Genomic DNA, 109,475 nt, shown 5'->3' on the forward strand with positions numbered 1-109,475 from the left:
ATGATTATGTTTATCAAAAAATATGCGTCTTAGAATATTATCCATACTAAAAAAATACCACAGAACAGCGTTCTATGGCACAATTTTTATACTTTCTTATCTTTTAAAAAATGAAGACGAATATTAGGGATTGATCTCTCCTCTAATATTCGTATTCTTCTAGATTAATTAATATTTTGTCCCAGCCTCTTTTGATTCCTTAATCTTCTTGTTTGAGTGTACTAATTTGCCATTCAACCCCATACTTATCTCGAACTTTTCCGTAAGCAGGACTAAAAAAAGTTTCCTGAAGCGCCATGACTTCCTTACCGTCGTTCTCTACTATTTTTCTAAAAATATCACTTGTTTGATCGGCATCATCCGTCACAAGGGCAACTGAAATATGCGTCCCGGCTTGAATTGGATAGCTTGGATGCTCGGGATCAGTGTCTGATAGCATAATCTCATTATCACCAATTCTCAAATTCGCATGAAGAAGTAACTGCTCATCTCCTTCTTTTGCATTAGGAAGCTCAGCATACGTTTTAAAATCCATAACCTCTGCATTAAAAGATTCTTCATAAAAACGTGTAGCTTCGATTCCATCTCCATTAAACATAAAATAAGGATTCATTCCTACGATCATGTTTTAATCACCTCATTTTTATTATTGGTCATGATTGTTTTTTCCAATCATGTTATACAGGTTCTAGCGTATAATATAATAACCTGTCTTGGGGAGTTGATGGCGCTTGGGAATCTTACACCATTTAGTTATTTTCTTCGTAATCGCCGTGATTGCCTTGATTCTAAGATTTGTACAAATTAGATTGATGGTTCGCGTAGATATCTATTTATTCGTATTTGTTCCATTGGCTGCATTTGGTATTCTCTTTTTACTTCTCGGATTGCTTGATGTTAACCGCGAATTGTTTTTAGATGTCGGCAAATTAATGTTCTTATATGGTGCAGTAGGCTTTGGGTGCGGGTTTGGTGCGACCCAAGTATTAGGCGGCCGTTTTTAATAATTGGTTGCCTCCTAGCCGTTGGACAGGCTCTTTTGATAATCTTCAATTATTTCCCTATGACTACCAATCATTTGTTCAGGTAGCTCATGAAGGGAAAAGAACTTTAAAGCTAGTGATTCCTCATCATCATATACTAATGTTCCTTTATAGTCCTTAGTCCAATACGCAGCCGTAACCGAGTAGAATTCATCCCCATTTTGAGCACGAGTAAAATATCTTGAGCCAGAGTTAATATTAATTAAATGAAGTTTACCAACTGTTAGCCCTGTTTCTTCCAAAACTTCACGACGACCAACATCTTCTGTAGATTCACCTAATTCCATCAATCCTCCTGGAAGACCCCAAATGCCTTCTGGAAACGTCCTTTTCTGTAATAAAACACGACTATCTTGATCTATGATGACGATGACCGTTCCTACTAAAATTAATGGCCTATGTCCAACTAGTTTACGTAACTCTTCGACATAACCGATTGTAATCCCCCCTATATAGAAAAAAAGCCAGCTCAATTTAGAATTGAGCTGGTTTATATTAACCTTGATATTTGTAATAATCCTGTTGTTGGTAAGTTTCAAAACCAACTGCTTCATATAAATGTAACCCACGTTCATCTTCGATCCCAACTTCAACGAAGATCACGTGTCCAGATTCTGACTCCTGCTTAACAACTTCTATTAAGGCAGCTTTACCAATGCCTTGACGACGAAAATCAGGATCTACAGTAAAGCCGAATATATACGTTTCAATTCCTTCTGCTTTAAGACGAAGTTTCCCAATCGTTTGACCATCTTTCTCAATCATGTAAGTTCTATGACCTGCATCTCTTTTTAGCACATCAACTAAAAACTCAGCTTCTTCCCTAGTGAGATTAAACCCTTTAACATCTAAATCAACAATTTGATCTAAATCATCTGGAGTAGCGAGCCTTAGTTTAACATCCACTTCAGGCTCTGGAATATCTTTTTTGCTCCAGCGCATTTGGTAATCAGAATAAGCATAAGTTGCTCCAAGTTTTTGAAGCGTCATTTTAGCACATTCAGATTCTGGCGGAGCATTAATATAGAGCTTTTGAGTTTTTCTTGTTTTAAGAGAATCGAGGATTTCGTGGAAAAGCTTAGTGAATATACCTTTACGACGATGGTCAGGATGCACCATCGCACACATTTCATAAGCACCACCAACATAATAGAGTGCTGCATATCCGAGTAGCCGATCACCTTCATAATAGAAAAAGTCGTTATTCTCCGTCATCCGCGATCGAAGGAAATACCAATTTAATTTTAGTTCAATACGATCATGCTGCTCCACAATCATTTGGAGCTTTTCAATATCTTTTAGTTGTCCTTCTCTTAACAAACGCGCTCCCCCTAACTGGAGATAAAATCTTTACCCGTGTAGAATATCTTTTTAAAAAAATGAAGTCAATCATTTTGTATGAAGTGAACTCATATTCAGTATGATTGTTTTATTTTATCAAAATATAATTATTTTTTCCTCCATAATGTATATTCTAAAATTAAAACACAAGATATCAGCCATGCAAGGCCTAATACGTGACCTGCTAAAACGTCCGTTGCAAAGTGTACACCTAAATAAATACGACTGAACCCTATCCCAAATATTAACAAGGCTAACATAATGCCCAGAGCCCATTTCAATGCATCATTCATTCTGCTTCTTATGACTAAATAGATTAAAAATCCATAGAAGACCATCGGACCTGTTGAATGTCCACTTGGAAAGCTGAAACCAGTTCCATCGTACTGTTCAAATATATTCGGACGTTCTCTTTCAAATACATGTTTTAATACACGGGTTAGAAGACCAATTCCAATAATGGCTACAGCAAAATAAAAAATACGCCATTTATATCGATTGTACATAAAATAAATCGCTACCAGTAATACTATAGAACTGATCGTAATGAACGTTACTGAACCTAATTCAGTAATGAAGGAAAACGCTTGATCTAATGTTGGTGATTGTATGGAGCTAACGAACAGTCTGACTTTTTGATCCAAGATGAATTTTTCTTGTTCAGCGACTCCATCGGCAAGTTCAGCAAAGAGCCAACCGCCGCCCAAAATAATACAAAAGTTTATAATTAAAAATAAATACGTCTTTTTAGGTACCTCTCTTATCCCAATATCAATCACCTCTCTCTCTTTATATCATTGCACCAAAAATAATTTCGAAACCTTTATTGAACCATGAAAAAACGCCCGAATTCATTGCGGACGTTTAGAGAAGGTTTTTAAACAATATAGAAAATAAATAACTAAAAACTTCAAAGCTTGCTAATGGCAGGCTCATTAGTAATAGTACAATTGATAAATGTATATTAAAATCCCGATCTTTTTTCCAATAATGGATAAGAAATATGGAGTATGCCAACCCTAAAATGAAAACGATTCCCCAAATTAGTGAATGACCTTTGGAAGCAAACATTAAATAACCCATAAACGTTAATATAAACAAAATAGCAGGAATGTTTTTAAGCCACACATTTCTAGGTACTTCCTTTAGTTGATCTTTTTTTTGAGTCGAATAATCTTTTAACTGTTCTAAATACCCCTTAACTCTAACACTCATATCACTCATGCTGTGAACCTCCTCAATCCTAAATATGTACATATTCTATTAATACCCTATTTTATGTCAAAATAGCCCCAACATGATAGATTTGTTAAACTTTATATAGATGCGAAGGAGGTATTCGGATGAAAATTGTATCGATTGAACCAACACCTAGTCCTTACTCAATGAAAATAAATTTAAATGAAAGTCTTTCAGATGGAGAAACTCAAGAATTCAAACAACATCAAGATTTAAGCGATGCACCTAAATATGTCAAAGAACTATTTGAAATTGATGGTGTGAAGGAACTTTATCGAGTCATAAATTTTATAGCTTTAGAACGTCATCCTAAAGTGCCATGGGAAGATATTTTACCGCGTGTTAAAGAGGTATTAGGCTCTGAGGACGAATCTACTAATGAGGAAAACTCGTCATCTGACGAAGATGATTTTGGTGAGATTAAGGTTTTTGTTCAAAAGTTCCGCCAAATTCCAATGCAAGTTAAAGTTGAGGAAGAGGATCAGGAAAAACGGTTTGGCCTGAACAATCGCTTTATGGAAGCCGCAATGGAAGCATCCAAGGATGCCGATATGTTGGCTGAACGTGAATGGGTTGAACAAAGTCCACGCTACGGTCAAGCTGAGGAAGTCGGTCAAGATGTCGTTGCGGAAATTGAAGCAACTTATGACCAAGAGCGCCTTAAGACATTAGTTGATTTAGCGAGTTCTGGGGGCGTGCAAGATCGAAGCCAGTTTGAAGAACCACTCACAATGGAAAAGTTGGAATCAGAAGACTGGAAAGAGCGTTACGCGGCATTAGACCGCATGCCTGACCCTACAACTGAAGACTTACCTTTGTTAGATAGAGCATTGGACGATTCTAAAATGTCAGTTCGCCGCTTAGCAACAGCGTATTTAGGTGAAATTGATGACAAAGCCGTATTGCCTTATATTTATAAAGCTCTTCAAGACAAAACAGTAACCGTGAGACGAACAGCTGGAGATTGCTTATCCGATTTAGGTTTTACAGAGGCTATTCCGAAAATGATCGAAGCCTTAAAAGACAAAAGCCGGATTGTTCGCTGGAGAGCCGCGATGTTCTTATATGAATATGGCGATGAAACGGCACTTCCAGCGTTAGAAGACGCACTTCAAGACCCAGAATTCGAGGTTCGCATGCAAGCTAAAATGGCTTTATCACGCATTCAGGGCGGCGAAGAAGCAAAAGGTTCCATTTGGAAACAGATGATGGAAATGACTAAAGAGAAGAAGAAATGAAGCAGCCAATGATTGGCTGCTTCGTTTTATGTTAGGCGTTCTAGAAATTCTATAGCCTTTTCAGTTGATTTTAAAAGCCTCTCGTCCTTCTTCCCTTTACGAACCGCATGGGCATTTTGAAAAGCTTCCATGGCCTCTTGGTATAACCCCAATTCCATCAGACATTTCCCTTTATGTTGGTAGGCAAAATCTAAGTATTGCGGTTCATATTCAAATCCTTTTAAGATCGCTAAATCAAACTGCTCTAGCGCTTTTTGGTGTTCGTGTTTATATTTGTAAGCTTCACCTAAGCGAATTAGCATGACAATCTCCCGTGATGAGTCAGCATCCGCTAGTGTTAATGCTTTTTCTAAGCATTTAATCGCTTGTTGCGGTTCATTTTTCAGTCGATATAAATTGCCTAACGTACCATAAAGGAAACAAAGATGATCAGGGTTTTCTGTTTTTAATAATTCACGGCGCACTTGAGCAATCACTTCATCCAATAGTTCCATCTCGTCAATTTTTTCGCGCAAAAAATGGTCTTCATCAAAATAAATATGTTCGTTTAGTTGATCTAACTGCTCGTGAATATGTTGCATTGATGTATCCCCTTTATTATAAGTTCCAATCTCGCTCCCACTGTAATGGTATTTCAAAACCTGCTTTCTTTAAAGCGTTGTGGTATTGACCTTGGTGAATTAATCAAAGGTAAGGCTTTCCTGATAAAACAAATCTAAAGCATGTTCCAGATCGACATCCCGTGTTAAGTGTTCTGGTGTCCACGGTATATATACATCTGGTAAAATACCTATGCCTGTCATGCCTTTACCTTCATCAACCCTTGTTAGTTTGGATGTAGGGTATAATAGCTCAAACTGGTTATCCCATCTCATACGGGCTAAGTTAGAGTAGTCGTTAACTCCCGCTGTACCGCGTCCAATCACGGTTACTTTGTTTGAAAATTTACAGAACTCAACGAAGACGTCTCCTGCACTCCCGCAATATACATCACTAAGAACTGCTACTTTTTTTGGATTAGATTTACCCTCTATTAACTCTGGCTCTGGATTTAAATCTTGGTCAAATACAACAAAACCTTTACCTCGGTACTTTTTCCAAGTATCTATAAATGACTGTGCGTTCTTTTTTACTTGTGGATCTTCAACGTTAGACATAAATTCCTGGACAGATCGAATAGTCAAATCAGAGCTGCGGTCAGTCGCATTGAATATTTGTGTATAGTTTTTCGCTAAATCTAGTTTTGTTTTACCTTCTGGAAATAGAAACGGAATTAGGGCCTGAAAAGCGGAATCTGAACCACCTAAATTTTTTCTAACATCGAGAATTAAATAATCTGATGTGTTTAGTTCATGTTCGTGTTTCTGTATTAATTGATTGATCGAGTCAGGGTTTAAGAAATCCGTCATTTTAATGTAGCTCGTATCTGGTTTTAATTTTTCAAACGAATATTCAGGTTTATAGTCAGATTTAACATATCGTCGAATTCTAATCTGTTTTATATCTCCATTGGATTTTTTTATAGTTGCTTCATTATACTTTTTAAGAACCGGAAGCCAATTCTCACGTTCAGAAGGTTTGTCGTATAAATATTTGCTATAGATTTCAGATATTTCATTTATCCTAAGTTGGTCTAAAGCGACAATTCGATCACCTATCTCCAACCTTGTTTCACCTATTAGCTCAGTAACGTATAAGGCATTTTCATATCGACGCACCTTAAAACCGATGTCCAGCGCTTTTTCCTCTCCTATTAGTCTAAAGAACATATGTGGATCCTTTAAATCAGCTATATATTCTTCAACTAGTTCTACAAACTCATGAGCAGTAAGATTTTGATTGTATATTTTTTCTCTATACTTCTCTGGGTCATCCCACCCTCGTTTATCCTCACATCCTGCATAATCATGGTGTATGATGTTAACAATTTCTTCAAAAATTTGTTCATACATCATAACTCCCCCTCATTTAACCATTATCTTATCATAATTTGTCATATTTTTCTTAAAATTAACTTAAAAATTGAGTTTTCTTAAGGGGAAAGGCGTTTTGACAGATTAAAAGAAATTCAGTTTAATTTTATTAAAAAAGGAGTTAAGAGTAATGATTGTTAAGACAGATGATATTCCAATTCCTTTACTTCAACTAGCTGGTCTAAAAAAGCGCGTCGAATCCGCACATCCTCAGTATCCAGTTATTATTGATGATCACGCTATTAACCAGTCCGGATACCGAGGAGAGTTAGCCTTCAATTACTACTTAAAAGCGGTTGATGACGATAACACCGCGATACTAAATGGCCTTCGGGTTCCTGGTCCTAACCCATTTCAAATGGACAACCTAATTTTGAACCCTTACTTTTTCACGATCGCAGAAGTGAAGAATTTTTCTGGGACCATTGAATTTGATCATGAATTCGGGCAAATGACTCAACATACAAACGGACGCACACGATCCTTTAAAGACCCAATTAATCAAGTCGATACACAAATTTTTCATTTACAAAACTGGCTCATGCAACATGGTTACTCCGCCATCCCCATCGTCGCCCTCGTCATTTTCGTCAGCAACCATGTTCATCTAACGAGAACAGACGCCAATGATGTCGACCCGCGCATCATACGACCAGGGAAATTTATCGAGAAATATCAAGAGTTGAAGCAGAAATATACGACTAAAATCCTAAGTGAACAGCAACTTCTTAACCTCTCCCGATTTTTAAAACAGCATCACCAACCATTGCGACTAGACGTATTAAAGAAGTATCACTTAACAGCAAAGGACATAAAACCCGGCGCACCATGTCCAGAGTGTTATTATTTACCGATTATACGCAACTACGGTAGGTGGTATTGTCCTCGTTGCAAAAAGATAAATAGAGAATCCCATCTATTTGCTTTTAAAGATTTTCAACTCTTGTATAAGAATTGTATCACCAACAAAGAAGCTCGATGGATGTTACAAATAGATGATTCGCATGTCGTAAGTAAAATTTTAAAAAGAGAAGGCTTTAAGTATAGCGGCAAGTTTAAGGACAGAGTATATTCATTAGATTTTGACTATCAAACGGATTACTATTATTTGATGAATTGAGTTTTGTCTAGTATTTCAAAAAATCTTCTAGTTAATTTTAAATTTTGTCTAGTAAATTTGCAGTTTTGTCTAGTAAAATCTTAAATTTGTCTAGTAGAATCGTGATTTTGTCTAGTACAACCCATAAATTGTCTAGTATACAGCAAAATAGTCTAGTAAAAATGCATCTCATCTAACTATAAACAAAAGCTTTTGCGCCTCTGCGCAAAAGCTTCCTGTTAGGAACCCCCCGCGCTTACGCAGGGGATGTCTTATTTTTTAACCGTTTCAAACGGCAGTGGTTTAGATAGGTCTTCTTTTGCTTTCGGGCATGTCTTACAGCATTTACGATCGGAGTTAGCTCCGTAGTAAAAGCAGCAAGTACGGCGGATGCGGGTTCCATCTTCTTTGATTCGGCGTCCCCAGTAAAAGTTCGTGAGCTGGTTACAGTCGTCAGAAAATATATCTGATGACATGCCGAAGATTAAATATTGGTAATCAGAATCGACTCGTTCAGCCACCTCAGCAAAGCGTTCGTCTTTTAATTTCTTCTCGTATAACCAATAAACATAAATGGAGATGTTTTCCCATAAGTTCGGTTTAGGCACTCGTGATACCTTGTTAAACACATTGACTAGCTGATCCATTTTAGCAAAAAGTTCTTCCGTCAACTTGCGACGTTCATCTTCACGTAAAGATGGTTCAATGAGTTCAACTTCAAGGTCGTCCATATATAAGTTCGGAAGCCATTTGTCACCGACCCTATTTGGCACAATTGCAGCTCGGTTAAATGACAGATTAAGCTTCATATCATGAACGGTTAAAAGGTAAAGTGTTGGTAACACGATATTAAAGCCTAATCGCTTCATGAGCTGCGACCCTGCAACAAATATGCTCTCTGTATTAAATTCACTTTTAATATCTTTTAAATACTGAAGTAAAAATTCCTCATCTAATAATTGATCAAGCGTAACCGTTACGTCTTCAGCATAATCAACCATCCTGAAATTGTCTTTGAGATAAATTTTTTCTGACTTCATCAGTTGTGTCACGTTAAACACCTCAGTTATTGGTTATTTGCGAGTTTTAAATAACAAGTAAATGAAATATGGTGCACCAATCAACGATGTGAACACCCCAGCTGGGATTTCAAGTGGTGCGAATGCCGTGCGTGCAATTAAATCTGCTACTAACACAATTAAACCGCCAATTAAGGCTGAGACTGGAATTAATGAACTAAAGACTGACCCCACTAAGCGTCTGGCGATATGTGGTGCCATCAGGCCGACGAATCCAATCCCACCGGCAAATGCTACGGATCCGCCCGCTAAAGCAGTCGCAAGAACTAATAATACTAAGCGATCACGTTGGACTCTCGCACCAGCATTAGTCGCAATGTCATCACCTAAGCCTTGCATGTTTAGCTGGGTTGTATAAAACATCAATATAATTCCTAGGCCAACAACCCATGGCGTGATTGTTCCAACTTGTTCCCAGGTGGCGCCGTTTACACTTCCTGTTAACCAAATATTAGCTCTGGCTGCTGTATAAATCGGTCCAAACGTCATAATCATGGTGGTGACTGCTTCAACCGCAGCAGAAAGTCCTACACCAATTAAAACCAATTTAACAGGCTGGACACCATTGCGGTTTGTTGCCAGCAAGTATACAAAGAATCCCATTAATACAGCACCAATTAAAGATGCTAATGGTAACCACTGAATACTTACAGTTAATGAACTACTACGGTCGCTAAATACCACTAAAAATCCTACAGTTGATAATGCAGCTCCAGCCGTAATACCGATAATGTCTGGTGATGCAAGTGGATTTCGTATAATTCCTTGTAAAATCGCACCCGACATAGCTAGTCCTGCACCAGCTAAGACGGCAAGCAAAATCCTTGGCATACGGAAGTCATTGACAACCAGCTTGTGCATTTCTTCACCATAACCAAAAATGGCTTTCACCACATCTATTGGCCATATAACCATTTGTCCAATACCCAAGCTAACAACGATGGCAGCCATGATAAGAAGTGTTAATGTAAAAATAATCGCAAACGATTTTTTGTTTATTAAAAAGCGTGAGCTTCCTAGCTTTAATTCCCAATACTTACTCATTTATGCCCCTCCTTGCGATGAAAATGAAGAAAGGAGCACCAATAAATGCCGTCATCACACCGATTGGTACTTCTGCTGGCATGATGATATAACGAGCACCAATATCAGCTGCTAGTAATAAGACTGCGCCGAGTAATCCGCTGTACGGAATTAACCAGCGATAGTCATAGCCAACTAACCAGCGCGCCACGTGCGGAATAATTAAACCGACAAAACCAATTGGTCCCGCAATCGCTACGGACCCACCAGCTAAAAGTACAATGACTAATGCACCAATGACTTTAACTAGCCAAGTCTTCTGCCCTAACCCAACGGCTACATCTTCTCCCATGGTTAGCACATTCATCTTTTTACCTATAAAAAGAGACATAATCCATCCGGCTAATAAATAAGGTAAAACCCCAAGTAGTAATTCCAAATCTCGGCCTTGAACGGCTCCAGCAAGCCAAAATAAAACTTGATCTAAGGCTTGTTCATCTAAAGTTAAAATACCTTGAGTCATAGACGAGAATAAAGCGGCAATCGCTGCCCCGGCTAGGGTTAATTTGACAGGTGTTAGTCCGTCGGTCCCAACAGAGCCAAGCATGTAGACAACTACTGCGGCAATCGCTGCTCCGATAAACGCTAACCATGTAAAACCTGTAATAGATGTTACACCGAAAAAGCTAACACCTAATACGACAAAGAAACTAGCACCAGCATTAACCCCAAATATACTTGGAGAAGCTAATGGGTTTTTGGTTAGTCCTTGCATAATCGCACCAGCAATAGCCAAACTAGAGCCAACAGCTGCTGCTATTAATGCCCGTGGTATACGAGCGGATTGTATAATGATATGTTCATTTGATTCATCAAAATTTGTAAATGATTCTATGACCATTTGCGTATTTATTTTCGTCAAACCTAGGATCACACTCGCCCACATAAGGACAAGCACTGAAATGATGCCTATGATGATCCCAAAGGTCCGAGTAGACGTTTTCGTCAGCATAGTTTGTAATACCTTTCATTCCCTATATGTTGCTGCTTTTAGTCTAATCTAATTGATAATCATTGTCAATGAACTTGAGAATCGTTTTCAATTAATTGAGAAAAACCTATTGACTTTATAATTGATAACTATTATCATTTGTAATGTGATTGAAAATCATTCTCAATCAACTCAATTTAAATAAAAATTACATATTAGGAGGAGCGCAACTATGTTTAAATCAAACATTTGGAAGTTATCATTACTTCTTGTTGCCTTAGTGTTTGCATTAGCTGCTTGTGGCGGCGGATCAGATGACTCAGAAGAGACAACTGGTAACGAAAGTGAAGAAAATACAGGTGAAGTACAAGCTGAAACATATACGATTGAACATTCTATGGGAGAGACAACAATTGAAGGTCAGCCTGAACGTGTTGTTGTTTTAACGAACCACGGAACAGAAGCGTTATTATCATTAGAAATTAAACCTGTTGGTGCCGTTCAGTCATGGACTGGTGACCCTTGGTACGATCATATTACGAAAGATATGGAAGGCGTTGAAGTTGTCGGTACAGAAAGTAGCATTAACTTAGAAAAAATTGCCGAATTAAAACCAGATTTAATTATTGGTAACAAAATGCGTCAAGAAGAGCACTACGAAAAATTAAGTGCCATTGCTCCTACTGTCTTTGAAGAGACTCTACGCGGAGATTGGAAAGTAAACTTCGAGTTAATCTCTAAAGCAGTTAATAAAGAAGAAGAAGGTCAGCAAGTTTTAGACGATTATCAGAAACGAGTTGAAGATCTTCGTGCGAAGTTAAAAGAAGCTGGAAAATTAGATACTAAAGTATCTATGGTGCGCTTCATGCCATCAGATGTTCGTATTTATCATAAAGATTCATTCTCAGGAATTATCCTTGAGGAAATTGGTTTAGCACGCCCTGAATCACAAGATGTTAATGACTTTGCAGCAAAAGGTGTAACGAAAGAACGTATTCAAGAAATGGATGGAGACGTCATCTTCTACTTCACGTATCAGCCTGAAGGTGAAGATGGTGAATCTGTTGAAAGTGAATGGGTGAATGACCCATTATGGAATAACTTAAGTGCTGTTCAAGAAGGTAAAGCTTATGAAGTAAGTGATACCATTTGGAATACAGCAGGCGGCGTTCGTGCTGCAAACTTAATGTTAGATGACTTAGAAGAAAAGCTATTATCTGAATAATTGTTATAACACTTTTAACCCCCTCGTTATAAATGAAAGGCTCGCGCATAGGTGCGCGAGCCTTTTTTTATCCCCTTCATGCCCATGCATCCAGTTAAAAATAAAACAAATACTAACATCATTATTCTCATTCAAACCCCTCCCATGATTGTGACGTATCATAAGAAAAAAAGTTACATACCATTTCATCTCACATGTCTTTAACCTATAATGTTCTCAAAGGGGATGTTCACACGCGCGAGATAAAAGATTTTGAAACTCAACATTTTAAAGAACAGAACCACAACTGGTTTTCTAGAATTAGTCTAAAAAGGAGCGTTCATGATTGATAGAAGTATATGTAGATGGAGCCTCGCAAGGTAACCCTGGATTAAGCGGAGCAGGTATTTATATAAAAGCTCATGGTAAGCAGCTCGAATTTGCTGAACCTTTAGGTGTCCATACAAGCCATAAGGCAGAGTTTTTAGCCGCCATCAAGGCATTGGATATATGTATGAATCAATATCCAGATGAGATTTTATCATTTCGGTCAGATTCTCAAATTGTTGTCGATGCTGTTGAAGCAGGATATACGAAAAATCCTTTGTTTCAACCTTTACTAAGCGAAATTATTGAAAAAGGCAATCAATTTCCTTTGTATTTTTTCAAGTGGATTCCTAGTAAACAAAATCACCATGCGGATCGCTTAGCTAAGCAGGCGATTCACAAAAAAAGCTGACTCGCAAGTGAGTCAGCTTTTTTAAATCATTATCCTTCGTAATCTTCAGGCTTTACCTCTTCTCCATTTTTACCGTGGTAACGTAATCCCCATCCAGTAATGGCAGCGATTAGCATCACAATGAGTAAGCCCCAACCTTGGAATACAAATGGGAATACTTCAATTGGGTTCACCCCAGGAATACCATATTCATCCACGATACCATTAACTGTTGTATAGGCTAATAACACACCACCACTCCACGGGAATATGTAACCTAACGCAGAACTCACGGTATCTAAGAAGTTGGCACGACGATAAGGGTGAAGATTTGAGTTCTTACCAATCCTACTTACAAATGGAGCAGCTGCGATTTCTGCTGCTGTATTGATTGTAATAAATGAGTTTAAGAACGCTACAATCGCAAAGATTGATAACTCCGCACGTCTTGTAACACCTTTAATAATTTTGATGAAGAAGTCCATGATCCTATCCATTGTACCAGCTAATTCTAATAAATAAGAGGCCGATAAAATGAATAAAATTAAGATCGCCATGTTAAAGTACCCACTTAGACCGCCCATTAAGGCACCTTCAACAACGGCTCCTCCTTCACCTTCATAAATGTGAATAACTTCTGTAAATGGAATACCTACTACGAAGAATAGTGCAATGGACGCAACGATTCCCCAAGTTAAAGATGTCAGTAGGTGATGTCCAATTAAAGCGAGAACGAGCACAATCACGAATGGTATTAGGAATATGAGGCCGTTTGCCGTTACCTCCTGTTGTAATTCATTCAGCACTTGCTGTTCTCCTGCTGACGTGGAAGCGCCACCAAAAATGACAAACAAAATTAAAGCTGGGATCGCCGCTGCAATAGAATATTTAAAACGCGAACGGACAACTCCTGGCACATCTGCTTCCTGCGTCGTAGCAGAAACGATTGTTGTATCTGATACAGGCGCTAAGTTATCACCAAACACCGCTCCGGATAGAATCGCAGCTAACATCATCGTCGGATCAGCACCTAACACAACACCTGCTGGATACATTAAAATACCAAACGCTGATACTGTTCCATATCCTGTACCAACTGCACTTGAGAATAATGCCGCTAAAACAAAGGTTAAACCTACAAACCAGCCCGCTTCAAATCCCGTTTGGAAACCAAACCAAATCAGACCATCTACTAAGCCGCCAGCCTGCAATAGTGTTGCGAACATCCCTGCCCAGAACCAGGCAATGATGGCCACGACACCAATAGGTTGTGACATTCCATCAAATAACCCTTGGGCGTAATCGCCCCATTTCGATTTTGTTAATAATAAACCTAAAATTAATCCGATGACCATTCCTAAAATTAGAGCTTGTTCTGATACTAAGCCCGTTACACTTAGGACAACTGCCCAAATAATGAAAAAGACTAGTGGAATGGTTGCTACAAATGGACCACCTCTAAATTCAAGCTTTTCGACTTTTTTCGAGGCCGTCGCTTCGTTTAATTCTTCGTTGTTATTCCCCATAACATGTCCTCCTCTCTGAATTACTACATATTATACAAGATGTTCACAGAATATACAAAATTATTTTAAAAAAGCAAAAACTTATGAAAGATCTAATAAATCGACATTTTTCGCGAAGTGGTTATAGAGTAAAATGACAACCAGATCTCTAATATAAGTGTTAATAAAACGACCTTAGCCCATAAAGGAAGCAAGATTAATTGAAAATGAATGAAGTATTCAGGAAAATTATAAACAGAGTTCAAGTTCATCGCTAACGTAAATGCGAAGAACATGCCAAATGTAAAGTTTCTAGACCACTGAGAAATATGATACGTCCATACACCCTTAATAAACCCTAACTTCTTAATACGTTTATAAGCACGTATTATTTCAATTACCTCAACGATTACAAGTAGGACAAATACAGACATCCAAAACCAGATCATAAAGCCGGTTGTCATTAACCCGCCTGTCACCATTGCAAGGCCTGTAATGGACAACGCTCCATGTATAATACAATTCGTATTCTTCCAATCATCAATCAAAGTCCATTTCGTTGTTAAATATCGTCTTGCTAGCAAAAATACACCTACTATATAGAATAAGACCCCTAACAGGACAAGCGATTCAAAAATAATTTCTGGCACCCAGGTAAACAAATTCTCTAACAAAATCACTATTGACTGGGTCCCAACCGTCGATAATAAAATAACTCCATGAATTGAACTGTTCTTCTCTTTTAGTAACGTCTTGAAACTTTTAATCATTGTAACGAGAAAGATTGCCCATAAAGCAATATTAATAATAGACATTACCTGCAAAAAGAGCAGAGTTTCAGGGAAATATTTTAATAAAACATTACATAATACTGAGACCCCCGCTATCCATGTGCCTATCGTAAAAGATTGAATCGGATTATTAAGAAAAGGAAGCAAAAAATCCTTCTGAAAAAATTGCACCGTTAGTCGTAAATAAATTCCAGTCCAGGCTATAAATAATAAAATTGCTAACACTTCACCTAAATATTGATCTATATAAGGAAAGGCTTGTATGCCACCGTACAAAAAGATCCCATTCGCCATAATAATCGCACCTGATGCTGGATCAATTCTTCGCATTAACATGATTCGACACCTCACTAACTAATATATTTTAGCAAGATATCCGCCCATGACACAAATAATGCCCGATTCATTAGCTAGAATCGGGCGATTATTCATTCATTTTTAACCCTAAACTCACTTTCTAATACTGGCCAGTTTTGCATGAATGGTATTCCTAATACCCAATAACTCACACCTCTTAACCCATAATCTTTAACCGTTTCATACTTAGCTTGAACACTTCTCGCATCCTCGAACCAGACTTCATGTCGTTGGCCCGTTTCATCCGTATACTCAAAATAAGGTGACTGATGCTTTGGGTGAAAGTTTATATTCGCTCCGTACTCCGCAGCTAGACCAATGGCTTCATCTAGATTAACCGTGGTCGCGTACGTGCCTTGCACCCACGGAATTTTCCAGTCCCTACCGTACAACGGAACCCCCATCATAATTTTCTCAGGAGGAATAACGGTCACTGCATAATCCAGAACTTCACGAACCTCATCTATTGGTGCAATGGCCCATGGTTCACCACCTGACCAGCCCCATTCATAAGTCATGATGACGACAAAATCTACAATCTCACCGTGAGATTCATAATCATGACCTTCATATAATAAGCCTACTTGATCTCCGGAATCTTTAGGCGCTAAAGCGGATGAGACGATATATCCCTGTGGTCGTAAACGTTCAACCACTCTTCTTAGAAAATTATTATAACCTTCACGATCTTCCGGATAGACATACTCGAAGTCAAAATTAACACCTTGATACCCTTTTTCCTTCATGACATTAAGCATATTATTAATTAAAGTGTCCTGCAGGTTAGGGTTATTAAACAAAATTGAAGCTAGCTCTGAATCAAATGTGTCATTAACATAATTAGTTAACACAAGTAACGGTACGGTATTTGTGTCATAGGCGGCATTAATAACCGCCTGCTCGTTAAAACTAGTCAGACTTCCATCCTCACTAAACCCATAAGTAAATGGCGTTAAATACGTTAAGTGCCTGCCAACCTCTAACACTTCTCGCCTTCCTTCTTCTTCAGTCTGAGTGATATAAGCATTGACCTCCGTTAAAGGCAGAGGCTTTACTGGAATTCTAATTTTTTGATTTGGATAAATCTGCGATGGATTGTCAATATTATTGATTCGAACAATCTCTGAAACAGTTGTTCCATACCTCTGCGCGATCATCCATAATGTTTGGCCGCTTTGAACTGAATGAGTGCGGTAAGGCATTTGTAACATATCACCGACGTGAATGACACTTGGGTTCGCGATATTATTATGTTCAGATAGTTCATTTAAAGGAATGCCGTACTCTTGAGAAATTCGCCATAACGTATCACCTGGCTGAACGACATATTCTACAGCGGGGTCTGGTACAACTAACGCCTGACCAATCACCAACACGTCCAAGTCTTCTAAACCATTTACATAGGAAATTTGATCAATTGTTGTATTATATCTCCTCGCAATGCGCCAAAGAGTATCACCACTCCTTACGACATGAATATTCATCGCGATATAACCTCCTTCTGGTTTACCTATATCTATCCTATTCATGTCGTGTTTGTCCTATGGGCTAAAAATAACCCTAGTACTCTACTTCGGCTTTAACACCTTTAGGCACTTCAACGATAATATGCTGCTGATAAAGATCGTAATCTAAATTATAATCATCGCCCATAATGGATGTACCTTCCATTTGTCTCATCGGAAACTCTTTGTAGGCACCCCGGACAGTAACATATTCACTATTTTCCTCAATAATTAACTCTCCAGTTTCTTCTTGAAAAAAGACTTTTGCAGATGGAATTTGATCCACCACTGGGTGGTCAATATTCATCATCAATTGAGTCACTTTAATTTCTCCAGGTTGACCACTATTTTTAACCACAATTTTAATTGCAGAAAATACATCTTGAACTATTAATTCTTCTAAATCCGTATTAAACGTCCACTCATCGATCACCTTGATAGCTTCATCATTTAGTTGATTTTTCTCATACGCAACTCCAAACTCATTTTTTAGTTCTTCTTCATTTGAGACTTCAAACCCTTGTACGTGCTCTACCGATTGCAACGTAATAAAATAAATAATACTCATAGTCGTTAGTACCCCTAAATAACCGTATAACAGGGCACTATGTCTTCTTGCAAAAAAATTATTAGGGGAATAAGAACGTTTACTCACGATTGAAACCACAGCTGTGACTATTATTAATAATAAAAGTATAAAGATTATTGAAGTCATTTACTGCACCTCCAGTCGGCGCGAGAAAACGACTGCTAATCCAAAGCTGATTAAACTCGTCAGCAGCACTTTTGTAATAAATAATACAAGGTGTGATTCTTGACCGAAGAAAATGAACACTGGTTCAAGCCGGCTTTCTTGTAAGAAGATCATCCCACCAACAATTGCGATAGTTGCTACTTTCATGATCTTACCTTGCCTCATAATGCTACCAATTAAATATCCTGCGCCACTAAACAAAATTAAGTAGAAGAAGGTAGTTAAAAAGAACGTGATTAAGCCAGGTAATGTGTATTCTCCAAAAAACACAAAGGCATCTAAACCAAATATCCAAATGTGAAGTATTTTCACACAGAAGCTTGCCATGATCACTGATATTGCTCCAATCGCATTCGAAACCCCAATGAACATAATATTCGACAAGTGATGACTCATAGCATTACTCACAAATATTTGTTCAGCTAACCTGTTATCCATACGATCAATTGCAAGCGCAATAAAAAAAGCCCAAATACACGTAAAGAAAAAGACGATATCACCCGAAACATACTGAACATTTAGATGAAAAGCACCCGATCCAAAACCACCATTTCCTACTCCTAATAGCGAGAAAACAATCGCAATAATCTGTACGATAATCAAACCTTGAAACACACTTTTGTAACTTATCCATTTATACTTCCATTGTTTATTTACGACGTTCCATAAATTAGGATGATGTAAAGACATCATCAATTCCCCCTTTTGTTTCACTCGTCAAGTACATCGACAAATCTGCGGCGTCTACCTTTGTTATACTAACGCCAGCTTCACTTAATTGTCGCTTTTCTATTTCACTTAATGACTTTCCAACAACGTTGTAGACTTGTTTCTTAATTAAATGTTTCCTATAAATTATGTCTTCCCCATTTACGACTGATTGGATAGACTCTTCATCTCCAGTAAGACCTGTTGCAAATTCTTTAAAGTCTTCTATTGAGTTATGAAGGATACACGAACCGTTTTTAATCAAGACTATTTCTTCTAAAATGGTCTCTAATTCATTTAGTAAATGACTTGAGATAATCATTGTTCTAGGATGAGCCATGTAATCTTTAAGTAGCGCTCGATAGAAATCTTGCCTAACCGAATAGTCCATGCCTGTTGTGGGTTCATCGAACATTGTTAGCGGGCATCTTGAAGCCAACCCGAAAATCGCATTAAATGTTGATGCCTTACCTTTTGATAATTGATCGTGGTACACATCAATAGAAATTCCGAAGTAATCAATTAATCGATCAGCTAACGTTTGATCCCAGTTTGGATAAAACATATTCGCCGCCGTTAGAATTTCTTTAATAGTCATCTCTAAAGAGAAATTCATTTGATCATCCACATAAATTGAATTGACCGATACTTTTAAATTGTTAAAAGGTCGTTCACCAAATACTCTTACCTCTCCACTAGTCGGGACAATTTGGCCAGCTAACATTTTTAATAACGTTGTTTTACCTGCCCCATTACGGCCAATTAACCCGATTAATCTATTCTCCTTAAGCTCAACAGATAATGAATCAAGGGCGAGATGTTTGTTATACTTTTTCAACACATCTTTGCACACAACGACATTCATGAATTTTCCCACCTTTCTTTTTTAACCTTTTCGATTAATTCCATAAGTTCCTGATCTCCAATATTTAAGTAATCTGCTTCTTGTAAAAAGTCATGAATCATTTGTTTTAAGTTTTCATTTTTTCTTCTTAGTAAAATTTGGTCTTTGGCTTGTTCCTGTACAAACATCCCAAGCCCTCTTTTTTTATAAAGCACATCGTGTTGTGCCAAAATATTAATTCCTTTCGCTGCCGTTGCAGGATTTATATTAAATAAATCAGCAAGCTGGTATTGTGAATACATTTTTTCATTTGCATTAATATTGCCATTTATGATTTCTGTTTCTAACCATTCCGCAATTTGGATATAAATAGGCTTAGAACTGTCGTTGTTTAAAACCAATAGAATTTCCACCTCCTATGTGGAATAGTGCATTAGTGATGTAATGTACTAATCTTATTATATGCTAATTTCCATCTTTTGCAATACTAAAATGTTCAAAGTTTTTTCAGATAGTAGTCACATTTGAACGGTTTATAGGTTGTTAGGTTATGTTAGAGTAGGAGATAGAAGAAATTGAATAGGAGAAAATTCAATGAAAAAAATAATGTTTATAACTTTAATCATGTTGGTTTCTTTATTAACTGCTTGCGGAGGACAATCAGAAGCTGAACAAGAAGACAACCATTCTGAACATGGTGAAAACCAAGATAAGAAAGACGATTCATTAATACCGGTTGTGGTTGAAATTTTAGTTCAAGATCAAACAGAATTAGGTGAACAAACGCTTCAAGCGCAGGTCACACATGATGAAGAACCAATCGCTGAAGCAGAAGAAGTCACGTTTGAGGTATGGAAGAAAGGTCATGAAGATGACAGTGAAAAGATTGAGACAACCTATACCGAAGACGGGATTTATGAAGCAACGTACACATTTGAAGAAGATGGTACGTATCAGATGTACGCTCATGTAACAGCTAAGTCACAGCACGTGATGCCAAAACATGAGTTTGAAGTAAAAGCAAAATAAACCGTATTATTGATAGATGAACCTCCCCCTTTATGTAATGAAGAAGGCATTCAAGCTTAAATCGCTTGAATGCCTATTTTATGCCTCAACGGCTTCTTTAACTTCTTCAATTTGGTGTACATTTAATATCTTCTCTAAATTAACTAACACTAAAAGCCGATCATCTTGCTTTGAAACTGCTGATATGTACTCTTGATCAATTCCACCTACCATTTGTGGTGGGTCCTCCACTGTTTCAGTATCTATACCTAGGACTTCTTTGGCCTCATCGACCATAAGACCTAAATGTAACCCATGCAAATTAATTAATAAAATTCGCGATGATGCATCCTTTTTTACTTCTCCAACCTGAAGTAACTCTTTTAAATCAATAACAGTTGTCACTTCATTTCGGATATCAGCGATTCCTTTCACATAATTAGGTGCCTGAGGAACCCTCGTTATATCTGGAACTTTCTCAATAGCCTGTACTTGTTCAATCGGCACACCATAATATTCTTCACGCATACGAAAGACCACAAATTGGTCCATAGTTGCCACCGCCTTTAGCTTAAATGGATATTTTTACTTATTAAAAAGCCTAACCCAACCATATAGTTAAGTCAATGTTATGAAGACATGCTACAATTATTAAGGGTGATAAAAAATGAAAATTTATGTAGATGCAGACGCTTGTCCTGTCAAAGACATTATTATAGAGGAAACTAAAAAAGAAAGGCTTGAGGTAATTCTAATTAGAAGCTATTCTCATTTCTCTAACAAGGTTGAAGACCCACATGTAAAAACGATTTACGTTGATTCTGAAAACGAAGCAGCTGATTATAAAATTATGCAACTCGTAAGTCAGGGAGATGTCGTTATCACCCAAGACTACGGACTGGCTTCTCTTTTACTCGCTAAAAATTGCACAATCCTCCACCATAAAGGGTTTATTTACACAGCTGAAAAAATGGACACTCTTTTGAATGCGCGATATGCAAGTGCTATGGAACGTAAAAGCGGCCAAAAAACTAAAGGTCCAAAAGCAATGACAGATCAAGATCGCGACAAGTTCAAACGAATGTTTAAAAAAGTCATCTCTTCTTAGTACAATCTAATTGCCGTATACACATACCATCCAGATAGGCAAACAATCACTGTTGTCATTAGGATGGTATAAGTTCTTGTCTTAAAGTGCTGAATATATTTTTGGCCGAACTGCCAAGCGATTAAATATACTGGTACTGTCATGATAACTGCTAACAACGTCAATCCTACTGTGAATAATGGTACCTGTAACCAACCATCTACATTATGCCCACTACGGTTCACAAAACCAACCACCGCAATCGATATATAGATTGGATAAAGGTTCAAAAGGCTTACAACTATAAAGTAAAAAATCGTAAGTAAGTTCTTTTTCATCCTATTTTCCCACCTTTTAAGTGAAAATCACCCATTCCCCTACCCTTAATTTACACTAAACACCCAATTAAATCTAGAATTTTCCAAATAAATGGTAGAAAAATTATGCCTCTTCGTGCTTTTTCGATTTAATTCGATAAAAAGTTACCCCTTAAGCACTATTTACTATAAATTTTAAATAATGATAATATTTTATCAATTCAGACACTATCAAGAATAATCAAACGTTCAAGGCAGTATATTTGTGATTGTCGTGTGAAAAATTCAATTTTTTGAAAGGGGAAATGTTGTGAAAAAGTTAATCGTCTTGATCGGTGTGTTAGCATTCTTGCTCATACCACTTCAAACCGTATTTGCAGATGATGCAAGTGCATCTGCAAAACAAGAGTATTTAGTTGAATTTGACGGCCCTGCCAAAAAAGGTGTCTTAAATGCCTTTGGTGTTGAGGAGTCAGATATCTTACATGAATTTCAGGTATTACCTGTATACCACGTAAAACTTACGGATAAACAGGCAAAAGGGTTATCTAATAACCCGCACATTAAATTTGTTGAGGAGAATGCAGAAGCTAAAGCCACTGCACAAACTGTTCCATGGGGCGTTCCACATGTCCAAGGAACAACTTCTCAAAGTTATGGTTACACTGGTAACGGTGTAAACGTTGCGATTCTTGATACTGGAATCGCTGCTTCACACGGCGACTTAAATGTTTCAGGTGGTTATTCTGTATTTGGTGATTCACCTTATAACGATGGAAATGGGCATGGTACACACGTTGCTGGTACCGTTGCAGCCTTGAACAATAATTCTGGTGTCTTAGGCGTAGCTCCTTCAGCTAACCTATATGCTGTAAAAGTGTTAGATGGTAATGGAAGCGGGTCATATGCTGGAATTGCTGAAGGAATTGAATGGGCAATTCAAAATAACATGGATATTATTAACATGAGCTTAGGAGGATCCCAAAGCTCTTCTATTCTAAAGGATTATGCAGATTATGCTTACTATAATGCAGGTATTTTAGTTGTTGCAGCTGCAGGTAATAGTGGTAACTCTTGGGGCTGGAGTGACACAGTTGGCTACCCAGCTAAGTATGACTCTGTCATCGCAGTTGCAGCTGTAGACCAAAACAACAACCGTGCTTCATTCTCAAGCCACGGTCCTGCTGTTGAGCTGGCAGCACCAGGAGTTAATATTTATAGCACGATGCCTGGAAACAGCTATGATTCCTTAAATGGAACATCAATGGCATCACCTCATGTAGCTGGGGTTGCAGCACAGGTATGGCAAGCTAAACCACATCTATCAAACTCTCAATTACGTTCACTGTTAAACAACACAGCACAATATCTAGGAAACTCAAATTATTATGGTAACGGCTTAGTTCAATCATTTGATGCTATTGCAAATTAATTAATTCAGTAGGGATGAGGCTACTCCTCTTCCCTACTGATCAAAATTTTAGGAGGCTAATTTTGAAAAAGTTTCTAGTTCTAATAACAACATTATTTTTATTAATGGTTCCATTACAAACAAGTTTCGCTGATGAAGCGAAAACTCAAGAAAAAGATGAATATTTAGTACAATTTGATGGTCCTGCCAAAAAAGGGTTGTTAAAAGCATTTGGCGTACAGAGTCAGGATATCGTTCATGAATTTAACCAATTGCCAGTCTATAACGTTACACTTACTGAAAAGCAGGCAAAAGGACTTAAAAATAATCCTCAAATTAAGCACGTAGAAGAAAATGCTGAGGCGCAATCTTTTGCCCAAGAAGCACCGTGGGGAATTCCTCATGTTCAAGGAACAGAAGCCCAAAACAACGGTCATACTGGAGAGGGCGTTAAAGTTGCGATATTAGATTCTGGTGTAGATGCATCCCATGAGGATTTAAATGTCGCTGGTGGATACTCTGTTTTTGGTGATTCACCTTATAACGATGGTAATGGCCACGGGACGCATGTTGCTGGTACAGTCGCTGCCCTCGATAATAATCTAGGTGTTGTTGGCGTAGCACCTGATGCTGAAGTGTATGCCGTTAAAGTTCTTGATTCTAGCGGTAGTGGCTCTTATGCCGGCATTGCTGAAGGTATTGAATGGGCGATTAATAATGATATGAATGTTATTAATATGAGCCTTGGTGGGTCTGTAAGTTCAGATGTTTTAAAGGAGTTTGTCGACCTTGCATATCAAGAAGGAATTTTAGTAGTTGCGGCTGCTGGTAATAGTGGTACTTGGTTAGGATGGTTCGATACGGTTGGCTATCCAGCTAAATATGAATCCGCCATGGCAGTAGCAGCAATTGATCAAAGCAATAACCGCGCTTCATTCTCAAGTGCAGGTAACGCAGTTGAAATTTCTGCCCCAGGCGTAGGAGTGTTAAGTACTGTTCCAGGTAATAGTTATGATTCTTACGATGGAACCTCTATGGCATCGCCTCACGTGGCAGGTGTCGCAGCTCAAGTTTGGGCAGCTAAGCCTAATTTAACGAACGTTGAATTACGTGAACTACTTAATAATACAGCAGAAAACCTTGGTAGTTCATTCCATTATGGAAATGGTCTTGTACAATCTTTTGAAGCCATTTCCTATTAATCTAGCGTTTAATATAAAAACCCTTTAGGAGGTCTATAATGAAAAAGATACTGTTCATTTTAAGTGCATTGGTTTTACTACTAATGCCGCTTCAAACAGGCTTCGCACAAGAAGTCGAGCCACAATCTAAATCAGACTACTTAGTAAAATTTGACGGTCCAGCTGAAAAAGGTTTACTAAAAGCCTTCGGTGTTGAAGACCAAGACATCAAACATACTTTTACTAAGCTTCCAGTAGTGGCACTAAGTCTTTCCGATAATCAGGCTAAAAGTTTACTCAACCATCCTCAAATTGAGGCAGTTGAAAAAGATGCTAAAGTTAAGGCTTTTGCGCAAACAACTCCATGGGGCATCCCACATGTTCAAGGCACTGATGCTCAAAATGACGGACACACAGGTAACGGCGTTAAAGTTGCTGTACTAGATACGGGTATTGATTGTTCCCATGAAGATTTAAATGTATCTGGTGGTCACTCAGTATTTGATGATGCTGAAAATAGTGACCCTTGTAATGATGGGAATGGTCACGGTACTCACGTAGCTGGTACAGTGGCAGGACTAGATAATGGATTAGGTGTGCTAGGCGTTGCACCACAAGCTTCTTTATATGCGGTAAAAGTATTAAACAATGATGGTAGCGGATCTTATTCTGGTATCGCTGAAGGAATTGAATGGGCTATTAATAATGACATGGATATTATTAATATGAGCCTAGGTGGATCACAAAGCTCTTCTATCTTAGAAGATTTTGCAAATCTAGCATATGATGAGGGTGTGTTAGTGGTTGCAGCAGCAGGTAATAGCGGTAACAAAGGCGGTAAAAATGATAGCGTTGGTTACCCTGCAAAATACCAATCTGTTATTGCGGTAGCTGCGGTTGATCAAAATAATCAACGCGCAAGCTTCTCGAGCACAGGGCCTGCTGTTGAATTATCAGCACCTGGTGTTAATATCCTAAGCTCTGTTCCTGGTAACAGTTATGATTCTTATAACGGTACATCAATGGCGTCACCACACGTAGCAGGTGTAGCAGCTCAAGTTTGGGCAGCTAAGCCAGGTTTATCTAATGTTGAACTTCGTCAGTTATTAAATGATACCGCACAACCTTTAGGTGATTCTGGCCAATATGGCTTAGGTTTAGTTCAATCATTAGATGCCATTAATCAATAATTAACTATAAGAGCTGTCCTAAAAGTCATAATTAATGACTGATGGGCAGCTTTTTTTAGTTCTTTCTGCAAGCACAACGCGGGTTTCACAAAGCGCACTTCGTTTGTGATCTTAACTCCCCCTCTTCTATATTCCTACTATTTTTTATTAAATAGCACAAAAATCGATCTGATTTTTGATGTAAAAACAATATCTGACTTCATTTATCTCCTTCGACAAATTTCCGCAAAAAACAGTCAGTCGTTCGTACCACTAGCCTATCAACCTTATTTACCATTCCTACCCAACTAAAGACTTATTTATTTCATTTCACAGAGGTATTCATTAAACTTTGCTGAAATAAGATGCAATAAATTAATTGGGAGGGTGTGTATGAGAAAGTATTTAAAATTAAATAGGAAATTATTACCTATTACGATGATTCTACTAATGCTTTTTTCGACATGGGTTAACACAGGACTTATAACTTCGATTCATGCTGACAGTGATGTTGAAAAAAGCGAATTAGAAATTGAGAAGGAACGCGAGAAAGCCTTTGAAGAGCAAGACAACGAGCCAAATGAATCAGAGGAACTTAAAAACATCCTGTCAGGCCTCGGATTTACACCTAAGCTTGCCGAACAAACGCCACGAGAACCAAATGCCCCACCTAAAATTGATAAACAAATTTCAAAACAACTCCAAGAAAAAGAACAAGTGAATGTTATTATTCACTTAAAAGACCAAACGAATTTCCAGTCCATATACCAAAATATTAAAGGTAAAACGAAAGCTGAGCGTGCTGAACACGTTAGAGAAACCTTAAAGACAAAAGCTCAAGCATCGCAAAAAGGGTTAAAGCAAGCTCTATCTGCACTAGAATCAAAAGGGCAAGCTGCTGTTAAAAATGAACTTTGGATTAATAATAGTATTGTCGCAAGTATCAATAAAAAAGCGTTAAAGTCTCTTAAAGAACGTGAAGATGTCGAACGTATTCAGTTAGATGAAACATTAAAGGTCCCTAAAGTAACTGTTGAAAGTACCCCTAATCTACCAGAGTGGGGACTTGAAAAAATTAATGCTCCTCAAGTATGGGGAGATTATGGAATTACTGGTGAAAACATAGTCGTTGGAATTATGGATACAGGCGTAGATGGTAATCATGAAGCTCTTAGACATAATTACCGCGGTAGAAACGGTGATCACGAATCATCATGGATTGATCTCTCTGGTGACGGTTACGAGACTCCAGGTGATGGACATGGTCATGGTACTCATGTTGCCGGGACAGCAGTCGGCGGGGGTGAGGGTGAACCAATCGGTGTTGCTCCTGGTGCTGAATGGATTGCCGCAAAGATATTTAAAGATAGTGGTTCTACTACTCTATCAGCGATTCACGAAGCGTTTCAGTGGTTTATGGCTCCTGGAGGTGACCCAAGTAAAGCACCTCATGTCGTTAACAATTCTTGGGGTAACTCAAATACTTATACTTTAGAATTCTACGACGATGTACAGGCTTGGATTTCAGCAGGTATTTTCCCATTATTTGCAGCCGGAAACGATGGGCCAGGTGCTCAAACGATTGGATCTCCTGCTAGTTTTGTAGATTCATTTGCGGTCGGTGCTACCGATCGTTACGACCAGATTGCATCTTTCTCTAGTCGTGGTCCAGTATATTGGGAAAACGAAGATGGTGAAATGGTCAGTTATATAAAACCAGACCTTGCGGCACCTGGTCATGAAATTTATTCAGCTTGGCCAGGTGAAGGTAAGTATAACACAATTAGCGGTACCTCAATGGCTACACCACACGTAGCTGGGTCCATTGCGCTACTTTTAAGCGCAAAGCCTAATCTTAGTGTTCAGGAAATTGCTGATCTATTAAAAAATACAACCCGAAAAGAAGCACATATGGGTGAATTGCCTAACACTCAGTACGGCACTGGTATTTTAAACATTTATCAAGCTGTAACAGAAGCTGCTTTTGCCGGAACATTCACAGGAGAAATTACAAATGGAGACGGCGAAAAGATCTCTGGTGAAATTCTATTACCAGATTTAAACCAAACGATTGAGGTTGAAGATGGAAGCTTCACTCATAAGATCCGTGAAGGGGAACATGAGGTCATCGTTCAATCATTTGGTTATGTGGACTTTGAAACAACCATCACAATTGAAAAAAATGATACAACTGAAGTGAACTGGACATTAGATCAAGCCGAATCGTATACCGTAACCGGGCACGTATTAAACAGCGAATCAGGTGAACCGGTACCTTATGCATTCATTCGAGTTAAAGATACACCGTTAAATACGATTCGCACGGATGAAAATGGAGAATTTACCATCGATCACTTACCTGTTGGCTCTTACGAATTACAATTAACAGGTTCAGACATATTAGGCACAACTAAAACGATTGAGCTAACTCAAGATACAAATATTGATATTAACGTTGAACCAAACCCTAATCCTGGTGAACCAAATTGGAAAACAGCAAACCAGAACTTTGCTCGTAATGCCGTATCAACTAATAGTATTGATATCGAGCAATTAGAAAATAATTGGTCTTATAACACCGATACAAAAGGGCAGATTATATTCTCTTCCCCTTCAGCAGCTGAGAATACAATGGTTTTTACAACTGATCGCGGCTGGGTGACAGCTCTTAATATTAATACACAGGAAGAGTTATGGAGTATACGTTTAGGTGATACGTTACGCTCTACTCCAACTATTCACAATGGCGTTGTTTATGTATCAGGTGGTTCAGATCAATCCATTTATGCATTAGATCTTGAAACAGGACGCACACTCTGGAGTCAAGACATCGGACAACCAGCAGTATACGAAGCTCCAATTGTTAAAGATGAAACCGTGTACGTAGGGTCTAGTATGGATACTGAAACAACAGTTTATGCTCTAAGTGCCCATACGGGTCAAGTAGAATGGTCGGTTGATATCAATGCCTCGTCATTCTTTAACCCTACTCTTGGAGACGAATATTTATACGTCGGAACGTTTGAAGATAAAACATTAAGAGCATTAAACCTAGACGACGGTTCCACTAGTTGGAGCTATACTCTAGAAGAAAATGAAGGGTTTTTATCCCATCCCGTATATAAGGACGGTAACGTTTATGCATTGTCTTCAAACATGGGTAGTAATGGAACTTTACACGCCCTAAATGCGAACGATGGCTCGCTTATATGGAAAACAAACCAAGTTGGCGATTCGCAAGCTAACTCCCCTATTGTTTATGGTGATATGGTCATTGTTAGCTCAGCGAGTCAGCCAATCGTCCGCGCCTTTAACGTTCAAAATGGCGAAGAAATATGGTCTAACGATCAGACAGGGACGATTTTAAACAATGGTGCTATTACTAGTAACGGTATTCTAGTCATTTCAAACACAAATGGCACCCTTATGTGGATGGATGCTTTCACAGGGGAAATCCTAAAGAAAGGGTCACTTCCAAATTACAGTACGTCAACTCCTGTTATTATGCCAGGATCAGTCTTCATTCCTCATTTATCTGGAATTGAACAATTTATTGCTCCCGGAATATTAACTGGTGTGATTCAAGATGATGCTGGTCAAGGAATAGAGGCTAACGTTTCCATAGAAGAAACAGGGCAAGCTACAACAGCGAGTGGGCAAGGTGAGTATACATTCAAACATGCCCCAGGGGAATTTGAGGTCAAAGTCAGTGAGTATGGTTATGAACAAATCACTGAAACGATCACATTCGTCTCTGGTTATGAAATCAATCAAGACTTTACACTACAAGAAGCAGAAGCTGGCTCACTAAAGCTAACCGTTACAAACGAAAGAACAGGCGAAGCGATTGAGAATGTTGAAGTCGAATTAAAAGATACTCCAGTAAATGGAACAACAGATTCAAATGGTTTATTTGAACAATCTGAAGTTTATGCTGGAACTTATGATGTCACACTTAATTTAAATGGGTTTGAAACTAAAACGGAAACAATTGATATTACAGCTAATACCCTTAATGATTTCGAATTTACATTAAAGCCAATTGGCATCGCTGTTTTGAATGACTATGAATCAGAAATCACTGAACTCCTCAATTTAAATGGATTCCTAGCTGAGGAACGTGATTGGGATATTATTGAGGACATCAATCGTTACGATATCGTTTACTTAAATGGTGCTTATACCACAGACGGACAACCACCTGATGAAGAAACCTTTAATGAATTAGTTCAAAAAGCAAAAGAGTTCGATGTGAATCTAGTATTCGCTGATACTTGGGGCCAGAGTTATGGAAGTATACACCATTTAACTGATTATTATGAGGACCCACAAGAGCTTCTTCATAATTATGGGTCGGGAACAGTATCTTTAAAGGTAAATGAAGAACATCCTATTTTTGAAGGTTATGAAGTTGGAGATTATTTAGAGTTAAGCAGCCGAAGCGGCGACTTCGCATGGTTCAATCAATATTCAGGCAGGGACCTTGCAGAAATTGGATCATCCGAACTTGGATTAGTCGGTACAGGTGTTGCTTATAAGCCTGTTAGTGAGAATAGTGCGCACTTGTTACTATCGACACATTCGGCGTCACCATGGTCTTCTCCTTTCCAAAGCTGGCAACAAGATATGCAAAACGTTTTCTTAAACAGTATGAATTACTTGTTATCAGCTGAATTCGGTCAGGTCACCGGAACGGTTAAGAATGAGGAAGGCGATCCGCTTAACGCTACAGTTGAAGTTGTCGAAACAGGTTATCAATACAATGATCAAAGCGACCTTAATTTCTATCATGATGTAGGGACGTATACCCTGAAAATCAGAGCATCTGGTTACGAGACAAAGACGCAAGAAGTTGAGGTTAAAAATGGAGAACCTGTTAACTTAGATATTGTATTAGTCTCAACGCAAGGTGGTTCGGTCACTGGCGAAATCATAGATTCGCTGACAGGTGCACCTTTAGCAGGTGTTGATATTACACTCCATCAGGAAGGAGAAGTCGTTTCAGAAACAACTTCTGGCGAACAAGGATACTATGAATTTTTAGATTTAGATGAAGGCCACTACACGCTCAAGCTTAATAAAGAAAATTATATACAGGAATCCACCAGACTTGAAGTCGGTTCTGTACCTATTGAACAAAATGTGGAACTTACACAAGTTCCATCTGTAGCAGTACTAGATGATTACTATTCAAGTGAACGTAGTTTCGAATCGGTGTTAGAAGAAGTCGGTATTCCAGTAGAAGAAGTTTCTGATGATGAGATTATAGATCGTTTAGATGAATTTGATGTCGTGTTTGTGAATGGTCTAGGTCTTGACCTTAGAGATCAGATAGATCAATTACTTCATAAAGCCGATCAATCGAAGACAAGTGTCGTATTTGGAGAAACGTATTATACATCATCTCCTTTAAATCAATTAGTCGAAAGACGCGGTGATCCATCTAGTCGAAACAGAGCTGACCATTCATCTAGCACAGAATATGTCGTCACTGAACCACATGAGATATTTGGTGATTTAGAAGCCGGGGACACCATTGAAATTCTACCACCTGGAAGTGGACGCATTGCTGCTTATGGTGGATATAGTGGTTATAATATCGCCGACATTAAAAACCGAGATTTAAACCAACCTTATGGACCTGGAATGGGTTATAAACCTAGGACAGAAAGCAGCGTTGAACTATTACTTGGAGGGTACGGTTTTACTTTTAGTCATGATGCGGATGACTACACAGCAGAAGGTAAAGAACTACTTATTGATAGCATCGTTTGGGCAGCTCATGCTGAATTCCCGACCATTAATGGAACAGTGGCAGACCAAGAAGGGAATCCTCTTGATGCAACTGTTAAAGTCGTTGGCGAAAGCTTTGAAACTACCACAAATGATAATGGCGAATACTCCATTGCATTACTAGAAGGTGATTATGAAATAGAAGTGGAATCATTTGGATATGAATCTCAAACCATTTCAGCATCTGCTAGTCATGGCAATGAACCTGTTAACGTTAAATTAGAGGTACACCAAGAAGCAGGATCTATAAGTGGTGTAATTGAGAATGAACAGGATGGCCAAGCCATTCAAGATGTTAACATCAATGTTGATGGAATTCCGCGAGAAACGACAAGCAATACTCAAGGAGCATTTAACATCGATCGAATGGAGCCTGGAGAATACACATTAACCTTAACAGCAGATGGTTATGTTACGAAAGAACTTAACATTTCTATAAATCCAGGTGAAAATTTAGATCTGACAATTAGAATGAAGCCTTCTCCTCTTGTGGGGATCATTGTAGATAACCAATCAAATGATGAAACTCTAGCTAACTATTTAGAAGGTCGAGGCTTTAATACAAAAGAGCTATTCTATACTGATTTGGATCAACTTAGTGATTTAGATTTAGTCATTGCTAACTCAGACTATAATCGTGACCTCGAACCGACAGAGGAAGAATTTGATCGTTTCCTTAAAGCAATTGATCAAGAAAAATTATCTGTTATTTGGACAGGACATGTAAATGGTCGAGGCGGCATACGCTTTTTACATCAGTATGAGAATAATCCGCAAGTTGAAATAAGAGAACGAGACGCTGATAAGACAATTAAACCTATTGCTGAACACCCAATTACAGCTGGATTAGAGGTTAATGACACTTACTCTTTCGAAAGTCGTTCAGATTACTATTATGCATTTGATGAGTACGATGGTCATACCGTAGCTACAGTCAACCATCCAACTGAAGGTGACCTAGGTGATTTAGCCGCGTATAAAGGAAGAACGACAGATTCCGTTGAAGTGCTACTTGCTAATACAACATTCGGGTATCAGTTTAGCCCTGATGAGCCACGTTACTTCAATGAAACGCTTGTCAAGCTCATTAATAACTCCATTCTTTGGACATTAGACAATGAAGAATCTTTAGCAGCCGACGTTAATGGTGTTATTAATAACGATTTAGGTACGCAAATTGCAGGTACGGTGACGGTTAAAGAAACAGGGAAAATCATTGAATCAAATGCTGATGGTGAGTTTTTCTTAGGGTTACAAGAAGGCACTTACACATTAGAAATTGAAGCATTTGGTCATCAAACTGGTGAATTTTCTATAACGGTTGAAAATGGCGAAGTTTATAATGAAACTTTCACTATACAATCTAACGACATCGGAACATTAAGTGGTCAAATTTTAGATGGTGAAACTGAAGAGCCTATTTCCGGAGCAACCGTTAACATTTTAGGGACACCAGCTTCTGTTGAAACAGATGAAAATGGAGAATTTGAATTAACCCTCCCTATTGGTAGTTATGACTTGCAGGTCATGGCTGAAGGGTATATGACCACAACAGAAACAAACATTGACATCAAGCATAATGAAACTACGGACGTTTCAGTCTTCATGCCTTACTCCGAAAAAGTTGCTGTCATTACGATGTCATCTCGGTTTGATGAATTTGAATCAGTCATGACAAATGCTGGGTACGATGCCGATTACATTAACTATACAGATTTAGATGAGTTTATTTCAGAAATTCCAAATTACGCTTTAATTATCTATAACAATCACTCTTATTATACGAGTGATGAACTGTTTACCGATTTCATTGAAAAAACAGACGAGCATGAAGTTAGTGTTATCTTCGCATCGCAATATGGTGGTGGCACGATTGGTGATTTAAGTGATTTACTCGGCGACCCTGCTGATGTTGAGCATGGTTTTGTGCCAGGTCACATCAATATTAAAACGATGCAAGATCACCCACTATTTGCTGGTATTCAGGATGAAGAGTTCCGCATATTAGATGATGGCGACAATAATCAGCAGTATGCGATTTACGAAGATTATAGCGGTACAACTATTGGCTCCATTTCTCATGATCAAGAGGGTGTTATTGGGGATGGTATCGGCTATGATTTCCGAACTGCGAATAGTGTGCACCTACTACTGTCTGGGTTTCAAATTGGCAGCTACTCAGATCCAACATCGAACTGGACAGATGAGGCTCACATCTTCTACCAGAATGCTATGAACTGGGCGCTAAATGCTAGCATTGGTGAGATTCGTGGTACAGTAACTGATGTTAATGATGAACCAATTGCAAATGCCACTGTTAGTATTCCGGGTCTCGACATTGAGACGACAACCAATGCTAACGGCGAGTACCAAATCGGTATTGGTACTGGAACTTATGACGTGAGCGTATCAGCTCGTGGTTATCATGAAGACACCAAATCAGTCACAGTAGAATCTCAAGGACATTCTGCTGAACTAAACTTTACGCTTGAGGCCATTGAAGGTCAACCAATTACTGGTCAAGTTATGGATGCTGAGAATGAAGGAACATTATCTGGTGCGACTGTTGAGCTATATATTGGTGATGAAACAGAACCAATTGAGACAGTTGAAACAAGTGAAGATGGCCAGTTTAATTTCGATCAACTTTTACCAGATGATTATGTACTGAAAATTAAACGGGATGGTTATTTAAATAAAACGATTGAAACAGTCCTTGGAGATAAACCAATTACTGTTGATGTTCTTCTAAATGACATAAAAGTTGCTGTCGTAGGAGATTTTAAAAACAAACTTCAGACTCTATTAAATGACCATGACTTGTACGCTGAAGGACGAGATTGGGATGTTGCTCAAGATGTCACTGAATACGATTTGATTATTCTTAACTCAAGTGAAGGAAATCCGGAGCAGCTTCAAGAATTAATCGATGCCACCGATGAACATGATGTTAGCTTAGCCTTCCTTGGTACATGGGGGGCGAATCGTGGCTCAATTCCTACTCTTAAAGATACAGTAGGTTACCCAGAACGTGGAGATGATGGATACGACGAAGGAGAAGTCATTCTTAACGTCAGCGATTCAGAACATCCAATTTTTGAAGGATTGCCAGATGAGATGACAATTCATAGTGAGAAGAGTCCATACTCTGCTTTTGTTAACTATCCAGGACATCAATTAGGAGATCTTCAAGTGGATGGTGAAACTAAAGGGACTGCAGTCGCTTATAGTTATCGAAGTCAGCAGTCAGTTCATTTATTACTATCTTCATTTGCAGTCAACAATATGATCGGACCTGGTTACGGATGGACAGAAGATGGACAAGCACTATTTGTTCAAGCTATGGACTATGCTCTAAATGCGGAGCAAGAACCTCCAAGTACTCCTGCTTGGGATCAGAAACGGTTAAAAACTGATGAATCACTTGTGACATTAACTGGACAAGCAGAGCCATTTACTACTGTTAATATATATGAAACTAAAGGAAATAAAACAAATCTAGTTGGCTCAGGTAAAGCTAATTCAGATGGGGAGTTCGCTATTGAAATTGAATTCTCGAATGGAAACCACTTCTTAAAAACAGAAGCCGAAAACTTCGCAGGAACATCTGACTTAAGCGAACAGATGCAGCTGATTGTAACAAGTGAATAAATTAATAAAGGGTGGCTCATAACTGAGTCACCCTTTTTATAACTTGACGATAATTTAAAAAAAGTTATCGTAACATCCATAATACTTAACGTAACAATCACTAAACTTGCCGTTAAGTCATCGGTAAAAAGTCCCTCAATGAGTAAATCTTCTTCCCGCCTCTCCCTACTGTGGTTTTAGCAGTGACCATTGAATTTAATATAGCCTCCTCTGTCGCTTCACTTACAGCTTGAAACGCTTGATTGATGTCATCCTCATGTATCGCTTTAAAACTTTGAAGACCATTACTAGAGTTATGCGGAACTTTATTGTCAGTTGAAAACCCAATGACAATATCCCCGCTTCCATTACCGTAAAAAGATCCCGTACGTGAAATGCCTGCAGCTGATCGTTTAATCACTCTTCTCAGTTGTCTGTGGCTAACCGGTAAGTCTGTTGCGACCACCACCATAATAGAACCCTTATCTGGTTCTGACGTAACATCAAGTTGCTGCTTTAAACTTTTACCGATATCTCGGCCATCTATGCGAAACTGATCGAGTTGTCCAAAATTTGATAAGACAAGAACTCCTAGTGTGTATGTACCATGCTCATACTGAATGATTCTTGAGGATGAGCCTATTCCTCCTTTTAAACCAAAGCATGACATGCCAGTTCCGGCCCCAGTGGCTCCTTCCTCAAAATCTACACGTGCTTTGTTAAGAGCATGATGGGCATCTTCTTTAGTCAAAGCCATGGCACGTATATCATTTAAGATCATATCATTACATTCACCAACAAAAGGATTAACCGTTCCAGTAGTGCGCCCAATTTCAGGGTTCTGTTTTAACGTATACTCAATTAAAGCCTCCGAACAAACTCCAACATTAAAGGTATTAGTGAGTAAAATCGGGGTTTCAATTGTGCCTAATTCATTAATCTGAATAGAACCAACTGTCTTTCCAAAACCATTTATGACATGTGTTGCCCCAACGACTTTTTCTTTAAAAACATTTCCATTATGGGGAAAAACAGATGTAACGCCTGTATGAAGATCACCTTTAGCGAACGTTTGATGACCGACTTTCACACCATGTACATCTGTTATTTTATTAAGTTTACCAGTGTTCATTGTTCCTATTTTATAACCATAGTCTCGAATCCGTTTCACCAATGCCTCCACTCCTTTTCTTTTTAGTTTAACTTAATTAAAAAACCGTTTCACTCATCTCTGAGTAAAACGGTTGATTATTTATTGATAATTTTGTGGGCCTTGGTTCTGTTGGTTTTGTTGCTGTTGCTGCTGAGCCTGCTGTCCCATTTGAGCTTGTTGCTGGTTCATTTGCGACTGCTGTTGCTGACCCATTTGGGCTTGGCCTTGTTGAGCTTGATTAGCCTGTTGACCTTGCTGAGCCATCTTGTTATGGGCTGGGAACGATATGTTTGATAAAGCTTGACTCGCTTCATTTTGGAATATGTTTTGAGTGGCTAGGTCACCAAGTGATAACATCCCAGCTAATTGACCATTTTCTGTGACCGGTAAACGACGGATTTGTTTCTCTGCCATTAATTGTGCTGCTTGATGAATATCCATGCTCGCATCTGCTGTAGTGAGCTGATCACTCATGCACTCACCTACTGTACAGTTTCCGTCCTTATCCATTGCCGTTGCACGCGTTGTAATATCACGGTCTGTAATAATTCCTCTTAACGCACCATTCTCAACAACCGGAATAGCGCCGATATCGTTTTGCACCATTAATTCAGCCGCTTCTTTTAAAGATTGCTGAGGGGTAACAGATACAACATTTGTACTCATTAAGTTTTTGATTGAATTTTGCATAATAAAAAATCACTCCTTTTACCATTTATATTTAGCAAAAGAAGTGATATTATGCACAGAAGATATAATAGACAAAAAGGCTACTGAGGTGAACTTAATGGAAGTTTTCGGTTCCGTAATCGACAAGCAAACACGTTGTAAGCACTATCATAGTAAATATGATGTGATTGCTATTAAATTCAAATGTTGTAACGCTTACTATCCATGTTATAAATGCCATGAAGAATCGGTCAGTCACTCTATTGAACGCTGGGAACCAGAAGAGTTTAATCAAAAAGCGGTTCTATGCGGCATCTGCAGGCATGAATTAACGGTGAATGAATATTTGAATTCTGCTAACCAATGCCCAAATTGCCAAGCAAAGTTTAATCCTGGTTGTCAGCTTCATCACGATTTATATTTTAAGGTTTAGTATATCTTGTCGCCTAATTTGGCGACAAGTCATCATCTAACCCTCCACATCTCTTCTTCTATATAACCATAAACCAAACACCATAAAGACCGCAGCAATCACACTGAGAATCAATGAACTCATAAACTCAAAACTTTCTATGGGATAGTCCACAACATGTTCAAAAGCGGAAATGTTTCGCACAGCATCCGAAAATTGAAGTAGATCTCCCATATAAATGACTATAAATATAAATCCTAAATAGATCCACCCTAAACTATTCAATCTACCTAAACCTATAAAAATACTTGCTACACCAATCATGATCCATGAAGCAGGCAAAAATACCATAATTGAATTAAACAATTCCATAAACGTTAAGTCTTCCTCAATTACCCAAGCCCCAGCGCTACTAAGACCTAACGCACCTGCTCCTAACGTTATAATACTTGTAAAGATCGCAACTAAAATATAGTTACCAAATAGTTTGACCCTTGGTAAAGCTGTTGCTAGTAATTGTTCTGTTCGATTACGTTTTTCCTCTTTCCTCAATTTATTAACAGCCATAACAGCTGGAATGGTTGAAAGTACAGCCATAATGGATGCGATCATCGTAATAAACTGTAGCGTCATGGATACGCCCTCTTGAGTCGCCATAACTTCCTTCATCATTTCAATCTCAGCAAAATACGTGTCTGTATCACCTAGGACAGATCCATAGGTAGCACCAAATACATAAGCCACAACTGCCCAAGAAATAATCGATGTTTTCTGTAATCGTATTGTTAAGCCTAAATGTGATTTCGTCAAAGCCCCTGCGTCACGCTTTCCTCTCTTTGAAGGTAAAAAGCCTGCTCCTAGATCTCTAATTGAATTTAAATACATAGCAATAATCACAATGACTATTGACAGCAAGAATGTCATCATAACGGGCCACCAATAGTTATTGACATATACTTCTGATCTCAATACCCAACCAAAGGGTGAAAACCAGGAAATAGTATCATTGACCACATCACCAATCGCTCGAATGAGGTAACTTAATCCAACTAGTAAAAATGATAATCCAACAGCCCCTTTAGAGGTCTGGGTTAACTGAGCGAAGAAAGCCGTTGTTGCTGAAAAAAATAACCCGGTAACACCTAATGCTGCTCCGTATAACATGGAACCATTAAAACTCATGCTTTCAATACCAAGAGCATAAAGACCAAAACCTGTTGCTAAGCTTAATATGATATAAATCATCGACATGACTAAAAGAGTTGATGTTAAATTTGACAATCTTCCGCTTGGTAAGGCACGTATGAGTTCTATTTTCCCTTCCTCTTCTTCTGCACGAGTGTGGCGTACAACTAATAAGACACTCATAACAGCAATAATGAGTAGCGTGATTGCCAACATCTGATGGGCCATCATGGCTCCAACCGTATAATTATCTAACCCAAACCCCGGTCCTAATAGAGCAGTAATAGCTGGATTCTCCATCGTCGATGCCACTTGTTGCCGTTCTGCTTGTGAGGCATATAAATCTTTATATGCCCAGGCCGTAAGTATCGTCATCGTCAAAAAGCCAAATAGCCAAATAATGAAACGTAAACGATCACGTCTAATAATCAGCTTCATTAACATTCCAGTTTTTAAAAATTGGCCACTCCCCATTATTTCACACCTCCAGCTTCTCCTTCATAATGTCTCATAAATAAATCTTCTAAAGTTGGTGGTGCACTCTCTAACTTAATCACTCCCGCTTCGCTTACTTGTTTCATAACACCGTCTAATTGATCCGCATCCACTTGAAAACGGTACTTATTACCGTCACTTTCTAAATCATGTATTCCATCTAGGTGGTCAAACGATAGTGGATTCTTGGTTTCAAGTAGAATTGTTGTACGAGTTAAATGTCGCATTTCGTCTAATGAGCCTGATTCAATCATCTCACCATTACGAATAATCCCAACTTGATCACATAATTTTTCAACCTCAGATAAGATGTGACTTGATAATAAAACGCTTTTCCCTTCTTCTTTCGCTTCTAAAACGCATTCTTGAAATACACGCTCCATTAATGGATCAAGCCCTGATGTCGGTTCATCTAAAATATATAAATCAGCATCTGCTGCAAATGCAGATACAAGTGCAACCTTCTGACGATTTCCCTTAGAGTATGTTCCGCATTTTTTAGTAGGATCTAGCTGAAATCGTTCAATTAACTGCTCTTTTCTGTTAGTATCGATTTTTGCACCTCGCATTTTAGTGAAAAAATCAATGACTTCCCCGCCTGTTAAATTAGACCATAAATTAACATCGCCAGGTACATAAGCTATTCGCTTATGAATCTCAACAGCATCATCCCAAACATCTTTACCAAAAATCGTCGCTTTACCTGATGAAGCTTTTAATATGCCTAACAATATTCGAATTGCTGTTGATTTACCTGCACCGTTTGGTCCAATAAAACCGTAAACCTCCCCTTCACTTAATTCGAGATCCACTCCTCTTAACGCTTGAACTTTTCCGAAATGTTTCTTAAGCCCCTCTGCCTTTAGCATAACCATCTTTCAATCCCCCTTTTATTTGTAATAAGCCTTCTTCAAAACTTCAAGATATTCCAAAAACTCTTCGTGATAATGTTTATAATCAAACTTAGAAAAATCAATTCCTTTTAGTCTATCAATCAGAGTATTCGCATAACCATCCATGGACCATTGAATTAACTGAATCGATTTCTCTACATCTAAATCCTGCCGAAATCTAGAATAATCTATATTCTGATACAATTTAGCGAAACCTTCTATACGCAAAGTATTAATTCGTTCCTTTTGATCATTTGGCAAATGTGCATCTTCCATTACAAACACTTCACTCATAAAATTAAACAAATATTCATTTTGGAAATGAACTTTCATCTTAAGCTCTACAATTTGACTAAAACGTTTAAAAAAATCAGTCTCATTAAGGTCAAATTGTTCAATATAATCATGTTCGATTGCATCTAAGCTGTTTCTAATTAAAAATTCAAAGAGCTCCTGTTTATTCTTAAAATAATAATATAGCATTCCTTTCCCTACTCCAGCTCGTTTTACAATTTGGTTAGTGGAAGCTAATTTATAACCCTTTTCAGCGAACTCTTTAAGTGCTGCATTTATAATTTTCATTTGTGTATCTTCCTTAATGTGATCAAATGCCATTTATTAGACAACCTCCTTGACCGCATTGGTCAATATCATTATAAATGTATTAGACCACTATGGTCAATATGCATAATTTCAAAATTTTACTATTAATCTTATATAAGATGTGATATTATATTTTTTGAAAACAAAAGGGAGGAATTTACAGCATGCTAAAAAAAGTCGCCTTAAGTAGTTTGTTGTTGGCGCTATTGCTTGGAGCTTGTTCTTCAGGGGAATCTAAAAGTGATAAAGAAGTTGTGATTGATACATATCAATCAATGATGGAAATGGAAAAAGTAGATTCAACAGGTACTCTAGACGTTAATGTAGAAGCTGATGTTCAAGACCCCATGATTAAACCTTATATTCAAATGGTTAATGATATGGAATTCAGTGTTGATCAGCGTATGGATATGACTCAAAATCTTCAAGAGATGGTTGTTCACTTGTCAGCTACCATGAGTCCTATGACGTTTAACATTGATTTACCAGTATTACAAGACTTAGAAAATCAAACGCTTTACGTTGAGACTGATAGTTTAGTTGATAATTTAGGCATGTTCTTAGGGAATACTGAACAATTGAAAGGTAAACTATTAAAATTAGATATGAATGAGTTAGAAGGTACGGAAGCCCCGCAAGTTGACTATCAAGAAATGCAAGAAAAGACAACTACAATATTAACTGACTTTTTAAATGAAAAAAGTGATGAGGACTTTACAAAAGAAGAAAATACGTATATCACAACTTTTTCTAAAGATGAATTAATTGAAATGTTCTCTAAATTAGTGACTGAATTTGACGACAGCATTCCTGAAGATGAACTTCAGCAAGGTGTTGAAGAAATGAAGACAGCACTTAAAGATGTTGACTTAAATACATTTGAGACACATGTCACTTTAGAAGATGACCAACTTAAAAGTCAGAAGTTCATTTTAGACTTAGCTTTTGATTATGAAGGCACTCCTGTCAAAATTAACTTACAGTCAGACACTGTCTATAACAGCATTGGTGAAGATGTAGAATTCACCATTGATCCAGAGAACAGTGAGTTAATTGAAATGCAAGAATTAAACCAAATGATGAATTCAATGGGATATTAATATATTAGACATTCAAGCAAACGCTTGGATGTCTTTTTTGATTTAAAAACACCCTTTAATTCGGGTGTTTTCAATCAAGATATTCTCGATCAGGCTTTTGATCGCAGTCACATATATCTTTATCTTTGTCACAATCGCAATGGGATGGTTCATCATGCTTAAAACAATCACATGGTTCATGCCAACCGCAACCACACTTCTTCTTCCTTGGTTCAATACAGTGACACTTACGTCCTTTGAGTTCTGCAATTTGGCATTCTGAACAACTACATTTACAAACAGGACGATGTCTCTTAGGTTTATGTTCATGATGTTCATAGTGATCATGGTGATCACAATCGTCATGTTTATGATGACAATGATTACTGCTGTCATGAAACAATGTCGTGACATTTTGAAGTTTCCTTAGCAATAACCATTCTTTCATCACCAAAGTTTCAAGAAACTGATTGACATTACGATTGAATTTTATAATTTCCTCATTTGTTGGATCTGATGGAAAATCACAACAATCACCTACGAATGCCTTCATCTTCTCTGCTTCAGCTTTCATTAAATTAGCTAAAGCAATTTCCTCCAAGGCAATTGATTCTAACAGATCAATTACCACATCGTTTTTGTCTGGCCTGTGAGGCTCCGGTGGTATTGTGGGCATACTCATAAGTTACTTCCCTCCTCTTCAAGCAACATCTCTAGACAGGTGTTCTTTCTCATGTTTATGTTTTCTAAAGCAATTCTGTGTGGATGTAAGTATGATTTAGGTATATGTAAAAAGCCGGCTTTTTGCCGACTTCTTATTCATTCAGTAAACATTCTTCGACTACAGCTAATAACTCAGTATCAGTTAGCTGTGCTGAAAGCGATAGAAAATCAGCATCTGGATTATCAGTAATTGCGATGAAGTTTAATTGATCTCCTCCATTAACGACTTGAAGCGTAAAGTTATAAACAATATTTGCTCTTCTAATCGTACCAACCAATATTGCTTCATTTGCTGCTTCGTCACAGTTAACGACTTGTGTCACGCGCCCTTGAGTTAGATTAATTTGTCCACCCAATTGTGCAATGTCAAAATTAAAGTTTAAATTGTTAGATGTTGGATCACAATTTTCACAGAAACGAATTGTGTACTCAGTATTGATATCTTCAAAAGTTGTTCCGTCAATGGTTGTAGTTGAAGTAATTGGTTGGTTAGATACACCATTCACCGAACACTCACACTGAGTAACTGGTCCATTGCCATTGCCATTTTCACCTTCTTCAAAATCAAGTAAATCCTCTAGTTTCATTAAGAGTAGAAACTCTTTAAAAGCTGCTATTTTTAATATTTTACTAGCATTTCGATTTAACTGAAAAAGTTCATCAATAGATTCGCCTACTAATGGTGGAAAGTAGTGAGTTGGCAGATCACCAGTTGTCCCTGGTATCTGCAATGTTCCTAAGGCTCTTTGAATTTTTTCCGCTTCTGCATTTACTAAGTGGGCCAAGCTTAACTCTTCTAGCCCAATAGAAGCTAACATAAGATTGATTGAATCCTGGTTATTCAAATCAAAATCAGGTATTTCAGGCATTCCCATCTATTACACCTCACCTTCTTATTTCTATTCTATTTATATAGATTTAATTGGTAAGAGCAAATGTCATTATAATTAATTTGTCTTTTTACTCTAATTAGATTATAATCTAATTAGATGATAATCTAATGGAGGGTGTTTCATGCAATTAGATCGGTTGGTTAATTTTCATAAAACGGTTGGTGACAAAACAAGACTAAGGATCATTGGCTTACTTAAAGAGGGGCCGCTTCACGGTCAAGCGATTGCTGGAAAGTTAGGACTGACTCCACCAACGATTTCTCACCACATTCAAAAACTAAAGGAAATTGATATCCTTTATCAGCGTCGTGATAAAAATACAATCTACTATCATTTAAATGAACCTAAACTAGCTCGTTTAGCTAATGCTATTACAACGTTAGGGGATGAGGAAATGAACGAAGAATTCACGGTTACAGACGAAGAGAAACACAAAATTTTATCAAACTTCATCGGTTCGGATGGCCGACTAAAATCAATACCAGCACAGCTCAAAAAACGCCTGATCATACTAGAACATATGGTTAGCGGTTTAGAGCCAGGTGTGACATATCCTGAACCTAAAATTAATGAACATATAAAGAAATACCACGATGACTTTGCAACCATTAGAAGAGAGTTTATTATGCACCACTTCATGACTCGCGATAAAGGTTTTTATGAACTGAACCCACGAGAGTTATGGCTTATTTAAGAACAACTCTTAACAAGCTGTACTCAGTACAGCTTTCTTTTTTAGACACCTAATTAGATAATCATCTAATTAATTGAAATGAGTGTTAATCATGGATAACTGGAAAGTTTGGAAAAAAGAATCAGAATATCATAAACTATTTTTCTCTGGTGTTATAAATGGGATTGGCAACCGCTTTACACAAGTTGCTATTCTTGCGCTCATTTATGACATAACAAACTCAGCATTTGCCATAGGTCTATTATTTTTAATCAGGTTACTTCCTTTTTTAATGATGGCGCCACTAGCTGGAGCTTTAGCTGATCGACTTTCAAAGAAAACAATCTTATTGACCACCGAGCTCATTAGAGTCCCAATAGTTTTATGGTTGATTTTAGGGAATAACTTAGAACAACTTTGGATCATCTATGTCAGTTCCTTTTTACTAGCTCTAGGTGAAGCAGTGTATGCGCCAACCAGAAAAGCATTAATCCCAAATTTAGTACGCCGGGATCACTTACTAAGCGTAAATGCAATCGAACAAATCATTATGGGGCTTGTCTTAATAATCGGTTCAACCACAGGAGGCTTTATTTCATACTTATTAGGTAATAATATAGCGTTTAGTTTAAATGCGCTAACCTTTTTAATGTCAGCAATATTTTTAAAGTACTTAAAGATGCCTAACCGACAATTAGATCATTCAGTCAAACCGCCCTCACCTGCGATATCTTATAAGAAATTTCTAAAATCACCAGCGTTATTCGTGTTTTTATTCATATGCCTTACCATGCCAATCGCAAACGGAATTGATAACGTCTTAATTAGTGTTTACGCACTAGAAGTATTTAACATGGGAGACCTAGGTGTCGGTTTAATTTACGGTGGTTTAGGAATAGGTATTGTCTTAAGTTCTTTTTCTTCTCATTGGATCAAAGGCAATCTAGTCGGTGTGACTGTCCTATTCATTATCTTTGAAGGGATTGGTCATTTCCTGTTAAGCGTATCACCTACCTTTCCAATCGCCCTAGGTGCGGTTCTTGTTATGACCTTCTCTGGAGGGGTCAGTAACATTAGTTTTGATACGTTAGTTATGAAAACCGTTCCCTCACATAGGCAAGGAACCTTCTTCGGCTTAACTGAGATGATTTCAAACGTGACATTAGGTGCTTTTATTGCGATTGGAGGTTTAATTTTAGAATTTATTGAACCTAGAATTTTAGGTAGTTTAGTTGGTCTGTTATACTTTTGTTTAGCAATCATTTATTTGTTTTTATTCAAACGAATTAATTTGTTAAAAGAAAAGCGAAAACTCCGCGACATTTAAATCAAATTAAAGCCATATACTACCTCTAACGACTGTGTAGTAACGATCTGCATGCCACAGTTTTAAAGGTGGAATGAGCATTGATGAAAAACAGCTAGTATAAATTAATTACGATACAGGATTGGATGAGATGTCATGTTTAATAAAACAAAATATTTACTCATCATATTAACCGTGACGCTACAAATCAGCGCCATTGTCGCGATTTTTTATAACACAACACTTGCTGTTACCTTAGCAGTCCTATATTTGGTGGCGCTTATATTACTTATTTTACTATTTGTTTATGAACGACGAATCGAGAAAAAGGGGGAACTCAATTATGATGATCTCGACTACTGAAACGGCACCCGGATATGAGATTGAAGAGTTAATAGGATATGTGAAAGGTAGTACGATCCAGTCAAAACATGTTGGACGCGATATTACGGCAGCGTTAAAAGGGCTTGTCGGCGGTGAAATTGGTAGTTACAACGAGATGATGACAGAAGCTAGAAAGCTTGCCGTTCATCGGATGGTAGAAGATGCAGAATCTAAAGGGGCTAATGCTATTTTAGCCATGAGAATGCACACATCCTCTGTCATGGGCGGCGCAGCTGAAATCATAGCATATGGCACAGCCGTTAAGGTGACTAAAACAGTCTAAAATATAGGCTGTTTTTTCTTTTGTTTTACATAATGTTCCTAAACCATGCAATACTAAACGAATATAGGATGCATGTGAAGGAAGTGGTGTTCTTGGGAAAAGACGGAAACCAAATACCAGTCAGTAAATACTTTGAACGAAATATTGAATACTTGAATAAAGAATTAAGAGTCGAAAAAACATTCGATTTAATTCATCATAAGATCGAGCATGGTGGCATTAAAATCGGCATGTTTTTTGTTGATGGGTTCGCTGGCGGAAACGCGATGATTGAGATGCTGAAGCGACTTCACGAAATTGAAGATCGTGATATGCGCCGTGACCCAATTAATGCATTAACAAAATCAATTATCCCCCATCAAGAAGTTGGTACATCAAAGGATCTAGAAGAAGTCATTGTTCAAGTGTTAGCTGGTCAAGCAGCTTTAATCATAGAAGGATGCGAACAGGCTGTATTAGTTGATACGCGTGAGTATCCAATTCGTTCCCCTAAAGAACCCGATTTAGAACGAGTGGTTCGAGGACCACGTGATGGATTTGTTGAGACGATTGTTTTCAATACAGCATTAATTAGACGACATGTTCGCGACCGTTCTCTCATTTTCGAATACTTACAGGTTGGTCAGCGGTCAAAAACTGATATTTGTTTATCCTATATAGATAGCGTAGTTGACCCTAGGTTAGTCAAACGAATTAAAGACAAAATTGAACAGATTAATATTGATAACTTATCCATGGGTGAGAAAACGCTAGAGGAATTTATTTTTGGTAAAACGATGAATCCTTTTCCTCAAGTTCGATATACTGAGCGTGGTGATACTGCTAGTGTTCATTTAATGGAGGGACACGTTCTAGTTATAGTAGATGGCTCTCCAAGTGTGATGATCTGTCCTGCAACATTCTGGCATCACCTGCAACACGCAGAAGAGTATAGACAAAAACCAATTGTTGGAGCTTTCCTACGTTGGGTACGATTCGTCGCTGTTTTTTCAGGTTTGTTCTTACTTCCGTTATGGTACTTATTTGCCACACACCCTGAACTGTTGCCACCCAATTTCAGTTTTATTGGTGTAAATGAAGAAGGTTCGATTCCTCTCTACATACAGTTTTTAGTAGCAGAGATTGGTGTAGAGATTTTAAGAATGGCTGCGATTCATACACCTAGCGCCTTAGCTACCGCACTAGGTTTAATAGCGGCCTTAATGATCGGTGATATCGCCATTAAAGTCGGGCTTTTTACATCTGAAGTTATCTTATATTTATCCATAGCTGTTTTAGGGAACTATGCGATGCCGAGTTATGAGTTATCACTTGCTAATCGAGTGATTAGATTAGTCTTTTTGAGCGCAACTGCCCTTTTCGGGGTTAAAGGCTTCGTACTTTCAATATTTGGCTGGATCATTCTTTTACTGACCACTAAAACACTTAACACACCATACCTCTGGCCTTTTATCCCATTTAATGCTAAAGCATTTTTACAAACCATAATCAGATCGCCTATGCCACTCATTAAAAGTCGGCCAAGTGTTCTAAATACCACAGACAATTCAAGTCAATCTAAAGACTCCTAACCAGCTGATTAGGAGTCTTTACCTTCTAGACGCGTAAAAACTGTATTATGAGGCAAAAACTGCACTTCATCTCATTCACAAAAAAGACCCCCATCATGGTGGTGACCCCAAAAAGTTAGAGTTTTAATTATGCAGCTGATTGGCTGGTTTGAATTCGGTATTTAACTGGACTTAAACCAGCCAATTTTAATTTAATTCGATCGTTATTATAGTAATAAATGAATTCCTCGATTTTTTGTTTTAGTTCATCATAAGATTTTAATGCCTCACCATAATACATTTCTTGTTTCAAAATTCCAAAGAAATTCTCCATTGTGGCATTATCTGCACATGTCGCTTTCCTAGACATACTTTGAAAAATCTTGTTTGTCTTTAATGTGTTAACCCATCTTCTATATTGGTAATGCCACCCTTGATCTGAATGGATGGTCGTTCGATACTCGGCTTTATTAGTGATCATCTCTACTGCTTGATTAAGTGGTTGAAGCACAAAATCTAATGTTGGTTTCTTAGACATACCGTAAGAGATGATTTCGCCATTATATAAATCTAATATTGGACTTAAATAAAGTTTCTCATTTCCAGTACACTTAAACTCCGTAACGTCAGTAACTAGCTTTTGAAGAGGTATAGATGTGTTAAATCTACGATTTAAACGATTTTTCGCTACCTTACCGACGGTTCCTTTATAAGACTTGTAACGAGATTTTCGTGTGAATTTTTCACACTTTAAGCCGAGCTCTCTCATGATTCGTTGGACTTTCTTATGATTTATTTGGTAGCCTTTCGCTTTTAATTCTAAATGAATACGACGATAACCATATCTCTCTCCATGTTTTTGAAACAATTCACTTATGATTTCTTTCAGTTCTTTATCAGGATCTTCTCTCTTCAATTGATGAATGTGATAATGATAAGTTGCTTCTGGTATGCCTATTACTGCTAACACATCTTTTAATTTGAATCCTTCTTCTTTGAGTTCGAATGCCAAGACTGTTTGTGCTTTTCGAGGTAGGCATTCGGGTTCTCCTGAAAAGCTTTTAACTTTTTTAAGTATGCATTTTCTAAACGAAGAAGTTCATTTTCATGTTCTAATTGTTCCTCGCGAGACATTGCCTTTTCTTGTTTTGACTGTTTCGATTTTCTTTTCGACATAGGAGCCCGTCCTTTCGGTTTTTCTTTGAGCCCTTCTATCCCTTGGTTAAGAAACAATCTCTTCCAGTTCGCAATTAGAGAAGGATTATTCAGCTTAAATTTTATTGCAGTATCTATATAAGAAGCGCCCGTTTGTCTCTTAAAGTTTAATACATCCAGCTTGAATTGAACAGAATAAACAGTATTAGAACGCTTACTACGTAAACCATCTTCACCAAATGACTTATATGAATTTACCCACATTCTTATTTGTTTCTTATCCGAAACTCCGTATTTTTGAGCTAACAAACCGTAGCCTAACGGACCTTCAAGATATTCTTTAACAACTTTTAATTTGAAATCGAAATTATATTTTGCCATACAAAAACACCCCAAAAGTTAGATTTTTTACTCTAACTTTTGGGGTGCAGTACCCATGTGGAGGTCAAATTGCTTACATTAATAAATAGTAAACCATGCTACCTAGATAGTTTCCTATGACATACCCAAGCGTTCCGACAAGCATGATTGGCGCGATCAGTTTCGTCCAACCTTTCGCAATCGCAAAGGCCGCAGCTGTTGTTGGACCGCCAATATTTGCATTACTTGCTACAATCATCTCTTCTAAACTAAACTTAAATACTCTACCTACTGTAAATGTAATTAGCATATTAAATAATACAATGATCGCCATAAAGACAAGTAGTAACGGAGCATTTTCAATTAATAATGGTAGAGATGCCGGAACACCAATGACGACAAAGAATATATAGATTAAGTACGTTCCTATTTCCTGTGCACCATGTATGTTTTCGAAATACTTACCAAATACCGTAACAGCAATGACGGTTATGGTTGTTAGCATTAAGTATCCATCACCAAACAAACCATTTAATAAGTTTAAGAAAAAGCCAACATCTTCACCTGACGGAATGACATTGCCTATAATTTCTGCTAATTTAAATGATACGGCTACGCTGTTCCGATCGCAAAGGCAATGTCCTTTAACGAAATGCCTTTTCTCTTCCAATAATCTGCAACTGTATTTTCATTAGAATCTCCGGCACTCTTTTCTAACTCATCTACATATGGCGTACGATATTTCCTTCTAAAGAAAGCAACTGTTGGCATGATAATTAAAACAAAGAAATATAAAGCCATTAAAATATTATCCGCAACAATAGCAGATGACGCTAGTTCACCCGGGACTTCTAGCTTAGCCGATAGAGCAGCAAAGTTGACGCCACCACCGGTATACGAACCCGTTTCGAGGCCCGCTAACTTTTCAGGCTCTGGAACTACTTTCTGCAGAGCAAAAAATGCTATAAATGCACCTACGACAGTTCCAATTGCACTTATTAAAAAGAGCACTAACATTTTACCGCTCTCGTTCCAAATCTTACGAAGGTTCGCTTGGAACAATAATAGTGGAATAGCTAACGGAATGACATAGGTCCAAACTGCATCATAAGCAGGAGCCTGTACAGGTATGACGTTAATGTTAACTAAGATCATCGCCCCTACAAGTGCAATGATGGCGCCTGTCACTTTGGAAGCCCATTCATATTTTTGCTCCAAATAAATACTAAACGCTGCCCACCCGGCTAAAAACCCCCACAAAAGCCAAGTATCTTCCGGCTTAATTAAGCTATTCATTTTTCCACTCCCTTTTTTAATTCTATATTATAAAATATTTTGATTCTTTTTAAAAATGAATCTTAATTAAATAAACCGCTTCATTTAAGTGCTCTAAATGTGGTTCGTAACCTTGCCTTTTTAAAAAGTCCCCCAGATCTGAAGATGCAATACGCTCATGAACTGGAGGGCCTGATTCTGATTCAACTGCTTCCCAGTCAATGATGATTAAACTTCCGCCCTTTTTAATGATTCGTTTAAATTCATTAAGTGCTACTTCCATATTCGGAATCTCATGCATAACAAATGCAATAATTCCTTTATCGGCAAGTTCGTGATCAAGAGCAATGTCTTGCAAATCACTTTCAACATAATCAATATTGGTAAGATTTTTAGCTTCTGCATGTTCTTTGAGTAACTCCAACATTTTAGGCTCTATATCGATGGCTAAAACTTTATCCACTTGTTCCGCAAACGGAACTGAAAAGAAACCATTTCCTGCTCCAAAGTCCGCAATGACATCACTTGATTTTAGTGACATCAAATCCATAACACGTTCAATATCAATACTTTTTCGTCTTTCATCACTTAATAGCTTGTCTGCCTTTTCTGGGTTAAAACGATGCCCATGTCCATGCATAAGATTCACTCCTTAATAATTGTTTCTTTAGCAGTATTCCCATTAACGAAAAGAGGATAACCTATAATTATCCTCTTAACGCATTGCTCCTCTTCGGAATGCCTCCAAATGATTTAACGAAGCATTACGTAACTGAGTAAACACCCGTCTAACATCATTAGGTAAATCTAAATTTAAGAAGCGATTATACATTGATATATTATCAATCTCACCTTCTACACCTTCATTGAATGCCTCTTCTAAAGATATAGGAACAGTAATATACTGTAATGAATCATCTTCCGGGATAGGTATTTGATAACGGTTAAACAAAGGTAGTAAAGCATTAATATGTCTAACTTCTGCTTGCTGGATTTGGGTAAAAGGTCGAACTGCACCGAATTCCTGAAGCACAACTTGATATCTTGATTGGGCTAAATACTCATCTTCTAATGCATAGGTCAGCATTTTATTTAAATCTAGTGCTGAATCAGTTAGAGCGCCTTTTGCTCCATAATTACTAGCGTCTTGACGTTCCATTCTACATCCTCCTAACTACATAAACCTACTTTAAATTATGTAGTTGCTAGGAAAACGTGTAATAAGAAAAGCGCGGGGCGCCCGTTTAACCACGCAGTGACTGGACCGACTAAACTGAGATAAAGGAAACACGATGAGCATCGCGAATCGATGTTGACTTATCGTAGGTTTAGACGGGAAGTCACCCAGTGGTTGGGCGTCTCGCGCTAGACAGTGAAATCAAACATAATTAATTGGTGCGTATAAATTTTAATGCTTTATTATTTTTCAGAAAAGCGCCCCTCTATGGAGCGCTAACAATTAATCTAACGTTTCAACTTCCCAGTTTTCATTGACATATAGCCCTAAGACTTCCATATCAAATCCCCAAGTATTAATCTTTTTAATAGCTTGTTTGATTTGGGCTGCTTTCTCTTCTTTATTAACAGGATTACCTGCACAATCGTGATGACCCACCATTGCGAGTACTTTTGAACCATGCTTGCTATAGGAAATATCAACTTTTGATTTTAATGAATTGACTTGATCCTCATTACCATCTAGTAAATACTTATTCGGACCAGCTTCCGTAATCATATCGACATAATCGACTTCATATTTTGATTTCATCCACTTAATTACTGGTTCTTGGACTCGTCCATCCATACAATTAATCGCTGTTACAAATGTTCCTTCTGCCATGTTCAAAATCTCCCTTCAAGTCTTTTTATCTATTTTAACATATCACAAAACTAGTTATGTTGGATAATTTATAGTCTTGCTTAAAACCAGTCTTAACTAATCGCATCCATCCTAGATTCTGTAACTGCCCACTCTTCCCCATTATTCTTAACTTCAATAGTTAACCAAATAGCACCAAGTCCTGACTTGAATTTATGTCCTTTAAAAACGTATTTATTACTAAATTTCTGATCTATCTCTTCAAATCGTAGTAACACACCATCTAAAGACATCGTTTCCTCATCGAAATGGCCTTGTTCTTTCAATTCTTCAAGGGTAGCAATTTTCACTTTCGTATTATATTGATTAGAAAAATAATTAACGATTTTTTGCTGTTTTTCCTCATTCAGCTTGAAATTCTCCATATTAATTGCAATGAATTTTTGACCGTGATTAAGGGCTTCATCTGTTTTCATTAGTTCATCTAATGCAACAATATATGCTTCCTCAACTGAAGAGCTATTCTCCCCTTGTACCAACGTTCCGCAACCACTTAATACCAAAAGTGAAGTAGCTAATAATACTTTTATAATTTTCAATAATAACACCGCCTTTTAAATTAATTAGACGGTCTTGTTATTCAAAGGTTACAAGGCTGATTTAGTCATTTCGTCTTCAACAATTTTAGCTGCAATTTCCCCTGATTCAACTGCACTTTCCATCGTGGCAAAGTTCGAGGTTTTAGTATAATCACCAGCTAACGTCAAACCTTTTATAGGAGTGTCTTGATCAGGTCGCATCCAATCATGTCCTGGTTCAAGACTATAAAACTCTTTTGGGTGTTTGACGACTCTGTAGTCTACAACATGACCTTCAATTTCAAGACCTAGTTTTTTTGCATCTTTTATGGCGATTTGATAAATATCTTCCGACTCCATATTTATAAACCTTTCAGCAGGAGCTAATATACAAGACATGCGACCAGGGACATGTTTAAAAGTGGTCCTTGATTGTTCTGTAAAAGAAGCAAGCGAGGTACCAGCTCCAAAAGTCGTTCGGTCATATGGGGTTGCAGGTCTATCTAGTTCGAATTGGATCGTGACGGCAGGGACATCTGGTAATTGAAGTAAGTTATTAAAACAAGCATGCTCCACAGACGAATCTGTAATTAACTTTTTTGCTGCTCCTATTTCGGTCGCAAGAACCGTCTCGTCAGCATAAAATTCTTGACCTTCTGCTACCACGCCCTTTACCCTACCATTTTCATAGATCATTCTAGTGACTTTATGATCCCTCAATATAGTTCCGCCTTGTTTTTCAATTACACGCGCTATAGGATCTGAAAACAATTCAGACATGCCTCCTAAGAATCCTCCCATTCTCATCTTATAAAAACGCGGGAGTGACGGTGCAAGTAACCCGAAGAACACATAAGCAGAAAACCTCTCAGGTGGTAAAAAGAAAATACCAGCCGTTAATGGAACTAACACTAGGTGAAATGCATTATTAGTGACATGATGTCGTTCAGCGTATTCCTTAACACTCACTTGATCAAGTTGGTCAGGCTTTTTCAAGTAATCCTTCATACCATTTATAAAAAACGGAAATAAGGACATTCGGTCTTTATATGAGATGGTATCTGTATTTCCAAACATCCCTTTTAAAAGTTTAAGTGGTCCGTGTACTGGAGCCATTCCAAATGTCGTCACGTCTCCTTTTCTAGCAGAACGGAAATCCATTACTTCTTCCCACATAACTATCTTATTCATATTAATACCAGCTTTTTTAAGAACTCTGGGGAAGTGTTTATAATAACCAATGACTCGGTGAAAACCGGATTCCACCTTCATCCCATCTTCATCCCACGAAGCTGTCCGCCCTCCTACAAAGGGTTTCTTCTCTAGAATTAACACACGGTAACCTTTTTTTGTTAATAAAAGTCCTGCTGTTAATCCTGCTAAACCTGACCCAATAATAATGACATCATATTTCACTCACATTCCCTCCGCACGCATACATTTAATTTTAGATTACCCGAAATTAACTTAATCATGACATAAGCCCAAATCTAAAATAATTTGGGACATTCAACTAGTCCTAAACATATTGTATGTGCAGATACCTATAGACACTAAGGAGTGACAATATGTTTTATCATGTAAAAGAGCTACAGTACGATGCCAAGCCAGAACGTCCAGATCCCCTTTTTGCTAAACAATTGCAAGAAATATTAGGTGGACAATACGGGGAAATTTCAGTTGCGATGCAATACTTATTCCAAGGGTTTAACGTACGTATGGAAGGAAAATATAAAGACTTACTCATGGATGTTGGTACGGAAGAGTTAGCGCACGTCGAAATGTTAGCTACCATGATTGCAAGATTACTTGAAGATGCCCCAATTGGAGACTTAGAAGATGCTGTTGAAGATCCAGTATTAGGTGCTATCATTGGTGGAATGAATCCTCAGCATGCAATTGTATCAGGCTTTGGAGCTATGCCAGCTGACAGTGTTGGAAACAGATGGACAGCGGAATACATTGGTGCAAGCGGAAATTTACTAGCAGACTTCCGCGCTAATGTCACAGCTGAATCACAAGGCCGTCTTCAAGCAAGTCGATTATACGCAGCTACATCTGACCCTGGTGTTAAAGATATGTTAGCCTTCTTAATCGCACGCGATCGTTATCACCAGAACATGTGGCTTGCAGCGATTCAAGAGCTTGAGGAAAAAGAAGGCGTCATCGTACCGTCCACTTTCCCACCAGAGCTAGAAATTCAAGACGTTTCATATGAGTTTTATAATTTATCAAAAGGTGATGAGAGCAGTAAAGGACGCTGGGCAAGTGGACCTAGCATCGATGGTTGCAGCACGTTTGAATATGTAGCAAACCCTAAACCAATGGGCGGTTTACCTACGCTCGAACCTGCTCCTGCGTATTCATTTAATACCAACTTTAGTATCCCTCCTCAAAAATGTTAAACATACAGCCCCTCAGGTAAGTAGGGGCTTTTTGATGTTTTAATACTTGTTTATGAGGATATGGTAATAATGTAAGGACATTCTATCACTTTAGTACAAGCAGATTTTTTGCGACATAAAATTTACAGGTGATATAAATAATAATGCAGAAGGAGGAATGTCATCATGAGTAAAAAAATATTAATGGTTGTAACAAACCACACAAAAATTACCGATGATCATACAACTGGACTTTGGTTAGAAGAATTCGCCGTTCCTTATAACGTATTTAAAGACAAAGGATACGAGATCAAAGTCACGAGTATCGAAGGTGGTCAGGTGCCACTAGATCCAAACAGCATTGAAGAACGAGCTGAGTGGAAAGAAGCAGAAGCTGAGTTAGAAAAAACGCATAAACTAACAAAAAAGGATGCTACTGGATTTGACGCTATCTTTCTACCAGGAGGACACGGAACTATGTTTGATTTTCCTGATAGTAAGACATTACAGTACGTATTACAACAATTTGCTGAAGAAGGCAAAGTCATCGGCTCTGTCTGTCACGGCCCATCAGGTCTAGTCAATGTAACTTATCTTGATGGAACACCGCTTGTAAAAGATAAAAAGGTATCTGCTTTTACTGACTCCGAGGAAAAAGAAATGCAATTGGACGAGCATATGCCATTTATGCTTGAATCCAAACTTCGTGAAAAAGGTGCCAACTTTGAGCATGGTGATAACTGGGAAGATTACTCAGTCAGAGATGGTAACCTTGTAACTGGTCAAAACCCACAATCCAGCCGTTCAGCTGCAGATCAAGTAGTTGACGCATTAGAAAGCTAATCAATATGACACTACCCCACATACGGATGATTACGTATGTGGGGTTTTTAATTTTACACAAACAAAGCACCCCTTCACGCAAACTGCGAAAAGGGGTACTTGTGTAGGGGTCATTATTTAATAATTAATTAGTCTAAAATTTTTACTTCTACTGTTCTTACGCCCCAGTCATAAGCTTTTTGTTTTGTAGGGACGTGAACATCAATACGGTTACCATTAATAGCACCGCCAGTATCTCCAGCGATTGCTTCGCCGTAACCTTCAACCCATACTTTTGTTCCTAATGGAATCACGTCTGGGTCAACTGCGATTACTTTCTTGTTAGGGTTCTCGTTTAAGTTGATGCCTGTTGCTGTAATTCCTGAGCAACCTTCACAATCAGCTGTATAAGCTGTTGCTTTTACAGTTAATGTTTCAGCTGCTTCTTCTGTTTTGTTTGCTTGTTGAACTGGTTGTTCTTCTTTAGATTGATTAGCTGTTTGTTTCTCGTCTTTTTCAGCTGATTCATTAGATGTTTGTTTAACATTTTTCTCTTTATTTGATTCTTGTTTTTGAACAGGAGCTTGTCCATTACGTTCAGCTACAAATTCATCAAAGTTTTTAAGAGAATCTATTGAAAGATCTAACTTTAAATCTTGTCCAATGACAATTGTGTCTGAATCTAGTTTGTTCCAATCTTTGATGTCATTTACGTCTACATCTAGATCTCTAGCTAGTTCGCTTAGTGTATCTCCTTTTTGAACTTCTAATACTCTTCTGTTATCTATTTTTAGTTTGTCTCCTGTTACGATAATGCTAGATGATAGGTTGTTTAATTCTTTGATGTCCTCTGTCGTTGTGCCGTACGTTTCGGCTATTTCACTTACTGTATCACCCTTTTGAATTTTGTAGTCTGCTTCAGCTGATACAGATGATGTTACAGCGAATCCTGATAATAGAATTCCGCCTGCAAGCGATATGACTAATTTCTTCATGTGTCATTCCCTCCTTATTTACTTGCAAGAGCTATCTTAACACGGAAGTACTAGATTTGTGGTTACACAGAGGTTAAGAGTCTATAACGAAAGTAATAGTTTTAAGGACATTTGTAATAGATTATGAGTATTTTGTAATATTTTTTGATAATTTGTAAAAAAACTTGGGTATATATACAGTAAAAGCTTACAAAGGAGTGTCATCATGTTAATTAGAGAAGCTATTTTATCGGACTATAGTGGTATTGCCAAGGTGCATGTTGATTGCTGGTTAAACAGTTATCAAGGTGTTCTACCAAAAAACTTACTTCAAGATTTGAGCTACAGAGAGCGAGAAGACCTCTGGAAAAAGATTCTCTTGAATGATAAAGTATGGATAGTAGAAAATGATGATAGTGATATTGTTGGATTCGTTCACGGAGGCATTAAGCGTACGAGTCAATATGAACAATTTCAAGGAGAAATCTATGCCTTGCATATTTTAAAAGACTATCAAAACCTCGGTTTGGGAAGAATGCTAATAAGAACCTTATTAGATGACTTAAAAGAACACAATATCTCCTCCCTCATGATTTCGGTCTTTGAAGAAGATACTCACTGCACGTTTTATGAAAACTTAGGTGCTGAACGAGTAGATTGTATTGATGTAGAATTCGACGGACAAATCATAAAAGAGGCCGTATATGGTTGGGAGGCTCTCACTCAAATCTAGCTTAGGAGTTAAAGATCATGGAGTTTAACTGGAAATTTTGGCAATACATTAGTGAAGAACAATGGATAGATATTGGCTTTGCAATTGGAATATTACTGTTATTTCATTTATTAAGAAAAATCTTTACCAAGTATGTTTTTTACTTTATTAGAAGGTTTTTTAATCGTGATAAAACAGAATTAATTAAGCAAATTCTAGATGCTTATGAAAAACCAATCCGATGGTTATTTGTTATCATCGGATTGTACATAGCAGTTGACTTTTTCCCCTATTTAAGCAATGAAAATGGAATCTTTTTAAACATAATTCAAGCTTCTCTAATTGTGTTAATTGCATGGGGACTTTATAACTTATGCTCAACGTCGTCACTCCTTTTTATGAAACTCAATGATGGTGTTGGACTTGAAGTCGACCAAATACTTATTCCTTTCTTATCTAAGGCTCTAAGAATCATCATCATAACTATTACCATCAGTCTGGTTTTATCGAAATTTGGATTTGATGTAAATGGATTTGTTGCAGGTCTAGGTATAGGTGGTCTTGCATTCGCCTTAGCAGCTCAAGAAGTGATTAAAAACTTCTTCGGCGGGGTAGTGATCATCACCGAAAAACCTTTTACATTAGGTGACTGGATCAGAACACCAACTGTTGAGGGAATCGTTGAAGATATTAATTTTAGAAGCACCATTATTCGCACATTTGCTGAGGCACTTGTCACAGTTCCTAACTCTACACTTTCTAACGAAGCGATTACGAATTGGAGTAAGATGGGCAAGCGTCAGATAACTTTCAACCTCGGGGTTGAATACAGTACTCCGAAAGAGAAACTTGAAATTGTGGTCGAACGAATCAATGATATGCTAAACAATCATGATGAAATTCATAAAGAAACGATCTTTGTAAAATTTGATAAATATAACGACAGCAGCCTAGATATATTCTTATACTTCTTCACGATTTCAACTCAATGGGAAAAATTCTTAAATGTGAAGCAGGATATTAACTTCAGAATCATGGAGATCCTTGAAGAAGAAGGCGTTTCTGTTGCTTTCCCATCTCGTACGATTTATATGGATAACGGCAATGTGGCCGTTACAAATGAAAAAGAAGAGTAAAAACTCGCGGGTAAGTCCCGCGAGTTTTTTATATCGGTAATTTTATTTCCTCATAAATCTGAAAAATTCCTCATAAATTTTATTTTTTTCTTATAAAATTAAAATTTTCCTCATAAGTCATTCACTTTTATGAACATAATCTACGATGGTGACATTACCGTTTCTTACATCGATAGAAATCTGATCTGTTACGTACGGTGGCTCCAAACTTTGAATTTGCGTACGCACTTCAATTGTTGCTAAGAAGCAGCCTTGACAATCATCCAATTTTTCCAGTTCCACGATATTTTCTTGATCATAATCTCTCGTTTGCCCATAAAATTCCTCAATTGCGTCTTCAACATATGGCGTTAATAGTTCTAAAATTAAGCTTTCCTCCAAATTCGATTCAGCTGATACATTGCCGTAAGCTGGGAAAAGAAGAATCCCAACTAGTAATAAGACCTTTCTCATTCAAATCACCTCTTTACTTACTAAACTGAACTAATTTTCATTAATTATGAATGCTGTATGATTTTTCTCCTGTTGGCAAAAATAACATCTGAATGTGAAAGGAGGAATTTACAATGAGAGAACACCCAAAAGACAAAGAAAACAGGCAAGAGATGACGAACCAGCAGGGCCATCCTGTTACGGATAACCAAAATACAAGATCTGTTGGTAATCGTGGTCCATTAGTCCTTGAAAACTATGATTTTCTAGAAAAAATCAGTCACTTTGACCGAGAGAAAATTCCAGAGAGAATTGTGCATGCGCGTGGGGCTGGAGCGCATGGGTACTTTGAATCTTACGGGGAAATTAATGGTGAGCCAATCTCAAAGTACACCCGCGCTAAGGTTTTTGAGAAAGGTAAACGCACTCCTGTATTTACTCGTTTTTCAACGGTAAACCACGGAAAGCATTCACCTGAAACATTGCGTGATCCGCGCGGTTTTGCGGTGAAGTTTTATACAGAAGACGGGAACTGGGATTTAGTCGGGAATAACTTGAAGATATTTTTCATACGAGACCCACTAAAGTTCCCAGACTTTGTACACTCGTTCTTCCCTGACCCAGTGACAAACATACAAGATCCAGAGCGTCAGTTCGACTTTATTAGTGCATCTCCAGAAGCGACACATATGATTACATTCTTATTTTCACCGTGGGGAATTCCTGCAAACTATCGTCAAATGCAAGGTTCTGGGGTACACGCTTACCGATGGGTGAATAAAGAAGGAAAAACCGTGTTAGTCAAATATCACTGGGAGCCTGTTCAAGGTATTAAAAACTTAACTCAAGCAGAGGCTAACAAAATTCAAGGTATGAACTTCAACCATGCAACGCAGGATTTATATGATGCGATTGAAGAAGGCAACTATCCAGAATGGGAGCTATATGTTCAAATTATGGAAGACCACGAGCACCCAGAGCTTGATTTTGATCCGTTAGATCCTACCAAACTTTGGTATAAAGACCAGTTCCCTTGGCATAAGGTCGGTAAAATGGTCTTAAATAAAAATCCTGAAAACTACCACGCAGAAGTAGAACAAGTGGCCTTTGGTACAGGGGTTTTAGTAGACGGACTAGACTTTTCAGATGATAAGCTGCTTCAAGGCCGCACGTACTCTTATTCTGACACTCAGCGTTACCGTGTTGGTCCAAACTATTTGCAGTTACCAATTAATAGTCCGATCAAGCGTGTTGTCACAAACCAAAATGGTGGTCAAATGGATTATCGAATGGATTATGCTGAAGAGAAGAATCCTCATATTAACTATGAACCTTCAACCCTTAACGGTTTAAAAGAAGCTAAAAACCCAGGTGTTGAAAACACACCTCATGTAGAAGGAAATATTGTTAGAGAGCCCATCGAGCGTCAAAATAACTTCGGTCAGGCTGGGGAAACCTATCGTCGTTTAAATGATTGGGAACGTGAGGATCTAATCAATAACTTAGTTGGAGCATTATCTCAATGTCGTAAGCCAATTCAAGATAAAATGATTGAAAACTTGACACAAGCCGATGAGGAATACGGAAGACGTGTTAAGGAAGGCTTAGAGAAAATGAATACGAATAATGAAAAAGAAGAAGCTGTTCACGATGCGCAAGAATTAGGTCACGTTTCAGATCCATATTAATCATAAGGCAACTGTCCGTATCCACGGATGAATTGTCCGCATCCAGGGGAAAGCTGTTCGTATTTTCAAGTGGTTTGTTCGCATCTAAAGCCGGATTGTCCGCATCCTAAAGAAAACTGTCCGTATTTTTGGGTGGACTGTTCACATCAGAAAAATACTCTGAGGCATAGTTAAACAAAATTTTTCTTTTCTGAGCGCTAACTGGCTATAATCCAGTTGGTGCTTTTCCTTAGGTAAAAGTTGGAATAGAAGGACTGCTTAAACTATTATAGAATGTAGTAAGTAGAGACAATTTTTCAGGAGGAGAAATAATGGGTTCGAGAATCATGCACGCGATCATTGCACATCAAGTGGGGAAATACTTTGAAGTTAATGATTTAGACTCCTTTATTATTGGCGGTATAGCAGCAGATGCAGCTCTTACAAATAAAGATGCTTCTCATTTTTATAAAGGTAGTATGGAGGACTTTTCCAAAGAAATTGAGGTTGAACGCTTCGTTTCAAAATATAAAAATCAATTACATAAGCCGTTTATGTTAGGTTATTATACGCACTTAATTGCCGATGATAATTGGCTACATGGGTTTGCATTATCTTGGTTAAAAAACCGCTTAGACCATGATGATGAAATCTTCTACAGATATCATAATGATTTTCGCTTGTTAAATGCTAAATTAATTAAGCACTATAATTTGAAGACGACTTTAAAACAGATTTTCTTAAATGCTAGAATTAATCAGGAAACGGATGAAGTATCATCGGATGATATTAGGACATTTATTTCATACATACTAAAGGACATCGATTATCCAGAACCTGACTTATATGAAGATTTACAAGTTTTTACCTTTGACCAACTATTAGGATACGTTGAGACCTCTATTCAGAAAAGTATTTATCACATTCAAAACAACTTTTTAATGTCATCTAAATCTTGAAGAATGAGCTGAACTTCTACTTCATTTAACTTAACAAGTATTTGATCATTTAAAGATAGGATCTGTCCACCTTCATCTAAGTGAGCTGACAGATAATCATGGAGAAGTCCTAACTCCTGTTCTGTAATAGTTGATTCAGTCGATAAATGCTTAATACTTTTAATTGAAAATTCATGATTCTGGCGATCATAGTCTCCAGAGATAATTTGACCATCCATGTGCATAACCCTTCACCTCTTAAGGTTAGTTTGCACTAAACTGTGTGAATCATGAAATAAAAATGCACACCCTTCTTACAGGGTGTGCACATTTTTTATTTAAAAAATGGAACGTCCTTAACTCCAACCATTCTAGCATAGATGAACAGCTGACCTTTATGATGAATCTCATGTTCGTACATGCCTTGAAGGTAATTAAATTTAGTCCCCTTCATTTGCGGCAGCTCAGCCTCGTTTTGTTGATCGAGTTCTTCATCTGTCATTTCTTGAATCTTTTTCTTTGTACTCTCAGTTAACTCTTTAACTTTCTCTCGCACCTCATCCATCGTATCGAACTTAGGCATATCAGGCGCTTCCATCTTTTCCGTTTTTACCATATTGGCAAACATATCACCTGCTAAAGCGACATGAAGTGCTAATGTCCCAAGAGACATCCCTCCATCCCACGGTTTATAGTGAACATGCTCATCATCAATTTTCTCAAGAAGTGCCTCAAGTTTTTCCCGATGATTTAACCAATCGTTTAAAAAACTCTCTACTTTAGACATAATTAAACCTCCCGATTACAGTGTACTTAATGCTTTTTCAACAGAGTATTCCCCTGAAAGTAAATCAAACCCACGATTGAACGTTTTTTCTTCATTTAGAGAAGCTACTAGTACACGAGCAACATCTTCACGTGGGATCGTAGCACGTTCAGGTAGATTTTCAGCAACGCGTACCTTACCTGTCCCCTCTTCGTTAAGCAATCCACCTGGACGAACAATAGTATGATTAAGTGAACTTTCAACTAAAGCTTTGTCAGCATAGTGTTTTGCGACATAGTAGTGGCGAATTTTCTCATTCCAATTTTCACGATTGTGAGCTTGAAGCGCACTGACCATTAAGAAGCGTTCAACACCTGCTTTTTCAGCAGCTTCAACCATTTTAATAGCGCCATCTAAATCAATGAGTAATGTTTTATCGGCACCTGTTTTGCCACCTGAACCTGCTGCAAATATGACAGCGTCACAGCCATCAGCAGCTTGCGCTAACTGATCAACAGGTCCTTCTAAGTCAGCCAGTACTGCTTCGATACCTTTATCTTTAAATTCGTTAAGCTGATCTTCCTTACGTACCATCGCTCTAACATGATGGTCGTTATGTTCTTGTAGCATCTCTGTTGTTTGTTTTCCAATTTGCCCATTTGCTCCGACAACTAATACTTTCATTTAATCAGCTCCTTTTATTAAATTAGAACCTACTTAAAAGTATTTCATAAAACTATTTTCTTATCAAAAGAGATGATTAGCGGCGTTTATTGATTATATATCCAATTATTGCAAATCCTACACCAATTATGATTTTTATATAAGCTGGCACTTGGTAGGTATAGCCAAAATCAGGCATAAAATAATATATTACGAAAAAGACCCCGAAGGTCATAACCCCGATCATCCACGTTACTAAAAATTCAACTACTGAATTAAGATTCTTTATGGAGGACCACTTTAGATATTGCAAAATCAACACTAAAAATAATAGAGAAAAAATAATCGATAAAACAAGGTTGACGCTTTCAGTACCTAAGTAATAGGTCTTATACAAAGAGCCAAAGTTAAATAAATGATAAGCAATCGTATCAAATAACCCTGATGCTCCTAAAGCCGTTGCAAGAAAGAAAAATATTCCCATGAACATAAGTGAGAGTTGATTTTTAGTTAACATCTTGGGTAATTCACAAATTATTTCATCAGCAAAGGCTTTTTTATCATGCCCGAAGATATCCTCAGCCGTTTTTCCTTCTTCTTGTGCAATTAATAAATGGTCTAACATTTCCGATAGTACCTCTTCTGTTTCCTCCTCAGATTTATCGTAAGCAAGTCTTATATAAACCAGCATATCCTCATAATAATCTTTATTCTCTTTTGTTAAGTGTTTTCTTTTTTGATTATTTTCTTCGATTAATTGTTTTGTGTTCATTTCCTCTCCCCTTTCTTAAAATGTGATCAACCGGCTTTTTAATCCACTCCCAATTATGTCTAAACTCTTCAAGTGACTTTTGACCATCTTCTGTTAAATAATAATACTTTCTATTCGGACCACTTGGCGATTTCTCCATTTGACCTCTAATTAATTTTTCCTTTTGAAGCCTTAATAAAATTGGGTATATGGAGCCTTCACTCACCTCTAGGTCAAAGTCCTGTAGTTTAACTGATAACTCATATCCATAAACAGGCTGTTTTTCTATAATCGCCAGAATACACCCCTCTAAAATCCCTTTTAATAATTGACTTCTTATCGCCATCTTTTCACCTACCTTGCATAACCATATAGTTTACCAAGCTAAGTACCTTGTAAAACCAAATAGTAAATCTAAAAAAATAACTATCTTGTTATACAAAGTAGTTGAGTTTATTTTAAATAAAAATTTTTTATTTGGCAAGTTTTTTCGAAATAAATGACTTTTTTTGAAATCATCTTTACAATAGTATTGGATTGTTTAAAAGGAGTTGCACTATGAGTCAAACACACATTGGAATTAAACAGAATATCATTCAATTTACATTATTAGTTTTTATTAATTTATTTGTTGGTTTTATGGTGGGGCTTGAACGAACGGTCCTTCCGATTATTGGTGAAGAGCATTTCGGATTAGCCTCAGCTAGTGCAGCGTTATCATTTATCGTGAGCTTCGGTTTTTCCAAAGCAGCGATGAACTTTTTCGCTGGTGGCCTCGCTGATCGTTTTGGTCGCCGTGAGGTTTTACTAGTTGGGTGGGGAATTGGCCTTTTGGTTCCGATTTTAGTGATCGTTGCTCACGCCTGGTGGGTAATCGTCGTTGCGAATATTTTACTTGGTATTAACCAAGGCCTTACATGGTCTATGACGCTAAATATGAAAATTGACTTAGCACGAGGAAATCAACGGGGAATCGCTGTTGGATTCAACGAGTTTGCAGGCTATATTGGTGTCGGGTTAATGGCCGGAATTTCGGGTTATGTAGCATCACAGACTTCAATTCGCCCAGAACCGTTTTATCTTGGTATTGGAATTGTCGTGATTGGTTTTATCTTATCTTTATTTGCAAAAGATACTGAAAGACATATTGAGGCGCAGTCCGACAGCCATGATGGTGAAGAAAAAGAAGATTTCGATGCCAAAGAAGTTTTTAAGAAAACAACTTGGAAGGATCGCGAACTTTCAACATTAAGCTTTGCTGGGTTATCGACTAACTTAAAGGACGGAATGGCATGGGGACTGTTCCCTGTCTTCTTAACTGCTGGTGGCCTTACAGTTGGGCAAGTTGGAACCGTCGTTGCTGTTTACCCTGCTGCATGGGGTTTCTTTCAGCTGTTCACGGGAATTTGGAGCGACAAAATTGGTCGTAAGGGGTTAATAGTAAGCGGGATGATCAATCAAGCCTTAGCATTATGGATGTTTTTATTAGTGGATACGTACGCTCTTTGGCTTACAGCAGCTGTGATTTTAGGAATCGGAACCGCGATGGTTTACCCAACAATTATTGCAGCCGTTGGTGACGCTTCTCACCCTAAATGGCGAGCGACCTCACTTGGGTATTATCGCTTCTGGCGAGATAGTGGGTATGCGTTTGGCGCCCTGTTTGCTGGTTTATTTACGGATTTACTAGATGTTGATTGGGCGATTGGGTTAGTTGCCCTCCTCCCACTTTTAGCTGGCCTTAGGGCTATCCGCATGAAAGAAACGATGAAATAGGCGTTAGCACTTGGAGATTTTCCAAGTGCTTTTTTAATTCAATCATTAATAATTGGTATTTTCTGTTACAATTAAAGAAGTGAATTTTTTACATAAAGGACGATGTTTATGAGACGACCACCTAATCAGCGCATAGCTGATGAAGCAATTAGTGCATGGAGACTCACGGCAATTATTTTTTCACTTATCCCAGTTGCATTGAGTATTGGGGCTTGGTATGTATACTATGAGTTCAGCTTTTTATCATTATGGATTCCTATTCTAATAACGGTACTAACGATTATAGATTTAATTTTATCTCCATTTGTGTTTCCTAAGATTCGCTGGCGCAGGTGGAGATATGAAGTGTTGAATGAGGAAATTTTCATACAGCACGGAGTCCTCATCGTGACGCAGACATTAATCCCGATGGTTCACGTACAGCACGTTGATACCAAGCAAGGCCCAATTCTATCAAAATATAAACTTGCGACTTTAACTATTACCACAGCTGCCACAACTCATGAAATTCCTGCTTTACGAGAAAGCGAGGCTGCTGAATTAAGAGATTTAATTTCAGAGTTAGCAAGGGTTGAACAAGATGATGTCTAATCCAAAGCGCCTAAACCCTCTTGCTATTCTATTCAATGTTTTTAAGCTTTTTAAACAAGCATCATACTTTATTATAACTTTTGCGGTGGTTGTGCTAAGCGATGGATATCTAAATTACGTGTTACTAGGTTTATTAGGTCTAGTCGTTTTATTTATTGTGTTAGGTGCATTATCCTGGTTACGTTTTACATACGAAGTCTCACCTGAGCAAATACATATTAAACATGGGATTTTCATACGGAAAGATCGTTACATATCAAGAAATAGAATCCAGTCGATCGATCTAACTCAAGGCATCTTTCACCGGCCATTTGGATTAACGAAGGTTGATCTAGAAACAGCTGGTAGTGATAAAAATGTCGATGCTAACCTTAGTGCTGTTACATATGACGAAGGCCTTCGCATTCAGGAGATGTTAAAAGGAAATTTTGATGAGGGTAATAATCAAGTTGAAGAGACACATGATTACTTTAAACGAACTGCAAATCAAAAAGATTTATGGATAGCAGGAGCAACATCTGGTAGCATTGGTGTTATTTTAGGGTTGTTTGGGGCAGCATTTAGTCAAATTGAAAACATTATTCCTGATACATTCTATGACGCAACAACTCGCTGGTTACTCGCTCAGGCTATCGAGTCATTAATTGTGATTGCACTAGTTATTGTGATTTTTCTATGGCTCATCGGAATATTAGGTTCGCTGATTAAGTATGGCGACTTCCAGATCACCCGTTATGAACATGAACTATTCATCACTCGCGGTTTACTTGAGAAAAAACAGATGACAATCCCGCTTAAACGAATACAAGCTATTGGGATTGAAGAAAGCATCATCCGGCAGCCTTTTGGTTTTGCAACCATTTATGTCGTCATTGCAGGTGGTGAAATCGGTAAAACAGCGGAAGCTCATACTTTATTATTTCCGATTATAAGGAAAAAGAAAATTGACAGTTTTCTAGAAAATATTTTGCCTGAATATAATGCTCTTCCTAAACAGTTTAATTCGATTCCGAAACGTGCGATTGGTTATTATTTAATCCGAGCCGTGGCAATCCCGATTTTGCTATTAGTGGTTACATTGATCTTTTTCCAAAACTGGTGGATGATTGCAGCTATTTTGGTTGCCATAAGTTTATGGATGGGATGGATGAGATATCGAGATGCAGGCTATCAAATCAATGATCAGTACTTGTCGGTTCGTTTTAGGATATTAAGTAAAGAGACGGTGTTAATTCCCAAAAGGCGCATTCAATCAGTAGAATGGATCCACCATTTTCTGCATCGCAAACAAGGATTAGCTCAACTCAAAGTGTCTATTTTAAGCAAACAATCTGGTCGTCATTTATGGGTTAAAGAATTGGATGAGAAAGAACACAATAAGATTATTAAATGGCTTGAAAATTAAAAATCCACACGTTTTAGCGTGTGGATTTTCCTATATTTAAGCTTCTTGTTTTTGTTCAGAATAATATTCTTCTATTTTGTCTAAACGCTCTTGAACTTCTTCTTCTGATAAGTCGTGTTCTTCAATATATAGATTGCGATCAGCTGTGCGGCATTCATGTGTACAACCGCGCATGAAGAAGTGTTCATTCTCTTCAGAGCATAGAATTTGTTTGTTACACACTGGGTTCGCGCAGTTCACATAACGCTCACAAGGTTCACCTGTGAAGTAGTCACGACCAACCACAACGTGTTCTTTCTGGTTAACCGGAACGCTGATACGCTCATCGAACACGTACATCTGACCGTCCCAAAGCTCACCTTGAACTTCTGGGTCTTTACCGTAAGTGGCAATACCGCCATGAAGTTGGTTAACATTCTCAAAGCCTTCTTTTTTCAACCAGCCAGAGAATTTCTCGCAGCGAATACCACCTGTACAGTAAGTTAAAATTTGTTTACCTTCCAGCATGTCTTTATTTTCTTTAACCCAATCAGGAAGTTCTTTGAACGTCTTAATGTCCGGGCGAATCGCACCACGGAAATGACCTAAGTCATACTCGTAGTCATTACGCGCATCTAACACAATCGTGTTCTCATCTTCTAGTAATTTCTTGAACTCTTTAGGCTCAAGATAGTTGCCCGTCAGTTCATTCGGATCAATATCATCTTCCAAACGAAGGCTCACAATCTCCGAACGATGACGCACATGCATCTTCTTAAACGCATGTCCATCCGCTTCATCGATTTTAAACTCAATATCCTTGAAGCGCGGATCGCTACGAAGCTCTTCCATATAATTGTCTGTTTGTTCGACGGTACCAGACACCGTACCATTAATACCTTCTTCCGCGATTAAGATACGTCCTTTAAGACCTAAATCCTTGCAGAATTTCAGATGATCTTTCGTCAACTCTTCTGGATTGTCAATGTGAACGTACTTATAATACAGTAATACGCGATAAGTTTTATCTCCCATAAATAAAACCACCTCATAATTAATTTTCTTACGTATAAGTACGTAGAATGGATTTTTCCAACCATAAATTTTACAACAGAATGGGTGATTTTGCAATTGGGAAATGCTGTTTAAGGTGGGTAAAACCCGTCTGAGGACAGGAATTGGTCTAATAACCTTCTGAAGAGTCGGATCCTTTTATCAATTTTTTGCCCCAAGTTGAACCGTACTTTATCATTGTATAAATCATTAAACCAGCTATTAAAATCGCGCCACCATCTGTGATAGCACTTGGTAAAATTCCCCATAAACCATATTCATTTAAAGCGGCCACCCACATGGATGATGGAATCATAATAAACCCCAAACCTTGTGTGAAATTAACTACAAGTATAATCCACCATAATAATGTCGATTGACTTTTAAAAGCTAATATTCCTAGAGCATTCCCGACTATATATACACACCCTACTATTCTAAAACCACTTGTAAAGCTAGCAGCCTCCTCTTCTGAATTTGAAGCCCCTGCCATTTGCATCATAGTTTCAATTAAAGGTGTATTAATTATTACAAAATTATGTAGAGCGGTTCCGATTGTAAAAATTATAGAACATATCGCAATTGTAACCTGCAGCCTTTTAGTTGTCCGTGTATTTACATATCTATTATTCTTCATCATATCCCTCCTATAAATGAGACGTGATATATCAAGAATTGTTACAACAGAAAATTCTTAAAAAGCTCTTTCTAACCACCATCATACTTCTCCCCCTTCTAGGTTAATTGAAATATAGAAATACAAAATAAAAAAGCGTCCGCGGACGCTTTTTCACCGACTTACTGCAGCCTTTTTAATGGACTGAAAAATTGAGACAAGATCCTCAATCATGATGCTTGCTGTTGGGTACTTACCTGCTCCTGGCCCTTGAAAAACTAAGTCTCCTGTTAAATCACCTGTCACCACAATCGCGTTATCGACTCCTTCTATGGCATACAACTTGTGTGATTCACCTACAGAAACTGGCCGGACTTCAGCCTCGACCTGCCCTTGATCATCAACTACAAGACTGCCAACATGCTTGATGCGCTCACCACGAACCGATGCTTGACTGATGTCAGCAGGAGTTATGTCACTAATCCCAGAGCATCGCACTAGATCCCAGTCAATTTTCCTTCCAGTTAATAACTCTAATAAAATCACAACCTTAAACAGCACATCAAATCCCTCAACATCATTTGCCGGGTCAGCTTCTGCATATCCTAAACGTTGAGCCTGCAGCAATGCCTCTTCTAATGACACCTGATCTTCTCGCATTTTCGTCAAAATATAATTCATCGTTCCGTTCAAAATCGCTTCAACCTTCACAACTTGATTGAATCTAAGTAATTGCTTAAGAGCTCCAATAATCGGTACGCCGCCCGCAACAGTCGCTTCAAAGCACACCTTTACTCCCCTCTTTTCAGCTAGCTGCCTCAATTCAAAGCCTTTATTTGCAAAAAGCTCCTTGTTCGCCGTCACGACATAAAGTCCAGCTTCAATCGCCCTTCTCAAATACGTATAACCAGGCTCTACATTAACTATGGCTTCGATCACTACATCCAATTCAGGCAATCTTAAAATCTCACTGAAGTCATCAGTAACTAGAACGTCATCATGAATTGTTCGGCTTTTCCCAACATCTTTAACCAAAACTGCATCCACGCGAACTGGTCCCCCAAGAAGTTGCTCAAGCAGATCTTGCTTGGTCTCTATCAACTCATAAACGCCACTACCCACCGTTCCAAAACCCAAAATAGCGACTTTAATCGGACGCATCACGCCTTCACGAATTCCTTATTAGATGTTTCACCAGTCGCAATCTCAATCGCCTGTTCGAGGTCACCCAACAAATCATCGATATGCTCAATTCCAACAGATAAACGGATAAGATCTTCAGTTACACCAGTTGATTTAATTTCTTCTTCACTTAATTGTTGGTGAGTTGTGCTCGCAGGATGGATAATTAAGCTTTTCGCATCGCCGACATTTGCTAAGTGTGACCATAACTCTACGTTATTGATGACCTCTGCTCCTGCTTCGCGGCCTCCTTTAATGCCAAACACCACGACTGAACCTGCACCTTTAGGGAGATATTTATTCACGAGTTCAGAAGAATGGTGGCTTTCTTGCTCAGGATATAACACCCAGTCAACACCAGGGTGTGCTTCTAAATACTCGACTACCATACGTGTATTGGCGACATGCTCCTTTAAACGAACATGCAATGTCTCAATCCCAAGTGCAATTTGAAAAGCATTATAAGGACTTAGTGCTGCACCAGTATCACGCAGTAACTGAACACGTGCTTTTGTAATAAAAGCCGCTTCAGGTAAGGCCTCAGCATACACAATTCCGTTATAGCTCGGGTCTGGCTGAGTAAATCCTGGGAATTTATCTGTGTTCCAGTCAAATTTACCGCCATCAACTATAATTCCACCTAGGGTCGTGCCATTACCTCCAAGCCATTTCGTCGCTGAGTGAACGACAATGTCTGCTCCAAAATCAAACGGGCGACATAAATATGGCGTCGCAAATGTATTATCGACAATTAACGGCACTCCAGCTTCATGTGCAATCTCAGCCACTCTTTCAATATCCAAAACCGTAAGTCCTGGATTTCCGATTGTTTCTGCAAAAATAGCCTTCGTCTTAGGTGTGATCGCTTCTTTAAAATTCTCAGGGTCTTTCGGGTCCACAAAATGCGTTTTAATCCCATGCTTCGGTAACGTCGTTGAAAACAAATTATAAGTACCACCATATAATGTTGACGCCGAAACAATTTCGTCGCCCACTTCTGCGATGTTAAAAATAGCTGTTGAGATCGCTGCCATCCCGCTTGATAGTGCCAATGCACCCACACCGCCTTCAAGCTGAGCTACACGTTCCTCCAAAGCTCCTACCGTCGGATTTCCAATACGCGTGTAAATAAAACCTTGCTCTTTTAACGCAAACAAATCAGCCGCATGGTCGGTATTATTAAATTGATAAGAGTTCGTTTGATAAATAGGCAGCGCTCTTGAACCCGTCGCTGGGTCTGCCTCTAACCCTCCGTGAATGCTCACTGTTTCTAATCGATATTTTTTCTCCTCAGTCATTTACAATCGCTCCTTTTTTGTATTTAAACGGCTTTTGCCATCAATGATGATAATTTGTCTTGAACAAATGGTCCCCACTTTTCAAATTCAACTAAAAACCCATCGTGACCAAACATCGTATCTACTTCACAGAATTCAGCATAACCCCCAGCATCTTCAATATCCATGACAAACCTTTTTAACTCATCTGGCGGGTAAAGTAAGTCATTTGAAAAGCCTAACGCAAAGACTGGAACGTCATAGCGTTGTATCGCATTTTGATAACTACCTCGGCCTCTTGTAATATCATGACTGTTCATGACGTCGAGTAATCTCAAATAACTATAAGGGTTAAATTTCTTTGCTAATTTTTCCCCTTGATGGTCTAAGTAAGATTCAACATCAAACTCACCTTCTACCTGACTTCTCGCAAACCTTTTACTAAATAATTCATTTGATCGATATGTCACCATTCCGACCATTCTCGCCAAGCTCAAACCATTTTCAGGTTGGCTGCTATTCTTAAGGTCATATTTGATAGCTTGCTTAGCAATGTGATTAAACGCAATCGCATAGTCGCTAAACGTTGGGGTGACCGCAATTGGAAATATCGCATCCATAAAATCTGGGTACATAAGTCCCCATTCTAATACTTGCATACCACCAAGCGAGCCGCCGATTACAGCCTTTAAGTGATCAATGCCTAACATGTTAAGCGCAACAAATTGAACTTCTACTAAATTTCTTACCGTTAATGATGGAAAATTATTTTGGTATGGTTCACCATCTGCTCCTACGGAACCTGGCCCAGTAGAACCATCGCATCCGCCTAACACATTAAATGCTATGACCTGATAATAACGAGTATCAATATATCCGCCTTCATGAATTAACCCTCTCCACCATCCAGGCTTCGAATCTGTACCCACCGCAAATTGATTACCGGTTAATGCGTGGCAAACTAGAATAGTTGGTGCATTTTCAGGACCACTTCTTTCATAAGCAAGCTCAACCTCACGAAACTGCTCACCATTTTCTAAACTAAAGTTCGGAATAGTTACCGTTCCTGTTTGATACCTCATAACCATCCCTCCTTCCAAACCTTTTTAAGAAACTAAAAAAGCCTCCCTGCTTTGAGCAGAGAGGCCAGAATATACGACATCTAATATAATGGTCCCTCTCATCTATCAAAGCACACTTGCTTTGCAGGAATTAGCACCTTTCAAACCGCTGTTTGAAGGTTGCCGGGCGTCATCGGGCCAGTCCCTCAGCCACTCTGGATAAGAGTTTTAAAAATTATTAAATTTTGAATTAATTGATATCTTAGCACGGTCCTATCAAGCTGTCAATATAAATTATTATGTTAAAAGAATATTCCGTTAAGTTATTTTTATTCCTATATTTTAATGAAAATCAGGATCAATATATTTCCCATAATCGGGAACGGCGATTTGATCAAAGTTACGCACGAGTTGATTAAGTTTGTCTGTCAATTCTTGACCGTATACCGGAACACCATGCCCCGTGACTGCAATGGTTGGGTGCAGCTTAGATAATTTAATGATAGATTCTTTAGCGGCCTTCCAGTCTGTTGTTAAATAACGCGGCGGACCACTAAACTCTTGCTCTTGCATCATAACATCGAATAAATTTTCCTGTTTCACCGTCACGAACGCATCACCCACAATTAAAGCACCATCTTCATCCCTAAAAAAGGACACATGACCTGGTGAATGGCCTGGCGTATGAATCCAACTGAACCCGTCCATATAAGGGACTGTGCCATTCTTCGGAAGTGGCTCAACATGTTTACCCAGATTGACAGGTTCATTCGGGAAAAAAGGTGACATTTTCGCTACTAACCCGCCTTCAACTGAAGCATCTGGTTCAGGGTAACTCTTCTGCCCAGTTAGGTATGGTATCTCAAGTGGATGAGCATAGACTGGAACCTCCCACTTTTCAATCAGCTCAATAATAGCTCCTACATGGTCAAAATGTCCGTGAGTAAGAATGATCGCATTTGGCTTAGCGCCTTCTCCGTATCTCTTTTCAACAATTTGAATAATATCATCTGAAGAATTCGGCATCCCCGCATCGACTAATACAAATGAATCTTTACTACCCACAATAGCGATATTCACGATTTGAATTGTATGGCAGTATAAATCCGGAAGTAACTCCACTCCCTTTCCGCTACCAATTGATGTTGCAGGAATAAACTTATAATCAGAACCATAATTCATCTCACGATCCATCACATCAACCTCCTTAAATATTAGTATGAACGATATTTAATGAACTATGAAAAAGAGGAAAAAATTGACTAATGGTCGAATACTATTCTATGAAAGGAGAGATTAGGCATGATTAAAACCCCGATCAAAAATAAAGTGAATGTTGTGTTTATCCCTGTTGAAGATGTCGTAAAAGCCCAAGAGTGGTATTCTAAGTACCTTGGTTTAAGTGAGGGTGAATTTCATCAAGGTCACCTATTTGTTGCAGAAATGGAGGGAACTGGTGTGATCCTTGACTCTATGCCAGCGTGGCGTGAAGAGGGTGAAGCCTTACCAATTCTAAAAGCACCTGTTATTCAATTCGCAACAGATGATATTCATGAATCGTATGAATTTATGAAAGAGAATGGTATTGAACTAGTCACAGATGTTCAATTTGACCAATTTTTTGTTTTTAAAGATTTAGACGGCAACTTGTTGATGGTTTGTCAGGATTAATTAGAGAGGCAGCATTTTCACTCGAAAATGCTGTTTTTTAATTTTCTAGGACACTGTTATAAACGTAAGTTTTCTTTCTATGAACGGTTTTTCCCTTTCCATAAACGTAACTTTCTTTCCTATGAACGGTTCTCTGCTTACTATGAACGTAACTTGGGATTCTATAAACGTAGCTCCTAGATCTATGAACGGATTTCTTCCTTCTATGAACGTAACTTCCCTTTTTATAAATAAATTACAAGAGGACTTAGATTCCTAAGCCCTCTTGCATAGCAGTGAATGTTAAATCAGTTGAAGGAATCTTTTTCTCTTTTTACAACCGACTAAATGTTTAGAGGGACCATTTTAATTTACGAAAATGAGAGGGATTCACGTACTTGCCGTCTTGGAGGAGGACGACTGCAGAACCAGGGAAGTGATAGCTCATTTGAATTCACCCGTTACCTCACATCATAGTGCCCATATAGGGTGATTGGTGAGGATTAGCTGTATCTAACAATTCTATTTACTGCTTGTTTTATCATATTAATTTTTATAGAAACGAACAGTGCACTTGTCAGGTAGTTAATAAAAATGTACGAATTACCATAGTTCAATCTTTTGACAACCCCCAATCGTAATGATTATCGTTATAATTGAAGGTATAAAAGGAGGAACTATTATGGCATTCGTCATTACAAGTCCTTGCCAAACAGAAAAAGCAGCAGAGTGCGTGGAAGTATGTCCCGTAGACTGCATTGAAGAAGGTAAGGATCAATTTTACATAGACCCTGATGTATGTATTAACTGCGGCGCGTGCGTGTCTGCATGCCCAGTCGCAGCCATCGTCGAAGACTTTGACCTTATGCCAGGGGAAGAAAAATATTTAAAAGAAGCTGAAGAATTTTTCAAAAGCTAAAGAGGCTGGGATAAAACATGTCTTAACCTAGAAGAAGACGAATATTTGGGTAAAGTACTCCTAATATTCGTCTTTATTTTTTTAGCTAACTCAAAATAACACTAATACTCATTTGTTTTCTGTCCCACCTATTTGTTAAAGAGTTTTAAACAATTAAATTGAAAAAAACTTTGTTAACGATATTTTTCGCCCATTCAGGTGCCATTCATTGTATTGATCTAATACTAACCTTGCATCTCCATTGTGCCTATCTACCAATTGTTTTACAGCTAAAAAACTTCGCCAATAATCATACATTATACTCGTTAAACTGCCCTCATATGATTTAGCACCAAAATCATCTAATGAGTGCCCTCCATATTGATCTGAGAAAACTTCTACTAACTTGCCTTCAATATTTACAAACTGATCAAATTCTTCTTCTGAAAACAAAAATTTACGAGGTAAGTACTCACACATACCCTCCTCAAACCAAATACTATCATCACGTTCATCATCAAATTCATCAGGAAATAAATCAATATGGTGAGTTAATTCATGTGCTAGTATGGCTAAAACATGCTTTTCAGATATTGTTTTATAATAACGACGAACCTCTGGTAAATTCTTATCTTTTAATTGATCTAGGAATAGACGTTTCCATTCCTCCAAATCAGGAGCAAAGTAAATTATATCCCTATTGGTATATGCAGGAATCGGAATTTGTGAAAATGTTTCTGTCGCAAGTTCAGTTGTTGTCCAGACAATTGCTTTCGGTAACTCTTTTAAATGATATTCTGCTTCTAATTTAAATTGATAAGGCTTAAGTAAATCCTTCATTCTCTGAGTCATTTTCTCATACTTCTCATAATCACTAACACGTTCATAGGCATAAACTTGTTTCACATTTACCCTCCTCTACCAACTAAAATATCTACATCCACTGTCACTTCTTTTAATTCAAGGTCTACTCGTTCATTTAAATTCCAAGTTAAAGGTGTCATCTTTAATAAAAACGGAACTAATTCAGCAGAAATAGGTGCTTGATAAGTAAGTCTCTCTTCTTGGATATCACATAAGCTCTCTTTGAACCGCTTCTTTGTCTCTTCATTGCTATATTCCTCATTGTTGTAAAAAGCTTCGCGTAACTCTTTTAAATATCCACTGTTCGGAAAAACTTTTATTACGAACCCATCATCTGATAACAAGCGTTTAAACTCACCATAATTAGCTGGAGATAAAATATTAAGCACGACATCAAAACTAGAATCTTTAAATGGCACTTGAGCTAAATCTCCGACACACCAGATCGCATCAAGATGATATTTCGAAGCCGTCATCACACCCTCTTTGGCAATATCAAGCCCTGCTCGAATCATATCGTGGTTAACTAGCTCCGTGATCTTTGCCAAATGTGAGCCCTCTCCGCAGCCTAAATCGATTACCGATTGACGCTGCCCAATCAATTCAGAGATCTTATCATGCAATGGCTTGTACACACCGTGCTGAATGAATTGATAACGAGCTTCGAACAGATCCTTATCATACTTCGTGTGAACAGGCTGCGTCATCATGTTGATGTAGCCTTTCTTTGCAATATCGAAAGAATGATTTTGTTTACACACAATATGGTTGTCATCAACTACCATTGAAGCAGCGCAAATCGGACAGCTAAATAACTGCTCACTATTTTTCATGTAAGATTTAAAACGATCGACTTTCTTCACTTAAAACACTCCATTATGTCTCTTCTGCGGTTACATAGCGGTCTCTTCCTGCTCCAAGTCCAGCTAAGAACATTGCTGTCGCTATTAAAATAAACAGGATTAAAGATGGTGTCCATGAACTAAACACGTCAAAAATGACCCCCACCGTAAATGGGCCAACTGCCGCTAACAAATAACCAATTGATTGCGCCATACCGGATAAATTGGCTGCCTGCTTAGCATCTCTCGCTCGCAGGCTCAATAAGGCTAGAGATAATGCGATACTTGCACCTTGAGACGCTCCTGCAAACAGAATGCTTACGGATAGAACAGCAATATGATTTCCAAATAATAATAACGTAAGACCTAAAATATATGATAGACTTAAGACAATGATTATGCCCCTTTGATTTGGGTACCGATCGGCTAGATATGGCGCCAAAAATGCAGTCGGTAATCCTGCAATTTGCATAATCGACACCATCCAGCCCGCAATCGATATATCTATTCCACGACTAACGAGAATCTCTGGAAGCCATGCAATTAGGCAATAAAATAAGAACGACTGTAGCCCCATAAACAGTGTTACTTGCCAAGCAACCTTTGATTTTAATAACGAATCTTTCGCAGGGTTCGGTTTAACCACTTCATCTGCCTGACCCTTTTTACGTAGTTGGGGGATCCATGCTAGAAGAGCGATAATAGTAAATATACCCCAAAACAATAGCCCGTTCTTCCAGCCTAAATCTAATCCATGGGCTAATGGCACACTAATACCAGAACCTAAGCTAGCCATAAAGTTCATCGACAATGTGTATGCCCCCGTAATGAGCCCTACCCTCACAAATGTATTTTTGACAATACCAGGCAAAAGAACATTACAAATCGCAATACCAGCACCGACTAATAACGTTCCGAAAAATAAAAAACCAATGACAGTAGTGGGTCTAATCGTAATTCCAATTCCTAATAATATGAGTCCCATAAAAACGGTCCATTCATTTCCAAAACGCTGAGCAATTTTTGGAGCTAGAGGTGATAATAACGCGAAAGCAAGCAGAGGAACCGTTGTAAGCAGCCCTGCTGCTCCGTTAGACATACCTGTATCCATACGTATATCACTAATCACAGGGCCGACTGCGGTAATAGATGGCCTTAAATTAAATGCTACCAATACAATTCCTGCAATTAAGATCACATACCTTAACTTATTGTGGTTTAGTCCCATAGATTTCTCCTCGTTCTTATTTCTCTTTTAATAAGTTTATCATAACTACTTCATATTGATTTTATTGAAAATGCTTGTTAATTATTCGATGCTAATTCTTGAGTTCACATCAAAACTATTGTTACATTAAATTAAATCCTTATTAGGAGTGTGCTTTATGGAAAAAACATTGGATCATATAGGCGTTGCTGTTAGACATTTAGATGATTCGATTGAGTTTTATACCAAAGTCCTTGGTGCTGAACTAATCGACCGTTACCGAAGTGAGAAAGTCGGAGTTGAAAGTGAAATTGCTGTGATGAATGTTAACGGGACAACAACTGAACTTTTATCTCCGACCAATAATACAACGTCACCTATTGCTCGGTTCATTAAACAAAAAGGGAAAGGTGTTCACCACATCGCTTATCGTGTAAACCACTTAGACCAAGCCATTGAAGAACTAAACAAACAAGGAATTAGAGTGATGGAAGAAACGCGGCGCATAAACAAGCACGGAAGACGACTTATTTATTTAAACCCTGCTGATACAGGCGGGACAATTATCGAATATTGTGATTATCCAAATCTAAGAGGTGAAAATGATGCTAAAGAAAATTAATCTAAAAACCGACAAGCATGACCAAATGATTGACGTGACACACGAGGTTGAGCAGTTTGTTAAAGAACAAGGTGTCAAAGATGGTGCTGTTATCGTGTATTGTGCTCACACCACTGGAGGTATCACGATTAACGAAAACGCTGATCCCGATGTAAAAACGGACATGTTAAGACGTTTTGATGAAGTTTATCCTTGGAATCACAAGCTAGACCTTCATATGGAAGGCAATACAGCTGCGCATATGAAAGCTAGCACAGTTGGCGCTTCTCAGCATGTTATTGTTGAAAATGGCGAGCTCATTCTCGGAACCTGGCAAGGCATTTATTTTTGTGAGTTTGACGGACCGCGCAACAGACATTTCTATGTAAAAATAATATAAAACGCTTGGGGGAACTTCCCCAAGCGCTTATTTTAACTCGTAGTTTGTTAGTTCTCTGGCGAGTTTCAATGCTCCCTCGCGGTTTTGAGCAGGAGCTGCAATGACCTGGCCATCGTCACTTGTCCAGGATTCATCAGGAGAATACGTAATGACGATCTCCTCAAAATTATCTTTTACAAAAATCTCCCCTACAAGTCCGATATCTGACCCATAATAGAATAAGGTTCCGGACTCTTCTCCGCTGTTTCGGTAATCAATTAGAGCCTCAGCTTCTTTCTCAGGAATTTTAGTTTCAGTGCCCTGTATATTAAAATAGCCTTCATATACAGCGCCACCAAACAATGTTTGTTTTAATTCCCCATCGAGTTCAATTCGTACGTCTTCTGACTGATCATTGCCTAACTGTAAATGAATACCTTCTAATGTTTGATTAAAATCTTTTGGTTGTGTATACCAAATTGTAAACGCAGTAAACCCGATCAGTAAGACGGCACCGCCAATTAAAGCACCTCTTGCCACCACTTTACCTTCTCGAAAGTCAATCTCCTTTTCCTTTTCCTGCAGTTTACTTTCAACCGCCATATTGAAAAGGTAATTTAAAATAACAGCCATGATTGTTAAAATAAGAAACTTGCGCCACAACGTGCTAAATGTATAAGGATCGAAATGACTGAGAAGTAGAAATGTCGCCGTTGTCATCACGAGCAACATTAAACTTGTTCTGTCAAACTGCTTCCATTTCGATATGTATTTAATGCCCGTCATGATTAAAACAAGCACGACAGCTAATAAAAATACACTTGATAAATCTGAAACTGATAGCCTTAAAAAGCTCACACAAACACCTACTTCGTTAAAGTTTCATTCTCATCATAGCATATCATGATATACTACAAAAAAAGGAAGAAGTAGGAGGGTATCAATGTTTAATATTAAACCCGAAAATAAACGGCGTATGATTGAACAAATTCAAACTTATTTTTATGAAGAACGTGGAGATGAAATTGGTGAAATCGCGGCAGAAAGTTTTCTCGAATTTATGACGGAGGAGTTAGGGCCACACTTTTATAATAAAGGCATTGAAGATGCAAAAAACTTAGTTGAACAAAAAGTGATGAATATAGATGAAGACCTACTAGCATTAGAACGCCCAATTAAATAAAAGCCAACAGGGTAGTTGGCTTTTATTCTTCATTATGGCCTTCACGATCATCTTTTTTCTCATGCTTTTGATCCCAATTCGGTACAAAACCATTCGCTTCTAGTTTTTCATAATGCTTCACTAAGTAACTGATGACATGATCTCCTTTTTCTTTTGAAATTACACCAAAGTCAACGTATTTTTGTATAATCTCCTTCTCTTTTTCTAATACTTCATTTTGTAGAGACGCCATCTCTTCCTGCTGCTCTTCCGTTAACTCAGACTTTTCAACTGGATCGGGTTCAGCTGATACAACACCAAATACTCCAATAGCTATTACCGCAACAGTCAAAACACTAAACCAAAGTTTCTTCATGTTAACAACTTCCTTTCATGTAAGGTATCATTCGTTAACATGTTCAATATTGTCTTATTTATCCATTACAATTACATGACAAAAGCAGGGAACGAGTCCCTGCCTTTATATTAATGAATTTGTGGTTGTTGGTTTTGCTTTTGCTGTTGCCCCTGTTGTGCTTGCTGCGCTAATGCTCCCATAGGGTTTTGCTGATTTTGCGTTTGTTTTTGTTGCTGAGCTGCTCCGCCCTGTTGTTTTTGACCCATTTGACCTTGTTGATTCATCATATTCGTTAGCATTGGTAAAAAGCTCTGCAATTGACCACCGCGACCGGTCATCATGCTATAAGCTGCAGCTCCAATTCCAATTGATGCAATCATCGGAAGCCATTCTATATTCTTCATGCGCATTTGCATTGACTTACACCCCTTTTCATATACATGATCATTATTAGTTTGGTTCTAAAAGGGATGAGTATGTTTAACAATTGCTTCCACTATACTAAAGCCTTCAGGTTTTCATAAAAACGTTTAAGTTCAGGTAAATAAATATGATCAATATCATTAACTAATTCATTTGCCAATTCATCATTATGAATAAAAATAGTTAAATTCCTACGGTTCTGCGCCTTAAACCATACCCGTTCATTTTCAATTAAGCCAAGTTTAGCCATCTCTTTGATCGACTCCCTCGGTGTTTCTACGGCAACTTCTTTAGCTTCTAAATACGAATAGATCACTTTATTCGCATGCTCCATAGCCATTTCAAAAAAATGTATGTACCCCGCGATCTCAAGTTCACTATCTAACATCTCTTGACTATGCTCGTTCAGACGGTTAAACACTTTTTCATAGTTCTCAAAAAATTGCTTCCACCGTATTTCTTTACTGTCTTCCATAGGAAAAGCTCCTTATTATAAGTCTTCTATCTATATTAAAACAAAGATTAAAGGATTCGTCATATATTTGTCGAAATATATAACAAATATAATTCGGAGGTTTACCATGCTAAAACGACATAAAGTATTGTTTAATCAGCTTAAATCTTATAGAGAAGAGTTGTTGTCACTCGTGAGTGATGTCTCAGAAAAAGAGGCTGACATCACCCCAAAAGGTTTTAACAACAGCATTCGCTGGAATTTAGGGCATGTTTACTTAGACCAATACATGTGGATTAAAGTGTTGACGAAAGACAATCTATATCCTGATCATTACAACGGTTGGTTTGGATTCGGGACAAGCCCGAATGATTTTAGCGCTGAGACCCCATCTTTTTCACATTTAAAACAACTATTAAGCGAGCAAACTCAAAAAATTATAGACCTCTATGGTAACCGTCTAGAAGAAAAATTTCCACCAACCGAAATGGGAATGTTTACAATTGAACAGGCCTTGATCAGAACTATTTTTCATGAAGGCATGCACATTCAAGCTATTAATGATTTGAAAAAATTTATTCGTTATTAACAATATTGGGAAGTGCTAGAAATGAAGCCACTATTAAAAAACCGTTCTTTCACATCTATTTGGTTTGGCAATGGTATATCAGAACTTGGTGGACAATTCGGGACGTTCTGCATGTCCATCTTGGTGTATCGCCTTACAGAATCCACATTGGCTTTAGGTAGCATATGGATTTTATATTATTTATCATCCTTAACGTTACAGCTTATCATTGGGCCTTACATTGATAGGTGGAGTCGGAAATGGATTATGGTCCTCACCCAGTGGTCAAGGGGACTTATTTTCATCTTTCCGCTAATTGTTTTATCTACGGGGCACCTAGAAGTGTGGCACTTATATCTGGTTCAATTCATCATTGGAATCATTACCCCTCTATATATACCTGCGAATCAAGCAATCACTCCAACGATTGTATCTAGAGAACAACTACAAACTGCAAATGGCTATTTAGAAAGTACCATTAGAGTCATGACGGTTGTGGCACCCATAACTGCCGGGTTAGTTGTTCAATACTTGAGTGCTGAAATCACATTGGCAATGGTTAGTACTTTGTTATTTTTAAGCGGATTTCTTATTTTGCGCGTTCAAGAAAAAAGAGGTCCTCGAGATATTCGCAAACCATGGATTCAAGAGTTTATAGAAGGTACTTCATACTTTTTCAGACAAAAAATCATTTTATGGCTAAATATTTTCTTAGCATTTGTTCAATTTGGTGTTGGCGTCACCATTGTTATTACGATCCCTTATATTACAGATGTTCTCGCTGGTAATGAGCTTCATTACGGGTTATTTTTAGCCGGATTTCCACTAGGATATGTAATTGGGGCATTATTAATTAACTATTTCAAAATAAATAGCAGAAGACTCATGATGCTTGGTGCCTTATTTGTCGGAGGCTTAACGTTTATTGCACTTGGGTTCAACCATAGTATTTGGTTTGCGATTTTCACTGAAAGTATTGGCGGAATAATGATTGCTATTTTTAGCATACATAACATCACCTTATTACAACTAGCCGTCCCGGACCGACTTATGGGAAAGGTGGGATCTGTGCGTATGTTAATTGTCCGAGGAGCTGTATTGTTAGGGCTGTTTATAGGTGGAATTTTGAGCGAATTATATGGCATCAGACCAATGTACTTTATGATTGGTGGGATTATTTGTGCTACCTCTTTCTTTGGTATTTCACTTCCGTACTTTAAGTTTATAGATGAAAAAATAACGGAAGACCAAATCGCCTCTTAATGTTTAATTAAAATTAAGAGTGGCAATATATCTATAAAACCTTTTAAGGAGGATTTTAGATGAGCCACGAAAAATATGCTGATGTCATTAACGTTTTACATGAATGTATGGAGGCATGTAACCATTGTTACACAGCCTGCCTACAGGAACCTGACTTAGAACATATGATTGAATGTGTAAGATTAGACCGAGAATGTGCTGATATTTGTTCAAACTTTGAACAAGCCTTAACATTAGATACGAAATTCGTTAAGGAATACGCACAATTATGTGCAGCTGTATGCCGTGCGTGTGGTGATGAATGTGCTAAACATGATCATGACCACTGCCAGAAGTGTGCAGACGCATGTCATAGATGTGCTCAAGAATGTGAGAAACTAGCATCATAACAGTAAAGCTCCAGTGGGTTCCCACTGGAGCTTAATTTAATCTTCTCTACCTTGTGCTCGATCAATCGTACCTTCATGATACCCATCCGAGACTTGTTCATGTGTTTCTGCTAACCCTTGTTCTATTTGGGTTTCACCTTCATAGTCCGAAGGCTCATAATTCTTCTCAGCAACTTTATTCTCTTCCTGCTTCTTTTTCTTATGTGACATGCTTAACCTCCATTCACCTTTTCCCTTAGTATGAACAGAAATTAAGAATTAACACTTAAGCGGACTTTTTCGTGTCATATTCTAAATGGGTTTCCCAATAATAAATTTGAGGCAATCTATAATAAATCCAGTATTCTTTAAGGACCATACCACCAACAAATGTGACCATTTGCCAATCAATATTCCTGAGCATCGCACCCTCTCCTTTGTAAGAATTTATGTTGGAAAGAGGTTGTACTATTCGCTTTTAAGTCGTTCAGATTAACTTAAACAACAGATTGAGTTATCATAAATTATGATACAAAGAAAGTTAAACAAAAACTTGAAAGGTTTGGTTTTTACATATGAAACAATATCGCATAGACCCTAGTAATGGTCTTGAGTTTGGATTGTATACATTGGGCGATCACTTACCTAATCCACAAACGGGTGAACGAATTTCTGCACAACAGCGAATTCACGAAATCATTGAGTTAGCTCAACTGGCTGAACAAGCCGGGCTCGACTTTTTTAGTGTCGGTGAGAGCCACCAGGATTTCTTCACGACCCAGGCGCACACAGTCGTGTTATCGGCAATTGCTCAGGCTACTGAAAAAATCAAAATCTCTAGTTCGTCAACTATCATTAGTACTCTTGATCCTGTCCGCGCGTATGAAGACTTTGCAACGCTTGACCTTATTTCAAAAGGCCGTGCTGAGATTGTGGCTGGGCGAGCGTCACGTGTAGGGAACTTTGAGCTTTTAGGGTACAGCTTAAGAGACTATGAAGATTTGTTTGAGGAAAAATTTGACCTACTAGTAAACATAAATGAAAACGAAGTCGTTAATTGGGAAGGAAAGTATCGTGCTCCGCTTCGTAATGCACGCGTGCTTCCTCGACCACAAGACGGCTCGATGCCAATTTGGCGTGCAGTAGGGGGTACACCTGCAAGCGCAAGGAAAGCAGGTTATGCGGGCGTACCGATGTACTTAGCTCATTTAGGAGGTCCAGCAACAATTTTTAAACGTTCAATTGACGCATATCGAGACGCATTAGAATCAAGTGGTTATAACCCTGCTGAGTTTCCAGTATCGACGGCTGGTTTTTTCTATACTGCTGAAACAACGCAGCAAGCTCAACGCGAGACGTACCCTCACATTAATGAAGGCATGAAACGTACAAACGGCCAAGGCTTCCCTAAACAGCATTTCGCTCAAGGCGCAGACCCACGCGATGTCATGAATATTGGTAGCCCACAAGAAGTCATTGAAAAAATTCTTTACCAACATGAACTCTTCGGCCATCAACGCTATATCGCACAGATGGATTTTGGTGGGGTGACGTTCGATAAACTAAAGCGTAACATTGATACGATCGGATCTGAGGTACTACCAGCCATTCGTAAGTACACGAAGAAGTAAGGAGGATTATAGATGAAGATTGTAGCTCTATCAGGCTCTATTGTCGGGTCAAAAACCCGAACAGCCATGGATTATACGGTTAAATTGTTAAGTGAAAAGTATCCTAGTCATAAGGTGACGTTGATTGACCTGGCTGATTATGACATTCAGTTTAGTGACGGACGTAACTATCTCGAGTATGAAGGTGATACAGGTTACGTCACAAAAACGATCATGGAAGCAGATGCGATTATCATAGGAACGCCCATTTTCCAAGCATCAATACCTGCAACTCTGAAAAATATCTTTGACCTACTACCCGTTAATGCGTTCCGTGACAAAGTCGTCAGCATGCTCGCAACGGCCGGATCTTCTAAGCATTTTTTGATATTAGAAAATCAACTAAAGCCGATTCTTGGTTATATGAAAGCTCAAATCGTTCAGTCCTACGTTTTTATTGAGCAGGAAGATTTTCAGCGAAAAGAAATTGTGAATCATGATGTCCTATTCCGCATCGAGCGTCTAGTTGATGACACAGTAGTGTTAACCGAAACCTACCAACGCATCCGAGAAGAAGAAGATGCTAAATACGATTTTTAAAAAGGAAAGGCTTTTGCGCTTAGACGCAAAGCCTTCTTTTATTATATCTAACCTATTTTTGAAATTATCTACCCCAGTTTCAAATATATCTACCGTGAAATTTGTCGACGGGGTAAAAAACTCGTTTTTATCTACCGTTTTTCTGAGTTTATCTAACCCAATTATTTTTCCTTAGGATTGCGGTATTTCTTCTCAGTTTGGGATGTGCTTTGGCTGTTCTTCTTGTCTTTCGTATTCTTCTCTTCTATTTCTAAGTCTTTTAGTGGAATCTCGTCGGTCAGCTGCTGATCTTTGAACTTGTGCAGTTCACTACGTTCTTCTTCATAGGCGCTCTGTCGCTTGTTATCCACTGTGTCTTTCTTTTTTAAGTCCTTTTTGTTTTTATCGCTCATAGCATCACCACCTAAATTAAGACTTTTAACTTGTTTACCTGAATTGACTATAATTAAACATACTAAAATATGATATAATAGCTTAAATACCATTTATTGGGAGGTCTGAAATGAAAGAAAATGTGACTCTGGCTTGGATTGCTATTTGGTTTGCGACTGTTGGGCAGTTATTATTCTTTGTTGGGCTATCCATTTACACTGGTGAGTGGGGTTATGCTATTTGGAGTTTCTGGGTAGCGGTTGTAATTGGGATCCCTACATCCATCAACACCTGGAAGGCACATATAAGGACGAAAAAGGAGCAAGGTTAATTTAACCATTGCTCCTTTTCACAGGTTCAAATTCAAACAACTTCCCTTCATAGATCAGATCTAGACGGTCGCTTTTGCGAAAATCCTCTGGTGTTACCATGGCCGGAAGCTTATCCCAAAGGTTTATACTTGACCGCTTTAATACTTCCGCTACAAACTGCGAACAAAAATACGAATTGCTAAATTCAATCGGTTCCTTAATTGACACGCCAACCACACCTAGGAAGTTATATAAAAACTTATCGTTCTTCCTGATAAACACATTTAAAATCCGTTTCATCTTTTCAATTTCGCGATCAGTCACACTTAATTTATAAATCACACAGGTCGTCTCAGGGTAATAACTATACGTCCCCGTTAACACATCTTCTTTGACAAAACCGCCATGAAGTGGGTTTCTAGGATTCTTGCGCCCAAAGCTATACATTTCTTTAAGCTCCGAATCAAACGCGATGGATGCGTGATTGTAAGGGGCTCTGGTATAGGATTTTATTAGATTCGTGAATAACGTCCCCGTATCTGATAGCACAATATACACCTGTTGCTCACTCATCGTATCCCTCTTTCAAAATATTATAAAAAATTCTTACTTTTCATTATATACGATATACTGTAAGATGAATGCAGCTTTTAAGAATAGAGGTGAACCTCTTATGACTGAAACCGTATGGACCTTATCAATTTTGTTAATCGCCCTACTCTCAGCGTCCACAGCTTTATATTTTGTCAAAAAGAAGCAAGCGCACAAAGATTTCACAGCGATTCAAGCACGAGTCAAAACTTGGTGGGGAATGCTTGTGGTTTTTAGTTTTGCAACATTATTCAATCCAATCGTTTCTCTAATCTCAATTATGATTTTATGTTTATTTGCCTTAAGAGAGTACTTTTCGATGATGAAAACTAGAAAATCTGATCGCCGTTTGTTCTTATGGACTTACCTTGTTATCCCGCTTCAATTTTATTGGATTTATATCGGTTGGTATGGCATGTTTATCGTCTTTATTCCTGTTTATGTATTCTTATTTCTACCATTACCACGGATTCTCGGTAAAGGGACATTGGGATTCTTACAATCAGTGAGCTTCACTCAATGGGGTCTGATGTTAATGGTGTTCGGCCTTAGCCATTTAGCTTATTACCCAATTGCTTCACCTGAACTTGGACCCAATCTTGTTTTATTCCTCATTATTCTTACCCAGATTAATGATGTGGTTCAGTATATCGTTTCCATTTACTTAGGTAAACGCAAGGTCGTCCCTACGGCTCATCCCTACATTACGTGGGAAGGATTCTTGGCATCAATAACCATTACGACCATTGTGTCCTATTATTTATACCCTTACTTAACCACGTTTGATTTGACCTTCGGGATTTTATCTGGCGTCATCATTGGGATTGCTGGATTTTTAGGTGGCGTGACAATCTCATTTTTAAAACGTGATTTACTCATAGCAGATCACGAAAAACAAGAGTCCCTCAAGGACAAATATCTTAGCCGTGTTGATAGTCTAACCTATACGTCCCCTGTCTTTTTCCATGTTGTCAGATACTTTTTTGACTTTATGTAGAATCAGGTAGCAGCCACATGCTACCTGTTTATTTTTAACCTCTGCGGGCTTTTTGAATCGATTCTCTTAATGAGACCTCTAGCTTCTAAATCCAATTTGACAGCCGTGCAGTACCAAGAAGGTGACCCATCAAAACTATCTTTTACAGCAGTCAATACTTCTTTTGATAACTCTTTAAACGTAATTCCTTCATGTTTTTCTATAACTGACAAAATGACATCTTTAATTTGATTGTACTTCTCTTTGTCGATGGATTGCATATGTTTGTCTGAATTCGGGTGTTGTAACTTAATTCTATTACCCATATCATCACCTCTAGGTTTATTTTACCAGATTCTATTCTATTTATTTCACTAAAAATACTATAAAGGTCCACTTCAAAAATAAGAGATTTCATATAATATTATGGTAACAAAACTTAATTAATAAGGAGGGATGATATGAAATTGTATTTAGATCCTGGTCATGGTGGCACCGATTCTGGGGCAACAGGTTACGGTTTACTTGAGAAAAATGTGAACCTTGATATCGCAAGACGAATTCAAAATCTGTTAACTCATAACTTTGAAAATGTAGATATTTTGATGAGCCGAAACAGTGATGAAACTAAATCACTTAATGCGCGCTCGAATGAGGCCAATGCTTGGGGAGCTGATTTCTATCTATCCATTCACTGTAATGCCTATAACGGAAACGCCCAAGGTTATGAAGATTACATTCACAGCAGTCTTTCCGATTCATCCCAAACTGCTCAGTATCGTGATATCATTCATGAAGAGATTATTCAATTGAATAGATTAGTTAACCGAGGTAAAAAGAAAGCAAATTTCCACGTTCTTAGGGAAACTACCATGCATGCCATGCTGACGGAAAATGGGTTCATTGACCACCCAGAAGACAACAAACTTATAGCGGACGAGAATTGGCGTCAAGATGTTGCCCAAGGACACGTCAACGGACTAGCAAAAGCCTTTAACTTAAAACGAAAAGAACAAGACTCAGGTGAAACAATATACAAAGTCATTGCAGGTGCTTTTCAGACACGCGACAATGCCGAAAACCGCGTGGAATACCTTCAAAACCAAGGGATTGACTCTTTTATCACAACAGTTACAATATCAGGAACAACTTGGTATCGCGTTCAAGCAGGCGCCTTTTCTATTAGGGAAAATGCCGAAGCTCGCTTAGAAGAAGTAAAAAATGCTGGTATTCAAGATGCTTACATCTTAACAGAAGGTGAAGTCGATCAAACTCCAAAAGAAAAACCATCCGGTTACTCCATTCAAGGAAATACCTTTCTATCTCCTGAACTAATGCAACGTTTCGTAAAGGAAATCAATCAAGATGCTCCAAACCTTGCTAACTACTATCTCAACTTAGGTAAAAAATATAATATCCGCGGGGACATTGCTTTTGCCCAGGCTATTCATGAAACAGATTACTTTAGGTTTACCGGCGTCGTGAAGCCTGATCAAAATAACTACGCTGGAATTGGTGCAACTGGACCAGATAATCCTGGAGCAAGCTTTGACTCCCCTGAACAAGGCGTCAGAGCTCACATTCAGCACTTGTATGCCTATGCTTCTACCAAACCTTTACCAAAAGGCGAAAAACTAGTCGATCCACGATTCGATTTAGTCACAAGAGGAAGCGCTCCAACTTGGATTGGTCTGAACGGTAAATGGGCAGTTCCTGGTGACAATTATGGCCAGATGATTTTAACGATTTATCAGAAAATGATAGACTTCTCGGTCAATGAGCTTAATCAGATTAGAAATAAGTTATCGAAATAGATATGTAAAAGCTGAGAATTAAAAAAGTTCTCAGCTTTTTCTATTAAGTGCTAGACCAATTTAAAGAAGTTATACTACCTCTAACATTAAATAACTGAATCGGATTCATTGTATTCAGGTCTACATACCACATCGAATTAGCGAAACTTTCTTCTGTACAACCTGCTAAGTAGATTAGACTTTGAGCATTCGGTGACCATCTTATAGGGGTAGAAAAACAATTAGAAGTAGATTTTATTAAATCATTTCCTCCTCTGCTCCCCACGGTTTTAATTTGTGAATAATAACCTTGTTCGTCATCGAAAGCAGTAGCACTATAAGCAAGTTGCGATGAATCTGGCGACCACACAGGATTATAATCTTTTGCCAGTGGTCCACCTGAAATACCAAATATATTGCCTGTGTCTAATTCGAGCGTATGAATAATGGATATACTTGCACCTGGTGAAGTAAATAAAGCCAATGTTCCATTCGGAGATAATCTTAAAAAGTTTACTGGGGCCTGTTGATTTGTAAACTGAACTTCATTACTGCCATCTATATTAATTTTATACATTTGTCTCATTCCGCCTGCATCCAATGCTGAGAATAAAAGCTCTTCACCATTCGGATACCATTGAACGTCTCTAGGTAGCTGATTATTAATCATTTTTGCCTGATGACTTAACGTGTTATATAAAACAATTTGATTACCTTTTGTATAAGCAATTGTATGATGATCATTAGACCAATCTATTGTTAAAACATCATCTTGACTTAATTGATCAATCTGCGATAATTGTCCATTTAATAGATTTAGCACGAACACAACATAATTGAGTCCAATAAATGCTATTTTCATGCCGTCTGGAGACCAAGAAGGGACTGTGAAGGTATCTGCCAATTGATTGGTTAATCCTTGATGCGTTCCATTAGCTGGATGGTATAGCCACAAATCATAGGAACCTCCATGGTTAGAATTATATGCAATTAACCCTCCCCCTCCAGGAGGTGCATAGGGAACGACTAATTGCATCCCTGGAAAAATTGTTGTATTTGCTAATTGATTGACTACTTGTAATAAAGGGAAATTAATCGACTGATTTGTCCTAACATTATATCTTCTAGCAATCTGATACAATGTATCTCCAGGTTGAACAGTGTAATACGGGAGTCCTGGCGGGATTATTAAGCGTTGTTCTGGAAAAATGGTATAAGGTGGCCGTAGTTGATTAAGGTTGATAACAGATTGCGGATCCACCCCATACATTTGAGATATACTATAAATGGTGTTTCCACTTCTGACACGATGTGAAAGAAATGGCTTTGGAATCGAAAGCTGCTGACCAATTATTAAATTATTTATGTTTGCGATATTATTCGCAGATGATAACTGACCAATTGTAAGGCCAAAACGTCTCGCTAACCGGGATAAGGTATCTCCTCTTTTGACCGTATAAAAATGTTGAACAGGGGCATTAATCATATTCACTCCTCCCTGCCAACACTATATTCTCTTGACCTACCAGGTATTCGTTAAAACTTATTTAAGATGAGTATCACAAAACTCACTCACGACCTGTTCTTTTATTTCTTCAATGGGAAATTGATTCGGGTAAGTTGAAATCATTAACATAACCCCTTGAAGTGTTGATGAAAAGTATAAGGATCGTTTCTTAGGTTCATCAACACCTAACTCTTCAAAAATTTGACATTGAATCTCAAATTGTCTTGCATTCTCTTCAATAAGTATCTGACTATATTTAATTAATACTTCATCTTCTATGGGTTGTGTTTGTAGATGCAAATAAAATCGAAAAACTTGCGGTTCTTTATAGACATTGTGAATAGCATGCTCAATAATATATTTTAGTTGTTTATCCGGATTTTTAAGTGTTCTAGCACCTTCTATAACCTCAGCTACATTTTGAATTCGCATGTTTACCATGGTCGCAATTAGTTCTTCTTTGCCTTTGTAATAATTGTATAACAAGCCCTTAGAAATTCCTGCTTCATTAGCAACCGCACTAATTGAAGTTGCATGATACCCTTGCCTAATAAATAACTCCATTGCAGTTTGAATTATTTTCTCTTTTGTTTTATTACGTATACGCTCATTTTCTTCTTGGTTTCTGGGCATTAACAATCATTCCTTAATAAAGTTAGTGATTTGTTCATAAAGTTCTGAAGGATGAGTAAGAGTTACCATATGATCTGCATTTATTATCTCATAATTACAAACATCTGAGGCTACATCGAAGCAATTTAAAACACGATGATTATCTTTAAAATCGACACCTCCTATTAAAAGTAAGGTCTTTACGGTTAAGTTGGTTAACCTTTTATTAGCAGGAGGCGCAGGCCAAATCATCTCAAAAGCGGGCCATTGTAATACTCGTTCAAAGTATTTCCGGTGCATTTCAACCATAAAATCACGATGTTCACCAGCCATGACCACCTTATACAGGGATCCCTTTAATGATAAATCAACCATTTTGTTAATATCTGGCGCAGCTTGATTAATGTTATCTAGATATTTCTTAAATTCATGAGAATACTCAAACCCTGACAGCGAAGGCGCAATTAATATTAGATTCTCAACACGTTCAGGGTACATTAACGCAAACTCTGTCGCAATTTGTCCACCAATTGAATGACCAACTAGTGATACTTGAGGTTCTTCTAAATAATCAAGAAGCTTTAGCAAATCATCTACATAATCGACCTGACTTGTAGTGGGCGATGGCGAATTTCCAACTCCTCGCGCATCAAATGTAATAACTTTAAAGTGTTTGACTAATAAAGGCACTAAATACGACCATTCCCGCATATCAACTCCTCCACTATGAAGCAGAACAATTACAGGACCTTTTCCCCTAGTCTCATAATGCAAATCCATGGGCAACCCTCCAAAAAGAATTTATAACTTCATTTTACATTGAATGACCGTTTAGTCAATAGAAAAACAAAAAATAAAATGTAAAACATATTTGACATTTTTTCTATTTTAAAATACAATGAAAATGTCAAATATATTTTACAAAGAGTAGGCGGTATTTAATGAAAAATAATATTAGAGGATTACGTAAAGCCATGAAAATATCTCAAGAAGAATTAGCTAAACGATCAAATGTTTCACGTCAAACCATTAATGCTATAGAGAATAATAAATACGATCCAACTTTAAACCTCGCTTTTACGATTGCTTATCTATTAAATACCAATGTCGATGATCTTTTTCAATTTGAAATTAAAGAAAATAAAAGGAGGTAAGGTGTATGAAAAAATTAAAATTGGTTGGAGCCATACTCTTAGGTATAATTGTAATAGTATTCTTAGGGTTGTACATTACAGATTTCATTAATGATGAAGAAGGACAAATGGCAGATATTATTATGTGGGTCTTAATTGTTCTAGTGTTCTTCCAATTCGCAACTTGGGGTAGTGATCGTCAAACAGAAAAAGATGAAATGGGTAAACAAATTAAGGATAAGAGTGGGAGAATTAGTTACTATATTTTAACGGTTCTTTTACTAGCATTCTGGTTTATTGAAAACATCGTAAACGGAAGTCTCAGTAGTTTAGGCAATGTCTTAATACTTACTGCTTTATGTTTAGCAGTTATTATATATCCAATAGTTCAATATATATTCGCTAGAAAAATTTTTAAATAACAAAACAGAGTGCATTTCCTATGTGAAATGCACTCGACTAAGTTCATTAACAGTCTTTGGATTATCGATTCACGACTCTATGTGGTTATTGCAGATTCAACTGCCAAGATACACCATAGCGGTCATTTACCCAACCAAACTTTCTGCTAATTTCATATTTGTCTAAGGGCATTAAAACTTTCCCGCCATCACTTAATTTTTGAAACAGTTCTTCAATTTCATCTTCTGAATCACACTCTAAAAAGATAGAAAACGATGGAGTGAAATCAAATTCATGTTTAATCGAGCTATCCATACATCTAAACTCCTGATCTTTAAGCACGAATGTTCCTTGTACGATTTCTCCTTCTTCACCAGGACCTTCTTTTCCAGCACGTTTAATCTCACTGATCTGCGAATCGTCAACAATTGACGTATAAAAATTCATCGCCTCTTCAGCCTTACCGTCTTGAAACATTAAGAATGGGGATACTTGTTTCATTTAATCACTCCCTTTTACTTTATGTATACCACCTTAAGCAGTATCTTTATACAAATAATTGTATTTCGTTTCATTTACAAAATAAACAAAAATGAAAGACAATATTAACATTGATAGTGATAAACCTATAATCGTAATTCTTAACGACAGAATGTCACCTAGAAAACCAACAACTAAAACAAGTAAAACCTGTGCAGCACTTTGAACTAACTGAATGATACTCGTAACTCTTCCCATTAAATCTAACTGCACATTATTTTGATAGAATGTAGTGATTCCTGCATTTAAAAACACTAAGAAAAAACCAAGTACCACAAAGCCAACTGTAATCGAGATAAACGACCATGAAAGGGCATAGATGACGTATCCAATAGATGACAGTAAAATCCCAATACTAATCATGAATCTTAATGAAAAATTATTCGATAGGAAAGATAAGATCACACCACCAGCCACCGATCCAATTCCTGTGATACTAATGAGTAAACTGTACTCCGTCTCACTTAGCCCTATGACTTGCTGTGTAAAAACAATCTCTTGGGCATCCATTGCAAATGTTGCTACCATGACAAATATAAAGCCTAAATAAATGGCCGATACATAGAGATTTTGCTTCATAAAATGCTTGACCACTCCAAAATCATCTATGACCTGTTTTAATGTTAATTTAGGAGCTGACTTCAAATCCAGATTCTCTTTATCAGCTATTTTCATAAGTAATAGTGCCGCTAGAATAAAGAACCCTCCATTTATCCAGAGTGTTGTTTGAAGGTCCAATAGTAAAATTAACGAACCCCCTATAGCTGGTCCAATCATAAACGCTGTTGATGAAGTAAAGCTTTTAATGGAATTAAAACGTTTTCTCATATCTTTTGGAATAATTACTGTTATATAAGTCATCGATGAAGGCCCGAAAAAAGCATTAGCAATACTTAGTAAAATTAAAATAATATAAATAAAAACGATATGGGGCATAAGAGGAATCAGTATAATTAAAGATCCTCTAGCTATGTACGTTTGAATCATGATTTTCCGTTTGCTACGAAAATCTATGTAACTTCCAGTCCAAAACTTCGTAATAATGTTAGTTAGAGGTCCGATTAACCATAGTGCAGCAACTGCTGTGGCAGAACCCGTATTGTTATAAACTAAAATATTAATACAAACTAAATAAATAAAGTTTCCTAGATTACCTAAACTCAGTGATGCTAGAAGATAAACGGCATTTCTCCACTCACTCCTCATAACCCACCTCCTAAATTTAGATTACCACAAGATCAAGTTAATAAATGTTAAAAAATTCTGAACTTAATGGCACTCCATATTTTTGACTGCGTTGGTTACCTCATTTATCTTCCTAATAATTCCATGTCGTAATCCAAAAGTTTGTAACACTTTAAATTTTTGTAAAGCTTGTGTTAAGAGTTTGCTAGAGTTGTAGTTTCCCATTTAACTCTATTGTACAATCGGACTTGAAAGGGAGCTTCTTTAAATTGTGCACAATTTAATCAAAAGAATCTTCCTAATTGGCCAATGTTACACATCAACCATTAAGGGAGGAAATATTTTGTTAAACAAGCACCTATTCAAAAAAATAATGAGTGTTGTCATCGCAGGAGTATTGGTAGGTTCAATCTTTACTAGCTTCTCTCTCGCAAATGATACTGTAACAGCGGATCAAAATGTTAAAAGACAGGCAAAAATTAAGAACGTCATCTTTTTAATAGGAGATGGTATGGGGCCAGCTTACAATACAGCTTATCGTTACCTACAAGACGACCCATCTACACCATATATGGAAAACACAGCATTCGATGAACATTTTGTCGGTATGCAAAAAACTTATTCATGGGATCATGAAGAAAGTATTACAGACTCGGCTGCAGCAGCTACATCACTTTCTTCAGGAATTAAAACATACAACGGGGCTATTGCAGTAGATATGGAAACACAAGAAGTTCCAACTGCCCTTGAATTAGCCAAGAAACAAGGTAAAGCAACTGGACTTGTTTCCACTTCACAAATCAACCATGCAACACCCGCTTCATTCGGAGCCCATGATGAATCACGTCATGATTATGACCAAATTGCCGGTGATTATTATGACGAACTCATTAATGGAGAACACAAAATTGATGTCATGCTTGGTGGCGGTACCGATTACTTTGTTCGAGATGATCGCAACCTTGCAGAAGAATTCGAACAAGATGGATATAGTTATGTAACGTCTAAAGAAGAGCTGCAAAAAAACCAAAATAATCAACTACTTGGTTTATTTGCCCCAGTCGGCTTAGAATACGCTATTGATCGACCAGACTCCCAGCCTTCACTAGAAGAAATGACCAGCGCCGCTCTTGATCGACTAAGCAAAGACAAAGATGGATTCTTTTTAATGGTTGAAGGTAGTGAGATTGATTGGGCAGGACATGACAATGATATTGTAGCAGCTATGAGCGAAATGAAAGATTTTGAAAAAGCTTATAAAGCAGCGATTGAATTTGCGAAGAAAGATAAACACACACTTGTTGTGACCACTGCCGATCATTCAACTGGTGGCCTAACTATGGGAATAGATGGTGAATATAAATTTGACCCAACAGCTATTACAAAAGCTGAACACACCCCTGACTACATGGCTGAGCAAATTGCAGATGGTAAAGAAGTTAAAGACGTTCTAACAGAAAATATAAATTTTGAACTAACGTCTAAAGAATTAACATCTGTACAAGAAGCTGCTAAGTCAGAAGATGGCACTGAAATTGATAACGCTATTGAAGAGATTTTTAATAAACGCACAGGAACAGGATGGACTACCGGCGGGCATGATGGCGTAGACGTTAACGTATACGCATATGGACCTCAATCTGAGTTGTTTAATGGACTTCATGACAACCATGAACTTGGAAAAATTATGATGGAATTGATGTCAGGTAAAAGAGTTAAATAAACCAAAACAGTGCCACCTTAAAGTGCTATATGCCTTTAAGGTGGTTTTTATATTTTTACGCACCTATAAAATACCCAAACGCAAGGTACAAAATAGCAGCAATTCCAACTCCTATCGAGACTATTTTAAGCTTGTAGCGAGCATAATCTATAAGCGGCACATTCATAATAGATGCCGTCGTGATCGTCGTATCTCCAAGTGGGGACGTCATAGCACCAAATGTCCCGCTCGCAAACACGGCTCCAACTGTCATTGGAAGGGAAGCACCAGTTGATGCGGCAAGGGCGACACCAAGTGGCATAAAGATTCCCCACGTTCCGAATGATGACCCGATAAAATAACTCACAACAGAACCAACTAAGAATACAATCGCCGGAATTGTGAAGGCTGGTAAAAATGACCCTAATGTCGCACCTATAAATTTAGAAAAGCCAAGATCCTCTGCAACGAGAGACAGTGCCCATACTAAAATCAGTAGTATTATTGGTTCCATTAACTGATTTCCGCCATCGTAAAAGTGATACAACGTTTCATCCAGCTTTTGTTTTCTGATCATGTAAAAAATAAATGTAAATATTAACGTGATAAACACAGCTAGTAATATAATAAAGGTTGCATCCGCTTCTGCAAAAGCGTCAAATATACTTTCGGCACCTTTCTCCATCCCATCCTGCCATAACAAAAATAACGTTAACCCAAGCAGTAAAAATAACGGGACAATTAAGTTCCAAGGCTGAGCTTTAACAGTAGATAGCTCTTTCTTAATTCCTTTTCTATGGTATTTTTCCTTTTGTTTGGAATGTTGACTTTTGTCTTTTTTCTTAGGCTTCGACCAAAATGTCCAAATCAACCCGATGATTAACATTACAATCGCCAAAAAGTTATAAGGAATACTGGATAGAAATACTTCATAAGCATCTGCTTCTAAATTATGTTTCTGGATTCCGCCTTCAATAATCGAAACCATAAATCCTACAAATGCCGTTGCAGCTGGTAATAACACAATGACTGAACTAGTCGAGATATCCATTGTAAAACCGACTTTCCAGCTGGACATATTAACTTTTTTAAGTAGCGATTTAACTACTGGTCCAATCATCATGATTCGAAACATTGGCATCATAAAAGTGAAAGGTAAGGTTAGCCAAATGGCTGATAAAAGCCCCCGTTCAGAACCAATTTTCTCACTTGCCCACTCAGAAAACCCTTTAACCCCACCAGAAATTTGCATCATGCCAATTAAACCACCAAATAAATATAGAAAAGCAATGATATTAATATTCCCAGGGTCAGCAATCGTTTCAACCACATAAGTAACCGATTCTTTAGCACCATTTAAAATACTAAAATCAACTAAATATGCCCCAACCACTAACCCTAACACGAGCCCAGGAAGAATCTTTTTTAACGTAATGGATAAAACGATCACAATGACAAACGGAATTAATGAAAGCCACGTCTGTTCCATTAAACTCACTCCTATAAATCCTATTGTTACCACTTCACCGACGTATCATTTATAAAAAAATATATACAATGTAAATATATGATAAAGTTAAGGTGATGTATTTCAAATACAGGGGGAATCGCACATGGATAGTAATTCTGTCGATCAGATTGTGAAAGATATAGAATTCATAAAAAAACAACTCAATGAAAAGATGGTAACCAAACTTGGATTAGATCAATACATAAGAATTGCTAAACGATTAGATGACCATGCTAATGAGTGTGAAGAATGTGTTAATTTCTTAGAGGATTTAGAGCGCCACTTCAGAGATTTACAACATAGAATCAACGATCTAAATAAAGAAGATTATCAACGTCATCACAAACAAACGAATAACATAAAAAATCACTTACAAAAAAAGCACGGGCTAGTACCTGAGAATCATTATATGACGTTATATATGTCAGTCGGGATTAGTCTTGGTGTTGCCTTAGGTATGCTTCTTTTTGACAACTTGGCTTTAGGAATTCCCATAGGAATGACACTTGGCATTGCGATTGGTAGTGGAATGGATTCAGATGCAAAAAAGAAAGGAAAAATGATATAATCTTATTGCTTACTAGAACATAAAGGAGCGTCATAATAGATGAAATTAAAATTTTTATTAACTACTATATTGGTTTCAGTCATTTTAACTGGATGCGGGCAAAGTGAAGAAGCATCATCAGGAGATGTTGATATAAAGGAACTCGTGAATGATTATAGCACTGATGAAATAACAGAAGGTTCTGCTTCCATCACGTCAGAAAAACTCATTATTCAAGATCAGGATGGACAAGAAAAAATTTATGACTTACCAGAAGACGAGTTTTTTGTCTCTATTGCCCCATTTGTAAACCAAACACATCCATGTACCAACCATAGCTTAACTGGCTGTCAAGGTGAGATGGTTGAAGAGACATTTGATGTTTATATCGAGAATCAAGATGGTGAAGTCATTGTTGATAAAGAAATGAAGACATTTAAAAATGGCTTCTTTGATTTATGGCTTCCGCGGGAACAAACATATAACGTAACAGTAAAGCACGATGGAAAGATCGCCGAGCAAAAAATTTCTACGTATGAGCCAGATGGAACTTGTATTACCACAATGCGATTATCCTAAGATGTTTTAAAAACCCTTCAAATTCATTTTGAAGGGTTTTTTGTTTATCGTTCTTGATCAAAGTCATCTGGATTTAATTCATCTGTTATATCATCTTGTATTCGGCCGTTATTAAGCTTTTCCTCTTTTTGATCAAAATCATCTGGATTAAGTTCGTCTGTTATTTTATTTTTATTCAGGCGGCTATGTTGGTTGTTTTGACTTCGTTGATCTTTACGGTCCATGTTGTTCACTCCTCTAATTTTATATGTTTAGTTTGAGGAGTGGAAAAACAATTATACACCCTTAATTACAACCATTCTCCTTAGTTATATCATTTGACAATTGGATAATCTTTTAGGATCTGAGTTCGTCGGAACGTCCGGCTGCCAAGCGGGGCCACTGAGCAGTTGGACGACCGTTCTGTTGAAACTGACCACCTTTGGAGCCCCAATGCTGCGGCCAACCCTCTGGCGAATCTTCCCAGAACTCTTGCCTACCGTAAACAGTCAAATCCAATAATCCGTACGAAGGTGACATCAGCTCATTGCCACGCCCGGTTGTCCAGTAGGTCTCGTAGACCCTCTCACCGTCACGGAGATAACAGACTAAGATACCGAAATGCCTGTCCACGATTAACCGATCTACTGATTCCTGCGGCACCGAATACCAGGGTATCGTCCAGCCCATAAAGTTGCGATATTTCTAACTCTCCTCGAATGGTCCCTCACAGAAAGTGGCATAGCTTACGTCCCTTGAATGCAGATAGGATAGCTCATTAATGTGAGTCGTGGAAAATGTGCAGCCCTCGCACTGCTCAGATGCGGGTTTGCCTGTGTGCCACATGTGGAAGTAAACAATTAACTGGCTGCGACCTTCAAACGCATCCAGCAAAGTAGCTGGGCTATCTGGTCCGATTAGTGGGGTGGTCGAATCCACCTCCACCATAGGCAACCGTCGACGGGCTGCCGCAATTGCGTCACCTTCACGAGTATGCGCCTTCTCTCGGATTCGCAACTCATTCAGTTCATTTTGCCAAGTGGATCGAGCGACCACTTTAGGCAAAGCAGAATTGCTAAAATAATCATTCATATAACTACCTCCTATTTTAAAGCTTTTTTCTATAGAATCGGCAGTAACTACTTGTTGTAAAGAAATTTACCTCATCAATCTGCTGTTTAAAACCATTAACATAAATCTCAATTGTTGCTCCCTCTTGTAGGAAGATACTTTTCCATTTAATGAAATAATTCAATTCCACAATATCACGTCGAGTTATTTAATAAGTATCTTTACACTCTTTATGTACACAAAATACCTTATAAGGAATATTCTTATCAAGGAATATTTAGAATTTTCAGTATAAATTGTTTCTTAAGGAGATTTTAATCCATTAACTCCTATAAAAAGTATTTTATGTGAATATAAAAAGCTGAGGCTAAATAACCTCAGCTTTAAACTTTATCATTATTCCACTGTTACAGATTTTGCTAGATTCCTCGGCTTATCAACGTCACAGTCACGATGAAGGGCTGCGTAGTAAGAAATTAGTTGTAATGGTAATACGGACACTAATGGTGTAAATAGGTTATGAACTGTTGGAATGACGAATGCGTCACCTTCACGATCTAGTCCTTCTAAACTAATGATACAGTCATTAGCTCCACGCGTTACAACTTCTTGTACGTTGCTTCGGATTGAGCTGTTAACGTGTTCTTGTGTTGCTAGGGCAATTACAGGGGTACCATCTTCGATTAACGCGATTGTACCGTGCTTAAGCTCTCCGCCCGCAAATCCTTCAGCTTGGATATATGAAATTTCTTTTAGTTTTAAAGCACCTTCTAATCCAACGTAGTAATCAAGTCCGCGTCCGATAAAGAAGCAATTACGTGTTGTTGAAAGGTAATCTCGAGCGATTTGATCGAAAACTTCCTTTTGGTCACATAGAGCTTCCATGGCACTTGAAACGATTCCTAATTCTTTCATTGGATCAAAATCTAATGTTAAGCCTTTAGCACGAGCTGTATCTACAGCTAAGATCGCTAATACGGCCATTTGTGCTGTGTAAGCTTTTGTTGATGCAACGGCAATTTCAGGTCCTGCATGTAGATGCATCGTATAATTTGCTTCACGAGAAAGGGTTGATCCCGGCACGTTTGTAATCGTAAGTGCTGGGTGTCCTAATTTATTGGTTTCCACTAATACTGAACGTAAGTCCGCTGTTTCACCACTTTGTGAGATGAACACAAATAACGGCTTTTCAGATAGAAGTGGGAAGTTATATGAGAACTCACTTGCAACGTGTACTTCAGTTGGTACTTCTGCAATTTTCTCTAAAAATTCTTTTCCGATTAAGCCAGCGTGATAACTTGTGCCAGCTGCGATAATATATACACGATCGCACTCGCTCATGGCTTTACGAATATCTTCATCTAGCTTAATATCGTCATTTTCATCCTGATATTCTTGAATGATTTTACGCATGACGAACGGCTGCTCATCGATTTCTTTCAACATGAAGTGAGGGTAAGTGCCCTTTTCAATGTCACTTGCATCAATTTCTGCTGTAAATGGTTCACGTTTAACTGGTGTGCCATCTAATTTCTGAAGTTCTACGCTGTCTTGTTTAACAATGACCACTTCTTCATCCATTAGCTCAACGAATTGATCGGTTACTTGTAACATTGCCATAGAGTCACTAGCGACAACGTTAAAGTTTTCACCTAAGCCAACTAATAATGGGCTTTTGTTTTTCGCAACATACACTTCATCTGGATTTTCTGAATCTAATACCGCTAATGCATATGAGCCATGTAATAGGCTAACTGTTTTACGGAATGCTTCAAGCGTATTACCTAGTTCTTGTGCGAACTTCTCAACTAACTGAACAATAACCTCAGTATCTGTCTCACTAACAAAGTTCACACCTTCAAGATACTCACTTTTAAGTTCTTGGTAGTTTTCAATCACACCATTGTGAACTAAAGTGAATCTGCCAGATGTACTTTGGTGAGGGTGAGCGTTCGTCTCGCTTGGCTCACCATGAGTTGCCCAACGTGTATGACCTATTCCAGTTGTGGCCTTAACATTCTCATCCACAGCATCGCGTAAGGTCGCAATACGTCCTTTTACTTTAAATACGTTCATGTCTTGATCTGAACGTACCGCAATACCTGCTGAGTCATAGCCACGGTATTCTAATTTTTCAAGTCCTTTTAAAAGAATTTCTTTTGCGTCTTTGTTACCAATATATCCTACAATTCCACACATGTCGTGTTACCTCCTATGGAAAGAGGCAAACAAACTCCTGATGTCAGGGGCATTCGTTTGCCCCTTTCTCGTATTCTGTATTTTTAGGTCATCTTATTTTAGTTGGTTGTGCATAGAGTTACCTCTATGTTTTCAACTAAAACACACAGCTGAGATGACGTGCAGCTGGAAGGCACCCGCCGATGATTCGATGAAACCTTCTCCTCGTCAACTATTTCTAGTTAAACCGTCCATAGAAATAGTCCTGGCGCTTTAATATTAAGTTTTCCGACTACGCTCCTTTCCATTCCCGAATAACGTGCATTTTAAACAGCACAACTCATATTTTACTTTAAATTCAAGCGATTGGTCAATTACATTTTATTAACAAAAAAGCATAGGGCACTATAACACCCTATGCCTCTTCTATAAGTATGCAATTTACATTCCTAATTGTTCCTCAATGACTTTAACAACTTGTTTCACATATTTATCGCAGTCATCTTTAGTTGGCGCTTCAACCATGACGCGTACAACTGGCTCTGTACCAGAAGGGCGTACAAGTACACGGCCTTTATCGCCTAATTCTTGCTCAACGCGATCAATTTCTTGCTTAACTTTTTCGTTATCAGTAACACCATGTTTGTCAGTTACACGAACGTTCTTTAGTTCTTGAGGGAATTTCGTCATACCCTCAGCTAATTCAGATAAAGGTTTGCCAGTTTCTTGCATAACATTTACGAGTTGTAACGCTGATAACATCCCGTCACCCGTTGTATTGTGATCTAAAAAGATAAGGTGTCCTGATTGTTCGCCACCTAAATTGAAATCATTCTTACGCATCTCTTCCATGACATAACGGTCTCCAACTTTAGTCTTTGCTGTTGAAATACCTAATTCATCAAATGCACGGTATAACCCGATGTTACTCATGACTGTTGTTACGACTGTATCTTGCTTCAGCCGGCCCTGACTTTTATAATAGCTTCCGCAAATGTACATAATTTTATCGCCATCTACAATATTTCCTTTCTCATCTACGGCAATAAGACGGTCTCCATCACCATCAAAAGCTAACCCTAGGTCTGCACCTTGCTCAATCACGGTTTCACGCAGTTTTTCAGGATTAGTTGATCCATATCCATCGTTAATATTAAGACCATCTGGGGATGCTCCAATAGCCATTATGTCCGCTTCAAGGTCCGCAAATAAATGGGATGCGAGTGGTGATGTTGCACCATGAGCACAGTCTAACACAATTTTGACCCCATCAAAGTCAGTATCAACCGTTTGTTTTAAGTGTTGTAAGTATTTCTGGCCACCTTCATAGTAGTCCATCACTTGTCCAATGTCTCCGCCAACTGGACGAGGAAGATTATCTTCACCATCCAATAAGGCTTCAATTTCATCTTCTTGCGCATCTAATAACTTAAACCCATCAGATCCAAAAAATTTGATTCCATTATCTTCAACTGGATTATGTGAAGCTGAAATCATGACGCCAGCTTGAGCACCTGAGGCCTTTGTTAAATAAGCAACTCCTGGAGTTGAGATGACACCTAATCGCATCACTTCGACCCCAACAGATAGAATACCTGCGATTAATGCGCCTTCTAGCATCTCTCCTGAAATACGAGTGTCTCGACCAACTAGAATTCTTGGCTTTTCTGTTGCATTTTTTGTTAAAACATAACCGCCAAAACGGCCTAGTTTATAAGCTAATTCTGGTGTTAGGTCTTTGTTTGCTATGCCGCGAACACCGTCTGTACCGAAATATTTACCCATATTATTTCGCTCCTTTATTCTCTTCCATATTTCTAATCTATTTATTCTACTCGGACTCTAACCCGTTCTGTTTCTGTTTTGTAGCGTATACCGTCTGGCGCTTCAATGTTTATATCTTTATAGACTTCACCTTCTATGGTTTCCGATACGTCTATCCACACGCGGACATCTTCTTTACTTAACTCTTCTAAATCAGATGCCTTACCAATGAAAGTCACGTCAATTAAAGGCTCTTCAGGTTCCACAAAGGTAATGTCTTTACCTTCTGCTAAGTTTTCGACTTCAATATCTAATTCGGTTAACTCTCGTTCCTCAGCATTTTCTACAACTACCTCAACTTCAATTGTTTCAGGTTCTACTTTTCTAACCCCATTTGGTGTTTCTAATTGATGTTCAATCGTAGTCGTTTCACTAATTTCTGATAAATCTACCATAATTGGATCAATTTGGTCAATTCCATCTAGAGCTTCATTAGACCCATACATTGTCGCTGTAACTGGAGTTACCTTTATATTTTCCAAAACGAGGTTCTCACTTAATTTACCAGTTGTTTCAGTCTCAATTGGTAGACGCTTGTCCGCCATAGATACATCCGCTTCAACGTTAACCGTCGACGGATTAATATAGACATTGAGTTCATTACCTTGAGAGTCATATACTTTAACTGGTATATTATTAGCATTTCCATCCTCTGTTAGGTCTTCAAAATTAACAATCGCTTTAACTATGCCAATTTTTTCAATCTCTGACTTGGGTCCTGAAACTTCAACTTCTTTAGGGTCAATGGTTGGTTCAGACGCAAAGACTTCAGATAGGTCAGTACCATTTCTTCCTACGAATTCTAACTCTACTTGCTGTTTAATACTAGAACGCTCTTCTATGGTGACCTCAACCGTCTGAGGTTGAATGACAACGTTTAACTGGCTGGATAACCCATTATGTTGAACATCCACTTCATGAGTGCCTGGTTTTAAACCATTTAAATCAATAAACACATCAAAGTTACGCTGCCTTACAGCTTGCGTCACTACGCCGACTGGACCTTCAATGGACACTTCCACTGTATCGGGCACACCACGCACGACATGACGACCTTCATCTAACTCAACTTGTAATGCAACATTCTCCATTGTTTCAGCTTCTGTCGTCCCTTGAGGAAAGAAAAATGATTCTTGTGACTGTGAAGCATTTTCATCTATTGAAACTGTCAAGTACAGTAAGAGGGCTAGAAACAATGACACAATCCGTGTGAACCATGGGCTTTTAATCCATTTATCCATTCGTTCTTCCCCTCCAGTTCCACGATTTGCTACTTTCTTGATTGGCTTGTAATTCTTTAGTTAGCATCTTCCTCAAATCTTCTTCTTCTAATTTTCGATGAAGCTCACCATTTTTCGTAGCTGAGATCATACCTGTCTCTTCTGACACCACAAGCGTCAGCGCATCTGTTACCTCACTAACTCCCATTGCTGCACGGTGTCTAGTTCCAAGTTCCTTCGAGATAAAAGGACTTTCACTTAACGGAAGATAACAAGCTGCAGCTACAATCTCATCATCTTTAATAATGACAGCCCCGTCATGCAATGGTGCATTAGGCATAAATATATTCGTTAATAACTCACTCGTTAACTTACCATTTACATTGATACCCGTTTCTACATATTCACTCATACCTGTTTCTCGCTCTATTGTTATTAAAGCACCAATCCGGCGCTTACTCATATACTTACAAGAACTAACGATTGCTTCAATTGTGTCATGAATCGCTTTTTCCTGTGAATGAGAATGACGAGAGAAGATACTGCCACGCCCTAATTGTTCCAAAGCACGACGAATTTCAGGCTGGAAAAGGATAATCACTGCGAGGAAACCCCAGTCAATCGCTTGAACGACTAACCACTGGACAGTTGTTAACCCTAGAATATTACTAATAAACCAAATACCTAAGACAACAAAGATTCCTTTTAGTAATTGGACAGCCTTAGTGCCACGAATTAACGTAAATAATTTATATATAACGAACCATACGACCGCAATGTCGAGTACGATTCCGAGGATATGTAAAAGGTCAAACTCTTCCCACACAGGCCACACACCCTTATGACTTTATTTCTATCTTTACTACATTATATGCCACCTTAATTATAGCATAAATTGTTTTTCCTATAATCGCAAAAATAAAACGTCTAGCAACTAAATGCTAAACGTTAAGGACTAACAAATGATAAAAAGCTCTTAAATTCATTTTCCGCTCGATGATACATCCAGGCAAAGTATTGATCAATTTCAACTACTTTACCCTCTACATGATGTGATATATTCGCAACTTGATAATTATGATTGTTACTTGATTCGACAATTTGACTGTTAACAAGGGTTAGGTTGCCTTTAATTTTACCCATCAAAACAACCTCTGCATTCCGAACGATAAAATCACCTTCAATGATTTGATCTTCAGGAATAATCACACGGTCCCCCTCTGTGATCACACCCTCATGCTTAGATAAAGATAATTGCTGGTTTGAGTGAAAACTGCTAACTGTCGACGTAAACACCATGATAAAGAATACAACAGCAGCTGAGATTAGTGGATGCTCTTTAATAGTCTTCGAGAATTTCTTAGTTTTTGTATCTTCAGGTAAACGGCTCATAATATTAGTTTTTAAGTCACCAGGGGCCTCTACTTCTTGTACTTCAGAAAGTTTCTGGTCTACTTTTTTAATATCTTGATAATGAACCTGACATTCTTTACATTCCATCAAGTGATGTTTTAAACAATTTTCTTCATCATGACTTAACTCATGATTTAATAATCGATGTAACTCTTCCTCGAAAATGTGGTTACACGCCATCTTCAATCAGCTCCTAATGGTCTTAACAAGACTTTTTCTTAAAGCCTCTCTCCCTCTGTGAAGGTGGGTTTTTACAGTCCCCACGGGTAAATCTAATGTTTCCGCTATCTCTTCTAATGACAATTCCCTTACGTATTTTAGCACAATCACAGCTCTGTACTTAACAGGTAGCTCAAGTATAGCTTCTTGAATCGTATCATTTAGTTCTTGAGCCTCAACACTCTCATCAGGAGTCGGACCCTCATGGTTGATTTGATCTAGATATGTATTACTGTGATCATCATTTATTGGTTGATCCAATATGTGCAAGGGCTTTTTCTTTCTCATCCAATCAATGCTTAAGTTTGTCGCAATTCGGTACAACCAAGGTGCAAACTTGTTCTTTTGTTTAAAAGATTGGATACTTGTATATGCTCGAACAAACGTTTCTTGTGTGATTTCTTGTGCATCATGATGATTCCCTAACATGCGATAACAATGCTGGTAGATTCCATGTTGATACTGATCAATAATATCACCAAACGCTTCGTGATTACCCTTTTTAACTTGTTTGATTAACTGCGCTAACCTAAATTCCATATTTGTCCCCCGCAAAAAATGCGGTCATGCTTTAATACGTCTTAAAAACAATAAGGTTTCATTTTATATGTAAAAAATTCGCATGACCCTAATCCCTTTCATTACATTATACCTAAAATTTACAAAAATTAAATTTTAATTCAAAATTTTGTTAGAAAAAAGAAAACCAAAGCACGCAACTAGGTGCTTTGGCTACTCAAAGATATTTATAAATATTTTTCTCCAAATAAAGTTGTTAGCATGTCCACTGCAACCTCTGCCGTTTTATTCTGATTGTCTAATAGTGGATTAACTTCAACGACTTCAACGGATGTTAATAGATCTGATTCGTGCAATAACTGCATGGCATATCTCGTTTCTCTATAAGAAGGACCACCTTCAACTGGTGTTCCAGTTCCCGGTGTATGGGCTGGGTCAATCCCATCGACATCTAGGCTTAAATGCACACCATCCGTTTGTTCTTCTAAATATTCAATCGAATTCTTCATAACGTAATCCATACCAAGACGATCAATATCGTGCATCGTAAAGACTTTAATACCGTTTTCGCGAATGATTTCTTTCTCACCTTCATCGATTGAGCGGGCGCCAATAATAACGACATTTTTAGGATCTACTTTTGGCCCCTTACCACCTAGATTGATAAGACGGTCATGACCAATACCGATACTTGCAGCAAGTGACATTCCATGAATATTACCTGATGGAGAAATTTGACCTGTGTTTAAATCTGGGTGAGCATCATACCAAATGACTCCCATGTTTTGATAGTGATGATGAAGGCCAGCAATTGTACCAATAGCAATACTGTGGTCTCCACCTAATATTAATGGAAAATCGCCTTTACTTTTAATTTCTTTTACTTTTTCAGCTATATTTTCATTCCCTTGTGAAACCTCATTTAAGTTTTTTAAACTAGTCTCAGGATCTATTTGATTTGTACCTGTCATAGGTACAGAAACATTGCCATAGTCATTTATAGTTATTTTAAGATTCTTTAGACGTTCCACTAAGTCTGCATGTCTAATAGCATCCGGACCAAGATCTACCCCCATATTTGGTTGTGCTATAGTTATTGGAGCCCCAATAATTCCAAGTTTCTGATTCATACGCATTTACCCCCTCTTATCTGTCAACATTTTATCCATAACTATAGGATGGTTCAACTGGACAAAATCATGAATAAATATGCAGTATTGGCAGCGCTTACAGAGATGGTCTATTTCTCCCTAAATTAAAGGTTCTAAGTCAAATGTTGGGGTGAGCATACGCTCACTCCTAATTATGTGACTCGAACTTTTATATTTTTATATTGATGATGTAATAATATCTTCAATCTAAAG

General features: G+C 37.9%; 116 protein-coding genes, 3 pseudogenes and 1 riboswitch. Of the genes and pseudogenes, 45 read left to right on the forward strand and 74 right to left on the reverse strand.

From position 1 onward, the window contains the following. Positions 1-199: 199 nt before the first annotated feature. Positions 200-625 (reverse strand): VOC family protein, encoded by a 426-nt coding sequence (locus ACFSW4_RS11300; protein WP_377329364.1) that lies wholly within the window; start codon positions 623-625, stop codon positions 200-202. Positions 626-731: 106 nt separating this feature from the next. On the opposite strand from ACFSW4_RS11300, the gene ACFSW4_RS11305 reads away from it, so the two are divergent. Next, entirely contained in the window at positions 732-1,004 is a 273-nt protein-coding gene (locus ACFSW4_RS11305) for a hypothetical protein (protein ID WP_377329366.1), read from the forward strand. A gap of 14 nt (positions 1,005-1,018) precedes the next feature. Here the strand turns inward: ACFSW4_RS11305 and ACFSW4_RS11310 are convergent, their stop codons facing one another. The 4 genes from ACFSW4_RS11310 to ACFSW4_RS11325 all read right to left on the reverse strand — a co-directional run bounded on the left by ACFSW4_RS11310 (position 1,019) and on the right by ACFSW4_RS11325 (position 3,608). Further along, positions 1,019-1,480 carry an NUDIX hydrolase gene (locus ACFSW4_RS11310; RefSeq protein WP_054754503.1) on the reverse strand — a complete coding sequence of 154 codons (462 nt, stop codon included), beginning with the start codon at positions 1,478-1,480 and terminating at the stop codon, positions 1,019-1,021. A 58-nt stretch (positions 1,481-1,538) separates the two neighbouring features. After that, positions 1,539-2,363 (reverse strand): GNAT family N-acetyltransferase, encoded by an 825-nt coding sequence (locus tag ACFSW4_RS11315; protein ID WP_377329368.1) that lies wholly within the window; start codon positions 2,361-2,363, stop codon positions 1,539-1,541. Between the two features lie 128 nt (positions 2,364-2,491). Beyond that, complete coding sequence (locus ACFSW4_RS11320; protein WP_377329370.1) at positions 2,492-3,163, reverse strand: phosphatase PAP2 family protein; 672 nt, start codon at positions 3,161-3,163, stop codon at positions 2,492-2,494. Positions 3,164-3,248: 85 nt separating this feature from the next. After that, the gene (locus tag ACFSW4_RS11325; protein WP_377329372.1) at positions 3,249-3,608 is read right to left on the reverse strand and encodes a hypothetical protein; all 360 of its coding nucleotides are present in this window, start codon (positions 3,606-3,608) and stop codon (positions 3,249-3,251) included. A gap of 119 nt (positions 3,609-3,727) precedes the next feature. On the opposite strand from ACFSW4_RS11325, the gene ACFSW4_RS11330 reads away from it, so the two are divergent. Then, a complete protein-coding gene (locus ACFSW4_RS11330) occupies positions 3,728-4,861 on the forward strand; it encodes a conserved virulence factor C family protein (protein WP_377329374.1) in 1,134 nt (377 codons plus the stop codon). Positions 4,862-4,887: 26 nt separating this feature from the next. Here the strand turns inward: ACFSW4_RS11330 and ACFSW4_RS11335 are convergent, their stop codons facing one another. After that, entirely contained in the window at positions 4,888-5,442 is a 555-nt protein-coding gene (locus ACFSW4_RS11335) for a tetratricopeptide repeat protein (protein WP_377329376.1), read from the reverse strand. A gap of 99 nt (positions 5,443-5,541) precedes the next feature. Then, positions 5,542-6,813: a S41 family peptidase gene (locus ACFSW4_RS11340; RefSeq protein WP_377329378.1), complete on the reverse strand. Its 1,272-nt coding sequence runs from the start codon at positions 6,811-6,813 to the stop codon at positions 5,542-5,544. 151 nt (positions 6,814-6,964) lie between these two features. Between ACFSW4_RS11340 and ACFSW4_RS11345 the strand changes: the two genes are divergently transcribed. Further along, positions 6,965-7,954: a nuclease-related domain-containing protein gene (locus tag ACFSW4_RS11345; protein WP_377329380.1), complete on the forward strand. Its 990-nt coding sequence runs from the start codon at positions 6,965-6,967 to the stop codon at positions 7,952-7,954. A gap of 251 nt (positions 7,955-8,205) precedes the next feature. Here the strand turns inward: ACFSW4_RS11345 and ACFSW4_RS11350 are convergent, their stop codons facing one another. From ACFSW4_RS11350 to ACFSW4_RS11360, 3 genes are read right to left on the reverse strand one after another with little or no spacing between them, the layout of a single operon-like run. Beyond that, positions 8,206-8,985: a hypothetical protein gene (locus ACFSW4_RS11350; protein ID WP_377329382.1), complete on the reverse strand. Its 780-nt coding sequence runs from the start codon at positions 8,983-8,985 to the stop codon at positions 8,206-8,208. Positions 8,986-9,006: 21 nt separating this feature from the next. Further along, positions 9,007-10,056 carry a FecCD family ABC transporter permease gene (locus ACFSW4_RS11355; RefSeq protein WP_377329384.1) on the reverse strand — a complete coding sequence of 350 codons (1,050 nt, stop codon included), beginning with the start codon at positions 10,054-10,056 and terminating at the stop codon, positions 9,007-9,009. Further along, positions 10,049-11,047 (reverse strand): FecCD family ABC transporter permease, encoded by a 999-nt coding sequence (locus ACFSW4_RS11360; protein WP_377329386.1) that lies wholly within the window; start codon positions 11,045-11,047, stop codon positions 10,049-10,051. The genes ACFSW4_RS11355 and ACFSW4_RS11360 overlap by 8 nt, the downstream gene beginning before the upstream one ends. Before the next feature lie 211 nt (positions 11,048-11,258). Here ACFSW4_RS11360 and ACFSW4_RS11365 point away from each other — a divergent pair, with 211 nt between their 5' ends. Then, the gene (locus tag ACFSW4_RS11365) at positions 11,259-12,251 is read left to right on the forward strand and encodes an ABC transporter substrate-binding protein (protein WP_377329388.1); all 993 of its coding nucleotides are present in this window, start codon (positions 11,259-11,261) and stop codon (positions 12,249-12,251) included. 325 nt (positions 12,252-12,576) lie between these two features. Next, complete coding sequence (locus tag ACFSW4_RS11370) at positions 12,577-12,969, forward strand: ribonuclease HI family protein (RefSeq protein ID WP_377329390.1); 393 nt, start codon at positions 12,577-12,579, stop codon at positions 12,967-12,969. Between the two features lie 29 nt (positions 12,970-12,998). Here ACFSW4_RS11370 and ACFSW4_RS11375 read toward each other — a convergent pair whose 3' ends face one another. The 7 genes from ACFSW4_RS11375 to ACFSW4_RS11405 all read right to left on the reverse strand — a co-directional run bounded on the left by ACFSW4_RS11375 (position 12,999) and on the right by ACFSW4_RS11405 (position 19,813). Then, the gene (locus ACFSW4_RS11375) at positions 12,999-14,474 is read right to left on the reverse strand and encodes a Na+/H+ antiporter NhaC family protein (protein WP_377329392.1); all 1,476 of its coding nucleotides are present in this window, start codon (positions 14,472-14,474) and stop codon (positions 12,999-13,001) included. A gap of 92 nt (positions 14,475-14,566) precedes the next feature. Next, positions 14,567-15,580, reverse strand: a complete 1,014-nt coding sequence (locus ACFSW4_RS11380; protein ID WP_377329394.1) for a hypothetical protein — start codon at positions 15,578-15,580, stop codon at positions 14,567-14,569. Between the two features lie 92 nt (positions 15,581-15,672). Beyond that, positions 15,673-17,085, reverse strand: a complete 1,413-nt coding sequence (locus ACFSW4_RS11385; RefSeq protein WP_054754491.1) for a LysM peptidoglycan-binding domain-containing protein — start codon at positions 17,083-17,085, stop codon at positions 15,673-15,675. 76 nt (positions 17,086-17,161) lie between these two features. Further along, complete coding sequence (locus tag ACFSW4_RS11390; protein ID WP_377329396.1) at positions 17,162-17,821, reverse strand: hypothetical protein; 660 nt, start codon at positions 17,819-17,821, stop codon at positions 17,162-17,164. Next, positions 17,822-18,550, reverse strand: a complete 729-nt coding sequence (locus tag ACFSW4_RS11395; protein ID WP_377329398.1) for a hypothetical protein — start codon at positions 18,548-18,550, stop codon at positions 17,822-17,824. It abuts the gene before it with no gap. Beyond that, positions 18,531-19,433: an ATP-binding cassette domain-containing protein gene (locus ACFSW4_RS11400; RefSeq protein ID WP_377329400.1), complete on the reverse strand. Its 903-nt coding sequence runs from the start codon at positions 19,431-19,433 to the stop codon at positions 18,531-18,533. The genes ACFSW4_RS11395 and ACFSW4_RS11400 overlap by 20 nt, the downstream gene beginning before the upstream one ends. Then, the gene (locus ACFSW4_RS11405) at positions 19,430-19,813 is read right to left on the reverse strand and encodes a GntR family transcriptional regulator (protein ID WP_054754487.1); all 384 of its coding nucleotides are present in this window, start codon (positions 19,811-19,813) and stop codon (positions 19,430-19,432) included. Before ACFSW4_RS11405 ends, ACFSW4_RS11400 begins: the two co-directional genes overlap by 4 nt. Before the next feature lie 193 nt (positions 19,814-20,006). Here ACFSW4_RS11405 and ACFSW4_RS11410 point away from each other — a divergent pair, with 193 nt between their 5' ends. Beyond that, complete coding sequence (locus tag ACFSW4_RS11410) at positions 20,007-20,441, forward strand: FixH family protein (protein WP_377329402.1); 435 nt, start codon at positions 20,007-20,009, stop codon at positions 20,439-20,441. A 78-nt stretch (positions 20,442-20,519) separates the two neighbouring features. Here ACFSW4_RS11410 and ACFSW4_RS11415 read toward each other — a convergent pair whose 3' ends face one another. Further along, positions 20,520-20,972, reverse strand: coding sequence for a chemotaxis protein CheW (locus ACFSW4_RS11415; RefSeq protein WP_054754485.1), 453 nt, complete (start codon positions 20,970-20,972; stop codon positions 20,520-20,522). Between the two features lie 115 nt (positions 20,973-21,087). Between ACFSW4_RS11415 and ACFSW4_RS11420 the strand changes: the two genes are divergently transcribed. Next, positions 21,088-21,528, forward strand: coding sequence for a YaiI/YqxD family protein (locus ACFSW4_RS11420; protein WP_377329404.1), 441 nt, complete (start codon positions 21,088-21,090; stop codon positions 21,526-21,528). On the opposite strand, the gene ACFSW4_RS11425 is transcribed toward ACFSW4_RS11420, so the two are convergent. Then, the gene (locus ACFSW4_RS11425) at positions 21,525-21,845 is read right to left on the reverse strand and encodes a hypothetical protein (protein ID WP_054754484.1); all 321 of its coding nucleotides are present in this window, start codon (positions 21,843-21,845) and stop codon (positions 21,525-21,527) included. The genes ACFSW4_RS11420 and ACFSW4_RS11425 overlap by 4 nt on opposite strands. 289 nt (positions 21,846-22,134) lie before the next feature. Between ACFSW4_RS11425 and ACFSW4_RS11430 the strand changes: the two genes are divergently transcribed. From ACFSW4_RS11430 to ACFSW4_RS11445, 4 genes are all read left to right on the forward strand, one after another. Beyond that, positions 22,135-23,256: a S8 family peptidase gene (locus ACFSW4_RS11430; RefSeq protein ID WP_377329406.1), complete on the forward strand. Its 1,122-nt coding sequence runs from the start codon at positions 22,135-22,137 to the stop codon at positions 23,254-23,256. Positions 23,257-23,318: 62 nt separating this feature from the next. Beyond that, entirely contained in the window at positions 23,319-24,437 is a 1,119-nt protein-coding gene (locus tag ACFSW4_RS11435; RefSeq protein WP_377329408.1) for a S8 family peptidase, read from the forward strand. 38 nt (positions 24,438-24,475) lie between these two features. After that, the gene (locus ACFSW4_RS11440; protein WP_054754483.1) at positions 24,476-25,606 is read left to right on the forward strand and encodes a S8 family peptidase; all 1,131 of its coding nucleotides are present in this window, start codon (positions 24,476-24,478) and stop codon (positions 25,604-25,606) included. Positions 25,607-25,978: 372 nt separating this feature from the next. Further along, positions 25,979-35,029 (forward strand): carboxypeptidase regulatory-like domain-containing protein, encoded by a 9,051-nt coding sequence (locus ACFSW4_RS11445; RefSeq protein ID WP_377329410.1) that lies wholly within the window; start codon positions 25,979-25,981, stop codon positions 35,027-35,029. A gap of 112 nt (positions 35,030-35,141) precedes the next feature. Here the strand turns inward: ACFSW4_RS11445 and ACFSW4_RS11450 are convergent, their stop codons facing one another. Together ACFSW4_RS11450 and ACFSW4_RS11455 are read right to left on the reverse strand one after the other, a co-directional pair. Next, positions 35,142-36,179, reverse strand: coding sequence for a DmpA family aminopeptidase (locus tag ACFSW4_RS11450; RefSeq protein WP_377329412.1), 1,038 nt, complete (start codon positions 36,177-36,179; stop codon positions 35,142-35,144). 81 nt (positions 36,180-36,260) lie between these two features. After that, positions 36,261-36,851, reverse strand: coding sequence for a CBS domain-containing protein (locus ACFSW4_RS11455; RefSeq protein ID WP_279401814.1), 591 nt, complete (start codon positions 36,849-36,851; stop codon positions 36,261-36,263). A 97-nt stretch (positions 36,852-36,948) separates the two neighbouring features. Here ACFSW4_RS11455 and ACFSW4_RS11460 point away from each other — a divergent pair, with 97 nt between their 5' ends. Then, complete coding sequence (locus ACFSW4_RS11460; protein WP_054754476.1) at positions 36,949-37,263, forward strand: CHY zinc finger protein; 315 nt, start codon at positions 36,949-36,951, stop codon at positions 37,261-37,263. Positions 37,264-37,299: 36 nt separating this feature from the next. Here ACFSW4_RS11460 and ACFSW4_RS11465 read toward each other — a convergent pair whose 3' ends face one another. From ACFSW4_RS11465 to ACFSW4_RS11475, 3 genes are read right to left on the reverse strand one after another with little or no spacing between them, the layout of a single operon-like run. Next, positions 37,300-38,901: an ABC transporter permease gene (locus ACFSW4_RS11465; protein WP_377329414.1), complete on the reverse strand. Its 1,602-nt coding sequence runs from the start codon at positions 38,899-38,901 to the stop codon at positions 37,300-37,302. After that, the gene (locus tag ACFSW4_RS11470) at positions 38,901-39,797 is read right to left on the reverse strand and encodes an ABC transporter ATP-binding protein (RefSeq protein ID WP_377329416.1); all 897 of its coding nucleotides are present in this window, start codon (positions 39,795-39,797) and stop codon (positions 38,901-38,903) included. Before ACFSW4_RS11470 ends, ACFSW4_RS11465 begins: the two co-directional genes overlap by 1 nt. 15 nt (positions 39,798-39,812) lie before the next feature. After that, entirely contained in the window at positions 39,813-40,430 is a 618-nt protein-coding gene (locus tag ACFSW4_RS11475) for a TetR/AcrR family transcriptional regulator (protein WP_377329418.1), read from the reverse strand. Between the two features lie 152 nt (positions 40,431-40,582). Here ACFSW4_RS11475 and ACFSW4_RS11480 point away from each other — a divergent pair, with 152 nt between their 5' ends. Beyond that, positions 40,583-41,518: a hypothetical protein gene (locus ACFSW4_RS11480; RefSeq protein WP_377329420.1), complete on the forward strand. Its 936-nt coding sequence runs from the start codon at positions 40,583-40,585 to the stop codon at positions 41,516-41,518. Between the two features lie 70 nt (positions 41,519-41,588). Here the strand turns inward: ACFSW4_RS11480 and ACFSW4_RS11485 are convergent, their stop codons facing one another. Both ACFSW4_RS11485 and ACFSW4_RS11490 read right to left on the reverse strand, forming a co-directional pair. Beyond that, the gene (locus ACFSW4_RS11485; RefSeq protein WP_377329422.1) at positions 41,589-42,179 is read right to left on the reverse strand and encodes a hypothetical protein; all 591 of its coding nucleotides are present in this window, start codon (positions 42,177-42,179) and stop codon (positions 41,589-41,591) included. Positions 42,180-42,312: 133 nt separating this feature from the next. Next, complete coding sequence (locus ACFSW4_RS11490) at positions 42,313-43,095, reverse strand: hypothetical protein (RefSeq protein ID WP_377329424.1); 783 nt, start codon at positions 43,093-43,095, stop codon at positions 42,313-42,315. Positions 43,096-43,234: 139 nt separating this feature from the next. On the opposite strand from ACFSW4_RS11490, the gene ACFSW4_RS11495 reads away from it, so the two are divergent. From ACFSW4_RS11495 to ACFSW4_RS11515, 5 genes are all read left to right on the forward strand, one after another. Beyond that, positions 43,235-43,807 (forward strand): DUF2087 domain-containing protein, encoded by a 573-nt coding sequence (locus ACFSW4_RS11495; RefSeq protein WP_377329426.1) that lies wholly within the window; start codon positions 43,235-43,237, stop codon positions 43,805-43,807. A 91-nt stretch (positions 43,808-43,898) separates the two neighbouring features. Then, complete coding sequence (locus ACFSW4_RS11500; RefSeq protein ID WP_054754468.1) at positions 43,899-45,113, forward strand: MFS transporter; 1,215 nt, start codon at positions 43,899-43,901, stop codon at positions 45,111-45,113. A 135-nt stretch (positions 45,114-45,248) separates the two neighbouring features. Next, positions 45,249-45,455, forward strand: a complete 207-nt coding sequence (locus tag ACFSW4_RS11505; RefSeq protein ID WP_054754467.1) for a hypothetical protein — start codon at positions 45,249-45,251, stop codon at positions 45,453-45,455. Beyond that, a complete protein-coding gene (locus ACFSW4_RS11510; RefSeq protein WP_054754466.1) occupies positions 45,436-45,759 on the forward strand; it encodes a heavy metal-binding domain-containing protein in 324 nt (107 codons plus the stop codon). Before ACFSW4_RS11505 ends, ACFSW4_RS11510 begins: the two co-directional genes overlap by 20 nt. A 68-nt stretch (positions 45,760-45,827) precedes the next feature. Then, positions 45,828-47,330 (forward strand): spore germination protein, encoded by a 1,503-nt coding sequence (locus ACFSW4_RS11515; RefSeq protein WP_377329505.1) that lies wholly within the window; start codon positions 45,828-45,830, stop codon positions 47,328-47,330. A 127-nt stretch (positions 47,331-47,457) separates the two neighbouring features. On the opposite strand, the gene ACFSW4_RS11520 is transcribed toward ACFSW4_RS11515, so the two are convergent. The 8 genes and pseudogenes from ACFSW4_RS11520 to ACFSW4_RS11555 form a co-directional block, all read right to left on the reverse strand. After that, positions 47,458-48,387: an IS3 family transposase gene (locus ACFSW4_RS11520; protein ID WP_377329507.1), complete on the reverse strand. Its 930-nt coding sequence runs from the start codon at positions 48,385-48,387 to the stop codon at positions 47,458-47,460. After that, on the reverse strand, positions 48,285-48,845 hold the full coding sequence (locus ACFSW4_RS11525; protein ID WP_054754465.1) for a helix-turn-helix domain-containing protein: 561 nt from the start codon (positions 48,843-48,845) through the stop codon (positions 48,285-48,287). Before ACFSW4_RS11525 ends, ACFSW4_RS11520 begins: the two co-directional genes overlap by 103 nt. Before the next feature lie 73 nt (positions 48,846-48,918). Then, positions 48,919-50,120, reverse strand: a pseudogene (locus ACFSW4_RS11530) (DUF819 family protein). 49 nt (positions 50,121-50,169) lie between these two features. Then, on the reverse strand, positions 50,170-50,739 hold the full coding sequence (locus tag ACFSW4_RS11535) for a class I SAM-dependent methyltransferase (RefSeq protein ID WP_279401808.1): 570 nt from the start codon (positions 50,737-50,739) through the stop codon (positions 50,170-50,172). 75 nt (positions 50,740-50,814) lie between these two features. Continuing rightward, the gene (locus ACFSW4_RS11540) at positions 50,815-51,258 is read right to left on the reverse strand and encodes a ferritin-like domain-containing protein (RefSeq protein WP_054754464.1); all 444 of its coding nucleotides are present in this window, start codon (positions 51,256-51,258) and stop codon (positions 50,815-50,817) included. Between the two features lie 300 nt (positions 51,259-51,558). Beyond that, positions 51,559-51,939 (reverse strand): carbonic anhydrase, encoded by a 381-nt coding sequence (locus ACFSW4_RS11545; protein WP_377329428.1) that lies wholly within the window; start codon positions 51,937-51,939, stop codon positions 51,559-51,561. A 92-nt stretch (positions 51,940-52,031) separates the two neighbouring features. Then, on the reverse strand, positions 52,032-52,517 hold the full coding sequence (locus tag ACFSW4_RS11550) for a hypothetical protein (RefSeq protein WP_054754463.1): 486 nt from the start codon (positions 52,515-52,517) through the stop codon (positions 52,032-52,034). Positions 52,518-52,565: 48 nt separating this feature from the next. Next, positions 52,566-53,912 (reverse strand): hydroxysqualene dehydroxylase, encoded by a 1,347-nt coding sequence (locus ACFSW4_RS11555; protein ID WP_377329430.1) that lies wholly within the window; start codon positions 53,910-53,912, stop codon positions 52,566-52,568. A gap of 152 nt (positions 53,913-54,064) precedes the next feature. On the opposite strand from ACFSW4_RS11555, the gene ACFSW4_RS11560 reads away from it, so the two are divergent. Continuing rightward, positions 54,065-54,901 carry a manganese catalase family protein gene (locus ACFSW4_RS11560; RefSeq protein WP_054754461.1) on the forward strand — a complete coding sequence of 279 codons (837 nt, stop codon included), beginning with the start codon at positions 54,065-54,067 and terminating at the stop codon, positions 54,899-54,901. Between the two features lie 165 nt (positions 54,902-55,066). After that, positions 55,067-55,723 (forward strand): type 1 glutamine amidotransferase domain-containing protein, encoded by a 657-nt coding sequence (locus ACFSW4_RS11565; RefSeq protein WP_377329432.1) that lies wholly within the window; start codon positions 55,067-55,069, stop codon positions 55,721-55,723. A gap of 128 nt (positions 55,724-55,851) precedes the next feature. Here the strand turns inward: ACFSW4_RS11565 and ACFSW4_RS11570 are convergent, their stop codons facing one another. Then, positions 55,852-56,697 carry a LysM peptidoglycan-binding domain-containing protein gene (locus ACFSW4_RS11570; RefSeq protein ID WP_377329434.1) on the reverse strand — a complete coding sequence of 282 codons (846 nt, stop codon included), beginning with the start codon at positions 56,695-56,697 and terminating at the stop codon, positions 55,852-55,854. 205 nt (positions 56,698-56,902) lie between these two features. On the opposite strand from ACFSW4_RS11570, the gene ACFSW4_RS11575 reads away from it, so the two are divergent. Beyond that, on the forward strand, positions 56,903-57,409 hold the full coding sequence (locus ACFSW4_RS11575; protein ID WP_054754459.1) for a GNAT family N-acetyltransferase: 507 nt from the start codon (positions 56,903-56,905) through the stop codon (positions 57,407-57,409). A 17-nt stretch (positions 57,410-57,426) separates the two neighbouring features. Further along, complete coding sequence (locus ACFSW4_RS11580; protein WP_054754458.1) at positions 57,427-58,524, forward strand: mechanosensitive ion channel family protein; 1,098 nt, start codon at positions 57,427-57,429, stop codon at positions 58,522-58,524. A 117-nt stretch (positions 58,525-58,641) separates the two neighbouring features. On the opposite strand, the gene ACFSW4_RS11585 is transcribed toward ACFSW4_RS11580, so the two are convergent. Beyond that, positions 58,642-58,977 carry a DUF3888 domain-containing protein gene (locus tag ACFSW4_RS11585; RefSeq protein ID WP_054754457.1) on the reverse strand — a complete coding sequence of 112 codons (336 nt, stop codon included), beginning with the start codon at positions 58,975-58,977 and terminating at the stop codon, positions 58,642-58,644. Between the two features lie 113 nt (positions 58,978-59,090). On the opposite strand from ACFSW4_RS11585, the gene ACFSW4_RS11590 reads away from it, so the two are divergent. Both ACFSW4_RS11590 and ACFSW4_RS11595 read left to right on the forward strand, forming a co-directional pair. Then, positions 59,091-60,644 (forward strand): catalase, encoded by a 1,554-nt coding sequence (locus tag ACFSW4_RS11590; protein WP_377329436.1) that lies wholly within the window; start codon positions 59,091-59,093, stop codon positions 60,642-60,644. 311 nt (positions 60,645-60,955) lie between these two features. Continuing rightward, complete coding sequence (locus ACFSW4_RS11595) at positions 60,956-61,582, forward strand: zinc dependent phospholipase C family protein (RefSeq protein WP_377329438.1); 627 nt, start codon at positions 60,956-60,958, stop codon at positions 61,580-61,582. Here the strand turns inward: ACFSW4_RS11595 and ACFSW4_RS11600 are convergent. From ACFSW4_RS11600 to ACFSW4_RS11620, 5 genes are all read right to left on the reverse strand, one after another. Further along, positions 61,549-61,800 carry a hypothetical protein gene (locus tag ACFSW4_RS11600; protein ID WP_377329440.1) on the reverse strand — a complete coding sequence of 84 codons (252 nt, stop codon included), beginning with the start codon at positions 61,798-61,800 and terminating at the stop codon, positions 61,549-61,551. The genes ACFSW4_RS11595 and ACFSW4_RS11600 overlap by 34 nt on opposite strands. Positions 61,801-61,895: 95 nt before the next feature. Continuing rightward, positions 61,896-62,348 (reverse strand): DinB family protein, encoded by a 453-nt coding sequence (locus tag ACFSW4_RS11605; RefSeq protein WP_377329442.1) that lies wholly within the window; start codon positions 62,346-62,348, stop codon positions 61,896-61,898. A gap of 15 nt (positions 62,349-62,363) precedes the next feature. Continuing rightward, positions 62,364-63,011 carry an SDR family oxidoreductase gene (locus ACFSW4_RS11610; RefSeq protein WP_377329444.1) on the reverse strand — a complete coding sequence of 216 codons (648 nt, stop codon included), beginning with the start codon at positions 63,009-63,011 and terminating at the stop codon, positions 62,364-62,366. A 76-nt stretch (positions 63,012-63,087) separates the two neighbouring features. Further along, a complete protein-coding gene (locus tag ACFSW4_RS11615; RefSeq protein ID WP_377329446.1) occupies positions 63,088-63,762 on the reverse strand; it encodes a DUF1129 family protein in 675 nt (224 codons plus the stop codon). After that, positions 63,731-64,087 carry a PadR family transcriptional regulator gene (locus tag ACFSW4_RS11620; RefSeq protein WP_054754627.1) on the reverse strand — a complete coding sequence of 119 codons (357 nt, stop codon included), beginning with the start codon at positions 64,085-64,087 and terminating at the stop codon, positions 63,731-63,733. The genes ACFSW4_RS11615 and ACFSW4_RS11620 overlap by 32 nt, the downstream gene beginning before the upstream one ends. Before the next feature lie 212 nt (positions 64,088-64,299). Between ACFSW4_RS11620 and ACFSW4_RS11625 the strand changes: the two genes are divergently transcribed. The 3 genes from ACFSW4_RS11625 (at position 64,300) to ACFSW4_RS11635 (ending at position 67,513) form a co-directional block, all read left to right on the forward strand. Beyond that, the gene (locus tag ACFSW4_RS11625; RefSeq protein ID WP_377329448.1) at positions 64,300-65,517 is read left to right on the forward strand and encodes an MFS transporter; all 1,218 of its coding nucleotides are present in this window, start codon (positions 64,300-64,302) and stop codon (positions 65,515-65,517) included. Positions 65,518-65,625: 108 nt separating this feature from the next. Beyond that, positions 65,626-66,108: a PH domain-containing protein gene (locus ACFSW4_RS11630; RefSeq protein ID WP_054754628.1), complete on the forward strand. Its 483-nt coding sequence runs from the start codon at positions 65,626-65,628 to the stop codon at positions 66,106-66,108. Then, the gene (locus ACFSW4_RS11635; protein ID WP_377329450.1) at positions 66,101-67,513 is read left to right on the forward strand and encodes a PH domain-containing protein; all 1,413 of its coding nucleotides are present in this window, start codon (positions 66,101-66,103) and stop codon (positions 67,511-67,513) included. Before ACFSW4_RS11630 ends, ACFSW4_RS11635 begins: the two co-directional genes overlap by 8 nt. Positions 67,514-67,549: 36 nt before the next feature. Here ACFSW4_RS11635 and trhO read toward each other — a convergent pair whose 3' ends face one another. The 6 genes from trhO to ACFSW4_RS11665 all read right to left on the reverse strand — a co-directional run bounded on the left by trhO (position 67,550) and on the right by ACFSW4_RS11665 (position 73,875). Beyond that, complete coding sequence (gene trhO, locus ACFSW4_RS11640; protein ID WP_054754631.1) at positions 67,550-68,527, reverse strand: oxygen-dependent tRNA uridine(34) hydroxylase TrhO; 978 nt, start codon at positions 68,525-68,527, stop codon at positions 67,550-67,552. 148 nt (positions 68,528-68,675) lie between these two features. Then, the gene (locus tag ACFSW4_RS11645; protein WP_054754632.1) at positions 68,676-69,182 is read right to left on the reverse strand and encodes a hypothetical protein; all 507 of its coding nucleotides are present in this window, start codon (positions 69,180-69,182) and stop codon (positions 68,676-68,678) included. Positions 69,183-69,335: 153 nt separating this feature from the next. After that, the gene (locus ACFSW4_RS11650) at positions 69,336-70,322 is read right to left on the reverse strand and encodes a homoserine dehydrogenase (RefSeq protein ID WP_377329452.1); all 987 of its coding nucleotides are present in this window, start codon (positions 70,320-70,322) and stop codon (positions 69,336-69,338) included. Next, positions 70,322-71,641 (reverse strand): O-acetylhomoserine aminocarboxypropyltransferase/cysteine synthase family protein, encoded by a 1,320-nt coding sequence (locus tag ACFSW4_RS11655; RefSeq protein WP_377329454.1) that lies wholly within the window; start codon positions 71,639-71,641, stop codon positions 70,322-70,324. Before ACFSW4_RS11655 ends, ACFSW4_RS11650 begins: the two co-directional genes overlap by 1 nt. A gap of 23 nt (positions 71,642-71,664) precedes the next feature. Further along, positions 71,665-72,702, reverse strand: coding sequence for a homoserine O-acetyltransferase MetX (gene metX, locus ACFSW4_RS11660; RefSeq protein WP_377329456.1), 1,038 nt, complete (start codon positions 72,700-72,702; stop codon positions 71,665-71,667). Positions 72,703-72,797: 95 nt separating this feature from the next. Continuing rightward, positions 72,798-72,907: riboswitch (SAM riboswitch) on the reverse strand. 116 nt (positions 72,908-73,023) lie between these two features. Next, positions 73,024-73,875: an MBL fold metallo-hydrolase gene (locus ACFSW4_RS11665; protein ID WP_054754634.1), complete on the reverse strand. Its 852-nt coding sequence runs from the start codon at positions 73,873-73,875 to the stop codon at positions 73,024-73,026. 108 nt (positions 73,876-73,983) lie between these two features. On the opposite strand from ACFSW4_RS11665, the gene ACFSW4_RS11670 reads away from it, so the two are divergent. Together ACFSW4_RS11670 and ACFSW4_RS11675 are read left to right on the forward strand one after the other, a co-directional pair. After that, on the forward strand, positions 73,984-74,352 hold the full coding sequence (locus tag ACFSW4_RS11670) for a VOC family protein (protein WP_377329458.1): 369 nt from the start codon (positions 73,984-73,986) through the stop codon (positions 74,350-74,352). A gap of 661 nt (positions 74,353-75,013) precedes the next feature. Next, the gene (locus ACFSW4_RS11675) at positions 75,014-75,250 is read left to right on the forward strand and encodes a DUF362 domain-containing protein (protein WP_054754635.1); all 237 of its coding nucleotides are present in this window, start codon (positions 75,014-75,016) and stop codon (positions 75,248-75,250) included. A gap of 153 nt (positions 75,251-75,403) precedes the next feature. Here the strand turns inward: ACFSW4_RS11675 and ACFSW4_RS11680 are convergent, their stop codons facing one another. The 3 genes from ACFSW4_RS11680 to ACFSW4_RS11690 are packed head-to-tail and all read right to left on the reverse strand — an operon-like array spanning position 75,404 to position 78,163. Next, positions 75,404-76,135 (reverse strand): hypothetical protein, encoded by a 732-nt coding sequence (locus ACFSW4_RS11680; RefSeq protein WP_054754636.1) that lies wholly within the window; start codon positions 76,133-76,135, stop codon positions 75,404-75,406. Positions 76,136-76,137: 2 nt separating this feature from the next. Further along, positions 76,138-76,956: a putative RNA methyltransferase gene (locus ACFSW4_RS11685; RefSeq protein WP_279401885.1), complete on the reverse strand. Its 819-nt coding sequence runs from the start codon at positions 76,954-76,956 to the stop codon at positions 76,138-76,140. A 13-nt stretch (positions 76,957-76,969) separates the two neighbouring features. Further along, entirely contained in the window at positions 76,970-78,163 is a 1,194-nt protein-coding gene (locus tag ACFSW4_RS11690; protein WP_377329460.1) for a CynX/NimT family MFS transporter, read from the reverse strand. Positions 78,164-78,320: 157 nt separating this feature from the next. On the opposite strand from ACFSW4_RS11690, the gene ACFSW4_RS11695 reads away from it, so the two are divergent. Beyond that, positions 78,321-78,764: a VOC family protein gene (locus tag ACFSW4_RS11695; protein ID WP_377329462.1), complete on the forward strand. Its 444-nt coding sequence runs from the start codon at positions 78,321-78,323 to the stop codon at positions 78,762-78,764. Continuing rightward, a complete protein-coding gene (locus tag ACFSW4_RS11700) occupies positions 78,748-79,143 on the forward strand; it encodes a secondary thiamine-phosphate synthase enzyme YjbQ (RefSeq protein WP_377329464.1) in 396 nt (131 codons plus the stop codon). Before ACFSW4_RS11695 ends, ACFSW4_RS11700 begins: the two co-directional genes overlap by 17 nt. Before the next feature lie 27 nt (positions 79,144-79,170). Here the strand turns inward: ACFSW4_RS11700 and ACFSW4_RS11705 are convergent, their stop codons facing one another. Next, the gene (locus ACFSW4_RS11705; protein ID WP_054754637.1) at positions 79,171-79,980 is read right to left on the reverse strand and encodes a hypothetical protein; all 810 of its coding nucleotides are present in this window, start codon (positions 79,978-79,980) and stop codon (positions 79,171-79,173) included. An 85-nt stretch (positions 79,981-80,065) separates the two neighbouring features. Between ACFSW4_RS11705 and ACFSW4_RS11710 the strand changes: the two genes are divergently transcribed. Continuing rightward, positions 80,066-80,305, forward strand: a complete 240-nt coding sequence (locus tag ACFSW4_RS11710) for a DUF2164 domain-containing protein (RefSeq protein WP_377329466.1) — start codon at positions 80,066-80,068, stop codon at positions 80,303-80,305. Positions 80,306-80,327: 22 nt separating this feature from the next. Here ACFSW4_RS11710 and ACFSW4_RS11715 read toward each other — a convergent pair whose 3' ends face one another. The 3 genes from ACFSW4_RS11715 to ACFSW4_RS11725 form a co-directional block, all read right to left on the reverse strand. Next, positions 80,328-80,660 carry a YckD family protein gene (locus ACFSW4_RS11715; RefSeq protein WP_054754639.1) on the reverse strand — a complete coding sequence of 111 codons (333 nt, stop codon included), beginning with the start codon at positions 80,658-80,660 and terminating at the stop codon, positions 80,328-80,330. Between the two features lie 110 nt (positions 80,661-80,770). Further along, complete coding sequence (locus ACFSW4_RS11720) at positions 80,771-81,058, reverse strand: hypothetical protein (RefSeq protein WP_054754640.1); 288 nt, start codon at positions 81,056-81,058, stop codon at positions 80,771-80,773. An 80-nt stretch (positions 81,059-81,138) separates the two neighbouring features. After that, positions 81,139-81,540 carry an HI0074 family nucleotidyltransferase substrate-binding subunit gene (locus tag ACFSW4_RS11725; RefSeq protein WP_377329468.1) on the reverse strand — a complete coding sequence of 134 codons (402 nt, stop codon included), beginning with the start codon at positions 81,538-81,540 and terminating at the stop codon, positions 81,139-81,141. A 106-nt stretch (positions 81,541-81,646) separates the two neighbouring features. On the opposite strand from ACFSW4_RS11725, the gene ACFSW4_RS11730 reads away from it, so the two are divergent. Genes ACFSW4_RS11730 through ACFSW4_RS11740 form a run of 3 tightly spaced genes read left to right on the forward strand, consistent with a single transcriptional unit; the run spans position 81,647 to position 83,739 of the window. After that, positions 81,647-82,108, forward strand: coding sequence for a DinB family protein (locus ACFSW4_RS11730; protein WP_377329470.1), 462 nt, complete (start codon positions 81,647-81,649; stop codon positions 82,106-82,108). A gap of 21 nt (positions 82,109-82,129) precedes the next feature. Further along, positions 82,130-83,350 (forward strand): MFS transporter, encoded by a 1,221-nt coding sequence (locus ACFSW4_RS11735; protein ID WP_377329472.1) that lies wholly within the window; start codon positions 82,130-82,132, stop codon positions 83,348-83,350. 59 nt (positions 83,351-83,409) lie between these two features. After that, positions 83,410-83,739 (forward strand): four-helix bundle copper-binding protein, encoded by a 330-nt coding sequence (locus ACFSW4_RS11740; protein WP_377329474.1) that lies wholly within the window; start codon positions 83,410-83,412, stop codon positions 83,737-83,739. Between the two features lie 36 nt (positions 83,740-83,775). Here the strand turns inward: ACFSW4_RS11740 and ACFSW4_RS11745 are convergent. Continuing rightward, positions 83,776-83,982, reverse strand: a pseudogene (locus ACFSW4_RS11745) (DUF4025 domain-containing protein); the annotation flags it as partial. A gap of 22 nt (positions 83,983-84,004) precedes the next feature. Continuing rightward, complete coding sequence (locus ACFSW4_RS11750; protein WP_279401886.1) at positions 84,005-84,142, reverse strand: hypothetical protein; 138 nt, start codon at positions 84,140-84,142, stop codon at positions 84,005-84,007. A gap of 151 nt (positions 84,143-84,293) precedes the next feature. Between ACFSW4_RS11750 and ACFSW4_RS11755 the strand changes: the two genes are divergently transcribed. Together ACFSW4_RS11755 and ACFSW4_RS11760 are read left to right on the forward strand one after the other, a co-directional pair. Continuing rightward, on the forward strand, positions 84,294-85,349 hold the full coding sequence (locus tag ACFSW4_RS11755; RefSeq protein ID WP_377329476.1) for an LLM class flavin-dependent oxidoreductase: 1,056 nt from the start codon (positions 84,294-84,296) through the stop codon (positions 85,347-85,349). 12 nt (positions 85,350-85,361) lie between these two features. Beyond that, positions 85,362-85,928: an NADPH-dependent FMN reductase gene (locus ACFSW4_RS11760; RefSeq protein ID WP_054754643.1), complete on the forward strand. Its 567-nt coding sequence runs from the start codon at positions 85,362-85,364 to the stop codon at positions 85,926-85,928. A gap of 161 nt (positions 85,929-86,089) precedes the next feature. Here ACFSW4_RS11760 and ACFSW4_RS11765 read toward each other — a convergent pair whose 3' ends face one another. Continuing rightward, the gene (locus ACFSW4_RS11765) at positions 86,090-86,320 is read right to left on the reverse strand and encodes a hypothetical protein (protein WP_377329478.1); all 231 of its coding nucleotides are present in this window, start codon (positions 86,318-86,320) and stop codon (positions 86,090-86,092) included. A 110-nt stretch (positions 86,321-86,430) separates the two neighbouring features. On the opposite strand from ACFSW4_RS11765, the gene ACFSW4_RS11770 reads away from it, so the two are divergent. Then, positions 86,431-86,631, forward strand: a complete 201-nt coding sequence (locus tag ACFSW4_RS11770; protein WP_054754645.1) for a hypothetical protein — start codon at positions 86,431-86,433, stop codon at positions 86,629-86,631. 1 nt (position 86,632) lies between these two features. Here the strand turns inward: ACFSW4_RS11770 and ACFSW4_RS11775 are convergent, their stop codons facing one another. Beyond that, entirely contained in the window at positions 86,633-87,184 is a 552-nt protein-coding gene (locus tag ACFSW4_RS11775; RefSeq protein WP_054754646.1) for a hypothetical protein, read from the reverse strand. A gap of 100 nt (positions 87,185-87,284) precedes the next feature. Here ACFSW4_RS11775 and ACFSW4_RS11780 point away from each other — a divergent pair, with 100 nt between their 5' ends. After that, complete coding sequence (locus tag ACFSW4_RS11780; RefSeq protein ID WP_377329480.1) at positions 87,285-88,199, forward strand: phosphatidate cytidylyltransferase; 915 nt, start codon at positions 87,285-87,287, stop codon at positions 88,197-88,199. A 20-nt stretch (positions 88,200-88,219) separates the two neighbouring features. On the opposite strand, the gene ACFSW4_RS11785 is transcribed toward ACFSW4_RS11780, so the two are convergent. Next, complete coding sequence (locus ACFSW4_RS11785; protein ID WP_054754647.1) at positions 88,220-88,504, reverse strand: DUF6958 family protein; 285 nt, start codon at positions 88,502-88,504, stop codon at positions 88,220-88,222. Positions 88,505-88,639: 135 nt separating this feature from the next. On the opposite strand from ACFSW4_RS11785, the gene ACFSW4_RS11790 reads away from it, so the two are divergent. After that, positions 88,640-89,992 (forward strand): N-acetylmuramoyl-L-alanine amidase, encoded by a 1,353-nt coding sequence (locus ACFSW4_RS11790; protein ID WP_377329482.1) that lies wholly within the window; start codon positions 88,640-88,642, stop codon positions 89,990-89,992. Positions 89,993-90,035: 43 nt separating this feature from the next. Here ACFSW4_RS11790 and ACFSW4_RS11795 read toward each other — a convergent pair whose 3' ends face one another. Genes ACFSW4_RS11795 through ACFSW4_RS11805 form a run of 3 tightly spaced genes read right to left on the reverse strand, consistent with a single transcriptional unit; the run spans position 90,036 to position 92,870 of the window. Beyond that, on the reverse strand, positions 90,036-91,457 hold the full coding sequence (locus ACFSW4_RS11795) for a LysM peptidoglycan-binding domain-containing protein (RefSeq protein ID WP_054754648.1): 1,422 nt from the start codon (positions 91,455-91,457) through the stop codon (positions 90,036-90,038). A gap of 57 nt (positions 91,458-91,514) precedes the next feature. Beyond that, positions 91,515-92,111 carry a TetR/AcrR family transcriptional regulator gene (locus tag ACFSW4_RS11800; RefSeq protein ID WP_054754649.1) on the reverse strand — a complete coding sequence of 199 codons (597 nt, stop codon included), beginning with the start codon at positions 92,109-92,111 and terminating at the stop codon, positions 91,515-91,517. Positions 92,112-92,117: 6 nt separating this feature from the next. After that, positions 92,118-92,870, reverse strand: a complete 753-nt coding sequence (locus tag ACFSW4_RS11805; protein WP_054754650.1) for an alpha/beta fold hydrolase — start codon at positions 92,868-92,870, stop codon at positions 92,118-92,120. Between the two features lie 161 nt (positions 92,871-93,031). Between ACFSW4_RS11805 and ACFSW4_RS11810 the strand changes: the two genes are divergently transcribed. Both ACFSW4_RS11810 and ACFSW4_RS11815 read left to right on the forward strand, forming a co-directional pair. After that, positions 93,032-93,244: a helix-turn-helix transcriptional regulator gene (locus tag ACFSW4_RS11810; RefSeq protein ID WP_054754651.1), complete on the forward strand. Its 213-nt coding sequence runs from the start codon at positions 93,032-93,034 to the stop codon at positions 93,242-93,244. Positions 93,245-93,249: 5 nt separating this feature from the next. After that, entirely contained in the window at positions 93,250-93,645 is a 396-nt protein-coding gene (locus tag ACFSW4_RS11815) for a hypothetical protein (RefSeq protein ID WP_377329485.1), read from the forward strand. 85 nt (positions 93,646-93,730) lie between these two features. On the opposite strand, the gene ACFSW4_RS11820 is transcribed toward ACFSW4_RS11815, so the two are convergent. Together ACFSW4_RS11820 and ACFSW4_RS11825 are read right to left on the reverse strand one after the other, a co-directional pair. Then, complete coding sequence (locus ACFSW4_RS11820) at positions 93,731-94,126, reverse strand: VOC family protein (protein WP_054754653.1); 396 nt, start codon at positions 94,124-94,126, stop codon at positions 93,731-93,733. Positions 94,127-94,159: 33 nt separating this feature from the next. Then, entirely contained in the window at positions 94,160-95,371 is a 1,212-nt protein-coding gene (locus tag ACFSW4_RS11825; protein WP_377329487.1) for an MFS transporter, read from the reverse strand. Between the two features lie 352 nt (positions 95,372-95,723). Between ACFSW4_RS11825 and ACFSW4_RS11830 the strand changes: the two genes are divergently transcribed. After that, positions 95,724-97,073 (forward strand): alkaline phosphatase, encoded by a 1,350-nt coding sequence (locus tag ACFSW4_RS11830; protein ID WP_377329509.1) that lies wholly within the window; start codon positions 95,724-95,726, stop codon positions 97,071-97,073. Between the two features lie 55 nt (positions 97,074-97,128). Here the strand turns inward: ACFSW4_RS11830 and ACFSW4_RS11835 are convergent, their stop codons facing one another. Beyond that, on the reverse strand, positions 97,129-98,541 hold the full coding sequence (locus ACFSW4_RS11835; RefSeq protein ID WP_377329489.1) for a Na+/H+ antiporter NhaC family protein: 1,413 nt from the start codon (positions 98,539-98,541) through the stop codon (positions 97,129-97,131). Positions 98,542-98,665: 124 nt separating this feature from the next. Here ACFSW4_RS11835 and ACFSW4_RS11840 point away from each other — a divergent pair, with 124 nt between their 5' ends. Both ACFSW4_RS11840 and ACFSW4_RS11845 read left to right on the forward strand, forming a co-directional pair. After that, positions 98,666-99,130 carry a hypothetical protein gene (locus ACFSW4_RS11840; protein WP_377329491.1) on the forward strand — a complete coding sequence of 155 codons (465 nt, stop codon included), beginning with the start codon at positions 98,666-98,668 and terminating at the stop codon, positions 99,128-99,130. Positions 99,131-99,169: 39 nt separating this feature from the next. After that, positions 99,170-99,688 (forward strand): CueP family metal-binding protein, encoded by a 519-nt coding sequence (locus ACFSW4_RS11845; RefSeq protein ID WP_377329493.1) that lies wholly within the window; start codon positions 99,170-99,172, stop codon positions 99,686-99,688. A gap of 44 nt (positions 99,689-99,732) precedes the next feature. On the opposite strand, the gene ACFSW4_RS11850 is transcribed toward ACFSW4_RS11845, so the two are convergent. The 9 genes and pseudogenes from ACFSW4_RS11850 to rocF form a co-directional block, all read right to left on the reverse strand. Then, a complete protein-coding gene (locus ACFSW4_RS11850; RefSeq protein WP_054754654.1) occupies positions 99,733-99,912 on the reverse strand; it encodes a hypothetical protein in 180 nt (59 codons plus the stop codon). Positions 99,913-100,024: 112 nt separating this feature from the next. After that, positions 100,025-100,759: pseudogene (locus ACFSW4_RS11855) on the reverse strand (DUF899 family protein). Positions 100,760-101,134: 375 nt separating this feature from the next. Next, complete coding sequence (gene glmS / locus ACFSW4_RS11860; RefSeq protein ID WP_054754655.1) at positions 101,135-102,937, reverse strand: glutamine--fructose-6-phosphate transaminase (isomerizing); 1,803 nt, start codon at positions 102,935-102,937, stop codon at positions 101,135-101,137. A gap of 420 nt (positions 102,938-103,357) precedes the next feature. Next, on the reverse strand, positions 103,358-104,701 hold the full coding sequence (gene glmM / locus ACFSW4_RS11865; RefSeq protein ID WP_377329495.1) for a phosphoglucosamine mutase: 1,344 nt from the start codon (positions 104,699-104,701) through the stop codon (positions 103,358-103,360). A gap of 41 nt (positions 104,702-104,742) precedes the next feature. Beyond that, entirely contained in the window at positions 104,743-105,981 is a 1,239-nt protein-coding gene (locus ACFSW4_RS11870; protein WP_377329497.1) for a CdaR family protein, read from the reverse strand. Then, complete coding sequence (cdaA, locus tag ACFSW4_RS11875) at positions 105,974-106,786, reverse strand: diadenylate cyclase CdaA (protein ID WP_377329499.1); 813 nt, start codon at positions 106,784-106,786, stop codon at positions 105,974-105,976. Before cdaA ends, ACFSW4_RS11870 begins: the two co-directional genes overlap by 8 nt. Positions 106,787-106,908: 122 nt before the next feature. Then, positions 106,909-107,553, reverse strand: a complete 645-nt coding sequence (locus tag ACFSW4_RS11880) for a hypothetical protein (protein ID WP_377329501.1) — start codon at positions 107,551-107,553, stop codon at positions 106,909-106,911. 6 nt (positions 107,554-107,559) lie between these two features. Next, positions 107,560-108,132, reverse strand: coding sequence for an RNA polymerase sigma factor SigW (gene sigW, locus ACFSW4_RS11885; protein WP_054754659.1), 573 nt, complete (start codon positions 108,130-108,132; stop codon positions 107,560-107,562). 206 nt (positions 108,133-108,338) lie between these two features. Beyond that, entirely contained in the window at positions 108,339-109,241 is a 903-nt protein-coding gene (rocF, locus tag ACFSW4_RS11890) for an arginase (protein ID WP_377329503.1), read from the reverse strand. Positions 109,242-109,475: the final 234 nt, after the last annotated feature.

It is taken from the genome of Piscibacillus salipiscarius (genome assembly GCF_042685285.1).
Taxonomy (GTDB): domain Bacteria; phylum Bacillota; class Bacilli; order Bacillales; family Alkalibacillaceae; genus Piscibacillus; species Piscibacillus salipiscarius.

What these genes read in the sequence shown, in the direction of transcription:
- ACFSW4_RS11300 (WP_377329364.1), bottom strand. Translation starts at nt 625, where the DNA reads ATGATCGTAGGAATGAATCCTTATTTTATGTTTAATGGAGATGGAATC.
- ACFSW4_RS11325 (WP_377329372.1), bottom strand. Translation starts at nt 3,608, where the DNA reads ATGAGTGATATGAGTGTTAGAGTTAAGGGGTATTTAGAACAGTTAAAA.
- ACFSW4_RS11330 (WP_377329374.1), top strand. Translation starts at nt 3,728, where the DNA reads ATGAAAATTGTATCGATTGAACCAACACCTAGTCCTTACTCAATGAAA.
- ACFSW4_RS11335 (WP_377329376.1), bottom strand. Translation starts at nt 5,442, where the DNA reads ATGCAACATATTCACGAGCAGTTAGATCAACTAAACGAACATATTTAT.
- ACFSW4_RS11340 (WP_377329378.1), bottom strand. Translation starts at nt 6,813, where the DNA reads ATGTATGAACAAATTTTTGAAGAAATTGTTAACATCATACACCATGAT.
- ACFSW4_RS11345 (WP_377329380.1), top strand. Translation starts at nt 6,965, where the DNA reads ATGATTGTTAAGACAGATGATATTCCAATTCCTTTACTTCAACTAGCT.
- ACFSW4_RS11355 (WP_377329384.1), bottom strand. Translation starts at nt 10,056, where the DNA reads ATGAGTAAGTATTGGGAATTAAAGCTAGGAAGCTCACGCTTTTTAATA.
- ACFSW4_RS11360 (WP_377329386.1), bottom strand. Translation starts at nt 11,047, where the DNA reads ATGCTGACGAAAACGTCTACTCGGACCTTTGGGATCATCATAGGCATC.
- ACFSW4_RS11365 (WP_377329388.1), top strand. Translation starts at nt 11,259, where the DNA reads ATGTTTAAATCAAACATTTGGAAGTTATCATTACTTCTTGTTGCCTTA.
- ACFSW4_RS11375 (WP_377329392.1), bottom strand. Translation starts at nt 14,474, where the DNA reads ATGGGGAATAACAACGAAGAATTAAACGAAGCGACGGCCTCGAAAAAA.
- ACFSW4_RS11380 (WP_377329394.1), bottom strand. Translation starts at nt 15,580, where the DNA reads ATGTTAATGCGAAGAATTGATCCAGCATCAGGTGCGATTATTATGGCG.
- ACFSW4_RS11385 (WP_054754491.1), bottom strand. Translation starts at nt 17,085, where the DNA reads ATGAATATTCATGTCGTAAGGAGTGGTGATACTCTTTGGCGCATTGCG.
- ACFSW4_RS11390 (WP_377329396.1), bottom strand. Translation starts at nt 17,821, where the DNA reads ATGACTTCAATAATCTTTATACTTTTATTATTAATAATAGTCACAGCT.
- ACFSW4_RS11395 (WP_377329398.1), bottom strand. Translation starts at nt 18,550, where the DNA reads ATGTCTTTACATCATCCTAATTTATGGAACGTCGTAAATAAACAATGG.
- ACFSW4_RS11400 (WP_377329400.1), bottom strand. Translation starts at nt 19,433, where the DNA reads ATGAATGTCGTTGTGTGCAAAGATGTGTTGAAAAAGTATAACAAACAT.
- ACFSW4_RS11410 (WP_377329402.1), top strand. Translation starts at nt 20,007, where the DNA reads ATGAAAAAAATAATGTTTATAACTTTAATCATGTTGGTTTCTTTATTA.
- ACFSW4_RS11415 (WP_054754485.1), bottom strand. Translation starts at nt 20,972, where the DNA reads ATGGACCAATTTGTGGTCTTTCGTATGCGTGAAGAATATTATGGTGTG.
- ACFSW4_RS11420 (WP_377329404.1), top strand. Translation starts at nt 21,088, where the DNA reads ATGAAAATTTATGTAGATGCAGACGCTTGTCCTGTCAAAGACATTATT.
- ACFSW4_RS11425 (WP_054754484.1), bottom strand. Translation starts at nt 21,845, where the DNA reads ATGAAAAAGAACTTACTTACGATTTTTTACTTTATAGTTGTAAGCCTT.
- ACFSW4_RS11440 (WP_054754483.1), top strand. Translation starts at nt 24,476, where the DNA reads ATGAAAAAGATACTGTTCATTTTAAGTGCATTGGTTTTACTACTAATG.
- ACFSW4_RS11445 (WP_377329410.1), top strand. Translation starts at nt 25,979, where the DNA reads ATGAGAAAGTATTTAAAATTAAATAGGAAATTATTACCTATTACGATG.
- ACFSW4_RS11455 (WP_279401814.1), bottom strand. Translation starts at nt 36,851, where the DNA reads ATGCAAAATTCAATCAAAAACTTAATGAGTACAAATGTTGTATCTGTT.
- ACFSW4_RS11460 (WP_054754476.1), top strand. Translation starts at nt 36,949, where the DNA reads ATGGAAGTTTTCGGTTCCGTAATCGACAAGCAAACACGTTGTAAGCAC.
- ACFSW4_RS11465 (WP_377329414.1), bottom strand. Translation starts at nt 38,901, where the DNA reads ATGGGGAGTGGCCAATTTTTAAAAACTGGAATGTTAATGAAGCTGATT.
- ACFSW4_RS11470 (WP_377329416.1), bottom strand. Translation starts at nt 39,797, where the DNA reads ATGGTTATGCTAAAGGCAGAGGGGCTTAAGAAACATTTCGGAAAAGTT.
- ACFSW4_RS11475 (WP_377329418.1), bottom strand. Translation starts at nt 40,430, where the DNA reads ATGGCATTTGATCACATTAAGGAAGATACACAAATGAAAATTATAAAT.
- ACFSW4_RS11480 (WP_377329420.1), top strand. Translation starts at nt 40,583, where the DNA reads ATGCTAAAAAAAGTCGCCTTAAGTAGTTTGTTGTTGGCGCTATTGCTT.
- ACFSW4_RS11485 (WP_377329422.1), bottom strand. Translation starts at nt 42,179, where the DNA reads ATGAGTATGCCCACAATACCACCGGAGCCTCACAGGCCAGACAAAAAC.
- ACFSW4_RS11490 (WP_377329424.1), bottom strand. Translation starts at nt 43,095, where the DNA reads ATGGGAATGCCTGAAATACCTGATTTTGATTTGAATAACCAGGATTCA.
- ACFSW4_RS11495 (WP_377329426.1), top strand. Translation starts at nt 43,235, where the DNA reads ATGCAATTAGATCGGTTGGTTAATTTTCATAAAACGGTTGGTGACAAA.
- ACFSW4_RS11500 (WP_054754468.1), top strand. Translation starts at nt 43,899, where the DNA reads ATGGATAACTGGAAAGTTTGGAAAAAAGAATCAGAATATCATAAACTA.
- ACFSW4_RS11505 (WP_054754467.1), top strand. Translation starts at nt 45,249, where the DNA reads ATGTTTAATAAAACAAAATATTTACTCATCATATTAACCGTGACGCTA.
- ACFSW4_RS11510 (WP_054754466.1), top strand. Translation starts at nt 45,436, where the DNA reads ATGATGATCTCGACTACTGAAACGGCACCCGGATATGAGATTGAAGAG.
- ACFSW4_RS11515 (WP_377329505.1), top strand. Translation starts at nt 45,828, where the DNA reads ATGCATGTGAAGGAAGTGGTGTTCTTGGGAAAAGACGGAAACCAAATA.
- ACFSW4_RS11525 (WP_054754465.1), bottom strand. Translation starts at nt 48,845, where the DNA reads ATGGCAAAATATAATTTCGATTTCAAATTAAAAGTTGTTAAAGAATAT.
- ACFSW4_RS11535 (WP_279401808.1), bottom strand. Translation starts at nt 50,739, where the DNA reads ATGCATGGACATGGGCATCGTTTTAACCCAGAAAAGGCAGACAAGCTA.
- ACFSW4_RS11540 (WP_054754464.1), bottom strand. Translation starts at nt 51,258, where the DNA reads ATGGAACGTCAAGACGCTAGTAATTATGGAGCAAAAGGCGCTCTAACT.
- ACFSW4_RS11545 (WP_377329428.1), bottom strand. Translation starts at nt 51,939, where the DNA reads ATGGCAGAAGGAACATTTGTAACAGCGATTAATTGTATGGATGGACGA.
- ACFSW4_RS11560 (WP_054754461.1), top strand. Translation starts at nt 54,065, where the DNA reads ATGTTTTATCATGTAAAAGAGCTACAGTACGATGCCAAGCCAGAACGT.
- ACFSW4_RS11565 (WP_377329432.1), top strand. Translation starts at nt 55,067, where the DNA reads ATGAGTAAAAAAATATTAATGGTTGTAACAAACCACACAAAAATTACC.
- ACFSW4_RS11570 (WP_377329434.1), bottom strand. Translation starts at nt 56,697, where the DNA reads ATGAAGAAATTAGTCATATCGCTTGCAGGCGGAATTCTATTATCAGGA.
- ACFSW4_RS11575 (WP_054754459.1), top strand. Translation starts at nt 56,903, where the DNA reads ATGTTAATTAGAGAAGCTATTTTATCGGACTATAGTGGTATTGCCAAG.
- ACFSW4_RS11580 (WP_054754458.1), top strand. Translation starts at nt 57,427, where the DNA reads ATGGAGTTTAACTGGAAATTTTGGCAATACATTAGTGAAGAACAATGG.
- ACFSW4_RS11585 (WP_054754457.1), bottom strand. Translation starts at nt 58,977, where the DNA reads ATGAGAAAGGTCTTATTACTAGTTGGGATTCTTCTTTTCCCAGCTTAC.
- ACFSW4_RS11590 (WP_377329436.1), top strand. Translation starts at nt 59,091, where the DNA reads ATGAGAGAACACCCAAAAGACAAAGAAAACAGGCAAGAGATGACGAAC.
- ACFSW4_RS11595 (WP_377329438.1), top strand. Translation starts at nt 60,956, where the DNA reads ATGGGTTCGAGAATCATGCACGCGATCATTGCACATCAAGTGGGGAAA.
- ACFSW4_RS11600 (WP_377329440.1), bottom strand. Translation starts at nt 61,800, where the DNA reads ATGGATGGTCAAATTATCTCTGGAGACTATGATCGCCAGAATCATGAA.
- ACFSW4_RS11605 (WP_377329442.1), bottom strand. Translation starts at nt 62,348, where the DNA reads ATGTCTAAAGTAGAGAGTTTTTTAAACGATTGGTTAAATCATCGGGAA.
- ACFSW4_RS11610 (WP_377329444.1), bottom strand. Translation starts at nt 63,011, where the DNA reads ATGAAAGTATTAGTTGTCGGAGCAAATGGGCAAATTGGAAAACAAACA.
- ACFSW4_RS11615 (WP_377329446.1), bottom strand. Translation starts at nt 63,762, where the DNA reads ATGAACACAAAACAATTAATCGAAGAAAATAATCAAAAAAGAAAACAC.
- ACFSW4_RS11620 (WP_054754627.1), bottom strand. Translation starts at nt 64,087, where the DNA reads ATGGCGATAAGAAGTCAATTATTAAAAGGGATTTTAGAGGGGTGTATT.
- ACFSW4_RS11625 (WP_377329448.1), top strand. Translation starts at nt 64,300, where the DNA reads ATGAGTCAAACACACATTGGAATTAAACAGAATATCATTCAATTTACA.
- ACFSW4_RS11630 (WP_054754628.1), top strand. Translation starts at nt 65,626, where the DNA reads ATGAGACGACCACCTAATCAGCGCATAGCTGATGAAGCAATTAGTGCA.
- ACFSW4_RS11635 (WP_377329450.1), top strand. Translation starts at nt 66,101, where the DNA reads ATGTCTAATCCAAAGCGCCTAAACCCTCTTGCTATTCTATTCAATGTT.
- trhO (WP_054754631.1), bottom strand. Translation starts at nt 68,527, where the DNA reads ATGGGAGATAAAACTTATCGCGTATTACTGTATTATAAGTACGTTCAC.
- ACFSW4_RS11645 (WP_054754632.1), bottom strand. Translation starts at nt 69,182, where the DNA reads ATGAAGAATAATAGATATGTAAATACACGGACAACTAAAAGGCTGCAG.
- ACFSW4_RS11650 (WP_377329452.1), bottom strand. Translation starts at nt 70,322, where the DNA reads ATGCGTCCGATTAAAGTCGCTATTTTGGGTTTTGGAACGGTGGGTAGT.
- ACFSW4_RS11655 (WP_377329454.1), bottom strand. Translation starts at nt 71,641, where the DNA reads ATGACTGAGGAGAAAAAATATCGATTAGAAACAGTGAGCATTCACGGA.
- metX (WP_377329456.1), bottom strand. Translation starts at nt 72,702, where the DNA reads ATGAGGTATCAAACAGGAACGGTAACTATTCCGAACTTTAGTTTAGAA.
- ACFSW4_RS11665 (WP_054754634.1), bottom strand. Translation starts at nt 73,875, where the DNA reads ATGGATCGTGAGATGAATTATGGTTCTGATTATAAGTTTATTCCTGCA.
- ACFSW4_RS11670 (WP_377329458.1), top strand. Translation starts at nt 73,984, where the DNA reads ATGATTAAAACCCCGATCAAAAATAAAGTGAATGTTGTGTTTATCCCT.
- ACFSW4_RS11675 (WP_054754635.1), top strand. Translation starts at nt 75,014, where the DNA reads ATGGCATTCGTCATTACAAGTCCTTGCCAAACAGAAAAAGCAGCAGAG.
- ACFSW4_RS11690 (WP_377329460.1), bottom strand. Translation starts at nt 78,163, where the DNA reads ATGGGACTAAACCACAATAAGTTAAGGTATGTGATCTTAATTGCAGGA.
- ACFSW4_RS11695 (WP_377329462.1), top strand. Translation starts at nt 78,321, where the DNA reads ATGGAAAAAACATTGGATCATATAGGCGTTGCTGTTAGACATTTAGAT.
- ACFSW4_RS11700 (WP_377329464.1), top strand. Translation starts at nt 78,748, where the DNA reads ATGCTAAAGAAAATTAATCTAAAAACCGACAAGCATGACCAAATGATT.
- ACFSW4_RS11710 (WP_377329466.1), top strand. Translation starts at nt 80,066, where the DNA reads ATGTTTAATATTAAACCCGAAAATAAACGGCGTATGATTGAACAAATT.
- ACFSW4_RS11715 (WP_054754639.1), bottom strand. Translation starts at nt 80,660, where the DNA reads ATGAAGAAACTTTGGTTTAGTGTTTTGACTGTTGCGGTAATAGCTATT.
- ACFSW4_RS11720 (WP_054754640.1), bottom strand. Translation starts at nt 81,058, where the DNA reads ATGCAAATGCGCATGAAGAATATAGAATGGCTTCCGATGATTGCATCA.
- ACFSW4_RS11725 (WP_377329468.1), bottom strand. Translation starts at nt 81,540, where the DNA reads ATGGAAGACAGTAAAGAAATACGGTGGAAGCAATTTTTTGAGAACTAT.
- ACFSW4_RS11730 (WP_377329470.1), top strand. Translation starts at nt 81,647, where the DNA reads ATGCTAAAACGACATAAAGTATTGTTTAATCAGCTTAAATCTTATAGA.
- ACFSW4_RS11735 (WP_377329472.1), top strand. Translation starts at nt 82,130, where the DNA reads ATGAAGCCACTATTAAAAAACCGTTCTTTCACATCTATTTGGTTTGGC.
- ACFSW4_RS11740 (WP_377329474.1), top strand. Translation starts at nt 83,410, where the DNA reads ATGAGCCACGAAAAATATGCTGATGTCATTAACGTTTTACATGAATGT.
- ACFSW4_RS11750 (WP_279401886.1), bottom strand. Translation starts at nt 84,142, where the DNA reads ATGCTCAGGAATATTGATTGGCAAATGGTCACATTTGTTGGTGGTATG.
- ACFSW4_RS11755 (WP_377329476.1), top strand. Translation starts at nt 84,294, where the DNA reads ATGAAACAATATCGCATAGACCCTAGTAATGGTCTTGAGTTTGGATTG.
- ACFSW4_RS11760 (WP_054754643.1), top strand. Translation starts at nt 85,362, where the DNA reads ATGAAGATTGTAGCTCTATCAGGCTCTATTGTCGGGTCAAAAACCCGA.
- ACFSW4_RS11765 (WP_377329478.1), bottom strand. Translation starts at nt 86,320, where the DNA reads ATGAGCGATAAAAACAAAAAGGACTTAAAAAAGAAAGACACAGTGGAT.
- ACFSW4_RS11770 (WP_054754645.1), top strand. Translation starts at nt 86,431, where the DNA reads ATGAAAGAAAATGTGACTCTGGCTTGGATTGCTATTTGGTTTGCGACT.
- ACFSW4_RS11775 (WP_054754646.1), bottom strand. Translation starts at nt 87,184, where the DNA reads ATGAGTGAGCAACAGGTGTATATTGTGCTATCAGATACGGGGACGTTA.
- ACFSW4_RS11780 (WP_377329480.1), top strand. Translation starts at nt 87,285, where the DNA reads ATGACTGAAACCGTATGGACCTTATCAATTTTGTTAATCGCCCTACTC.
- ACFSW4_RS11785 (WP_054754647.1), bottom strand. Translation starts at nt 88,504, where the DNA reads ATGGGTAATAGAATTAAGTTACAACACCCGAATTCAGACAAACATATG.
- ACFSW4_RS11790 (WP_377329482.1), top strand. Translation starts at nt 88,640, where the DNA reads ATGAAATTGTATTTAGATCCTGGTCATGGTGGCACCGATTCTGGGGCA.
- ACFSW4_RS11795 (WP_054754648.1), bottom strand. Translation starts at nt 91,457, where the DNA reads ATGATTAATGCCCCTGTTCAACATTTTTATACGGTCAAAAGAGGAGAT.
- ACFSW4_RS11800 (WP_054754649.1), bottom strand. Translation starts at nt 92,111, where the DNA reads ATGCCCAGAAACCAAGAAGAAAATGAGCGTATACGTAATAAAACAAAA.
- ACFSW4_RS11805 (WP_054754650.1), bottom strand. Translation starts at nt 92,870, where the DNA reads ATGGATTTGCATTATGAGACTAGGGGAAAAGGTCCTGTAATTGTTCTG.
- ACFSW4_RS11810 (WP_054754651.1), top strand. Translation starts at nt 93,032, where the DNA reads ATGAAAAATAATATTAGAGGATTACGTAAAGCCATGAAAATATCTCAA.
- ACFSW4_RS11815 (WP_377329485.1), top strand. Translation starts at nt 93,250, where the DNA reads ATGAAAAAATTAAAATTGGTTGGAGCCATACTCTTAGGTATAATTGTA.
- ACFSW4_RS11820 (WP_054754653.1), bottom strand. Translation starts at nt 94,126, where the DNA reads ATGAAACAAGTATCCCCATTCTTAATGTTTCAAGACGGTAAGGCTGAA.
- ACFSW4_RS11825 (WP_377329487.1), bottom strand. Translation starts at nt 95,371, where the DNA reads ATGAGGAGTGAGTGGAGAAATGCCGTTTATCTTCTAGCATCACTGAGT.
- ACFSW4_RS11830 (WP_377329509.1), top strand. Translation starts at nt 95,724, where the DNA reads ATGAGTGTTGTCATCGCAGGAGTATTGGTAGGTTCAATCTTTACTAGC.
- ACFSW4_RS11835 (WP_377329489.1), bottom strand. Translation starts at nt 98,541, where the DNA reads ATGGAACAGACGTGGCTTTCATTAATTCCGTTTGTCATTGTGATCGTT.
- ACFSW4_RS11840 (WP_377329491.1), top strand. Translation starts at nt 98,666, where the DNA reads ATGGATAGTAATTCTGTCGATCAGATTGTGAAAGATATAGAATTCATA.
- ACFSW4_RS11845 (WP_377329493.1), top strand. Translation starts at nt 99,170, where the DNA reads ATGAAATTAAAATTTTTATTAACTACTATATTGGTTTCAGTCATTTTA.
- ACFSW4_RS11850 (WP_054754654.1), bottom strand. Translation starts at nt 99,912, where the DNA reads ATGGACCGTAAAGATCAACGAAGTCAAAACAACCAACATAGCCGCCTG.
- glmS (WP_054754655.1), bottom strand. Translation starts at nt 102,937, where the DNA reads ATGTGTGGAATTGTAGGATATATTGGTAACAAAGACGCAAAAGAAATT.
- glmM (WP_377329495.1), bottom strand. Translation starts at nt 104,701, where the DNA reads ATGGGTAAATATTTCGGTACAGACGGTGTTCGCGGCATAGCAAACAAA.
- ACFSW4_RS11870 (WP_377329497.1), bottom strand. Translation starts at nt 105,981, where the DNA reads ATGGATAAATGGATTAAAAGCCCATGGTTCACACGGATTGTGTCATTG.
- ACFSW4_RS11880 (WP_377329501.1), bottom strand. Translation starts at nt 107,553, where the DNA reads ATGGCGTGTAACCACATTTTCGAGGAAGAGTTACATCGATTATTAAAT.
- sigW (WP_054754659.1), bottom strand. Translation starts at nt 108,132, where the DNA reads ATGGAATTTAGGTTAGCGCAGTTAATCAAACAAGTTAAAAAGGGTAAT.
- rocF (WP_377329503.1), bottom strand. Translation starts at nt 109,241, where the DNA reads ATGAATCAGAAACTTGGAATTATTGGGGCTCCAATAACTATAGCACAA.